The 113,614-nt window shown below is 65.8% G+C and carries 104 protein-coding genes and 1 pseudogene (2 of these 105 running past the window's edge); 28 read left to right on the forward strand and 77 right to left on the reverse strand.

Annotated elements, in window-relative coordinates; all coding sequences use genetic code 11:
* Both HZF03_RS14305 and HZF03_RS14310 read right to left on the reverse strand, forming a co-directional pair.
* A protein-coding gene (locus HZF03_RS14305; protein WP_119017193.1) for a peptidoglycan DD-metalloendopeptidase family protein crosses the window boundary here: on the reverse strand, positions 1–905 show its 5' portion. 511 nt of this gene lie to the left of the window's left edge; only the first 905 of its 1,416 coding nucleotides appear in the window; it begins with the start codon at positions 903–905; its stop codon lies beyond the left edge, outside the window.
* A gap of 120 nt (positions 906–1,025) precedes the next feature.
* A complete protein-coding gene (locus tag HZF03_RS14310) occupies positions 1,026–1,679 on the reverse strand; it encodes a protein-L-isoaspartate(D-aspartate) O-methyltransferase (RefSeq protein ID WP_011158389.1) in 654 nt (217 codons plus the stop codon).
* 221 nt (positions 1,680–1,900) lie between these two features.
* Here HZF03_RS14310 and HZF03_RS14315 point away from each other — a divergent pair, with 221 nt between their 5' ends.
* Entirely contained in the window at positions 1,901–2,275 is a 375-nt protein-coding gene (locus HZF03_RS14315) for a response regulator (RefSeq protein WP_011158390.1), read from the forward strand.
* An 8-nt stretch (positions 2,276–2,283) separates the two neighbouring features.
* On the opposite strand, the gene HZF03_RS14320 is transcribed toward HZF03_RS14315, so the two are convergent.
* The 15 genes from HZF03_RS14320 to HZF03_RS14390 all read right to left on the reverse strand — a co-directional run bounded on the left by HZF03_RS14320 (position 2,284) and on the right by HZF03_RS14390 (position 21,922).
* A complete protein-coding gene (locus HZF03_RS14320) occupies positions 2,284–2,886 on the reverse strand; it encodes a GrpB family protein (RefSeq protein ID WP_234832160.1) in 603 nt (200 codons plus the stop codon).
* Between the two features lie 140 nt (positions 2,887–3,026).
* Entirely contained in the window at positions 3,027–3,794 is a 768-nt protein-coding gene (surE, locus tag HZF03_RS14325) for a 5'/3'-nucleotidase SurE (RefSeq protein ID WP_011158392.1), read from the reverse strand.
* A 144-nt stretch (positions 3,795–3,938) separates the two neighbouring features.
* The gene (locus tag HZF03_RS14330) at positions 3,939–6,134 is read right to left on the reverse strand and encodes a TonB-dependent siderophore receptor (RefSeq protein ID WP_165858088.1); all 2,196 of its coding nucleotides are present in this window, start codon (positions 6,132–6,134) and stop codon (positions 3,939–3,941) included.
* Between the two features lie 295 nt (positions 6,135–6,429).
* Positions 6,430–7,137: a CAP domain-containing protein gene (locus HZF03_RS14335; protein WP_416367050.1), complete on the reverse strand. Its 708-nt coding sequence runs from the start codon at positions 7,135–7,137 to the stop codon at positions 6,430–6,432.
* Between the two features lie 5 nt (positions 7,138–7,142).
* On the reverse strand, positions 7,143–8,621 hold the full coding sequence (gene serS / locus HZF03_RS14340; RefSeq protein WP_119017189.1) for a serine--tRNA ligase: 1,479 nt from the start codon (positions 8,619–8,621) through the stop codon (positions 7,143–7,145).
* Between the two features lie 110 nt (positions 8,622–8,731).
* A complete protein-coding gene (locus HZF03_RS14345) occupies positions 8,732–11,794 on the reverse strand; it encodes an autotransporter domain-containing protein (RefSeq protein ID WP_119017188.1) in 3,063 nt (1,020 codons plus the stop codon).
* A gap of 208 nt (positions 11,795–12,002) precedes the next feature.
* On the reverse strand, positions 12,003–12,812 hold the full coding sequence (gene tatC / locus HZF03_RS14350; protein WP_119017187.1) for a twin-arginine translocase subunit TatC: 810 nt from the start codon (positions 12,810–12,812) through the stop codon (positions 12,003–12,005).
* Complete coding sequence (gene tatB / locus HZF03_RS14355) at positions 12,809–13,345, reverse strand: Sec-independent protein translocase protein TatB (protein WP_119017186.1); 537 nt, start codon at positions 13,343–13,345, stop codon at positions 12,809–12,811. Before tatB ends, tatC begins: the two co-directional genes overlap by 4 nt.
* Before the next feature lie 189 nt (positions 13,346–13,534).
* Entirely contained in the window at positions 13,535–13,771 is a 237-nt protein-coding gene (locus HZF03_RS14360) for a twin-arginine translocase TatA/TatE family subunit (RefSeq protein ID WP_011158398.1), read from the reverse strand.
* 146 nt (positions 13,772–13,917) lie between these two features.
* The gene (scpB, locus tag HZF03_RS14365) at positions 13,918–15,216 is read right to left on the reverse strand and encodes an SMC-Scp complex subunit ScpB (RefSeq protein ID WP_119017185.1); all 1,299 of its coding nucleotides are present in this window, start codon (positions 15,214–15,216) and stop codon (positions 13,918–13,920) included.
* Positions 15,217–15,236: 20 nt separating this feature from the next.
* The gene (locus HZF03_RS14370) at positions 15,237–16,070 is read right to left on the reverse strand and encodes a segregation and condensation protein A (RefSeq protein ID WP_011158400.1); all 834 of its coding nucleotides are present in this window, start codon (positions 16,068–16,070) and stop codon (positions 15,237–15,239) included.
* The gene (nagZ, locus tag HZF03_RS14375) at positions 16,067–17,092 is read right to left on the reverse strand and encodes a beta-N-acetylhexosaminidase (protein WP_119017184.1); all 1,026 of its coding nucleotides are present in this window, start codon (positions 17,090–17,092) and stop codon (positions 16,067–16,069) included. The genes HZF03_RS14370 and nagZ overlap by 4 nt, the downstream gene beginning before the upstream one ends.
* A gap of 48 nt (positions 17,093–17,140) precedes the next feature.
* Positions 17,141–18,760, reverse strand: coding sequence for an SPOR domain-containing protein (locus tag HZF03_RS14380; RefSeq protein WP_119017210.1), 1,620 nt, complete (start codon positions 18,758–18,760; stop codon positions 17,141–17,143).
* Positions 18,761–18,862: 102 nt separating this feature from the next.
* Positions 18,863–20,656 (reverse strand): arginine--tRNA ligase, encoded by a 1,794-nt coding sequence (gene argS, locus HZF03_RS14385; RefSeq protein WP_119017183.1) that lies wholly within the window; start codon positions 20,654–20,656, stop codon positions 18,863–18,865.
* 51 nt (positions 20,657–20,707) lie between these two features.
* Positions 20,708–21,922, reverse strand: coding sequence for a deoxyguanosinetriphosphate triphosphohydrolase (locus HZF03_RS14390; protein ID WP_119017182.1), 1,215 nt, complete (start codon positions 21,920–21,922; stop codon positions 20,708–20,710).
* A 106-nt stretch (positions 21,923–22,028) separates the two neighbouring features.
* On the opposite strand from HZF03_RS14390, the gene erpA reads away from it, so the two are divergent.
* From erpA to HZF03_RS14405, 3 genes are all read left to right on the forward strand, one after another.
* Complete coding sequence (gene erpA, locus HZF03_RS14395; RefSeq protein WP_011158405.1) at positions 22,029–22,361, forward strand: iron-sulfur cluster insertion protein ErpA; 333 nt, start codon at positions 22,029–22,031, stop codon at positions 22,359–22,361.
* Positions 22,362–22,583: 222 nt separating this feature from the next.
* The gene (locus tag HZF03_RS14400; protein ID WP_119017181.1) at positions 22,584–23,597 is read left to right on the forward strand and encodes a cache domain-containing protein; all 1,014 of its coding nucleotides are present in this window, start codon (positions 22,584–22,586) and stop codon (positions 23,595–23,597) included.
* Positions 23,594–24,658 (forward strand): ligand-gated ion channel, encoded by a 1,065-nt coding sequence (locus HZF03_RS14405; RefSeq protein WP_119017180.1) that lies wholly within the window; start codon positions 23,594–23,596, stop codon positions 24,656–24,658. Before HZF03_RS14400 ends, HZF03_RS14405 begins: the two co-directional genes overlap by 4 nt.
* A gap of 26 nt (positions 24,659–24,684) precedes the next feature.
* Here the strand turns inward: HZF03_RS14405 and HZF03_RS14410 are convergent, their stop codons facing one another.
* From HZF03_RS14410 to HZF03_RS14420, 3 genes are all read right to left on the reverse strand, one after another.
* Positions 24,685–25,422 (reverse strand): hypothetical protein, encoded by a 738-nt coding sequence (locus HZF03_RS14410; RefSeq protein ID WP_119017179.1) that lies wholly within the window; start codon positions 25,420–25,422, stop codon positions 24,685–24,687.
* Positions 25,423–25,546: 124 nt separating this feature from the next.
* Positions 25,547–26,506 (reverse strand): hypothetical protein, encoded by a 960-nt coding sequence (locus tag HZF03_RS14415; protein WP_119017178.1) that lies wholly within the window; start codon positions 26,504–26,506, stop codon positions 25,547–25,549.
* 162 nt (positions 26,507–26,668) lie between these two features.
* Positions 26,669–27,028: a helix-turn-helix domain-containing protein gene (locus HZF03_RS14420; RefSeq protein WP_165858087.1), complete on the reverse strand. Its 360-nt coding sequence runs from the start codon at positions 27,026–27,028 to the stop codon at positions 26,669–26,671.
* Between the two features lie 161 nt (positions 27,029–27,189).
* Between HZF03_RS14420 and xth the strand changes: the two genes are divergently transcribed.
* Complete coding sequence (gene xth / locus HZF03_RS14425; RefSeq protein WP_119017209.1) at positions 27,190–27,981, forward strand: exodeoxyribonuclease III; 792 nt, start codon at positions 27,190–27,192, stop codon at positions 27,979–27,981.
* A gap of 201 nt (positions 27,982–28,182) precedes the next feature.
* Here the strand turns inward: xth and HZF03_RS14430 are convergent, their stop codons facing one another.
* The 10 genes from HZF03_RS14430 to HZF03_RS14475 all read right to left on the reverse strand — a co-directional run bounded on the left by HZF03_RS14430 (position 28,183) and on the right by HZF03_RS14475 (position 38,173).
* Entirely contained in the window at positions 28,183–29,004 is an 822-nt protein-coding gene (locus HZF03_RS14430) for a tetratricopeptide repeat protein (RefSeq protein WP_011158411.1), read from the reverse strand.
* Complete coding sequence (locus HZF03_RS14435) at positions 28,991–29,434, reverse strand: hypothetical protein (protein WP_165858086.1); 444 nt, start codon at positions 29,432–29,434, stop codon at positions 28,991–28,993. Before HZF03_RS14435 ends, HZF03_RS14430 begins: the two co-directional genes overlap by 14 nt.
* A 232-nt stretch (positions 29,435–29,666) precedes the next feature.
* Positions 29,667–31,088 carry a dihydrolipoyl dehydrogenase gene (gene lpdA / locus HZF03_RS14440; RefSeq protein WP_119017176.1) on the reverse strand — a complete coding sequence of 474 codons (1,422 nt, stop codon included), beginning with the start codon at positions 31,086–31,088 and terminating at the stop codon, positions 29,667–29,669.
* Positions 31,089–31,163: 75 nt separating this feature from the next.
* The gene (locus HZF03_RS14445) at positions 31,164–32,555 is read right to left on the reverse strand and encodes a pyruvate dehydrogenase complex dihydrolipoamide acetyltransferase (RefSeq protein ID WP_119017175.1); all 1,392 of its coding nucleotides are present in this window, start codon (positions 32,553–32,555) and stop codon (positions 31,164–31,166) included.
* Between the two features lie 12 nt (positions 32,556–32,567).
* Entirely contained in the window at positions 32,568–32,864 is a 297-nt protein-coding gene (locus HZF03_RS14450; protein ID WP_011158414.1) for a DUF5076 domain-containing protein, read from the reverse strand.
* 406 nt (positions 32,865–33,270) lie between these two features.
* Positions 33,271–34,680 (reverse strand): pyruvate dehydrogenase complex E1 component subunit beta, encoded by a 1,410-nt coding sequence (locus HZF03_RS14455; RefSeq protein WP_119017174.1) that lies wholly within the window; start codon positions 34,678–34,680, stop codon positions 33,271–33,273.
* 58 nt (positions 34,681–34,738) lie between these two features.
* Entirely contained in the window at positions 34,739–35,773 is a 1,035-nt protein-coding gene (gene pdhA, locus HZF03_RS14460; protein WP_119017173.1) for a pyruvate dehydrogenase (acetyl-transferring) E1 component subunit alpha, read from the reverse strand.
* 152 nt (positions 35,774–35,925) lie between these two features.
* Entirely contained in the window at positions 35,926–36,243 is a 318-nt protein-coding gene (locus tag HZF03_RS14465; protein ID WP_011158417.1) for an FtsB family cell division protein, read from the reverse strand.
* 88 nt (positions 36,244–36,331) lie between these two features.
* Entirely contained in the window at positions 36,332–36,892 is a 561-nt protein-coding gene (locus HZF03_RS14470) for an NADPH-dependent FMN reductase (RefSeq protein ID WP_119017172.1), read from the reverse strand.
* Positions 36,893–37,030: 138 nt separating this feature from the next.
* Positions 37,031–38,173 carry a CaiB/BaiF CoA transferase family protein gene (locus HZF03_RS14475; protein WP_119017171.1) on the reverse strand — a complete coding sequence of 381 codons (1,143 nt, stop codon included), beginning with the start codon at positions 38,171–38,173 and terminating at the stop codon, positions 37,031–37,033.
* 92 nt (positions 38,174–38,265) lie between these two features.
* Between HZF03_RS14475 and HZF03_RS14480 the strand changes: the two genes are divergently transcribed.
* Positions 38,266–38,880: a LysE family translocator gene (locus HZF03_RS14480; protein WP_011158420.1), complete on the forward strand. Its 615-nt coding sequence runs from the start codon at positions 38,266–38,268 to the stop codon at positions 38,878–38,880.
* A gap of 104 nt (positions 38,881–38,984) precedes the next feature.
* Here the strand turns inward: HZF03_RS14480 and HZF03_RS14485 are convergent, their stop codons facing one another.
* The 3 genes from HZF03_RS14485 to eno form a co-directional block, all read right to left on the reverse strand.
* Entirely contained in the window at positions 38,985–39,788 is an 804-nt protein-coding gene (locus tag HZF03_RS14485; protein ID WP_119017170.1) for a hypothetical protein, read from the reverse strand.
* An 84-nt stretch (positions 39,789–39,872) separates the two neighbouring features.
* On the reverse strand, positions 39,873–41,006 hold the full coding sequence (locus tag HZF03_RS14490) for a zinc-binding dehydrogenase (protein ID WP_119017169.1): 1,134 nt from the start codon (positions 41,004–41,006) through the stop codon (positions 39,873–39,875).
* Between the two features lie 175 nt (positions 41,007–41,181).
* Positions 41,182–42,465 carry a phosphopyruvate hydratase gene (gene eno / locus HZF03_RS14495; protein WP_107344776.1) on the reverse strand — a complete coding sequence of 428 codons (1,284 nt, stop codon included), beginning with the start codon at positions 42,463–42,465 and terminating at the stop codon, positions 41,182–41,184.
* Positions 42,466–42,651: 186 nt separating this feature from the next.
* Between eno and queF the strand changes: the two genes are divergently transcribed.
* Positions 42,652–43,128, forward strand: a complete 477-nt coding sequence (gene queF, locus HZF03_RS14500) for a preQ(1) synthase (RefSeq protein ID WP_119017168.1) — start codon at positions 42,652–42,654, stop codon at positions 43,126–43,128.
* Here the strand turns inward: queF and nadE are convergent.
* A pseudogene (gene nadE / locus HZF03_RS14505) lies at positions 43,125–43,470 on the reverse strand (NAD(+) synthase); the annotation flags it as partial. The gene queF and the pseudogene nadE overlap by 4 nt on opposite strands.
* 100 nt (positions 43,471–43,570) lie before the next feature.
* Between nadE and HZF03_RS14510 the strand changes: the two are divergent.
* On the forward strand, positions 43,571–45,076 hold the full coding sequence (locus tag HZF03_RS14510) for a glucan biosynthesis protein G (protein ID WP_119017167.1): 1,506 nt from the start codon (positions 43,571–43,573) through the stop codon (positions 45,074–45,076).
* Positions 45,064–47,229, forward strand: a complete 2,166-nt coding sequence (mdoH, locus tag HZF03_RS14515) for a glucans biosynthesis glucosyltransferase MdoH (protein WP_119017166.1) — start codon at positions 45,064–45,066, stop codon at positions 47,227–47,229. Before HZF03_RS14510 ends, mdoH begins: the two co-directional genes overlap by 13 nt.
* Here the strand turns inward: mdoH and HZF03_RS14520 are convergent.
* From HZF03_RS14520 to HZF03_RS14535, 4 genes are all read right to left on the reverse strand, one after another.
* A complete protein-coding gene (locus HZF03_RS14520; protein WP_119017165.1) occupies positions 47,226–48,452 on the reverse strand; it encodes an MFS transporter in 1,227 nt (408 codons plus the stop codon). The genes mdoH and HZF03_RS14520 overlap by 4 nt on opposite strands.
* Positions 48,452–49,315, reverse strand: coding sequence for a 3-deoxy-8-phosphooctulonate synthase (gene kdsA / locus HZF03_RS14525; RefSeq protein WP_011158428.1), 864 nt, complete (start codon positions 49,313–49,315; stop codon positions 48,452–48,454). Before kdsA ends, HZF03_RS14520 begins: the two co-directional genes overlap by 1 nt.
* Complete coding sequence (locus HZF03_RS14530) at positions 49,312–50,181, reverse strand: VOC family protein (RefSeq protein ID WP_119017164.1); 870 nt, start codon at positions 50,179–50,181, stop codon at positions 49,312–49,314. The genes kdsA and HZF03_RS14530 overlap by 4 nt, the downstream gene beginning before the upstream one ends.
* Before the next feature lie 147 nt (positions 50,182–50,328).
* Positions 50,329–50,655 carry an NIPSNAP family protein gene (locus HZF03_RS14535; protein ID WP_119017208.1) on the reverse strand — a complete coding sequence of 109 codons (327 nt, stop codon included), beginning with the start codon at positions 50,653–50,655 and terminating at the stop codon, positions 50,329–50,331.
* Positions 50,656–50,707: 52 nt separating this feature from the next.
* Between HZF03_RS14535 and HZF03_RS14540 the strand changes: the two genes are divergently transcribed.
* Both HZF03_RS14540 and HZF03_RS14545 read left to right on the forward strand, forming a co-directional pair.
* Entirely contained in the window at positions 50,708–50,935 is a 228-nt protein-coding gene (locus HZF03_RS14540) for a BrnT family toxin (protein WP_234832159.1), read from the forward strand.
* Between the two features lie 69 nt (positions 50,936–51,004).
* A complete protein-coding gene (locus tag HZF03_RS14545; protein WP_119017163.1) occupies positions 51,005–51,289 on the forward strand; it encodes a BrnA antitoxin family protein in 285 nt (94 codons plus the stop codon).
* Positions 51,290–51,326: 37 nt separating this feature from the next.
* Here HZF03_RS14545 and HZF03_RS14550 read toward each other — a convergent pair whose 3' ends face one another.
* On the reverse strand, positions 51,327–52,184 hold the full coding sequence (locus HZF03_RS14550; protein WP_119017207.1) for a hypothetical protein: 858 nt from the start codon (positions 52,182–52,184) through the stop codon (positions 51,327–51,329).
* A 130-nt stretch (positions 52,185–52,314) separates the two neighbouring features.
* Here HZF03_RS14550 and HZF03_RS14555 point away from each other — a divergent pair, with 130 nt between their 5' ends.
* Entirely contained in the window at positions 52,315–52,692 is a 378-nt protein-coding gene (locus tag HZF03_RS14555) for a PAAR domain-containing protein (RefSeq protein ID WP_119017162.1), read from the forward strand.
* Positions 52,693–52,950: 258 nt separating this feature from the next.
* On the opposite strand, the gene HZF03_RS14560 is transcribed toward HZF03_RS14555, so the two are convergent.
* From HZF03_RS14560 to tpiA, 3 genes are all read right to left on the reverse strand, one after another.
* Positions 52,951–54,582: a CTP synthase gene (locus HZF03_RS14560; protein ID WP_011158435.1), complete on the reverse strand. Its 1,632-nt coding sequence runs from the start codon at positions 54,580–54,582 to the stop codon at positions 52,951–52,953.
* Positions 54,583–54,748: 166 nt separating this feature from the next.
* The gene (secG, locus tag HZF03_RS14565) at positions 54,749–55,153 is read right to left on the reverse strand and encodes a preprotein translocase subunit SecG (protein ID WP_012496332.1); all 405 of its coding nucleotides are present in this window, start codon (positions 55,151–55,153) and stop codon (positions 54,749–54,751) included.
* 176 nt (positions 55,154–55,329) lie between these two features.
* A complete protein-coding gene (gene tpiA / locus HZF03_RS14570; RefSeq protein ID WP_119017161.1) occupies positions 55,330–56,106 on the reverse strand; it encodes a triose-phosphate isomerase in 777 nt (258 codons plus the stop codon).
* 257 nt (positions 56,107–56,363) lie between these two features.
* Between tpiA and HZF03_RS14575 the strand changes: the two genes are divergently transcribed.
* The 5 genes from HZF03_RS14575 to HZF03_RS14595 all read left to right on the forward strand — a co-directional run bounded on the left by HZF03_RS14575 (position 56,364) and on the right by HZF03_RS14595 (position 63,634).
* Positions 56,364–58,265, forward strand: coding sequence for a peptidylprolyl isomerase (locus HZF03_RS14575; protein ID WP_119017160.1), 1,902 nt, complete (start codon positions 56,364–56,366; stop codon positions 58,263–58,265).
* 36 nt (positions 58,266–58,301) lie between these two features.
* A complete protein-coding gene (gene trpD, locus HZF03_RS14580) occupies positions 58,302–59,318 on the forward strand; it encodes an anthranilate phosphoribosyltransferase (RefSeq protein WP_011158439.1) in 1,017 nt (338 codons plus the stop codon).
* Between the two features lie 130 nt (positions 59,319–59,448).
* Positions 59,449–60,270, forward strand: a complete 822-nt coding sequence (trpC, locus tag HZF03_RS14585) for an indole-3-glycerol phosphate synthase TrpC (protein ID WP_119017159.1) — start codon at positions 59,449–59,451, stop codon at positions 60,268–60,270.
* 246 nt (positions 60,271–60,516) lie between these two features.
* Positions 60,517–61,038 (forward strand): cyclic pyranopterin monophosphate synthase MoaC, encoded by a 522-nt coding sequence (gene moaC / locus HZF03_RS14590; protein ID WP_119020078.1) that lies wholly within the window; start codon positions 60,517–60,519, stop codon positions 61,036–61,038.
* A gap of 37 nt (positions 61,039–61,075) precedes the next feature.
* Positions 61,076–63,634 (forward strand): cation-translocating P-type ATPase, encoded by a 2,559-nt coding sequence (locus HZF03_RS14595; RefSeq protein ID WP_119020077.1) that lies wholly within the window; start codon positions 61,076–61,078, stop codon positions 63,632–63,634.
* Positions 63,635–63,761: 127 nt separating this feature from the next.
* On the opposite strand, the gene HZF03_RS14600 is transcribed toward HZF03_RS14595, so the two are convergent.
* Complete coding sequence (locus HZF03_RS14600; protein WP_119020076.1) at positions 63,762–64,238, reverse strand: hypothetical protein; 477 nt, start codon at positions 64,236–64,238, stop codon at positions 63,762–63,764.
* Between the two features lie 237 nt (positions 64,239–64,475).
* Here HZF03_RS14600 and HZF03_RS14605 point away from each other — a divergent pair, with 237 nt between their 5' ends.
* Positions 64,476–64,976, forward strand: a complete 501-nt coding sequence (locus HZF03_RS14605; protein WP_119020075.1) for an Hsp20/alpha crystallin family protein — start codon at positions 64,476–64,478, stop codon at positions 64,974–64,976.
* Positions 64,977–65,144: 168 nt separating this feature from the next.
* Positions 65,145–65,393, forward strand: a complete 249-nt coding sequence (locus HZF03_RS14610) for a PilZ domain-containing protein (protein ID WP_011158445.1) — start codon at positions 65,145–65,147, stop codon at positions 65,391–65,393.
* Positions 65,394–65,432: 39 nt separating this feature from the next.
* Here the strand turns inward: HZF03_RS14610 and HZF03_RS14615 are convergent, their stop codons facing one another.
* Positions 65,433–66,290: an OmpA/MotB family protein gene (locus tag HZF03_RS14615; RefSeq protein ID WP_012496342.1), complete on the reverse strand. Its 858-nt coding sequence runs from the start codon at positions 66,288–66,290 to the stop codon at positions 65,433–65,435.
* A gap of 259 nt (positions 66,291–66,549) precedes the next feature.
* Between HZF03_RS14615 and HZF03_RS14620 the strand changes: the two genes are divergently transcribed.
* From HZF03_RS14620 to arr, 3 genes are all read left to right on the forward strand, one after another.
* Positions 66,550–67,176 carry an HAD family hydrolase gene (locus HZF03_RS14620; RefSeq protein ID WP_104511696.1) on the forward strand — a complete coding sequence of 209 codons (627 nt, stop codon included), beginning with the start codon at positions 66,550–66,552 and terminating at the stop codon, positions 67,174–67,176.
* 33 nt (positions 67,177–67,209) lie between these two features.
* Complete coding sequence (locus HZF03_RS14625; protein ID WP_179906174.1) at positions 67,210–67,695, forward strand: acyl-CoA thioesterase; 486 nt, start codon at positions 67,210–67,212, stop codon at positions 67,693–67,695.
* Between the two features lie 147 nt (positions 67,696–67,842).
* Positions 67,843–68,256 carry an NAD(+)--rifampin ADP-ribosyltransferase gene (gene arr, locus HZF03_RS14630; protein WP_104511694.1) on the forward strand — a complete coding sequence of 138 codons (414 nt, stop codon included), beginning with the start codon at positions 67,843–67,845 and terminating at the stop codon, positions 68,254–68,256.
* Positions 68,257–68,299: 43 nt separating this feature from the next.
* On the opposite strand, the gene HZF03_RS14635 is transcribed toward arr, so the two are convergent.
* Positions 68,300–68,641 (reverse strand): hypothetical protein, encoded by a 342-nt coding sequence (locus tag HZF03_RS14635; protein WP_119020079.1) that lies wholly within the window; start codon positions 68,639–68,641, stop codon positions 68,300–68,302.
* 199 nt (positions 68,642–68,840) lie between these two features.
* Between HZF03_RS14635 and HZF03_RS14640 the strand changes: the two genes are divergently transcribed.
* Positions 68,841–70,052 (forward strand): molybdopterin molybdotransferase MoeA, encoded by a 1,212-nt coding sequence (locus tag HZF03_RS14640; RefSeq protein WP_119020074.1) that lies wholly within the window; start codon positions 68,841–68,843, stop codon positions 70,050–70,052.
* A 176-nt stretch (positions 70,053–70,228) separates the two neighbouring features.
* The gene (lexA, locus tag HZF03_RS14645) at positions 70,229–70,939 is read left to right on the forward strand and encodes a transcriptional repressor LexA (protein ID WP_012496347.1); all 711 of its coding nucleotides are present in this window, start codon (positions 70,229–70,231) and stop codon (positions 70,937–70,939) included.
* 68 nt (positions 70,940–71,007) lie between these two features.
* Here the strand turns inward: lexA and HZF03_RS14650 are convergent, their stop codons facing one another.
* A complete protein-coding gene (locus HZF03_RS14650) occupies positions 71,008–73,275 on the reverse strand; it encodes a ComEC/Rec2 family competence protein (RefSeq protein WP_119020073.1) in 2,268 nt (755 codons plus the stop codon).
* A gap of 92 nt (positions 73,276–73,367) precedes the next feature.
* On the reverse strand, positions 73,368–75,050 hold the full coding sequence (locus tag HZF03_RS14655; protein WP_119020072.1) for a glutamine--tRNA ligase/YqeY domain fusion protein: 1,683 nt from the start codon (positions 75,048–75,050) through the stop codon (positions 73,368–73,370).
* Positions 75,051–75,211: 161 nt separating this feature from the next.
* Between HZF03_RS14655 and gltX the strand changes: the two genes are divergently transcribed.
* Entirely contained in the window at positions 75,212–76,633 is a 1,422-nt protein-coding gene (gltX, locus tag HZF03_RS14660; RefSeq protein ID WP_119020071.1) for a glutamate--tRNA ligase, read from the forward strand.
* Between the two features lie 150 nt (positions 76,634–76,783).
* Positions 76,784–78,088, forward strand: a complete 1,305-nt coding sequence (gene gltA, locus HZF03_RS14665; protein WP_011158456.1) for a citrate synthase — start codon at positions 76,784–76,786, stop codon at positions 78,086–78,088.
* A 94-nt stretch (positions 78,089–78,182) separates the two neighbouring features.
* On the opposite strand, the gene HZF03_RS14670 is transcribed toward gltA, so the two are convergent.
* The 17 genes from HZF03_RS14670 to dnaE form a co-directional block, all read right to left on the reverse strand.
* Positions 78,183–78,827, reverse strand: coding sequence for a nucleoside deaminase (locus HZF03_RS14670; RefSeq protein WP_011158457.1), 645 nt, complete (start codon positions 78,825–78,827; stop codon positions 78,183–78,185).
* A gap of 146 nt (positions 78,828–78,973) precedes the next feature.
* Positions 78,974–80,155, reverse strand: coding sequence for a lipid-A-disaccharide synthase (lpxB, locus tag HZF03_RS14675; RefSeq protein WP_119018654.1), 1,182 nt, complete (start codon positions 80,153–80,155; stop codon positions 78,974–78,976).
* Positions 80,152–81,009: an LpxI family protein gene (locus HZF03_RS14680; RefSeq protein ID WP_119018655.1), complete on the reverse strand. Its 858-nt coding sequence runs from the start codon at positions 81,007–81,009 to the stop codon at positions 80,152–80,154. Before HZF03_RS14680 ends, lpxB begins: the two co-directional genes overlap by 4 nt.
* 15 nt (positions 81,010–81,024) lie before the next feature.
* Complete coding sequence (gene lpxA / locus HZF03_RS14685; protein WP_119018656.1) at positions 81,025–81,867, reverse strand: acyl-ACP--UDP-N-acetylglucosamine O-acyltransferase; 843 nt, start codon at positions 81,865–81,867, stop codon at positions 81,025–81,027.
* A gap of 8 nt (positions 81,868–81,875) precedes the next feature.
* Positions 81,876–82,331 (reverse strand): 3-hydroxyacyl-ACP dehydratase FabZ, encoded by a 456-nt coding sequence (fabZ, locus tag HZF03_RS14690; RefSeq protein WP_011158461.1) that lies wholly within the window; start codon positions 82,329–82,331, stop codon positions 81,876–81,878.
* Positions 82,331–83,413 carry a UDP-3-O-(3-hydroxymyristoyl)glucosamine N-acyltransferase gene (gene lpxD, locus HZF03_RS14695; protein WP_011158462.1) on the reverse strand — a complete coding sequence of 361 codons (1,083 nt, stop codon included), beginning with the start codon at positions 83,411–83,413 and terminating at the stop codon, positions 82,331–82,333. The genes fabZ and lpxD overlap by 1 nt, the downstream gene beginning before the upstream one ends.
* Positions 83,414–83,442: 29 nt before the next feature.
* A complete protein-coding gene (bamA, locus tag HZF03_RS14700; protein ID WP_119018657.1) occupies positions 83,443–85,968 on the reverse strand; it encodes an outer membrane protein assembly factor BamA in 2,526 nt (841 codons plus the stop codon).
* Between the two features lie 172 nt (positions 85,969–86,140).
* Positions 86,141–87,292 (reverse strand): RIP metalloprotease RseP, encoded by a 1,152-nt coding sequence (rseP, locus tag HZF03_RS14705; RefSeq protein ID WP_011158464.1) that lies wholly within the window; start codon positions 87,290–87,292, stop codon positions 86,141–86,143.
* Positions 87,293–87,337: 45 nt separating this feature from the next.
* Positions 87,338–88,561, reverse strand: a complete 1,224-nt coding sequence (gene dxr / locus HZF03_RS14710) for a 1-deoxy-D-xylulose-5-phosphate reductoisomerase (RefSeq protein WP_012496356.1) — start codon at positions 88,559–88,561, stop codon at positions 87,338–87,340.
* 4 nt (positions 88,562–88,565) lie between these two features.
* Positions 88,566–89,414, reverse strand: a complete 849-nt coding sequence (locus HZF03_RS14715; RefSeq protein ID WP_119018658.1) for a phosphatidate cytidylyltransferase — start codon at positions 89,412–89,414, stop codon at positions 88,566–88,568.
* Between the two features lie 5 nt (positions 89,415–89,419).
* Positions 89,420–90,178: an isoprenyl transferase gene (locus tag HZF03_RS14720; protein ID WP_011158467.1), complete on the reverse strand. Its 759-nt coding sequence runs from the start codon at positions 90,176–90,178 to the stop codon at positions 89,420–89,422.
* A gap of 211 nt (positions 90,179–90,389) precedes the next feature.
* Positions 90,390–90,950: a ribosome recycling factor gene (frr, locus tag HZF03_RS14725; protein ID WP_011158468.1), complete on the reverse strand. Its 561-nt coding sequence runs from the start codon at positions 90,948–90,950 to the stop codon at positions 90,390–90,392.
* 65 nt (positions 90,951–91,015) lie between these two features.
* Positions 91,016–91,732, reverse strand: coding sequence for a UMP kinase (gene pyrH / locus HZF03_RS14730; protein WP_011158469.1), 717 nt, complete (start codon positions 91,730–91,732; stop codon positions 91,016–91,018).
* A 67-nt stretch (positions 91,733–91,799) separates the two neighbouring features.
* Positions 91,800–92,726, reverse strand: a complete 927-nt coding sequence (tsf, locus tag HZF03_RS14735; protein WP_011158470.1) for a translation elongation factor Ts — start codon at positions 92,724–92,726, stop codon at positions 91,800–91,802.
* A 124-nt stretch (positions 92,727–92,850) separates the two neighbouring features.
* A complete protein-coding gene (locus HZF03_RS14740; RefSeq protein ID WP_119018659.1) occupies positions 92,851–93,846 on the reverse strand; it encodes a 30S ribosomal protein S2 in 996 nt (331 codons plus the stop codon).
* A gap of 234 nt (positions 93,847–94,080) precedes the next feature.
* Positions 94,081–96,570: a caspase family protein gene (locus tag HZF03_RS14745; protein ID WP_119018660.1), complete on the reverse strand. Its 2,490-nt coding sequence runs from the start codon at positions 96,568–96,570 to the stop codon at positions 94,081–94,083.
* A 161-nt stretch (positions 96,571–96,731) separates the two neighbouring features.
* On the reverse strand, positions 96,732–100,187 hold the full coding sequence (gene dnaE / locus HZF03_RS14750; RefSeq protein ID WP_119018661.1) for a DNA polymerase III subunit alpha: 3,456 nt from the start codon (positions 100,185–100,187) through the stop codon (positions 96,732–96,734).
* A 489-nt stretch (positions 100,188–100,676) separates the two neighbouring features.
* On the opposite strand from dnaE, the gene HZF03_RS14755 reads away from it, so the two are divergent.
* Together HZF03_RS14755 and HZF03_RS14760 are read left to right on the forward strand one after the other, a co-directional pair.
* Positions 100,677–100,919 carry a DUF3551 domain-containing protein gene (locus HZF03_RS14755; protein ID WP_119018662.1) on the forward strand — a complete coding sequence of 81 codons (243 nt, stop codon included), beginning with the start codon at positions 100,677–100,679 and terminating at the stop codon, positions 100,917–100,919.
* 108 nt (positions 100,920–101,027) lie between these two features.
* The gene (locus HZF03_RS14760; protein WP_012496362.1) at positions 101,028–101,282 is read left to right on the forward strand and encodes a DUF3551 domain-containing protein; all 255 of its coding nucleotides are present in this window, start codon (positions 101,028–101,030) and stop codon (positions 101,280–101,282) included.
* A gap of 196 nt (positions 101,283–101,478) precedes the next feature.
* On the opposite strand, the gene HZF03_RS14765 is transcribed toward HZF03_RS14760, so the two are convergent.
* The 13 genes from HZF03_RS14765 to HZF03_RS14825 all read right to left on the reverse strand — a co-directional run.
* Positions 101,479–102,177: an ABC transporter ATP-binding protein gene (locus tag HZF03_RS14765; protein WP_011158475.1), complete on the reverse strand. Its 699-nt coding sequence runs from the start codon at positions 102,175–102,177 to the stop codon at positions 101,479–101,481.
* An 11-nt stretch (positions 102,178–102,188) separates the two neighbouring features.
* Entirely contained in the window at positions 102,189–103,469 is a 1,281-nt protein-coding gene (locus tag HZF03_RS14770) for a lipoprotein-releasing ABC transporter permease subunit (RefSeq protein ID WP_011158476.1), read from the reverse strand.
* A 79-nt stretch (positions 103,470–103,548) separates the two neighbouring features.
* Complete coding sequence (proS, locus tag HZF03_RS14775; RefSeq protein ID WP_012496365.1) at positions 103,549–104,865, reverse strand: proline--tRNA ligase; 1,317 nt, start codon at positions 104,863–104,865, stop codon at positions 103,549–103,551.
* A 175-nt stretch (positions 104,866–105,040) separates the two neighbouring features.
* Positions 105,041–106,651, reverse strand: coding sequence for a copper resistance CopC/CopD family protein (locus HZF03_RS14780; RefSeq protein WP_234832241.1), 1,611 nt, complete (start codon positions 106,649–106,651; stop codon positions 105,041–105,043).
* Complete coding sequence (locus HZF03_RS14785; RefSeq protein WP_119018664.1) at positions 106,648–107,175, reverse strand: YcnI family protein; 528 nt, start codon at positions 107,173–107,175, stop codon at positions 106,648–106,650. The genes HZF03_RS14780 and HZF03_RS14785 overlap by 4 nt, the downstream gene beginning before the upstream one ends.
* Positions 107,175–107,714: a copper chaperone PCu(A)C gene (locus tag HZF03_RS14790; RefSeq protein WP_119018665.1), complete on the reverse strand. Its 540-nt coding sequence runs from the start codon at positions 107,712–107,714 to the stop codon at positions 107,175–107,177. Before HZF03_RS14790 ends, HZF03_RS14785 begins: the two co-directional genes overlap by 1 nt.
* 128 nt (positions 107,715–107,842) lie before the next feature.
* Positions 107,843–108,205 (reverse strand): hypothetical protein, encoded by a 363-nt coding sequence (locus HZF03_RS14795; RefSeq protein WP_234832242.1) that lies wholly within the window; start codon positions 108,203–108,205, stop codon positions 107,843–107,845.
* A 671-nt stretch (positions 108,206–108,876) separates the two neighbouring features.
* On the reverse strand, positions 108,877–109,158 hold the full coding sequence (locus HZF03_RS14800) for a DUF1467 family protein (RefSeq protein ID WP_011158482.1): 282 nt from the start codon (positions 109,156–109,158) through the stop codon (positions 108,877–108,879).
* Between the two features lie 3 nt (positions 109,159–109,161).
* Complete coding sequence (gene mce / locus HZF03_RS14805) at positions 109,162–109,566, reverse strand: methylmalonyl-CoA epimerase (protein WP_119018667.1); 405 nt, start codon at positions 109,564–109,566, stop codon at positions 109,162–109,164.
* Positions 109,567–109,607: 41 nt separating this feature from the next.
* The gene (locus HZF03_RS14810; protein ID WP_119018668.1) at positions 109,608–111,278 is read right to left on the reverse strand and encodes a ribonuclease J; all 1,671 of its coding nucleotides are present in this window, start codon (positions 111,276–111,278) and stop codon (positions 109,608–109,610) included.
* On the reverse strand, positions 111,278–112,084 hold the full coding sequence (locus HZF03_RS14815) for a biotin--[acetyl-CoA-carboxylase] ligase (protein WP_119018669.1): 807 nt from the start codon (positions 112,082–112,084) through the stop codon (positions 111,278–111,280). The genes HZF03_RS14810 and HZF03_RS14815 overlap by 1 nt, the downstream gene beginning before the upstream one ends.
* Complete coding sequence (gene nuoN / locus HZF03_RS14820; protein WP_011158486.1) at positions 112,085–113,524, reverse strand: NADH-quinone oxidoreductase subunit NuoN; 1,440 nt, start codon at positions 113,522–113,524, stop codon at positions 112,085–112,087.
* 19 nt (positions 113,525–113,543) lie between these two features.
* Positions 113,544–113,614: the 3' end of an NADH-quinone oxidoreductase subunit M gene (locus tag HZF03_RS14825; protein WP_165858129.1), read on the reverse strand. Its footprint extends 1,447 nt past the window's final position; the window shows 71 of its 1,518 coding nt (coding positions 1,448–1,518); its start codon lies off the right edge, out of view; it ends in the stop codon at positions 113,544–113,546.

The following is a 113,614-nucleotide window of genomic DNA, read 5'->3' on the forward strand; positions in this document are numbered from 1 at the left end:
ATCCGCACCTGCGGAGCCGCCATCGGGGCGGCGGCCGGCGCCTGGATCGGCGGCTGTGCCGGCGCGAGACCCGCGACCTGGGCGCCCGGCACGTTGATCTTCATGCCCGGCTTCAGCTTCGTGGTCGTGGTGAGGTTGTTGTAGCGCGCCAGCTCGCCGAGCGAGATGTTGTTGCGGCGCGCAATGTTCATCAGCGTGTCGCCGTTGTTGACGTAGTGCACGCGCGCCGGGGCCGGCGCAGCGGTCGCAACCGGACGCGGAGCCGGCGGAGCGCCCATCGGCGCGGCGACCGGAGCTGCCACCTGGGCGGTCGCAGTGGCACGGCTCGGGATCACAAGCTGCTGGCCGGGCTGCAGCCGGCGCGGGCCCTTGTAGCCGTTAGCGCGCAGGATCTCGGCGGTCGAAACGTTGTAGCGCTGCGCCAGGATTTCCAGCGTATCGCTCGTGCCGACGATGATCGTCGTGCCGGGCGCATGGACCGGTGCAGCGGCTGCGGGAGCAGCCGGCATCGGCCGGGCCGCAGCGAAAGAGCGCGGCGCCTGAACGGTGCCGGTCTGATCGATCGGCGCACGCGGCGGCGGTTCATAGGACCCGACACCGCGCCCTCCGCCGGAGAAGCCCCCGCCCCCATTTGCCACCGGGTAGGATGACGGCGACGCGATCGGCGGCAGTGCCTGCGACTGGTATTGCGGCTGGGGCTGATACTGGGGCCGCGCGTATTGCGGCAGCTCCTGGCGCTGATGCTGGGGCGCCACCGAGCCTGTGGTCTCAACCGGCCCGAACGGGGCCTGTTGGAAGCGTGTCTGCATGTCGGAGCTGCACGCACTGAAACCGACAGACATCAACGCCAGCACCGCCATTTGCGGGGCGCGGCGCGAGCAAAGCAACGCGGCAACGCGGGACATGGTTACTCACTCATACGCAATACGATTGGTAAATTGAGTAAACACCGCGCCAGTAAACAAGCGTTTAACCTTGCAAAGAAACCGCTTGTTGACGCTGAGAAATCGAAAAATCCAGCTTGCTCAAAGCTCGCGTGCGATGCCGCGGAGAGCGGGCACGAAACGAACCTCACCCAGGGCCTTGTGCTCGTCGCCGTTCGGCGTGCGGCGCACACGGAGCAGCGTCTGTCGACCGTTCGGCGGCCCGACCGGTGCGATCAGAACACCGCCAGGATCGAGTCGCTCGAGCAGCCGCGCGGGCAGCTCCGGGACGGCCGCAGTGATCAGGATGCGGTCAAATGTGCCGGCGGTCTCCGGCAGATCGAATCCGTCTCCGAACACCACCTCGACATTGCGGCACCCCAGCTCGGCGAGTCGTTTGCGGGCGCGGTCGGCCAGCGTCTTGAAGCGCTCGAAGCTGAGCACGTCCGCCGCCAGCCGCGACAGCACCGCCGCGTGGTAGCCGGAGCCGGTGCCGATCTCGAGCACGCGGTCGCGCGGACGCAGCTCGAGCTGCTCGGTCATGAAGGCGACCACGAACGGCTGGCTGATGGTCTGGCCGCAGGCGATCGGCAGCGCGGTGTCGCGCCAGGCGCCGTCGCGATAGCCGGGGTCGACGAACTGGTCGCGCGGCACCGCCTCCATGGTCCGCAGTACCGCCTGATCGCTGATGCCGCGCCGCCGCAGGCTGAGCTGGAACATCATCTTTTCGGGCGGCGGCGCCGCGGGGCTCGGCATTTCGGGTCTCGCGATCGGTCGTGCGCCTTTCCCGGTCGGGCTCCAATTGGCGCGATTCTCAGCAGAGTGTTGGCGTGCCGAAGGAAACCTTGCAAGTGCGGACCGCCACGCACACGCGCCGAGCTTGCAATTGCCATTACATCGCTTATTTGCGACGGTGTTCTGTGAAAGCCGGAGCTATCGACCGGCGGCCGACAGCACCTTCTCGAGGACATCACCCGATGACGACACCGAGTCCGACCGGCGGCTCCGTTTTCCTGGTCGAGGACGAAGCGATGATCCGCATGATGGTCGTCGACATGCTGGAGGAGCTGGGGTTCTCCGTGGCGGCCGAGACCGGCGAAATCAACGAGGCGCTGCAGCTCGCCGAAGCCACCGAATTCGACATCGCGATCCTCGACGTCAACGTCAACGGCAAGGTGATCTCGCCGGTCGCCGATCTGTTGAAGGCGCGCAACCGCCCCTTCATCTTCGCCACCGGCTACGGCACCCAGGGCGTACCGGAAGACTATCGCGATCGCCCCGCGCTGCAGAAGCCGTTCCAGATCGAATCCCTGAAGCAGGCCCTCGACGCGACGCTGCGCGGCGCGGCGTAGCTGCCGCGTCACTCCGCGCGCTCATTCCCGCGTTCAGCCGAGCCACCACGTAGCGCGTTCGTCACGAAGGCGTCCTTTGCGGCCCTGTAACGGTCCATCGGTTGCCCGTCATGCGACCGCTTAAGCTCATTGTAGCTTCTCAACAAAGCCGGATCGGCGCGTAGCGCGGCGGCGAAATGGTGAAAAACGTCGAACTCTCCGCCTTTGACGGTGAGCTGGATGCCGAGATGGGGCATGCAGGCGTTGTCTTCAAAGGCGGCGAACTCGTTGGTCCGCACCGAGCCTGAATTGCGCGCGTACCGGGCGGCAAGCGCGGCCTCTGTGGCCTGGAAGTCTTCGCGCTCCACCCGCACAACGATGTCGAGGTCGCCCTTGGTGAGACACCCCGGGACCGAGGTCGCGCCAATATGCAGGAACTCACTGGTCTTGGGCAGAACGGCGATAAGCTGCTGCTTAACTGTAGCAAACAGACGCTCGGCGGCATCACGGGCGTGCTTATGATCCGCGGCAATGTGGAACCGATCAGGAACGGGCATTTGTACTGACCGCAGGGTGGAAAAACGCACGTAGCGCCATGCCCACGTGTCCGACGCATCGACATGCGACGGCATCCGTGCGCGGCCATGCTTCGTCCTCGCCGCTTCGCCGTACTATCGTCTCAGCCCTGCGACATTAAACGCCGCGCCCCATCAACCTCGGGCGCCCCCTTTGATGGGTTTCGCCGCGCTCACCCCATCCTACGCAGTCAGCTTCACGCCAGCGTATTGGCCAGCGCCGCCGAAAACGTCTCGTCGGTACGGTCGAGCTTGAGCGGCGTCACCGAGACGAAGTTGGCGGCGAGCGCGGCCAGATCGGTGCCTTCGGCTGGCATGTCTTCGACTTTGATCCTTTCGAAGCCGATCCAGTAATACGGATTGCCGCGGCCGTCGTGGCGTTCGTCGATGCGCAGGAAACCGGGATTGCGCTTGCCCTGCCGCGTCACCACCACGCCCTTGACCTTGTCGGGCGTGCAGGCCGGGAAATTGATGTTGACCACGGTGTTCTTCGGCACGCCTGCGGCCATCACCTTGCGGATGATGTCGGGCGCGTGCGTCCGCGCGGTCTCCCACAGCGGCGCGTTGCGAGTCTCGATGGTGAATTCCTGCGACAGCGCGAACGACGGCAGGCCGAGGATGGTACCTTCCAGCGCGCCTGCGATGGTGCCGGAATAGACCACGTCCTCGGCGACGTTACGGCCGCGGTTGACGCCCGACAGCACCAGATCCGGCGCCTTGTCCTTGAGGATGAAGCGCGAGCCCATGATCACGCAGTCGGTCGGCGTGCCGCGCACCGCGAAGTGCCGCGGACCGACTTCGCGCAGGCGCAAGGGATCGTTCAGCGACAGCGAATGCGACACCCCGGACTGGTCGAGCTCGGGCGCCACCACCCAGACGTCGTCGGAGATTGCGCGGGCGATCTGTTCGACCGTCTTCAGTCCGGGCGCATGAATGCCGTCGTCGTTGGTGCACAGAATCCGCATGTCGCTGGGCTGCCTCTCTGAAGGTCTTTCTTGAGGCCGTCGTCATATCCGGCCCGGCCGCGAGAGGCAAATTCGGCCCAAGCCGGCCCCGGCCGGATCGGCCGGCGCCCCCGAGACGCGAGTGCACCCAGGGGCGCGCGAACGTCACCAGCGCGCGGTGACGCTGCCGAGCACGGTGCGGCCCTGCGTGAAGGTGCAATTGCCACCGTTGCAGATGCCGACGCGTTGATCGCCAAGATTCCGCGCGTTGACGGCGAACCGCATGCCGCGAACATCGTAGTGCACGCCGGCATCGAACGCCGTGCTCGCCGGATTGCGCACGGTATTGGCCGAGTCCGCCCAAGTCCGATCGATCCAGCGCACGCCCGCACCGAGACCAAACCCGGCGAGCGCGCCGGTCTGCCACGTGTAATCCATGAACACCGCCGCCTGCTGGGGCGGAACGCCGATCGGCACCTTGCCGAGATCGGCATCGTTGCTGCGCGTCACCTCGGCCTCAGTGTAGCTGTACGAGGCGATGCCTTTCAGACCTTCCGCGAGCGACAGCACGGCCTCCAGTTCTGTCCCGCGCGACCGAACCTGTCCAGTCTGCACCGAATACATCGCGCCGAACACCGGATCGACCGTCAGCACGTTGTCCTTGGTCAGGTTGAACCAGGTCGCGGTGAAATAGCTGTTCCAGCCGCGCGGCTGATACTTGATGCCGGCCTCGATCGACTCGCCGGTGGTCGGCGCGAACGGCGATGCCCCCCGCCCCGGCGCCGTGGTGCCGGCCTGCGGCAGGAAAGACGTCGCGTAGTTGACGTAAGGCGCGACGCCGCTGTCGAACAAATACAGCAACCCGGCGCGCCCGGTGAAGCGATCCGGCGTGCTGTTGGTGGTGGTGTTCGACAGTTCGTTGAACTGCGAAAGCTCGGAGAAGTCCTGCCGACCTCCGACCGTCAGGCGCCAGCCCCCGAGCGCCAACTGATCCTGCACATAGAGGCCGAGTTGCCCGAGCGTCTGCCGATTGGCGGCGGCCAGCGACAATGCCGAGGTCGGAAACGCGACGCCGATCACCGGATTGGTCAAATCGAGCGGCGGCGCCGACCCGACGGAGTAGCCGATATTCGTCGCCTGCCGGAAGTAATCGAGGCCAGCCAGCACGGTGTGCCTGATCGGCCCGGTCGCCAGCTTCGCCTCGATCTGGCTGTCGATCGCGAACGTATTCAGGGTTTCCTTGAAGTTGGACGCATAGCGGTTGAGTGTGCGCCCATCGTCCGACAGGCCGAGCCCGTCGATCATGTCGCCGTCGAGCCGCGCATGACCGATGCGCACATTCTGCCGGAACGTCAGCGCCGGATCGAAGCGATGTTCCAGCCGGTAGCCGATCGAGGCCTGCGATATCTTCAGCGTGTCGAAAGCCGGATCGCCGAGCCGGATATTGGTGGCCAGCCCGGTGATCGGGTTCTGCATGTAGTACGGCCACATCGAGGCCTTGCTGTGCGTGTACTCTGATAGAATGGTGAGGGTCGTGTCCTCGCCCAGCTTCGCCGTGACGCTCGGCGCGAGGAAGACGCGGTCGTCCCAGGTGCCGGGAATCTGCGTGCCGCTGTCGCGCACCAGGCCGGTGAAGCGATAGAGCAGATCGTCGTGGCCGGGCACCGGTCCGCTGAAATCGAACCGGCCCTGGTAGCGGTTGAAATTGCCGACATCGAAGCCGGCTTCGTTGAGCCGATACGGCAGCGGCATCTTGCTGACGTAGTTCACCAGCCCGCCGGCGTCGTTGGCGCCGTACAGCACCGAGGACGGTCCGCGCAGCACCTCGATGCGCTCGGCACCGTAAGGTTCGTTACGGAAATAGACGTAGAGGCCGTTCCCCTGCCGCAGACCGTCGCGATAATTGCCGAATTGCGTGCTTGAGAAGCCGCGGATCATGAACTGATCGTAGCGCGCATCGTAGCCGAACGGCTGCGTCTGCACGCCGGCCGTATAGGCCAGCGCCTCGCCGACCGTCCGGGCGCCGGTGTCGCGGATCTGGTCCTGGGTCACCACCGAGACCGACTGCGAGCTTTCGATCAGCGGCGTGTTGGTCTTAGTGCCGGTCGCACTGCCGGAAGCGACGAAACCGCTGACAGGCCCGGTCGCGCTCGACAGCGTCGTCGCGGATGCCGGCGCGGGTGCAGCCGGAGGCTGAGCCGGTGGGACTCGCTGCGCCGTTCGGCGCTGCTGTGTTGCAGTCGAGCGGCGCTCGGCGCGCGCCGGCCGCGCCTGCACCGGCTTCGGCGCATCGACCGTGACCGAAGGCAGCGAGGTTTGGGCGTGCCCCTCGACACTCCAGCAGGCATCCCCGATCAACAAACTGCAGCTCGCGAGCGCAACGCGTCGCGAGACTTTCCATCTCGGCATTCCCAATCCCCCAGTACCAACAACTGAGGGCTTATGCGTGGGGCGTACAGCGAGAACAATTTGAATGGGTCCAGAAAAGAACTGCGACATTCGCCCGCATTGCGCTGAGAACGATGCGCCAATTGGGGCTTGCGAGCATCGCGGCAATTCGGGGCCGTCGTCAGACTGGAACAATTCCAGTTAAACGTCGCGCGGATAGCGCGACGGCCACACGATCAAGTAGTAGCTTACGGAGCACGCAACTCTGTCAGAAGCACAGGCCCAGCATCTTTATGCTGCAGTCACGCTGCACCGACTTGGGCTGAACCGACTTGGGCTGAACCGATTTGGGCTTCGCCGGCTTTTCCTTGTCGGTCAACTTCGCGGAAGTCGCAGCAGGCTTGGCTGACCTTGCTGGCGGCTTGGCTTTCGGCTTCTCGTCGCCGCCGGCGATCACCATCGCCCAGTAGGTCCGGCCGCTCGCGCTCGATCGGACGCTGGCAACACCGACCTTGGAGGCGCCTTTCAGCAGCAGGTTGGCGCGATGGCCGGGCGAGTTGATCCACTGCTTCAGCGTGTTCGGAAAATCCGGATAGCCGTAGGCGATGTTCTCGGCAGCACGCGACACGTTGGCCGGCGCCACGCGCGAGGTGAACGAGCCGCCGGCCTCGTGACTGAGGACGTCCTTCGATGCCATTGCGACGGCCTGCCGCTGCGCGATCGCATTCAGCGTCGCGTCCATCACCACCTTGCCCTCACCGTTCTTGGCGCGGAAGTCGGAGATCATCTCGGCGGGCCCAGCGGCGAAAGCGGGAGCGCTCGAAGTTGTTATCATCGCCAGTATCACCGTCATTGCGAGGAGCGCAGCGACGAAGCAATCCAGCACCGTGCACGGCGCCGTGGATTGCTTCGCGGAGCCTGTCATCGGGCGGCGCTTTGCGCCGACCCGTTGGCTCACAATGACGGGGAAAGACATCAGCTTTACGCCTTCGCGATCACCTTCAGCCCGCCCATGTAGGGCTGCAGCACGTCGGGGACGGCGATCGAGCCGTCTTCCTGCTGATAGTTCTCAATCACCGCGATCAGCGCTCGGCCGACGGCGGTGCCTGAGCCGTTCAGCGTGTGGACGAAGCGCGGCTTGCCGTCCGGACCGCGCGAGCGCGCATCCATGCGGCGGGCCTGGAAGTCGCCGCACACCGAGCACGAGGAGATTTCGCGGTACGCACCGCCCTCGCCCTGCCCCGGCATCCAGACTTCGATGTCGTAAGTCTTCTGCGACGCAAAGCCCATGTCGCCGGTGCACAGCGTCATCACGCGATAATGCAGCCCGAGGCGGCGAAGCACTTCCTCGGCGCAGGACAGCATCCGCTCGTGCTCGTCCTTGCTCTGCTCGGGCGTCGTGATCGACACCAGCTCGACCTTGGTGAACTGATGCTGCCGGATCATGCCGCGGGTATCGCGCCCCGCCGCGCCCGCCTCAGCACGGAAGCACGGCGTCAGCGCAGTGAGCCGCATCGGCAATTCTATCTCGTCGAGGATGGACTCGCGTATCAGATTGGTCAGCGAGACTTCGGCGGTGGGGATGAGCCAATGACCTAGTTCGGCCGAAAATTTGGCCTCGCGCTCCTGACGGAATTTTCGAAGGTTTGGTATCACCAGATCCGCTAAACGCTCAGTAGCTTCGGCCAGAGAGATGTTGAGGTTCGCCGCCATGGATGGAACTTGTCTTGACACATACGCTAACAAGTCGCGGACTTCCTCATCCGCAGCATCAGAAACTGCTTTGCGATTCAACGCAGAGAACTGATCATCCTCAAATTTCGGCAGTTGCGCGGTGCCGAACATCGCAGCATCTTTCACCAGCAGCGGCGGGTTCACTTCGGTGTAGCCGTGGTCGCCGGTGTGGACATCGAGGAAGAACTGGCCGATCGCGCGCTCGAGCCGGGCGAGGCCCTTCTTCAGCACGACGAAGCGTGCGCCGCTGATCTTCGCGGCGGCTTCAAAGTCCATCATGCCGAGTGCTTCGCCGAGGTCGTAATGCGGCTTCGGCGTGAACGCGTAGCTCGGCTTTTCGCCAAAGCGATGGTGCTCGACGTTGCCGTGCTCGTCGGCGCCTTCCGGAACCTCAGGCAGCGGCAGGTTCGGGATTTCCGACAGCGCCTTTTTCAGCGCCGCGTCGGCCTCCTTCACGGCGGCGTCGAGCGCCGGCATCGTGGTCTTCAGCTCGGTGACTTCGGCCATCAGCGCCTCGGCGCGGGCGTTGTCCTTGGCCTTCTTGGCCTCGCCGATCTCTTTCGACGCCGCATTGCGCCGCGCCTGCGCCTGCTCGGCGGCCTGCACCGCCGCGCGGCGGGCTTCGTCGAGCTTGATCAGGCTACCTGCGATCGGCGCCAGACCGCGCCTCGTGAACGCCGCGTCGAAGGCCTGCGGATTGTCGCGGATCGCTTTGATGTCGTGCATGGAATCGCCTCGTCAGGCCGGGCCCGTCCCGGCCGTCCGCGTGTCGCGGAGCAACGTCTGTAGAAGACGGCAATGCCCGGCACAAGGCCGGGCAAGACAACGCGGACCGTTCAGAACTGCCAGCTCAACTGGCCGCGCACCTGGTCGCGCCGGACGCGCTCGCCGCGCTGGGCGCCATACGATAGGCCTGCCCGCGCCTGCGGCCCGAGCTGCAGATCGAGCCCACACTCGACCAGCGCGGTGTCGCGATCGAGCGGAACGCCGGCGACCGCAAACGGCTCGCCCGTGCTGCGGAACGCGAGCTCCGCGATCGGAGCCGTGGCGCCGAACGCATGCTGCCAGGACGCCGCCAGCCGGGGCATCGCCACCAGACCGGGCGACAGCGTGAAACTGGTTGTCAGCCGGCCGCCCAGGGTCGAATAGCCGATATCGTCGTTGCGGCTCGTCCCCGTCAGCGCGGTGATGCCGCCGCCTTCGGTGAACCCATCGCGATGCAGATGCACCAGCGCCAGCCCGCCGAACGGCTCGGCGACGGCCTGCCCGACCGCCACGCGGTAGCCGATCTCGCCGAACGCCTGCGCGGTGGTGGCATCGTAGCGCGCGCCGGCGATGTCTGTGACGCCGGGAAAGCTCACCGAGCGGCTGGTCGAAAGCGTGCTGAAGCTGGCAGAGGCCGCCGCGCGCAGCCGCCACGGGCCGGCCTCGCCGGATGCGTAGCCGGCGAGATGCGCGGTATCGATGTCGGCGGAACTGACGCGGTCGCGCACCGTCACGGTGGAGCCGGTGGAGCCCCCCGCGAGGCCGACCTGCCAGCCGGAACCGAAGCGATAGTCGACGCCGCTGAAGAAACCGGCGACCGATCTGCTGGCCTCCGCGGCATTACCGTCGCTGCCGTTGCGGCCCCACATGCCGACGCCCTGCGCCCAGATGTTCGCGCCTGTGGCCTGAACGGCGTCGGCAGTGGTGCTCTGCCGCATCCGCCCGAGCACCGCTTCGCGCAGGATCAGGCTGTCGTCGAGCAGCGCCGATTGAGCGCTGGCATGGACCTCGCCTGAGAGTGCGTCGAACGCGCGCGGTGCCCCGGCGGTCGATTGCGTGGCGATCAGCAGGCCGAGCCCATTCGCCGCTGAACCTGCATCGAGCGCATTGGCGACCGCGGCCTGATTGGCGCTGGTCGCCAGACTGGCGAACGGAACGGCGTTGCGGTTGAGCGTCAGCGTCACGGTATTGGCCGTGGTGTTTAGCGACGCTGCGAGGAACGGCAGATCGGCGGTCACCGCGCTCGCGAAGCTGCCGGTGATGCCGCCGGCGGCGGTGAGGATCGGATAGGCCTGACCGAGGATCGGGCTGTGTCCGATCAGGCTGGCGATGACGGTGCCGCCCGACAGGTTCGCGGTGCCGCCGACCTGGATCAGATCGGCGGTCGCACCCTCGACCTGCGCGACGTAAGCGGCGCCGGCCGATACGCTGAGATTGCCGGTGACCTGGATCGTGCCTACCGAATGACCGGGCGACACGATCGAGCCGCCGCGCAGATCAAGCGATCCGAACGTGCCGGTGCCGCCGAGCCAGCCGGCGTTGGTGAACGCGCCGCTGCCGGTGAAACTGCCGTCGACGACGCCGGCGTTGTACACGGTGCCGTCGTTATTCAGCGCGCCGGTGAACGTACCGCTGCGGCCGACCACGAAGCTCGCACCGGACGCGACCCACAGCGGCCCGAGCAGGCTGCCGCTGAGGCCGAGCGTGCTGCCGCTCTGAACCCGAGTGCCGCCGGTGTAGGTGTTGGTGCCTGCGAGCACGAGCGTGCCGGTGCCCGCCAGCGTCAATCCGCCCGGGCCGGAGATATCGTTGCTCCAGACGTCGAACGCGTTGAGGCCGCCTCGCGACGCGTCCATCGTTACGGTGATGTTGCTGCGGAATGCGCCGTAGCCGCCGGCGGCGGCATAGAGGTTGATCCGCGCCCAGCCGCTGCCGTTGTCGAGCGGCACGCCCGATGCGGTCTCGGTGGTGTACAGGATCTCGTTGAGCTGATCGGTCGTCAGATACGGATAACGCGTCGCGATCAGATAATGCGCTTCGGCGGGCACCACCGGCGGCAGATCGGTGCGACCGACCGACGGCAGGCCATAGGTCATGAATTGCAGATAAGCGCTGGCCTGCTGGGCATAGGTCGAGGCGGTCGGGATCACGCCGCTACTGAGACAGGCGATCAGATCGACGCAGGCCGCGGCGTAAGGCGAACTGCCGCCACCGCCGAGATAGCTCTGCATCGCCGTGCTGAGCCCCGCAAGCGTGCCGGTATTGAACAGCGCCGACGGATACAGCGGATTGCCGGCCAGCATGTTGGCGATCACATAGGTGGCCGAGATCCGGCCGCCGATCACGTCCAGCGGATAATGCACCGCGAACACGTTGAGGTCGTAGGAGAAGTCCACCAGAGACAACGCGAACTGCTGGTAATAGCCGGGCGCGAGGATCGCGAACGGGATCGCGTTGGCGGTGGCCAGAATGGTGTGGGCGCTGGGAAAATCGCCGACCTTGGAGTCGCCGAGCACCCAATTGACGTTATAGGCGCCCGGCGTCTGCTGGTTCTGCCAGGCCAGATAGGACGAATTCTGCGGCGTGAACGGATGGCTGAGAATCTCGGCCGAGACCTGATACGGCGGCGGATTGCCGACGCTGTCCGACTGCCCCGGCAGATAGCCGTAGGCCCGACCGTAGATGTCGGTGGCGCCGAAGAATGACTTCATCGGCACGATCTGATTGTTGGCGATAATCTCCAGCTCCATCGCCTCGATCTGGTGCGGCAGCGGCGTGATCGTCGGCAGGCCCTGGGGGTTGTAGTAATACGCCGGATTGCCCGGAAAGGCGCGGATCAGCACGTTGGCGGGGACGGCCGGAATGATCAGGATGGTGGCGGAGGCGACTTTGTCGGCCTGCGAGGAATTCAGGTAGATCTCGTTTTGCTTGCGCAGATTGGCGTCGAGCAGCGCCCGCCCCTCCGCACTCGACAGCAGCGTGTTGAATTGCGCCAGCAGCGCTTCCTGGTCGGCTGCCTGCTGCAGGCAGAGGCTGTTGCAGTTCTGCGCGACGGCCATGCGGGGCGCGGCAACCACCACGCCTAAAGCGATCACCAACGCAGCCCGGAGAATGAGATTCTTAAAATTGCCCATCGACCGCTCGTTCACCCGGCGACGCCGGTCAGCGAGACCAAAGGCCGACAGCCTGGGGTCGATTCGGAAGGCGGCGCAATCCAGCCTTCGTTACCACCGAGACTTGCGCCGACTTCGCCTCCAGGCGAAGTCCGATCGAGCAAAGCGGATCTGCGGCGTCGGCACAGCCAACGCCGGTCCGGCCTTCAGGGGAGAAAAATAGCCTGCCCTACGCCGACGGTGTCGAGGAGTCGGTGCTGGCGTTGGCGCTAGCGTCTGCCGCAGCGCGCTTCTTCTCCACCATCGACACCGCGATGATCGAGCCCTCGTACAGCAGCAGCAGCGGGATCGCGAGCGAGGCCTGGCTGATCACGTCGGGAGGGGTCAGAACCGCGGCGATGATGAATGCGCCGACGATGAAGTAGCGGCGCTTCTCCTTGAGCTGCTTGGCGGTCAGCACGCCGATCCGGCCGAGCAGCGTCAGGATCACCGGCAGCTGAAATGCCAGGCCGAACGCGAAGATCAGCGACATCATCAGCGACAGATACTCGCCGACCTTGGGCAGGAGCTGGATCTGCGCGGTCTCGGCACCGCCCATCTGCTGCATGCCGAGCGAGAACCGCACCAGCATCGGCAGCACCAGGAAGTACACCACCAGCGAGCCGAGCAGGAAGAAGCCCGGGGTGGCGATCAGGTACGGCACGAAGGCGTTGCGCTCGTGCTTGTACAAGCCCGGCGCGACGAATTTGTAGATCTGGGTGGCGATGATCGGGAACGAGATGAAGCCGGCGCCGAACATCGCCAGCTTGAGCTGGGTGAGGAAGTATTCGAGCAGCGCGGTGTAGATGAACTTGGAGTTCTCCGGCCCTGCGACCCAGACGAACGGCCACACCAGCACGTTGTAGATCTGTTTGGCGAAGAAGAAGCAGAAGATGAACGCGATGCCGAAGCCGAGCAGCGCCTTGATCAGCCGCGACCGCAGCTCGATCAGGTGGTCCATCAGCGGCGCCTTGGAGGCCTCGATATCCTCGGCACTCATGACGCTTTGGCGTCCTTGGTCGGTTCGGGATGCGCCAGATCCGGAGGCGCGGCATCAGGCGTGGCGAGCGCGTGCGTTTCAGCCACGACCGGCAAATGCGGCGGTTCGGTATCCTGGGCTTCGCGCACGATCGCCAGCGGCTCAGACGCCGCCGCATCGTGCTGGGTCGCCTCGACGAAGGTCTCGGCGGTCGGCTGCGCTGGCGTTGTCGGCTCGGTCGGCGGGGTATCGATGTTGGTGGCCTTGTCGAGCGCGATGGCGTCGGTGACTTCGCTCGACAGCTTGGTGAGCATGTTGTTGGTGGACAGCCCGCTGGTGGCTTCCTTGACCTCGTCGAACGACTTCTTGAGGTCGGCCATCTCGGCCTCGCGCATCGCTTCCTGGAACTGCCCCTGGAATTCGGTGGCGAGCCGCCGCGCCTTGCCCATCCACTGCCCGACCGTGCGCAGCACGCCCGGCAGTTCCTTGGGGCCGATCGCGATCAGCGCGACCACCCCGATCACCATCAGTTCACTCCACCCGATGTCGAACATGAAACGTGCCGACTATGCCTCAATGCGCCCGCGCATTTGCCGGGACGCTTCCGGGCGCGCCCCGCCGTCCCCGCGGTGCGCTCACCCTCTGGTCATCCGGCGGCGCGTGCCGTCGCCGGATCAAGCGGCCCGGCAGGCGATGCTGCACGGGCTCGAAGACGGATCAGGTGCGTGCGGGGCGACTGCGCCTCAGACCGCCTTGCTGCCGACGTCGGTGCGGTTGGTCGCGCCGGGCGTCGAGGTGTGGTCGATCGACTTCACCGGCTCGGACTTTTCGGCCGTCTTTTCATCGTCCTGCAAGCCCTTCTTGAAGGACTTGATGCCCTGGGCGACGTCGCCCATCAGGTCCGAAATCTTGCCACGACCGAACAGCAGCAGGACGACCGCGATAACGACGATCCAGTGCCAGATACTGAGTGAACCCATCCTGCCTTCTCCCGAAACTCGACCGGCGCGCCAGCCCTATTCACTTGCGAAGCTAGGTGAAAGAGCGGCCCGAAACAAGGATTTAAGCTGTCGCAACGGCGAGTTGATCGCGCCCGATCCAGTTCCTTGCCAAGCGTCGCGCTGACTTACTGTTGCTGATCATCCTCGCCGTGGGCGTCGTGCTCGGCGTCCTCTTCGGAGCCCTCCGGCTCAGCGGTATCGAGTTCCGGAGCGTCGGTGTGGCCGGTCTCGTCATCGCCGGCTTCGACATCGTCAGACGCGACCTCGTCCGCCTCGGCGACGACGTCCTCGTCCTGATCATCCGACGCAACCAGTTCCACTTCGACGGTCTCGATCTCGATGCTGACGTCGTCCTCGGTATCGAAATCGTCGTCGTCAGCCTCTTCGGCTTCCAGCTCGCGATCGCCAACCTCACCAACCTCGGCAGCGTCTTCGATCTCGCCAGCCTCATCGGCATCCTCGGTCTCGGCGAAACCGGTTTCGTCCTCGGCCTCGTCGTCGGACGTCTCGGCAAAGCCGGTCTCGGCCTCCTCCGCGTCGTCCTCCGAAGTCTCGGCGAAACCAACCTCGGGCGCGGCCCCGTCCTGCGCGGCGGCTTCGGCCACGCCAAGCTCGGCCTCGCCGGTCTCCGCGGCTCCCGTGGCCTCGGCGGTTTCGGACACGCCAGCTTCGTCGACGGCCGCGGCGTCGCCCTCCAGATCCAGCTCGGGCTGCGGCGCCAGCGACAGATCGAGATCGCCGGGCTCGAGCGGGTCCTCGTCTTCGCGCAGCGCCGGATCGTCCGACGGCGTCGGCACGCTGAAGCCGGTCGGCAGGCGGGTGTCGAGCAGGCCGGTGCCCTTGAGTTCTTCGAGACCCGGCAGGTCGGTGAGCGACTCCAGGCTGAACTGCGACAGGAACGCTTCGGTGGTGCCGAAGGTCAGCGGCCGGCCCGGCGTCTTGCGACGGCCACGCGGCTTGATCCAGCCGGTCTCCAGCAGCACGTCGAGCGTACCCTTCGAGGTCGCCACGCCGCGGATCTCTTCGATCTCAACACGGGTGATCGGCTGGTGATAGGCGATGATCGCCAGCATCTCGATCGCGGCGCGCGACAGCTTCCGAGTCTCGGTGGACTCGCGCGTCATCAGCCAGGCGAGATCGCCGGCGGTGCGGAACGTCCACTTGTTGGCAATGCGGACGAGATTCACGCCACGGCTGGCGTAGTCCTCTTGCAATTGCTTCAGCGCGACCTTGACGTCCACGCCTTCCGGCATGCGCTTGGCGAGCGCAGCCTGATCGAGCGGCTCGGGGGACGCGAACAGCAGGGCTTCGAGCAGGCGCAGCTCCTCGGGCCGGGACTGCGGCTGCTGTTCGGCGCTGTCATCAGCGAGATGTTCGACCGGCTGTTCGAACTCCACGATGCGCTTCTCCGCCAGACTTGCCATGGCTCGGTCTCCTTCTTCCACTACCCGACCGGAGTATCCGGTAAGGCTGCCGCTTCCATCGCTGGAGACGGCGGACGCTTACGAAAATACAAAGGCGCCAAGGGGCCCGACTGATGCAGCTCGACTTCACCTTCGCGCACCAGCTCGAGCGCGGCGGCGAAGCTCGACGCCAGCACGGTGGCGCGCTGCGTCGGATCGGGCATGTAGCGCAGCAGATATTCGTCGAGCCGGCTCCAATCCTCGGCGAGCCCGACCAGGCGCTCCAGCGACGCGCGCGCTTCGCTCAGCGACCACACCGTGCGCTTGGCGAGATGCACGGTCGTGAGCACGCGCGACTGACGCTGCGACGCGTAGGCACTGAGCAGGTCGTACAGCGTCGCCGTGAATTTCGGATGCTTGATCTCGGCGATCTCTTCGACCTGACCGCGCGGGAAGATGTCGCGATTGAGCTGGGCGCGGGTCATCAGCCGGTTGGCGGCTTCGCGGATCGCTTCGAGGCGGCGCAGCCGGTTGGCCAGCGCGTTCGCCATGTCCTCGGCACTCGGGCCTTCCTGGGCCGGCGGCTCCGGCAACAGCAGGCGCGACTTCAGGAAGGCGAGCCACGCCGCCATCACCAGATAGTCGGCGGCGAGTTCAAGCCGGATCTTCCGCGCTTCTTCGATGAACAGCAGATACTGATCGGCCAGCGCCAGGATCGAGATCTTGTGCAGGTCGACCTTCTGCTGCCGCGCCAGCGTGAGCAGCAGGTCGAGCGGGCCTTCATAACCCTCGACGTCGATCACGAGCGCTTCGTCCTGGTCGGCCTGCTGCTCGACAGGCCGGCCAGTTTCGAATTGCAGAATCTCAGCGGTCATGCGCCCACCCTTGCGCGGCCGATCAATGCGTCGAGTTCGGCCCGCGCCGCAGCGCGGTCGAACGGCTGTGGGGCATGGCGGGCGGCCAGCGCCGCCTCGGCGCGTGTCAACGCCCTGCCCTGAAGCTCCGGAGTCTCGGCCACCACCTCGCGCATCTCGTCGAGCTTGCCGTTGCAATGCAGGACGACGTCGCACCCCGCCGCGACGATCGCGCGGGTGCGCTCGGCAATGCTGCCGGCCAGCGCGTTCATCGAGACGTCGTCGCTCATCAGCAATCCTTGGAACCCGATCGAGTCGCGAATCACCTGGTCGATGATTGTCGCAGAAGTGGTCGCGGGTTGGGCGGCATCGAGCGCGCTAAACACAACATGTGCAGTCATCGCCATCGGCAGATCCGCGAGCGGCCGGAACGCGGCGAAGTCGGTGCGGTCGAGTTCCTCGCGCGAGGTCTCGACGGTCGGCAGGAGATGATGGCTGTCGGCGGTGGCGCGGCCATGACCGGGAATGTGCTTGAGCACTGGCAGCACGCCGCCCTGCGCCAGGCCTTCGGTAACAGCCCGGGCGATCGCCGCGACCTTGTCCGGGCTGGTGCCGTAGGCGCGGTCGCCGATCACCGCATCGGCCCCGGCGATCGGCACGTCGGCCAGCGGCAGGCAGTCGACGGTGATGCCGAACGCTGCAAGATCGTCCGCAATCAGACGGGCGCTCAGCCGCGCGGCGGTCAACCCGGCCTCGGGATCGATGTCGTAGAGCGTGGAGAACACCGCGCCCGGCGGATACACCGGCCAATGCGGCGGTCCGAGCCGCTGCACCCGGCCGCCCTCCTGATCGATCAGGACCGGCGCGTCCGGGGAACCGACAGTTCCACGCAATTCGTCAACCAGCGCCTTGACTTGCGCCGGGTTGTCGACATTGCGCTTGAACAGAATGAAGCCCCAGGGACGAGATTCGCGGAGAAATCCGCGCTCATCGTCGCTGAGGCTAAGACCGGCAATACCGGTGATGAAAGCGCGCGGTGCCATACATGGCCGCTTAGCCCGCGCGTGCCTCCAGGGTCAAGGAAACCGCCGTTAATTCCTCTGGACGACGCACTGTCCGCCGGCACTTTTTAGGTTGCCGCAGACCTGCTGGGCCTGCTCGGCGGACGAGAACGGTCCGACCATCGCGCGGTAGTAGGTGCCCTTGCTGCCGAGATCGACCCGCTTGATCAGCGGCGGCTGCGATCCAAGCACAGACGGGAACTTGCTCTGCAGGCTGCGGTACGACGCCTTGGCATCGGCCTCGTTGCGCTGCGACGACACCTGGACGACGTAGCCGCCGGAGGTGGCGGCGGGCTCGGACGGCGGCGCCGAGGCGACGCGCTGCGGCCGCGGAGCCGGGGTCTCGGCCGAATTCGGCGACAGCGACAGCGGCGCGTTGCCGGCAGACGCGTTGGCATCGGCGACGCCGCGTCCGGGCGTCCGGGCGGCGGGCGCCGCGGCACGGGCCGCACCGGCTGGCTGAGCCGCCGCATCCGCCTGATCCGGGCGGATGCTGTAGGTCTTGATCTTGCGCGGCTCATCGCCCGCCAGCGTACCGTTGTTCGGCGGCGGCGGCAGGTTCGGCTTGGCGCCCGGCGCGACGCTCGCGACCGGCGGCGGATTGGGGTTCTGGTTGAGCTGCGGCAGCACAACCCGCGGGCCCGAACCGGGCATCCGCGACGGATCGGCGGCGGGCTGCTCCTCCCGCGACACCAGCGCTTCGACGCCATTGCTGGAAGCGAGCCGATCCTGGATCGGCTTGCCGGCGTTGTCGTTCGACGGGCCCGGAACCTTGGTCGGGCTGGTATCGGCCTTGATCACCGGAGGCTCGCCGGTGCGCGTGGTGCCGGCGAAGGTGCGATACGCCAGCGCGCCACCAGTGCCGACCACCGCAAGCGCGAGGATCCCCACCACCGTCAGCATCGTATTGCGGCGCGGCTTCAGTGCGCGTTGATCGGCCTGATCGTCATAGCCGTCTTCGTATCCGTACGGCGACTCCTGATAGCCACCGACCGGCGCGGGATCAGCCGGAAGCTGACCGTACAGCGCCTCGTCGTAGCGATCGGGCTCCAGCGACGTCGCGGGAAGCGGCTCGAATGGCGGTTCGTAGTGCACGTGATCGGGCTGCGGCAGATCGAGCTGACGCTGCTCCGGCGGTGCCGGGTCGAAGCGCGGATCGAGCGAGCGCAGATCCATCGCAGGCTGTTCGAGCGGCCGCATCTGCAGCGGGCTCGGATCGATCGGCGGCTGGATCGCCGGCGCGCGCTCGAAGCTCGGAGCCTCGGCGCGACGCGGCGGAGCAGCATTGATAAATGACGGCGGCCTGCTGAAATCCGGCTCCGGTGCGAAGGTCGGCTCCTGGGTGCGCTGCGGCTCAGGCGCGCGCGCGGTCTGGCGATGCTGCATCCATGACGGCATCGGCGGCGACGACTCGTCTTCCGCCTGCGGCGGCACCGGACGGCTGGCGCGGAAATCGGTGGAACGCGTCTGCGGCGCAACCGGCGGCGCCGGCTCGGCACGCGGAGCAGCCTGGCCGAAAGGATCGGTCTGACCGATCAGGCGCGCGAGTTCGGCGAGCGGATCGTTTTCCGGCTTCTGCGGATAGCGGGACGATGCCCGGCTGTCGTCATCGTCCAGCGGAAAAGGTCGGCTCTGATATCGATCCGTCATCGTGATGTCGCGTCCCATTCGGGAAAGCTGCCCAAGGCGCCTTCGCAGACGACACGGCCGCTCTCACAAGCCGCTCCAGATCCCCATCTGACGGCCGATCCCCTATCGCATCTCGTCCGGCGCAGTGACGCCGAGAATGGCGAGCCCCGAGGCCAAAACCGAGACGACGCCTTGGACCATCGCCAAGCGCGCCCTGGTTATCTCTGCATCATTATTGATAATGAAGCGTAAATGAGGCAAATCGCGACCATGCGTCCAAAGCGCATGAAATTCGCTCGCGAGCTCATTGAGATAAAACGCGATTCTGTGCGGCTCGTGGGCCTGAGCGGCGGCTTCGACGATACGCGGATAGAGCGCAAGTCGCTTCAATAGTTCGAGCTCGGCCGGATCGTTCAGACGCTCCAGCGGCGCCTGCCGCAGCATCGCAGCCCGCGCCTTCGAATCCTCAGGCAGATCCGGAACGACCTCGCGCGCGTTGCGGAAGATCGAGTGGCCGCGCGCGTGGCCGTATTGGACGTAGAACACCGGATTGTCTTTCGACTGCTCGATCACCTTGGCGAGATCGAAATCGAGCACCGCGTCGTTCTTGCGGAACAGCATCATGAAGCGGACGGCGTCGGAACCGACCTCATCCACCACTTCACGCAACGTGACGAAGTCACCTGCCCGCTTCGACATCTTCACCGGCTCGCCGTTGCGCAGCAGCCGGACGAGCTGGACGATCTTGACGTCGAGCGCGCCCTTGCCGGCCGTCACAGCCTGGATCGCCGCCTGCATCCGCTTGATGTAGCCGCCGTGATCGGCGCCCCAGACGTCGACCATGTTGGCGAAGCCGGCGTCGAACTTGACCTTGTGATAGGCGATGTCGGACGCGAAGTAGGTGTAGGAGCCGTCCGACTTCAGCAGCGGCCGATCGACGTCGTCGCCATAGGCGGTGGCGCGGAACAGCGTCTGTTCGCGATCCTCATAGTCCTCCACCGGCGCACCCTTCGGCGGCGGCAGACGGCCCTGATACACATCACCCTTGGCGCGCAGGAATTCGATGGTTTCGGCGACCCGGTTGCGGCCGCCCTCGATCAGCGAGCGCTCCGAGAAGAACACCTCGTGGGTGATGTTCAGCGCGGCCAAGTCGCCCTTGATCGCTTCCATCATCATCGCAATCGCGGTCGCGCGGACGGTCGGCAGCCACTGCGCTTCCGGCATGTCCTTGAGCGCCGCGCCGTGCTCGGCCTTCAACGCCTCGCCGACCGGCTTGAGGTAGTCGCCCGGATATAGCCCTTCCGGAATCTCACCGATCGTCTCGCCCAGCGCCTCGCGGTAGCGCAGGAACGCCGAGCGCGCCAGCACATCGACCTGGGCGCCAGCGTCGTTGATGTAGTACTCGCGGGTCACGTCGTAGCCGGCGGTGTCGAGCAGATTGGCCAGCGCATCGCCGAACACCGCGCCGCGGCAGTGACCGACATGCATCGGCCCGGTCGGATTGGCCGAGACGTATTCGACGTTGACCTTCTCACCACCGCCAACGGTGCTGCGGCCGTAGCCGGCGCCAGCGTCGAGCACGGCGCGTAGCGCCTCCGCCCACACCGCCGGCTTCAGCGTCAGGTTGATGAAGCCGGGCCCGGCGATCGCGACTTGGTCGATCAGCTCCTCGGCGCGCAGCTTGTCGGCGATCTTGTCGGCGAGATCGCGCGGCTTGGCCTTGGCGTCCTTGGCCAGCACCATCGCGGCATTGGTCGCCATGTCGCCGTGGGAGGCGTCCTTCGGCGGCTCGACCACGATGCGCGAGAGGTCGATCCCGGCGGGCAGCGCGCCCTCTTCGATCAACGCCGCGCACACCGCGTGTACGCGCGACAGGAGACGGGCGAAAAGATGCGTGGACATCGGGAGCTCGGCCATATCTGAAAAGGGAAAATGGGAGCGGCCGTTTCAGGCCGGTCCGGGCGCCGCCTAACGCAAATCCGGGGTCGAGTCAAAAAGCCGCTGATGTTCGGCGAGCGCATAGCGGTCGGTCATGCCGGCGATGAAATTGCGAATCCGCAGCAGCCGATCGGCTTCGCACTCGGCCACCGGGCCGTTGGCCGGCAGCCAGTCCGGCGGCAGGTCCGACGGATGATCGCAGTAGCGGCGAAACAGGTCGGCAACGATCGCTTCGGCGTCGCGCATCACCTTCATGACCCGCTCGGCGCGGTACATCCGGGTCCACAGGAAGGCCTTGATCTCGGCTTCGGCCTTGGCTGTCTCGGCCGGAAAAGCCACCAGCGCCTGCTCGGCGCGGCGGACGTCATTGGCGGAGGCCGGCTTCGTCTCGGCGATCCGGCGCTCCGCTTCGGCCGCGACCGCGCCGATGAAGTGCGATATCAGCTCGCGCACCAGCTCAGCGCCGCGCCGGCCGTCGTCGAGCCCCGGATAGCGCCGGTCGATCGCGGCGATGATCCGCGCCACCAGCGGCACCTCGATCAGATCGTTGATCCGAAACAGACCGGCACGCAGGCCGTCGTCAATGTCGTGGGCGTCGTAGGCGATGTCGTCCGCAATCGCCGCCACCTGGGCCTCGAGCGAGGCGAAGCTCCAAAGCTGCAGATCGAAGCGCTGATTGAACTCGGTGATGCCGCGCGGCACGCCGTGCTCGGCATAGCGCGGCAGCGGCGCACCGGTGCGGTCGGTCAGCGGGCCGTTGTGCTTGACCACGCCTTCCAGCGTCTCCCAGGTCAGGTTGAGGCCGTCGAATTCGGGATAACGGTGTTCGAGTGCCGTCAGCACCCGCAGCGTCTGCGCATTGTGGTCGAAGCCGCCGGCATCTTTCAGGCAGGCATCGAGCGCCCGCTCGCCGGCGTGGCCGAACGGCGGATGGCCGAGATCGTGGGCCAGCGCCAGCGTCTCGGTGAGGTCTTCGTCGAGCCCGAGCTGGCGGGCCAGCGCACGGGCGATCTGCGCCACTTCCAGACTGTGGGTCAGCCGGGTGCGGTAGTGATCGCCCTCGTGAAACACGAAGACCTGGGTCTTGTGCTTCAGGCGGCGAAACGCGTTGGAATGGATGACGCGGTCGCAATCCCGGCGAAACGCGCTGCGGGTCCGGCTCGGCGGCTCATGGAATTGCCGGCCGCGGCTGTGGTCCGGATCGCAGCCAAAGGCTGCACGGGGAGCTGCCATTCCGACCGACACGCGCGCGACTCGTCCTTCAGCGTTTGATTCTGCGGTGCGGCGCACTTAACTATTGTTGGCAAAGAAATCCAATGACGGGCCCTGCCCGAGGACACGGAGCGGCGAGATGACGGAATCGAGCGTCACCATCAGCGAACGCGCGGCGCGCCGGATCGGCGAAATCCTCAAGGGCGAAGGCCAAGGCGCGATGCTGCGGATCAGCGTCGAAGGCGGCGGTTGCTCCGGCTTCCAGTACAAATTCGACGTCGACCGCACCAAGACCGACGACGATCTGGTGATCGCCAAGGAAGGCGCGGTGGTGCTGGTCGATTCCGCCTCGGTGCCGTTCCTCGCCGGCTCGGAAGTCGACTTCGTCGACGACCTGATCGGCGCCTCGTTCCGGGTCAACAACCCGAACGCGACCGCCTCCTGCGGCTGCGGCACCAGCTTCTCGATCTGAACAAAGGCTCGGTTGCGGCGCCTCTTCGGCACGCGCAGCCGTTGGATTTGAGACGCCAGATCAAGACAAACGTCGCCTGCCGTACCTTCTGCTCTTGGTTCCGGTTCCCTGTTCCGCTAAGGCGCAGCCGAAGAACCCTCCGAACCGACCTTCGGCAGCGCGCGATGCCCCGCGCGCTGCGCGGCCATGTCGAGGATGGGTCACCAGCCCCCGGAAACCTCGATGTCGGTGCCTCACAGCGTTCCCCGTCCGCCTCTGCGCGTCTCCAGCGTCCATGCCGGCCTGATCACCGCGCTGGTGCTGGCGCTGAGCTTCGGCGCGATGCTCGCCCTCACCTTCTCGATGCAAAACGACGTGATCGCGCGCGACCGCGATCACCAGATGGCGGCGGTCAGTCAGGCGATCACCGCCGCGCTGGACGAAGCCGGGCGGTTCGCGCTGACCCAGGCGGAGACCACGGCGCGGCAGCGCGCCGTGGCGCGCGCTCTCGCCGCCGGGGACCGTGCCGCGCTGACGGAGCTTACTGCGGCGCCCTATGCGTATCTGAAGAGCCAGGGCGTGCCGGTGTTCGGCTTTCACGCCGCCGACATGACCTATCTGTTGCGGCTGCATCTGCCGGATAAGTTCGGCGACGACCTGACGAAGTTTCGCCAGATGGTGCTCGCTGCCAACAAGACGCGGCGCTCGCAAGTCGGCCTCGAGATCGGCGTCGCCGGCACCTTCGTGCGCGGCATCGCGGTGATCAACGACGGCGACCGCTTCGTCGGCACCGTCGAGGCCGGCCTCAATCTCGAGCCGATCCTCGAACAGGTGAAGACCCTGACCAATGCCGACATCGCGGTGGTGCTGAGCCAATCGCTCGCCGAATTGCCGCCGCGCGGGCCCGGCGACAAGGGCGAGCAGTTCGGCGACCTGATCGCGCTCGCCTCGACCGACACCCCGCTGTTCACCGGCCTGTTGCGCGACGGCGCCATCCGCCTCGCCCGCACCCGCGAGATCAGCCCGTATCGGATCGGCGGCGAGACCGGTGCGATCCTGGTGCAGCCGCTGATCGATTTCTCCGGCCGGATGATCGGTAACATCGCGGCCGTGAAGAGCTTCGCGTCGCACGGCGCAGCATTGCAGCAGACCCGGATCGAGCTGATCGCGGCGGCGCTGATCGGCATCGTGCTCGCCTTCGTCGCCTTCTCGGTGTTGGCCCGAATGCTGAAGCCGCGCGACGAGGCGCAGGCATGAGGTCACTACTGGCGGCTTTGATGATCGTTTTCATTGCGCTGTGCGGCGCGCCCGCGTCCGCCGCAAGCTCCCCGCCGGAAGGGCTGCCCGAAGGCGTCGAGCTGCCGGTCAAAGTCCGCATCGGCCTGCGCGTGCTCGACATCACCGAAATCCGCGAAGTAATCGGCCGCGCGCGGCTGTACATTGAAGTCACCCAGCGCTGGACCGATCCGCGCCGGCGGTTCGATCCGCTCGACGCCGGCACCTCGCGGATCGACCGCGTCGGCGCCGAAGCACGGCAGTACATCGCGGGCATCTGGACGCCGGGTCTGGCGATCGACAATCAGCTCGGCGAGCCGCGCGCCAAGGCCGATGCCGTCTCGGTCTATTCGGACGGCAGTGTCGTGTTGGTCGAACGCTACGAGGCCGATTTCCGGGTTGGCGTCGACATGGCGGCGTTCCCGTTCGACCGCCAGCGGCTGTCGCTGTCGTTCTCGCTGCCGCGCTACGCCAAGCAGGACGCGATGCTGGTGACCACCGAGACCGACCGGCTGTTCTCGCGGATCGAACCGAAACTATCGGTGATCGACTGGCGGCCGCTCGACCTCACCTTCTTCTACGACGAAGCCGCAGGCTGGAACGCGCGCGCCTATTCGCGGCTGAACGCGACGATCGGCATCGAGCGGCTGTCGGAGCGCTATCTGCTGCGGCTGTTCATCCCGATCGTCTCGACCCTGGCGGTGTCGCTATTCGTGCTGTGGATCCCCGGCACCGCACCAAAGGATCACGGCAGCCTGGTGTTCTCCGCCCTGCTGGCGCTGGCGGCGATCAGCTTCACCTACGAGGCGAGTTTTCCCGGCTCGATCTCGCTGAACACGCCGATCGCGAAGATCATCTCGCTCGGCTATTTCTATCTCGTCGTGGTGGTGCTGATCGACGCGCTGCTATGGAAGCCGCGCAGCGATCCGGCCTCGCGCTATCACGTCCTCGCCATCGGCCTTCGCTCGCACTGCCGCTGGGCGCTGCCGTCGATCATGGTGATCGTCTGCCTCGCGCTGGTGCTACGGGGACTGCCGGGATAGCGGAGCGTTTTCGTGCGGCGAGTTCGTCAGGACGTGGTGAATTCCGACTTCACGATCAGCCCCGGCTTGCCGTCCTTCAGGAGTCCAGCCACCATGTTCTTGACCGTCCAGGTGCCATCGGTGTTGTAGCTAACACCGAACGCCGTGTAGCCAGCCGCCGCATCGCACAGTGCAGCGGTCGGCGACAGGGACGCGAAGCTCAATACCGTGCCTGCGACGTACTTACCGGTCTGGACGTAGAACTTCAGCGACGGGGTGCAGTCCAGCCGGGCGTTCGGCGAAGCCGTCACGAAATTGGACAGCAGGATCCCTCCGGCGAGCGACTCCATCGCAACGCCGGCGTTATAGTTGGTCAATGTCGGGTCGAACACCGCCGTGACGATCCGGAATGCGCCGACCGGCACGTCATCCGTCGACGTCGGCATCGACAAGCCGAGCGACGGCGACACCGACATCGTCGTGGTGTTGTTGATCGGCGCGCCTTGCGCCGGCGTCAGCTCGATCGCGCGGAGAGCACCTGCCTGCCCGACCGGTTGACCCGGCTTTGGCGGAGCAATCTGCTGCTGAACGCCGGCGTAGGATTTCGGCGTGAACATGAAACTGATCACCGCGCCGGACGTGGCGTACGGCAACAGAGGCTGACCGCACAGGCTGCTGACGTAGACTGGACCGCTGCTGGAATATTGCGCCGGCTGCTGGAAGAAGCAGAAATCCTGCGAGGTGCTGCTGTCGTTCTTAAGATTGATGGTGATCGTCGTCGCCATGGCTGTCGCGTCGCTTCCCTGGTCTTCTGTCAACGCGAATGGCCGGAGGCAGCATGGCCTCCGGCCGTTACTTAGCAGGACCGCCGGTTCGGGTGCTTTACCCGACCAAGAGGTTAGCTCGCTCTTAGTCGAAAACCGCGGTATTTCCCGCGACGTCAGTACAGGTCAAACCCTGATACCGGCCACCGACCGGCCCGACCTGGTAGTCGCGATTCCGAATGATGACACCCGGCGCAGTGAGGTTAGTCACGGTGACGGGGCGCAAGAAGTTCGCCGCCAGGCCCGTGGACACAACTGCCGTACCTGCCTCGTTGAGAATCTCGGCAATCTGGGCCGCCGCATTCAGCTCGGTCGTGAAGGATGACTTCTCGAGCAGACCGCGGCTGCCGTTGGCGAGCTGAGACAACGCCATGTTCTTCACCGTCCAGGTGCCGTTGGGGTTGTAGCTGACGTTGAACGTGGTGAAGCCGGGGGTGGCGTCGCAAAGCGCCGCCCCCACCGACGACGAGGTGAAATTCATCACCGTTCCGGCGGTGTAGGTGCCGGTCTGAACGTAGAACTTAATGATCGGTTGGCAGTCCAGATTGGTGTTGGGTTGAGCGGTGACGAAGTTCGACAGCGTGATGGCCCCCGTCAGCGACTGCACCGCCGAGCCCGCGCTGTAATTCATCAGCACCGGATCGTACACCGGCGTCACGATCCGGAACGAGCCGGCCTGCGGGCCATCCGTCGAGACCGGTACGGACAAGCCCAGCGACGGATCAACCGTCATGTTGGTGGTGTTCTTGGTGGGCGTACCGCCCGACGCAGGCGTGAGCTCGATCGGCTGAATCGCGCCGAGCTGGCCGGACGGCTGCCCGATCTGCGGCGGGTCCACCTGCTGCTGAACGCCAGCATAGTACTGCAGGATCATCGTGAAGCTCAGCACCGACCCCGAGGTCGCATACGGCAGCAGCGTCTGACTGTAGAGGCTGTTGGTGTAGACCTTGGGGCCGCCGGAATAGACGGCCGGCTGCTGGAAGAAGAAGAAATTCTGGGTCGAAGTGCTGTTGTTCGTGACGTTGATGGTGATCTTGGTGGCCATGGTGGTCTCCTGGCGGGCTACGGGGTGTGGTTGAACCCTCGGAATATTTACAACCAAGGGTTGCATAACCGTAACGCAGGCAACCACTCCGGAATGCAACTTCTGATTGCATTGCGAGCAAGATGCAGCCGCTCAACTTGCGCGGGTGGCAACTTCGGCCGTTCAGAGCTCTGAGACCTCGGGAAACAACGAGCTGATGAAGGCGATCAGGAGCGTCTTGGAGCGCTCCGACATCCGCATCTCGGCCCCGCGGATGCAGCTGACGAGTCGCGAATCAGCCGGCTCCGCACGCGCCGGGAGGGTGGTGTGGCCGTCGATCCGGCCACGGCCGGTCAGAAACCAGTCCAGCGAGATGTCGAGAACGCTGCACAGCAGCACCGCGTGATCGACCGAGATCGGGCCGTTGTTCTTCCAGCGCGTCACCGTGCTTTCATTGACGCCCATCGCGAACGCCAGGGCATGCTGCTTGGTCATGCCCCTGAGCTGCATGGCTTCGACCATCCGTGCTCCGCGACTCGACATGCCCGCCGCTCCGCTCTCGGTTCATCGCGCTGCCGTGGACGTTGGCGCGGCGACTTACACGATTGCCGCGCCAGATTTGCGTCCGACGCGGATTGCTCTATCACAGCGCTGCACGGCACGATCTGCCGCGGCGCAAATCATCCCGGGCAACGGACGGCGCGATGCGGATTGCGACTTGGAACGTCAACTCGGTCCGGCAGCGGCTGGACCATCTGGTCAGCTGGCTGCAGGACTGCCGGCCCGACGTGGTCTGCCTGCAGGAAATCAAATGCGTCGACGAGGCGTTTCCGCGCGAGCCGATCGAGGCGCTCGGCTACAACGTCGTCACCCACGGCCAGAAGACTTTCAACGGCGTGGCGCTGCTGTCGAAATACCCGCTCGAAGAAGCCAATCCGGGTCTCGCCGGTGACGAGAGCGACATGCACGCCCGGTTTCTCGAAGGCGTCGTGTCGCTGAAGCACGGTGTCGTCCGCGTCGCCTGCCTGTACCTGCCGAACGGCAATCCGGTCGGCAGCGAGAAGTATCCCTACAAGCTGAGCTGGATGGCGCGGCTGCGCGACTACGCCCAGCAGCGGCTGAAGACCGAGGAGCCGTTGATCCTGGCAGGCGACTTCAACGTCATCCCGCAGGCTGAGGACGTCCACAATCCGGCCGCCTGGACCGAGGACGCACTATTCCGGCCGGAGACCCGCGAGAGTTTCCAGACCCTGCTCGGCCTCGGCCTGACCGACGCCCTGCGCGCCACCACCGACGCGCCCGGCCAATACACCTTCTGGGATTACCAGGCCGGCGCCTGGCAGAAGAACTGGGGGATACGGATCGACCACCTGCTGCTGTCGCCCCAGGCCGCCGACCGGCTCCAGAACGTCGGCATCGACAGCTATGTGCGCAATTGGGAGAAGCCGTCCGACCACGTCCCGGTGTGGGCGGATCTCGACCTCGAAGCGGCGTAAGCGCTCTTTGAGGCACTGAGTGCGTCACCCTGAGTTGGCGCGCGCAGCCCCCTCGAAGGGCACCGGCGGCCGCGCAGGCGGCGGCGACCATCCGTGCAGCCATCCTTTGAGGCCCGCCGCTATGCGGCGGGTACCTCAGGATGAGGTTGTGCTCGCTGATAGATGGGATCGCCGGTGCTGGAACGCCGCCCGGTGACGACCTCAGTCCCGCCGGCCCTGGACCCAGTGCTCGAGCATCTGCAGCGCCATCACCCGGTCGTCGTCGGACGCTTTGGAGAAGGCTTTGTTGTAGCTGTCCTTGATCCAGGCCTCTTCCGGCGTCGCGGCATCGCGGGCCAGCGTCAGCCACATCAGGCCGCGAGCGGCCTGGCGCGGCAGTTTCTCGCCGTTGAACAGCAGTTGGCCGAGCATGGCCTGGGCCTGATGCTGGCCCTTCTGGGCGGCGAGGCCAAGCCAGCGCGCGCCATAGCGGAAATCGCGCGGCACGCCGACGCCGTCGATGTACAGCCGCGCCAGATCGTACTGCGCGTCAGCATTGCCGAAATACGAGGCGGCGTAGGAGAACATCTCGCGCGCCCGCTCCGGATCGCGCTTGACCTTCGAATTCGGGATGCCGTCGAGGTAGTAGCGGCCGAGCGCCACAAAGGCGTTGGCGACGATCGCAGCCTGCGGCGCCGACGGGCTGTCCTCGGCGTGGGCATTGGCGATCTTGCTGAAATAGTCGAAGGCGCGCAGGTCATCCTGGTCGACGCCGTTGCCGTCGGCATACATTTTCCCGAGCCGCCACTGCGCGATCGGGTGGCCGCCCTCGGCGGCATACTGCAAGGCTGTGAGCGAGGTGGTCGACGGCGCCGCCGGCAGCGCCTTCTTCAGCGCCGGCGCCGTGGCCGGCTGGCTGGTGGCGACCGGGATCGCGGTGTCCTCCGGGCGAACCGGGGTGCCTTCGAACGCAGCCGCCGGGACGGCGCTCGCTCCTGCGCCGATCAGCAACGCGGCAAAAACGCTACGCTTAAAATTCCGCATCGCACATCTCGCGGGTCACCCCCGGTGCGGTCGCAACGACCGGCCGGCTTTCCATCCAACACGCTCCCGCCCTCTCCTCTGTCGCGGCAACACCCGTTTCGGACGGGTCGGTTGCCAACGCTGCGGCGGTCAAATTTCTGTCACGGCCGCGACCGGCCGTCGGCTGTTCGACGGTCAGGTGATCGCACCTTGTGTGGCCATGATTGCGCAAGATCGTCGCCGGGAGCTGGGCAACCTCACCATCGCCCTGCTGTTTGGCGAGATGACGGCCGACCCGCTGCAAATCCGCGGCAGACAGTGACTTTTTGAAGACGTGAGGTTGAGAGCCGAGGCCGAACAGACCCGCACTAACCGCTCCCGACAGGTTCGCGGCGCCGCCAGTGATCTGGCGGCTCGTCGGCATCGACCTCATCGGCGTCGTGGCGAACATTCGCGAACTCGTCTTTCCGGCCGCCTCGCTGTCGGGCTTTCCGGACCCTCCCGGTAAGACCATCGACCTGCGCTCGGCTCAGGTCAGATGATCTCATTGACCGGTGTGGCCAAAAAGCGGCGTGTGCAAGAGCGACCGTCAAAGACGGTTAAATGATGCAGAACTGTTGCGACACAGCAACAAGAGTGTCCTGGCGGACACCCTTTTCAGGTGCACTTAGTCGCCGGTCGGGTCAGGCGTTGAGCACCTTGCCGTAGGCGTCGAGCACGGCTTCCTTCATCATCTCCGACAGCGTCGGGTGCGGGAAGACGGTGTGCAGCAGTTCTTCCTCGGTGGTCTCGAGGTTCATCGCCACCACGTAGCCCTGGATCAGCTCGGTCACTTCGGCGCCGATCATATGCGCACCCAAGAGCTGCCCTGTCTTCTTGTCGAAGATCACCTTGACCAGGCCCTGGTCCTCGCCGAGCGCAATCGCCTTGCCGTTGGCGGTGAACGGGAAGCGGCCGACCCGGATCTCCCGGCCCTGCTCCTTCGCCTTGGCCTCTGTCAGGCCCACGGAGGCGACCTGCGGCTGGCAGTAGGTGCAGCCCGGGATCAGGCTCTTATCGAGCGGATGCGGATGCAGGCCCTTGATGGCCTCGACACAGATCACCCCCTCGTGCTCGGCCTTGTGCGCCAGCATCGGCGGGCCCGCGACGTCGCCGATCGCATAGAGGCCGGGGACGTTGGTGCGGCCGAGGCCGTCGGTGACGATGGTGCCGCGATCGAGCTTCACCCCGAGCTTGTCCAGGCCGAGATTTTCAACATTGCCGACCACGCCGACCGCCGAGATCACACGGTCGAATTCCGCAGTCTCCGGCTTGCCGTTGCCGGGATCGATGGTGGCAACCACGCTGTCGGCCTTCTTGTCGAGCTTGGTGACTTTGGCGCCGGTCAGGATCTTGATGCCTTGCTTCTCGAACCGCTTGCGGGCGAGCGCGGCGATCTCGGCGTCCTCGACGGGCAAGATCTGCGGCAGCACCTCGACTACGGTGACCTTGGCGCCCATGGTGTGGAAGAACGAGGCGAACTCGATGCCGATCGCGCCCGAGCCGACCACCAGCAGCGACTTCGGCATCACTTCCGGCACCATCGCTTCGAAATAGGTCCAGACCAGCTTCTTGTCCGGTTCGAGCCCCGGCAGCACCCGCGGCCGTGCCCCGGTGGCGACGATGATGTGCTTGGCCTGATAGCTGCCCGGCGGCAGCGCGCCCTTCGGCGCCTCGGTCTTGGAAGCAGCGACCGTCAGCTTGCCCGGCGCATCGATGGTTGCCTGGCCCCAGATGATCGAGATCTTGTTCTTCTTCATCAGGAAGCCGACGCCGTCGTTCAGCCGCTTCGACACCCCGCGCGAGCGCTGCACGATCGCCTTCGGATCGAACGAGATGTTGTCCGCCGACAGCCCGTAATCCTTGGCGTGCTGCATGTAGTGATAGATTTCCGCCGAGCGCAGCAGCGCCTTGGTCGGGATGCAGCCCCAGTTCAGGCAGATGCCGCCGAGATACGACTTCTCGACAATCGCGGTCTTGAACCCGAGCTGCGCCGCCCGGATCGCCGCGACATAGCCGCCGGGGCCGGAACCGATGATGATGACGTCGAAGGAGGTGTCGGACATAACTACTCGCTCTTCTTCCCTTCACCCGGCCACAGGTGGCGACCACCTCTCCCACAAGGGGAGAGGGTTAGACGTTCACACCATCATCATCACGGGATTTTCGATCAGCGTTTTGAAGGCGCCGATCAGTTCGGCGCCGAGCGCGCCATCGACGGCGCGGTGATCGCAGCTCAGCGTCACGCTCATCATGGTGGCGATTTCGATCTTGCCGTCCCGGGCGATCGGGCGCTGCTCGCCGGTGCCGACCGCCAGGATGGTGGCGTGCGGCGGGTTGATCACGGCGGTGAAGTCCTTGATGCCGAACATCCCGAGATTGGACACCGCGGTGGTGCCGCCCTGGTACTCTTCGGGCTTCAGCTTGCGGGCCCGTGCGCGGGCAGCGAAGTCCTTCATCTGCGCTGAGATCGACGACAGCGACTGCGTCTCCGCGCTGCGGATGATCGGGGTAATCAGTCCGCCCGGCATCGCCACCGCAACACCGATGTCGGAATGCTTGTGCTTGAGCATCCCGCCTTCGGTCCATGATACGTTGGCGTCGGGGATGCGCTGCAGGGCGATCGCCATCGCCTTGATGATGAAGTCGTTCACCGACAGCTTGTAGGCCGGCTTGCCGTCCTTGTCCTTCGGCGCGGCGGCGTTGATGTCCTCGCGCGCGGCCAGCAGCCGGTCGAGGTTGCAGTCGATCGTCAGATAGAAATGCGGGATGGTCTGGGTCGACTGCGTCAACCTTTGCGCAATGGTCCGGCGCATGCCGTCGTGCGGCACGACTTCGTAGGAGCCTTCCGGATACAGTGCGCGGATCTGCTGATCCGACATCGCCGCTGCGATCGCAGGACCGGCGGGCGCCGAAGCCGGCGCCTTGAGGCCACCGCCAGACTTGGCCTGCTCGACGTCGCGGGCGATGACGCGGCCGTGCGGGCCGGTGCCGGTGACCCCGGCGATATCGATGCCGGCATCCTTCGCCAGCCGCCGCGCCAAGGGCGAAGCGAACACGCGGCCATTCGCCGGCGCTGGAGCCCCCTCACCCGCCGCCTGCGGCGGCGACCTGTCCCCGTTAGGGAGAGGTGAAGGCGGCTGTGGCGTCGGCCTTTGGTCAGCCTTGTCCTGTACGTGCGAATTGGCCTCGGCCTTGCCGCCCGCGGGGCCGGCTCCCTCTTCCCTCTGGGGAGAGGAGGCACCGCCGGCACTGGCCTTCCAGCCTGCCCCCGCTGCCTTGACGTCCTCGCCGTCCGCAGCCAGCACCGCGATCACGTCGTTGACGGGAACGTCCTGGGTGCCTTCGGGCACAACGATCTTGGCGAGCGTCCCCTCGTCGGCCGCTTCGACTTCCATCGTCGCCTTGTCGGTCTCGATCTCGGCGATGACGTCGCCGCTCTTGACCTTGTCACCCTCCTTCTTCAGCCACTTCGCAAGGTTGCCCTTCTCCATGGTCGGCGACAGCGCGGGCATCAGAATGTTGATCGGCATGAGGACAGAACCTTACTGCGTCCGTTCGGTGGTGGCGCCGGTGTCGGTCGGGCGCGACAGCTCGGCCTCGAACATTTCGACGATGCGTTCGAGCGCTTCGTCTTCCGTGTATTCGCTCTCGCGCGCATAGGAGCGCGCGGCGTGGCGGGCGATGTCGACGAGCAACAGCCCCCACATCTCCGGATCTTCAAACGCACGCATGAAGGCGATCGACAGACCGCCGTCGAGCACGAAGGCGCGTAACACTTCGATCGCGTCTTCGCGGCCTTCGACGTCGGGCGGCAGTGGCTGTTGCTTGGGTCCGGTCATAGGCTCACCGATAACAGACGGCTTTGGCGGTATCGCATGTCGGGCACGTCTCGATTAGCATATCAGCTGCTCCTTGCTTGAATCACATCCGACCATCTCTTTGCCAGAGAAAATCCTAGGCCTATGGCAAGAAGCAACGGGAAGAGAAAAGTTCGATACGATGGCTCCCCTATCACTGGATAGTCGAGCAGCCACGCTCCGTTTTGAATCCGAAGAAGATCAACTACGCTCCAAACTGCTGTGATGAACGATGCGGCCCCAAACACAGCAGAAAGGAAATCGACCCAATACTTCGCGACAACTCCTTTGGTCTTGATAAGACGCCGACCAAGGGAAAACGACAAAAGAAGAGCAAGGAAACAACTCGCGACAACCGAGATTTTCGCGAAGAGCTCCATCGCACGGCTCACCGATAGCAGACGGCTTTGGCGGCCTCGACCACCTCGGCGACGCTGGGCAATGCCAACTTTTCGAGATTGGCCGCGTACGGCATCGGCACGTCCTTGCCCGACACGCGAGTCACCGGTGCATCCAAGTAATCGAATGCATGCTCCATGATCCGGGCGGAGAGTTCGGCGCCGACGCCGTTCTGCTGCCAGCCCTCTTCGATCGTCACCGCGCGTCCGGTCTTCTTCACCGAGGCGATGATGGTATCGGTATCGAGCGGACGCAGCGTACGCAGGTCGATCACTTCGGCGGAGATTCCATCCTTCGCCAGCTCGTCGGCGGCCTTCAGCGTGTAGGTCATGCCGTGCGACCACGAGATCAGCGTGACGTCCTTGCCCTCGCGGACGATGCGCGCCTTGCCGATCGGGATCACGTAGTCGTCGAGCTTCGGCACTTCGCCGTGCTGCCCGTACAGCATCTCGTGCTCGAGGAAGATCACCGGATTGGGATCACGGATCGCGGCCTTGAGCAGGCCCTTGGCGTCGGCGGCCGAATACGGCGCCACCACCTTGAGGCCCGGGATCTGCGCGTACCAGGCCGAGTAGTCCTGGCTGTGCTGCGCGGCGACGCGCGAGGCGGCGCCGTTCGGACCGCGGAACACGATCGAGCAGCCGAGCTGACCGCCCGACATGTACAGCGTCTTCGCCGCCGAGTTGATGATCTGGTCGATCGCCTGCATGGCGAAGTTGAAGGTCATGAACTCGACGATCGGCTTCAGCCCGGCAAAGCCGGCGCCGACGCCGACGCCGGCGAAGCCGTGTTCGGTGATCGGGGTGTCGATCACGCGGCGGTCGCCGAATTCCTGCAGCAGCCCCTGGGTGACCTTGTAGGCGCCCTGATACTCGGCAACCTCTTCGCCCATCACGAACACGTCGGGATCGCGGCGCATCTCCTCGGCCATCGCGTCGCGCAGCGCTTCGCGGATCGTCACCGTCACCATCTCGGTGCCGGCGGGAATATCCGGATCAGCAGCCGCCGACACCGTCGGCGCTTCGGGCGCGTGCTGCGCGGGAGCCGGTGCAGACTTCGCCTGCGCGGCCTCAGGCTCCGCCGACGGCGGCGCCGATTGCGAGGCCTTGCTCTGTGCGGTCGGGTCGGACGCCTTGTCGGCATCGGCCGCGCTTTCGCCGTCGCCCAGGATGGTGGCGATCGGGGTGTTCACCGCGACGTCGTTAGTACCTTCGGGAATCAGGATCTTACCGAGCGTACCTTCGTCGGCGGCTTCGACTTCCATCGTCGCCTTGTCGGTCTCGATCTCGGCGATGACATCACCGCTTTTGACTTTGTCGCCTTCCTTCTTCAGCCATTTCGACAGGTTGCCCTTCTCCATGGTCGGCGACAGCGCGGGCATCAGAACTTGGATTGGCATTGGGGCTCCGCAGTCATTCAGTCAGGCGGGAAGCAGCCGCGAAACGGCAAGGCGGGGATCAGCGATACACATCGGTGTACAACTCCGACGGATCGGGCTCGGGATCGTGCTGAGCGAAGTCCGCGGACTCGTTGACGACCTTGCGGACCTCGGCGTCGATCGCCTTCAGGTCGTCTTCGGTCATGTCGAGTCCAAGCAGACGCTTGCGGACCTGCTCGATCGGATCCTGATCGTTGCGGATCTTGTCGACCTCTTCGCGCGACCGATATTTCGCCGGGTCCGACATCGAGTGACCGCGATACCGATAGGTCTGCATTTCGAGGATGAACGGGCCGTTGCCGGCGCGGCAATGTGCAACCGCCTTGTCGCCGGCGGCCTTCACCGCACGCACGTCCATGCCGTCGACCTGCTCGCCCGGAATATTGAACGACACACCGCGCTTAGAGAAATCGGTCTGCGCCGAGGACCGCGTCACCGACGTGCCCATCGCGTAGCGGTTGTTCTCGATCACGTAAACTACGGGGAGCTTCCACAGCTCCGCCATGTTGAAGCTCTCGTACACCTGGCCCTGATTGGCGGCGCCGTCGCCGAAATAAGCGAGGCAGACGCGGCCGTCGCCGCGATAGCGGTTGGCGAAGGCGATGCCGGTGCCGAGCGAGACCTGCGCGCCGACGATGCCGTGTCCGCCGAAGAAACTCTTCTCCCGGCTGAACATGTGCATCGAGCCCCCCTTGCCCTTGGAGTAGCCGCCGCGGCGCCCGGTAAGTTCGGCCATCACGCCGTTGGCGTCCATGCCGCAGGCGAGCATGTGGCCGTGATCGCGATAGCCGGTGATCACCTGATCACCTTCGCGCAGCGCCATCTGCATGCCGACGACGACGGCTTCCTGGCCGATGTAGAGGTGGCAGAATCCGCCGATCGCACCCATGCCGTAGAGCTGACCGGCCTTCTCTTCGAAGCGGCGGATCAGCAGCATTTCACGAAAAGCGCCGAGCTCCTGCTCCTTGGTGAAAGGCGGCACGTTCGATGGTGACGCTCCTCCGGCCTTGTCCTGTGTTGTTTCCTTCGCGGCGCTCTTCTTGGGTGCGGCCATGGCGATTCCGATAAGAGATGAGATGAGCCTCTCTATCGTAACTTATAGCGGCATGAAAGGATCGCTATGTCGCTGCGCGCAAATCAATATGCCGCAGTGCAGCGATACGAAACTTTCGAAATCGTTCGTCCAGATTTTTGGAATTTGCGCACTCAGCGCTGGGGTAGCATCCGCACCAAGTCCGCCGGATTGGCGAAGTCGAGCTGATAGCGCACGCGTTCGTCGAGCATATCCGGGTCGATCCGGTCGGAGCGCAGCAGCGAGACTCGCTGCTCGGCCTCGGCACGCTGCTGACGGAGTTGCACCAGTTCCGCGGTAAGCGCGGTGATTTCCTGGTCGAGCTCCTGCTGCGCCGTCAGGCCGTAGCGGCCGGTGTAGGCGTTGACGCCGAAATAGCCGATCACGGCGGCAGCGATCGCGTACAGCGCGATTCCGGCGAGGATCGATTTGAGGCGACTGCGGGTGACCATGGCCGGACCATGGGACAGCCCGGTTAACGCGCGGCTAACGCGGCAACTGTCCCGCCAGCTTTACAACCGGCGGGACAGGTGTCGGGCGTTATTTGTACTGCTGGGCGACGAAGCCGGCGAAGGCGTCGATGTACTTCTGCAGAAACTCGCGGAGCGAGTCCTTGACCAGCGCACCGTCCTCGCCAAACGCATCGCCGATGCCGCCGACATAGGCCTCCGGTTGCTGCAGCGTCGGCATGTTGAGAAATACCAGGCACTGCCGCAAATGGTGGTTGGCACCGAAGCCGCCGATCGCGCCGGGCGAGTTCGACAGCACGCCGGCAGGCTTCTTGTCGAAGCAGCTCTTGCCGTACGGACGCGAACCGACGTCGACGGCGTTCTTCAGCACGCCGGGAATTGAGCGGTTGTATTCCGGCGTCACGAACAGCACGGCATCGGACGCCTTGATGCTGTCGCGGAATGCGGTCCAATCGGCAGGTGGCGCGTCGGTCTCAAGATCCTGGTTGTACATCGACAGGCCGTGCAGCGTGACGATGTCGAGCTTCAGCGTGTCGGGCGCGAGCTTGCTCAGGGCCTGCGCGGTGCGCAGTGAATACGCCTGCTTGCGCAAACTGCCGACGACGGCGGCGACGCGATATGGTGGGGCCATTCAAATTCCTCCGTTAATCAATGAACAGTCGCGACGAGCCTAGACCGCTGCGATGACGGAGAAAGCGCAACATGCGAAAGTCGTCCGGCGATGACGTGGTTTTGATGGCCCCTCGCCGGCCCGGGCCCGCACGTCGCCCTATTCGGCCGCGGCACGGTTTCCCAGCACCTCATGGTTGTGTGCGCCGAGCTTGGGCGTGGCGAGCTCTGGATCCGGCCGCTGGCCGTCGAACAGGATCGGCAGGCCGGCGACCTTGAGGCCGGTGTCCGGCATCGTGCGCAACAGATCGGCCGCGGCGAGCTGTTCGGTGGCGGCAAGCTCGGCGATGTCATTGACCGGACTCACCGGCACGCCCGCGCTCTTGAAGGCAGCGAGCCAATCGGTTGCGCCGCGGGTCCTCAGCACCTCCTGCATCAGCGGGATCAGGACGGGGCGATACGCCTGCCGGTCGCGCACCCGCGCGAAGCGCTGGTCGGTGCTCCACTCCGGATGGCCGAGCACATCGGCACAGCGCGCGAACAGCCTGTCGTTGCCGGCCGCGATCACGATCGGACGGTCAGCGGTCTCGAACACCTGATACGGTGCCAGCGTGCCGCTGGCGGTGCCATGGCGGACCGGCGGCTCGCCGTCGAGCAGATAGCCGCTGAGCGACATGTCGACCCAGCCGACTGCCGTGTCGAACAGCGAGGTGTCGATCACGCAGCCCTTGCCGGTGACGTGGCGCTGCTGCAGCGCTGCCAGCGCGCCGATCACGCACCACTGCGCGGTGGCGCGATCGTTGATCGGCGGCGCGCAGAAGGTCGGCGGATGCTCGGGACCGCCGGTGAGCGACATCACCCCGCCATAGGCCTGCAGCAGCGGATCGAAGCCCGGCTCCTTGCTCAGCGGACCGGCTTTGCCGAACGCCCACACCGAGCAATAGATCAGCCGCGGATTGATCGCACACATCACGTCCGGTCCGATGCCGCACGAAGCGACCACGCCGGAGCGCAGGTTCTGAATTAGGATGTCCGCATCCCGGACAAGCTGTTTGAGCCGCGCGACATCGTCCGGGTTCTTGATGTCCAGCGTCACCGAGCGCTTGTTGCGGTTGTAGGTGTGAAACAGCAGGGAGTCGCCGTCGACGAAGGGCGGGCCCCAATGCCGGGCATCGTCGCCGCCGTCGTGCTTCTCGACCTTGATCACCTCGGCGCCCATGTCGCCGAGGATCATACCGGCCATCGGCCCGGCGATCGCCTGCGCGATCTCGATCACTTTGATGCCGGCGAGCGGTCCACCCATTGCGGTCTCCGATTTCGTGTTATGTCTGTTGGCGCGCACTGTTTCAGGGGTGCGAGGCAAATTGCAAGTGTCTGTCAGGAGCGGAGCGTGCAATGGTGACCGCCGAATTTCTCATCACCTCGCTGATCGTGGTCGCTTCGCCCGGAACCGGCGTGCTCTACACGGTCGCCACCGGGCTGTCGCGCGGGCCGCGGGCCAGCGCCATCGCAGCGTTCGGCTCGACCATCGGCATCGTGCCGCACATGGCGGCCGCGATCCTCGGTCTCGCCGCCCTGCTCCACACCAGCGCGGTAGCGTTCCAGCTCTTCAAATATCTCGGCGTCGCTTATCTGCTGTACATGGCGTGGAAGACGCTTGGCGAGCGCGGACCGCTCAGCGTCGACAGCGACGTCGGAGCCCCCTCGGCGCTGCAGATGACGGTGACCGGCGTGCTGATCAACATCCTCAATCCGAAGCTGTCGATCTTCTTCCTCGCCTTCCTGCCGCAATTCGTCTCGGCCGATGATGCCCATCCGCTCGGACGAATGATCGAGCTCAGCGGCATCTTCATGCTGATGACGTTCGTAGTGTTCGTGATCTACGGCCTGTTCGCCGCGTGGCTGCGCGACCACGTCATCACCCGGCCGCAAGTGATGACCTGGCTCCGCCGCAGCTTCGCCGCCGCCTTCGTCGCACTCGGCGCCAAGCTGGCGACCGCGGAGCGGTGAGCTCATCCAGCGTCATTGCGAGCGAAGCGAAGCAAGCCAGAAATCCGGCGCACCGCCCGCTGGATTGCTTCGTCGGCTACGCCGCCTCGCAATGACGAAGTGTATCACGTCCGCGCGCGGATCTCGTTGAGCAGGAAGTTGCCGAGCCGCTTGCCGCGATTGCGCAGCACCTTGAGAACGCCCTGGTCGACGAAATAGGTCAGCAGAATGCTGTCCCGCGTCTCAACGCCTGCAGGAACGGTGTCGGCTGAATGCCAGCTGTGCTTGTCGACCGCGAAGGCATAGCCCGAATTCGGCGCGAACTTCATTTGCCGCGCCTTCGGCATCGACCCGTCCGATAGAACATCATGGAAGATCGTGCCGATGTCGGTGTGGGCTTCGTCCCGCGGCAGATACAGCTGCACGGTGATGCCCTTCCAATGCGTGTCGGTATGCGGCGTAATCTTATAGCCGGGCACATCGCGGGTCAGGATCGGGATCGGAAACATTCCGACGTCCTGCGCGTCCGGGCCAAATCGCTTCTCCAGCGCCGGCGCCAGCTTGCGGCGGAATGCGTTCTTCACCGGCTCCGAACACAGCGCATCTCCGACCATGCGCCAGACCGAGCGCTGCTGCGGCGGCAGGTGCCGGATGTATTCGGGAAACAAATCGATCTTCACGCGGGTATGGGTGCCGTCGGCGAGATCGTTGCCTTTGCTGCGGCCGTGCATCGGCCGGTAGTCGGTGTTGCGCGGCAGCGCCTGAAGCATCGCCGCGTACACCAGCGCGGGAAAGATCCCGACAAATTCGAGGTGATAGAACGGCTCCATCACCACAGCGGCGGCCTCGATCGCACCGACGATGTGGTTGATCAACGCAGCGGTCGCCTCCGCCAGTTCCGACGGACGCTGCTCAGCCATCTGATCCATGCTGCTTTCCCTGCTTGCCGCTCTGGCTGAGACTAACTCTTGTTCTCAACCAGAGCCAGCATGTTTCGCAGGCGATCGCGGCGATTATTTGGTCGGATCGATCAGGTACTTTTCGCCCGTGGCGCGCTTGTTGTAGGCGGCGATGGCATCGAGGGTCAGAGCTTCCTTCAGCGACACGATCTTGGTGTAGTGGCTGGCGAAGGTAGTCTTGAGTTCGGCGGCAACGCGGGCGCGGAGCTTGGCCGCGTCGGCCGCACCGATCTTCTGCAGGAACGGGAACAGCAGCCAGCCGCCGGCCGCCCAGGCGAAGCCGAAATTGCGCACAATCTCGGTCGGCTTGGTATCGAGGCTGCCGTAGATGTACACCTGCTTCAGCACGTTCGAGCCATAGCGGCTGTACGGTCCGGTTGCGGTCTTGCCGATCGCGGCTTCCATGCAGCTCAGGATCTGGCCTGCGAGCCGGCCGCCGCCGATCGCGTCGAACGCGATGGTGGCTCCGGTCTTGACCAGCGCGTCTGTGAGATCATCGAGGAAGGTCGGCGCGGTGGAGTCGACCACGTACTTGGCGCCGATATCACGGAGCAGCTTGGCCTGCGCTTCGCTGCGGACGATGTTGACCAGATCGATGCCGTCCTTGAGGCAGATCCGGTTCAGCATCTGGCCGAGGTTCGACGCCGCGGCGGTGTGCACCAGCGCCTTGTGACCTTCGCGCTTCATCGTCTCGGTCATGCCGAGCGCGGTCAGCGGATTGACGAAGCATGACGCGCCTTCGGCCGCGGTGGTGCCGTCGGCCAGCTTCAGACAGTCGGCCGCTTTGATCAGGCGATACTGCGCGTACATCGCGCCGCCGATCATCGCCACGGTCTTGCCGAGCAGCGCCTGCGCTGCATCCGAGCTGCCGGCCTTGATCACCGTGCCGGCGCCCTCATTGCCCACCGGCATCGACTCGTCGAGCCGCGCGGCCATTGCCTTCATGGCGGCTTCGGGCACCTTGGCGGTGATTACCGGCGCGTCCGCCGTGCCGGACGCTTTCGCGGTCGACATGTCGGCGGCGCCGAACAGCAGGCCGAGATCGGAGGGATTGATCGGGGTGGCTTCGACCCGGACCACGACCTCGTCGGGGCCGGGCTCGGGAACGCTCACCGGCAGCAGCGAAACTTCGAGGTCACCGCTCGCCTTGATCAGCGAGCGCAGTTGCAGTCCGGTGGTCTCACTCACGCGTCGTCTCCCTGCTTGTTGTCAGCGCGGCCGCACCTTGGGGCAGCCGCGCGCAGGGTTCAAGGCCGCGCTGATAACCTATCCGTCATTGCGAGGAGCGAAGCGACGAAGCAATTCAGTTCCGACATCCGGCCTCTGGATTGCTTCGCTTCGCTCGCAATGACGCGGTTCTAGTTCAGCGGAACGCCTTCAGCGCCGCCTTGCCGGCGTAGTGCGCGCTGGAGCCGAGCTCCTGCTCGATGCGCAGCAGCTGGTTGTACTTCGAGGTGCGGTCGGCACGCGCCAGCGAGCCGGTCTTGATCTGTCCGCAATTGGTGGCGACCGCGAGATCGGCGATGGTGGAATCCTCGGTCTCGCCCGAGCGATGCGACATCACCGCGGTGTAGCCGGCCTTGTGCGCCATCTCGACGGCGGCCAGCGTTTCGGTCAGCGTGCCGATCTGGTTGACCTTGATCAGGATCGAGTTGGCGCGGCCGTTCTTGATGCCGTCCGCGAGCCGGGTGACGTTGGTGACGAAAAGGTCGTCGCCGACGAGCTGGCACTTGCCGCCGATCAGATCGGTCAGCTCCTTCCAGCCGTCCATATCGTCTTCGCTCATGCCGTCTTCGATCGACACGATCGGATAGCGCGCGACCAGATCGGCGAGGTACTTGGCCTGCTCCGAGCGCGAGCGGGTCTTGTTCTCGCCGCCATAGACGTAGGAACCGTCCTTGAAGAACTCGGTGGCGGCGCAGTCGAGCGCCAGCATCACGTCGTCGCCGGCCTTGTAGCCGGCCTTGCCGATCGCGGCCATGACGAAGTCGAGCGCCGCATCGGCCGACGGCAGGTTCGGCGCGAAGCCGCCTTCATCGCCGACATTGGTGTTGTGGCCGGCCTTCTTCAGTTCACCCTTGAGGGTGTGGAAGATCTCCGAGCCGCAGCGCAGCGCGTCGGCGAAGGTCGGCGCGCCGACCGGCATGATCATGAATTCCTGGAAGTCGATCGGGTTGTCGGCATGCACGCCGCCGTTGACGATGTTCATCATCGGCACCGGCAGAGTGCGGGCCGAGGTGCCGCCGACATAGCGATACAGCGGCATGTCGTAGGACGCCGCCGCCGCCTTCGCCGCGGCCAGCGAGACGCCGAGGATGGCGTTGGCGCCGATCCGGCCCTTGTTCGGGGTGCCGTCGAGCTCGATCATGGTCTGATCGAGCTGCACCTGCTGTTCGGCGTCCATGCCGCCGAGCGCGTCGAACAGCTCGCCGTTGACGGCCTCGACCGCCTTCTGCACGCCCTTGCCAAGATAGCGGGCCTTGTCGCCGTCGCGCAGCTCGACCGCCTCGTGCGCGCCGGTGGAGGCGCCCGACGGCACGGCGGCGCGGCCGACCGAGCCGTCCTCGAGCACCACGTCGACTTCGACGGTCGGATTGCCGCGGCTGTCGAGAATTTCGCGGCCGATGATGTCGACGATGGCGGTCATGAATGCCTCTTGATCGGATGGAGGGAATGGAGTTGCGCCGCTTCTACAGCATGGCTCCGGGCACGAAAAGGCCGCTCGCCCGCTCCATGAGGCCCGACAAACGGCGAACGCACCGGTTTTGCAACGGATTCCCCTGCCCCGGAAAATGCTCTAGGACGGCGGTAACGGAGACCACAAGTTCAAGCCATGTCGAAAACACCCCGCAAATCCGCCGCCTCCCCGTCCCTGCAGCTCGGCCAGGCCGTCGAATGGCCCGACCGGCCGGAAGCCGCCAAGCTCGACCGGGTGCCGAACCCGCAGAACGACACCAATTTCCTGGCGCGCTTCACCGCGCCGGAATTCACCTCGCTGTGCCCGGTGACCGGCCAGCCGGATTTCGCGCATCTGGTGATCGATTACGTCCCCGGCCCGTGGCTCTTGGAGTCGAAGTCGCTGAAGCTGTACCTCGCCTCCTTCCGCAACCACGGCGCTTTCCACGAAGACTGCACCGTGGCGATCGGCAAGCGGATCGCGACCGAGATCAAACCGAAATGGCTGCGCATCGGCGGCTACTGGTATCCGCGCGGCGGCATCCCGATCGACGTGTTCTGGCAGACCGGCAAACTGCCGAAAGACGTCTGGGTGCCCGATCAGGGCGTGCAGCCGTATCGCGGGCGCGGTTAGACCCGCACGGTTTCGTCCACCAGCAGCGGCGGCTCGTACAGATAGCGGGTGGCGCGGCGTTTGGCTTCGATGTCTTTCCAGACGCGATGGATCTGGTCGAGCGTCAGCCCGGCCGCCGGCGCCGCGACATCCGCCGTAATGCCGGCATTGAGCGCATATAGGCACAGATCCATGCGCTGATACGGCAGCGAGAAGTAGAACTCTTCCTGGGTCTGCGGCAACGACCAGGTGTCGGGGGGCGGCGGCCGCTGCCGGATCTCCTGCGGCACGCCGAGATGATCGGCGAGCTGATAGAGCTGCGACTTGTAGAGGTGCGATCGGCTTGAAGTCGGCAGCGCCGTCGATCGACGTGCGTCAACGTCGCACGTCTCGCAACAGCGTGGAACTTTTCGCACTCGCGAACGTTTGAACGGAACTGCAATGTTTAGGCGGAGAAGCGAGATTGAACCGGCGGCAAGTTCTGACCGGGCTGGCGGCGTTGCCGCTGTTGCAGGCAAAGCCCGATCCCGCCGCGGCGGACCGCTCTTCCTCGATCGACTTCGATCCCTGGATGGTGCGCAAGCTGGCGCGCGAGCTGGCGAGCAAACCTTATGAGGCACCCGACGGCTCGTTGCCGGCCTCGCTGAACGATCTGAGCTACGACGCCTACCGGTCGCTGCGCTTTCGACCCGAGCGCGCCATCTGGCGTGCCGAGAACCTGCCGTTTCAGGTCCAGTTCTTCCACCGCGGCTTTCTCTACAAGAACCGGGTGACGATCTTTGAAGTCGCCGATGGCAAGGCGCGTCACGTGCCGTATCGCGCGGACGATTTCTCGTTCGGCGACGTCGCACCGCCGCCGGATGCCGATCTCGGTTTTGCGGGGTTTCGGATTCACGCGCCGCTGCAGCGTGCGGACTATTACGACGAGGTCAGCGCCTTCCTCGGAGCGGCCTACTTTCGCGCCGTCACCAAGGGCGAGCGTTACGGCCTCTCTGCGCGCGGCCTGTCGATCGACACCGGCCAGTCGAGCGGCGAGGAATTCCCGCTGTTCAAGACATTCTGGCTCGAGCGCCCTGCTCCGGGCGCATCATCGATGGTGGTGCATGCGCTGCTCGACAGCAAGAGCGTCGCCGGCGCCTACCGCTTCACCATCCGCCCCGGCGACACCACGGTGTTCGACGTCGAGATGGCGCTTTATCCGCGCGTCGATCTGCAGCATGCCGGACTGGCGCCGATGACCAGCATGTTTCTGTTCGGCCCCAACGATCCGGCCGATACTCCGGACTTTCGCGCCGCGGTGCATGATTCCGACGGGCTCGCGATCTTCAACGGCAGCGGCGAAGAGCTGTGGCGGCCACTGTGCAATCCGAAGGATCTGCAGATCAGCTCGTTCGGTGATCGCAACCCGCGCGGCTTCGGCCTGATGCAGCGCGAACGCAGCTTCGCCAACTATCAGGATCTCGAATCCCGGTACGAGTTGCGGCCGAGCCTGTGGGCCGAGCCGATCGGCGACTGGACCGATGGCGCCGTGAAGCTGATCGAGATTCCCACCCGCGAAGAGGTGCACGACAATATCGCGTCGTTCTGGGAGCCGAAGCAGCCGCTACGCGCCAAGGGCGAACACATCTACACCTATCGGCTGCACTGGGGACCGGATGCGCCGAAGCCCAAGGGGCTCGCGCGGTTCGTGCGGACCGGCATCAGCGCGCGCGGCGACAATGAACGGTTGTTCGTGCTCGATCTCGCCGGCGACCGGCTGAAGACCGTCGATGCCGCCGCGGTCCGCGGCGTAGTCACCGCCGACAAGGGCGAGATCCGCAATATCGTGACCCAGCCGAACCCGGCGATGGGCGGATGGCGGCTCAGCTTCGACCTCGCGCAGGCGCGAGCCCCGGTCGAATTGCGGGCGGTCGTGTGCGAGGGCGACGCGGCGGTCTCGGAAGTTTGGCTATACCGATGGACGCCGTGATCGCGCCGCGGCACGAGGACTGTCGCGACGCCGAGCGCCGAGCCGAACCGCTGCCTGCGAACGCACCGTTGCCGATGCCGGTGCAGTCGTTGCTGCAGAGTCCCCGGGCTGGCGCCGTCCGATCGCCGGCGGCCTGGCGCCGCGTGCTGATCATGGTCGCGACCGCGGTGCTGTCCGCTGCGGGCATTTACGAGATGTATCAGGTGCTGCAGGTCGGCGGCATCACGGTTCTCGAAGGCGTGGTGTTGGTGCTGTTCGCCGCGCTGTTCGCCTGGGTCGCGCTGTCGTTCGTCTCGGCGCTCGCCGGCTTCGCCGTGCTGTGCTGCGGTTGGCGCGACGATCTCGGCATCATGCCGGATGGCTCTGTCCCGGCGGTCTCCTCGAGGATCGCGATGCTGCTGCCGACCTACAACGAAGACGCCCCGGTGGTGTTCGCGAGGCTGCAGGCGACGCGGCAATCGGTCGACGAAACCGGCCGCGGCGCGCAATTCGACTGGTTCGTGCTCAGCGACTCCACCGATCCGTCAGTGTGGATCGACGAAGAGCGCTGCTATGCCGAACTCGCCGCCACACACGACCGTCTGTACTATCGGCACCGGCCCCACAATACGGCACGCAAGTCCGGCAACATCGCCGACTGGGTGGAGCGCTTCGGCGGCGCTTACGACTTCATGGTCATCCTCGACGCCGACAGCGTGATGACCGGTGACGTGCTGGTGCGTATCGCCGCCGCGATGGAGACGAACAGCGACGTCGGATTGATCCAGACTCTGCCGGTCGTGGTTCAGGCGCGCACGCTGTTCGCGCGGGTCCAGCAATTCGCCGGCAGCATCTACGGGCCGATGATCGCCGCCGGCACCGCATGGTGGCACGGCTCCGAGAGCAACTATTGGGGCCACAATGCGATCATCCGGGTATCGGCGTTCGCGGGCAGCGCCGGGCTGCCGACGTTGGCGGGCCGCAAACCATTCGGCGGCGAAATCCTCAGCCACGATTTCGTCGAGGCGGCGCTTATGCGCCGCGCAGGCTGGCGCATTCACCTCGCCCCGACGCTGCGCGGCAGCTACGAGGAGTGCCCGCCGTCACTGCTCGATTTCGCCGCGCGCGATCGGCGCTGGTGCCAGGGCAATCTGCAGCACGGCAAGCTGCTAACCGCCCGCGGACTGCATTGGGTATCGCGGCTGCATTTCCTCACCGGCATCGGCGCTTATCTCACCGCGCCGATGTGGCTGGCGTTTCTGGTTGCCGGCATCCTGATTTCGCTGCAGGCGCAGTTCGTCCGCCCCGAATATTTCCCGAAGGACTTCTCGCTGTTTCCGATCTGGCCGGCGCAGGACCCGGTGCGCGCCGCCTGGGTGTTCGCTGGCACGATGGGACTGTTGATCCTGCCGAAGCTGCTGGCGCTATGTCTGGTACTGATCCGCAGGCAGACCCGGAGGCGGTTCGGCGGCGGCCTGCGCACCTTCGGCGGCGTACTGCTGGAGACGGTGATCTCGGCTCTGACCGCACCGGTGATGATGGTGTTTCAATCAACGGCTGTGATCGAGATCCTGCTCGGCCGCGACGCCGGCTGGCAGGTGCAGCATCGCGGCGATGGCGCGATCCCGCTGCGTGAAGTCGTCCGCCGCTACGCGCTGCCGACAGCGCTTGGCGCAACCATGGCAGTCGGAGCGTGGCTGGTGTCGTGGCCGCTGCTGCTGTGGATGACGCCGGTCATCGTCGGCCTGCTGCTCGCGATCCCGGTGGCGCTGCTGACGACGCGTGCCTCCCGCTCGCGTCCGTTGCTGATGACGACGCCGGAGCAGATCGATCCGCCGGCGATCCTGGCGCAGGTGCATGCACTCGCCGATCGTCTTTGCCCGGCGAACCAGACAACCGATCCGCTGAGCGCGCTTCGTGGCGACCGCCGGCTCCGAGAGCTCCATCTCGCCGCCCTCGCCTTCCATCCTCCGCGGCGGCGCGGCCGTATCGATCCGCATCTGGCGACCGCGCGCGTGCTGATCGACGACGCTGAAAATTATAGCGAGGCTGCCGGCTGGCTCGGCCCGCGCGAAATCCGCGCTGTGCTTGGTGATCGTGAGACCCTGCAACGGCTGCTGCAATTGTCCGGCGAACACGCGCAGCTCGCAGTCGGCAGCGAGCCCAGCGGTTAGAGTGGCAACTCGCCAGCCACCGCATCCGCCGGCGGCCGCGGTTTGAGGATGCGCGCCAGCACGATCCCCAGCGTTGCCATGGTCAGCGCCGTCAGCGTCAACGTCGCGATCTTGCCGAGATGCGACAGGCCGAAGCCGTAGGCGATCGGACCGGTGGTCTGGCCCATGAAGAAGAAGAACGAGTGCAGCGACATCGCGGTGCCGCGTGCGGTCTCGGTGAGTTCGGAGGCGAACACCTGGATGCAGCCGTGCAGCATGTAGAACCCCATCCCCATCAGGACGAAGGCGAACATCTGCGCCTGCCAGTGCGGGCCGAGCATGATCGCGGCGAGCTGCAGCGCCACCAGCAGGCCGCCGCCGATCATCATGCCGGTGGTGCCGAGCCGTGGCAGCAATTGCGATACCGTCAGCGTGTAGATCAGCCCGCCGATCGCGAAGCCGGCGATCACCAGGCCCGCGATCGCGAGGCTCTGCTCGCCCTGCTCGTGCAGAAACGCCGCGACGTAAGGAAACACGCCCATCACGCAGGTGCCTTCGATCAGCACCGCGGTGAAGCAGATCGCCGCGTTGGGATTGCTGAAGATAGTTCGATAGCCGCGGCGTAGCGCCGGCAGGTCCATCTCGGCGCTGCGCGGCGGCATCTTGGCGCCGCGCGCGCCGAACGCCACAGCGATTGCGGCGATCATCACCAGCACGCCGAGGATCGCCAGCACGCCGCGCCAGCCGAGAAAGTCGCCGATCACTCCCGACGCCGAAGCACCGAGCAGATTGCCGGCCATCGAACCGCCGAGCACCCGGCCGATCGCGACCTGCCGCCGATCGACCGTAACGAGATCGCTGGCAAGGCCCAGCGCCACCGGAAACACCCCGCCCGAGCCGATCCCGGCGAGGATGCGGCAGACGAACAGCACGGTGAACGACGACGACAACGCACCGAGCAGGCTGGCGAAGCCGAGTAGCGCCAGGCACACGATCATCAGCCGCGCTTTGCCGAACAGATCGCCGAGCGCACCGATCGCCGGCTGCACCACCGCAAAGGTGAAGGCCGTGACCGCGGCGAGACCCGCCGCGGTGGTGATCGTCACCGAGAACTCGTCGGCGATCCGCGGCAGCACCGGATCGAGCGCGCGGGTCGACAGCGAGGCGGCGAAGCTCGATAGAGCGATGATGTTGAGCGCCGGCGGCAGCCGCGATGAGGAGGCTGCACTACCGGCTGACTGCATTAAACGGCCCCGACCGTGGACCGCTTCTTGGCGAGCGCGTCGAACTCCATCAGCGTCTTGATCAGCGCTTCGAACTCGCGCAGCGGCACCATATTCGGCCCGTCCGACGGCGCGTGATCCGGATCGGGATGGGTCTCGATGAACACGCCGGCAACGCCGACCGCGACCGCCGCGCGCGCCAGCACCGGCACGTATTCACGCTCACCGCCGGACGAAGTACCCTTGCCGCCGGGCTGCTGCACCGAATGGGTGGCGTCGAAGATCACCGGGGCGCCGGTGGTCTTCGCCATGATCGGCAGCGCGCGCATATCCGACACCAGCGTGTTGTAGCCGAACGATACGCCGCGCTCGGTCACCAGCACCTTCGAGTTGCCGGCGTGGGTGATCTTGGACACGACATTGCCCATGTCCCACGGCGCCAGGAACTGGCCCTTCTTGACGTTGACGATCCTGCCGGTCGCCGCGGCGGCCAGCAGCAGATCGGTCTGCCGGCACAGGAACGCCGGGATCTGCAGGATGTCGACCGCTTCGGCAGCGCGCGCACATTGCTCGTTCTCGTGCACGTCGGTGAGCACCGGCAGGCCGAGATGATCGCGGATCTCTGCGAAGATCGGCAGCGCCGCGTCGAGGCCGAGACCACGCGCGCTGGCGGCGCTGGTGCGGTTGGCCTTGTCGAACGAGGTCTTGTAGACGAGGCCGATGCCGAGCCGGGTCGCGATCTCCTTCAGCGCCGAGGCGACTTCCAGCGCGTGCGCGCGGCTTTCGAGTTGGCACGGGCCGGCGATCACCGACAGCGGCAACGCGTTGCCGAATTTGACGTTGCCCGCCACGACGCTGGTCGCGGGCGCAATGCTCTTGTTCACCGCACTGTTCCTTGTTCGAAGATCAGGGTCGCGCCGTACACATCCGGCACCACCAGGCGGCCGACATGGCGCACCGCCGATACCTTGTGGTCTTGCAGCAGCCGTTCAACCACGCCGAGATCATCGGCGGCAATCCGTAATCCGACGAAGCTTGCGCCCTCGCCTTCGGACGGAACCGTGATGCCGTATTGGTCGCGCAGGGACACCGGCTCGACGATCTCGATATCGCCGCGCTTGGTCGGAGCGGTCACGCCGATCGACGACGAGCGCAGATCGCGGCTGCCGGTGAAGGCTTCGAAGAAGATATGATGATCAGTCGGATTGTCGGCGACCATCACCACCGCTGCCGCAGCGCGCGCGCCATTGGCGTGCGCCTGAAACGCCGGATTCCAGAAATTCTCCGGATAGTGGTGCTGGCAGGTAGCGAAGCCGGTGTTCGGCGACAACGCATCACGCGCGAACGCCAGCGAGAACTGCAGCTTCACCACGCTGCCGTCAGGACGCCGTCCTTCACGGCCGAACGTAAACACATCGCCGGCCGCGATGCCGGCGGCGGTGAACCGGCGAAGGTCGGCTACCGCATCATCGCTCGCCAACAGCAGCATCGACAAGCCTTCGCGCGTTACCAAGTAATCGCGCTGGAATGTCCCGAACGAAAACACACCGTCGCGGGGCGGCGGGATCTTGTCGGGTTCGCCTATCGTCAGCAGCTCGATGAAGAAGCGATCGAATTGGACGATGCGGTTGTGCGTCCCCCAGGGATGAACATTGCGCGCGCCAACGACAAAGCCGAGGCGCTGATACAGATCCGCGGCGGCATCGAGATCGCGCACCGCATGAACGATATGGTCGAAACCGTTGGACATCGGGGGTGAACTAACCATGGTCATTGCGAGCGAAAGCGAAGCCATCCAGCACGGTTTCCCAGCCATCGATCGCTTCGGCGCCTCGCGCCTCGCCATGAGGAGACTGTCACAATCACGTCGGTCGACCTTCAGGATCGGCTGCTTCGATTACTTCAGCGCCGAGAACGCGGTCGGCACCAGTAGCTGATTGGTGATGGTGTCGACGATCTGGCCGTCTTTCTCGGTCTCGGCTTTCGCGGCGAGCCATTCCGGATCGGTAGCGAAGGCGGTCCATTTCTGCTCGCGCTCGGCAAGGCTCTCCCAGGCCAGCAGATAGGTCAATTCCTGGTTGGAGGCACCGACCAGCGTGGTGAAGAATCCGACCTGCCGAATGCCGTGCTTCTCGAACAGCTTCAGCGTGATGGTCTCGAACCGCTTGAGGATCGCCGGCAGCTTGCCCGGCACGCAGCGATAGACTCGCGACTCGTAGATCATGACGCCCTCCACTTCATTGCAGCGCTTATAGCGGTAAGCGACGGCGGTTGTCTTGCCCACCGCGCAAGGAGCAGCGTTGCGCATAGCCTTAGCAAATTGTATATACAAAAATGTCGGACTTTGTCCCGGCAAGGATGCGATCAACCTCTTCAAGCACAGCATTTCGCTGGCGCGTTGGGTCGATCTGCGCGTGCGGCCCATCGTCCGTGATGGGCGCTTCGACGAAGGCGAGGATCGATTTCGCGCGTATGGTCAATCGATGGCCTCGCCTATTGCTTGATGGTCACCTTTCGCGACCGGCATCGTCCAATCAGCCTGCGCCGCGCGCGCGACAAGGAAATGAGGCGCCATGCCCCGTAAGCGCAGCGAGCCGGTTTTCGATGAAGACAACCCGGAGTGGACCGCAGAGGATTTCGCCAACGCGACGGCCGTGAACATCATGGCGAAAGACCTGACGTCGGAATTCCTCGCGAAGATTCCAGGCCGTCGCGGTCCGCAAAAGGCTCCGACCAAAGTGCCGGTGTCGATCCGCCTCAGCGCTGACGTGGTGGCGCACTACAAGGCGACCGGCCCCGGCTGGCAGTCGCGGATCGACGAGACGCTGCGCAAGGCAGCGAAGCTGAAGACCGGCTAGTTGCCGTCGCGACACGCTCTACGCGAACCGCGCGGCGTCAGCGCGGCTTCGGCGGCGGAAGCTCGCCGGCGGTGGCCGCGGTCCGCGGATCGACCAGCGTGACCTTGGCGCCGGGTTCGGTGCCGAACAGTTTTCTGAAATGCTCCGGTCCGAGCAGCTTGGCCGCTTCGTCGATCAGGTGCTGATTGCGTGCATTCAGCGCCTCGGCGCTGGGCTGGCCGGTGCCGGGCCAGGGCTGCGCCGCAAAGCGCTGCACCTCGCCGCGCAGCCGCAGCAGGCTGGCCAGTTTGGCCGGCTCGGTCGCCAGCACTTCGGTTGCGCGTCTTTCGAATTCGTCCACTGCGATGCCCTCGCCGCCCGCCACCACCGTCAGCCCACCCGGCCGCGCGAGCCGCGCCACCAGTTGTGCGCCGCTGCACGACGCGACCTTGGCGGCCCAGGCAGTCTGCTGCAGCCCGTAGGTGCCGTAGATGAAACTCGACAGCGGATAGCCCCGCGCCTTGCTCACCGTCAGCGGCGGAACGCTGCCGTTCGCCGTCGCGTACAACACCTGATTGGCCAATTGGTGGCACACGCCGTCGACGCCATAGGTGTAAATCGTGCCGCGCGCCGCCGGCGTGGTGTTGGAGTCGGCGTTCGGCTGCACCAGGCACTGCGCCAACTTGAGATTGCCGGACTGCTGGCCGAGCGCGCCGGTCGGGTTGATCGGCGTTCCGCCTTGCGGATGAAACGATCCCCAGCAGTACCAGAACGACTGCCCCGCCACGACGACGTCGGCGATGGTGCTGTAGGGATGCACCTGGTTGTCGTAGCTGGTGACCCAGGTGTGATCGACCGGGGATTCCGACGACCAAGCCGGGACAGCCCAGGCGTAGAGGTTGACCGAAGGTGTCATTTCCATTCCCCTGAAGAGAAGTCGCCGGACACGTTACGGTTGCGGTGAAAACATCATTCACCGCAGGGAGAATGTCCATCGCAAGTCGTGGTCATTCACAGAGATCGCCGCGCCGCCAAAGGAGTCAGGTATGGCCGCACCATCCAGGCGCACCGCAAATGCTCAGCTGTGCCCGGCTTGTGGCGTAGTCCCGTCAGTCATTGTTCTGCTGATACTGAGCGTGGCGCCGACGCGTGCCGAATCGCCTAGGAGGGCGACGCCCGGCGTGGTCACCGGCGGCAGTCAGGACGTGATCGTCGGCGGCAAGCCGGCGGCCCGCGCCGGCGACGCCACCAGCGACGGCGCGATCGTGGAAGGCTCCAAGAACGTCTTCATCAACGGCAAGCCGGCAGCGATCGGCGGCAGCCGCACCGGCTGCGGCGGCGTGGTGATCGGCAGCGGCTCAGGGGTGTTCATCAACGGCAAGCCGGTGGCGCGCGCGGGCGACAGCACTGCGAACTGCAAGTAACGAGCCTGCCCGGTCCGGCATGTCACGCCCGGCAACGCCGCGGCAGGTCGTCGGCGCCCGCCTTTGGCGACTGAAGCCGAGGGAAGTCAGCGACAAAGGCACCAATCTCATGGCGCGAATGTATTAAATGCTCGCCGACGATAACCTCGACTACGCCTAGGCACTGCGCAAAGTCCGCATCGAGGCGATCCACCGCAAGATCAAATTCGTTGGTCTGGGCGGCGCTCGTACAGTTCGAGAACTAATTGCGGGGCCGGCTCACACCAGCCGGCTCTGCACCAGCGCCGCTTGGACGAAAGAAGCGAACAGCGGGTGCGGGTCGAACGGGCGCGACTTCAGTTCGGGGTGGAACTGGACGCCGATGAACCAGGGGTGATCCTCGTACTCGACGATCTCCGGCAACACGCCGTCCGGCGACATGCCGGAGAACTTCAGGCCGTGCTGTTCGAGCCGGTCCTTATAGGCGGTGTTGACCTCGTAGCGGTGGCGATGGCGCTCCGAGATCTCGGTAACACCGCCATAGACCTGCGACACCCGGCTGCCACGCTTGAGCGTCGCCGGATAGGCGCCGAGCCGCATCGTACCGCCGAGATCGCCGGCCTGGCTGCGCTTCTCAAGCTCGTTGCCGCGGACCCATTCGGTCATCAGGCCGACCAGCGGCTCGGGCGTCGGGCCGAATTCGGTGGAGTTGGCCTGCTCGATGCCGGCGAGATTCCGCGCCGCTTCGATCACCGCCATCTGCATGCCGAAGCAGATGCCGAAATACGGCACATTACGCTCGCGGGCGAAACGCGCCGCCTCGATCTTGCCCTCGGCGCCGCGCTGGCCGAAGCCGCCGGGCACCAGGATGCCGTTGACGTGTTCAAGGAACGGCGCCGGGTCTTCGTTCTCGAACACCTCGCTCTCGATCCAGTCGAGCTTGACCTGGACCTTGTTGGCGATGCCGCCGTGGCTGAGCGCCTCGATCAGCGACTTATAGGCGTCCTTCATCCCGGTGTACTTGCCGACGATCGCGATCGTCACCGCACCTTCGGGATTGCGGATACGTTCGTTGATCTCGTGCCACCGCCCGAGCTGCGGCGGCTCCTTGGCGGCGATCGCAAACGCCGCCAGCACTTCGTCGTCGAGCCCGGCGGCGTGATACGCTTCCGGCACCGCGTAGATGCTGTCGGCGTCGCGCGCCTCGATCACCGCGCTTTCGCGGACGTTGCAGAACAGCCCGAGCTTGCGCCGCTCCTCCTTCGGGATCGGCCGGTCGGTGCGGCACAGCAGGATGTCGGGCTGGATGCCGATCGAGCGCAGCTCCTTGACCGAGTGCTGGGTCGGCTTGGTCTTCAGTTCGCCCGCGCTCGGGATGTACGGCAGCAGCGTCAGGTGGATGTAGATCACGTCGCCGCGCGGCAGATCGTTCTTGATCTGGCGGATCGCCTCGAAGAACGGCAGGCCCTCGATATCGCCGACGGTGCCGCCGATTTCGACCAGCACGAAGTCGTAGCCGTCGTTGTCGCTGACGATGAATTCCTTGATCGCGTTGGTGACGTGCGGGACCACCTGGATGGTGGCGCCGAGATAGTCGCCGCGGCGTTCCTTGGTCAGGATGTCCTGATAGATCCGGCCGGTGGTGATGTTGTCCTGCTTGGTCGCAGGCCGCCCGGTGAAACGTTCGTAGTGGCCGAGATCGAGGTCGGTCTCGGCGCCGTCGTCGGTCACGAACACTTCGCCGTGCTGATACGGCGACATCGTTCCGGGATCGAGGTTGAGATAGGGATCGAGCTTGCGAAGGCGGACTTTGTAGCCACGCGCCTGCAGCAGCGCACCAAGTGCCGCCGATGCCAGACCCTTGCCGAGCGAGGAGACCACGCCGCCGGTGATGAAGATGTACCGCGCCATGGGACTTTACCTTTAATGCCGCCGGTCCGATTCGCCAAAGCGATTCGCAACCCTCGGGCAGTTTGACGAATGCCTGTGGGTGACGCTGAAAACTCAGCTATTTCAGACGATTGCTAAAGGGACCTCAGGCCAGGCGTGAGGTCCCGTCAGCGCATATCGGCAATGCTTATTGCGACTGCGGCGGGGTCGGCGCCGCAGGCGCGGCCGGTGCCGCCGGCTGCTGGTTCTGCTGCTGATCGGTCTGCTTCAGTGTGTCGAGCAAACCACCGCCCTGAGACAGCGGCGGCGCCGGCTGACCCGGTGCCTGCTGCTGAACCGGCGCTGCGGTGGGCAGGATCGTCGCCGGCTTACGGTCGTAGCTCGCCAGCCAGGTGAGCAGCAGGCTGGTGGCGAAGAACCCGGCCGCGAGAATCGCGGTGGTGCGGGTCAGCAGGTTGGCGGTACCGCGGCTCGACATGAAACCGCCACCACCGCCGACGCCAAGGCCACCGCCTTCGGACTTCTGCAGAAGCACCACGCCGATCAGGCCCAGCACGAACATCAGGTGAATGACGATAATGACAGTCTGCATCGTACCCTTCCATCGCAAGCCAACGCCGCCGAATGGCCGATAGGCGCCGGCGGGCGGCTGCTCGACAGGCTTGCGGGATAAATGAAGTCGCGCGGTGTCTACACGATCGCGCGGGGATTTGTCACCCCCCGCGCCGCGCCGGAAACGCCGCAGGAATACCGCTTGATGCGGTTTAGTTAGGGGCAGCCCGCCGCAATCGCAAGGAAATCGGACGCCTTGAGGCTGGCGCCGCCGATCAGCGCGCCATTGACGTGCGGCACCGCCAGCAATTCGCGTGCGTTCGAGGGCTTCACCGAGCCGCCGTAAAGGATTCGCATCGTCTCGCCCGCCGCACCGAACCGATCGCTCAAAGTCTTGCGGATAAAGCCATGAACTTCCTCGACATCGGCCGCGGTCGGGGTGCGTCCGGTGCCGATCGCCCAGACCGGCTCGTAGGCCACCACCAGATTCGCCGCGGTCGCGCCGTCCGGCAGCGAGCCGGCCAGCATGCCAGCGACCACATCGAGGGTGTGGCCGGCGTCGCGCTCGCCCTGTGTCTCGCCGACGCAGACGATCGCCACCAGCCCGGCGCGCCACACCGCCTGCGCCTTGGCGCGGACGATCGCGTCGTTTTCGGCATGGTCGGCGCGGCGTTCGGAATGGCCGACGATGATCGCCGCAGCACCGGCATCGGCCAGCATCTCGGCGGCGATATCGCCGGTGTGGGCGCCAGAGGCATTGGCGTGGCAATCCTGGCCGCCGATCGAGAACGGCAGTGCCTTGCCGGCCTGGGCTTCCGCGACTCGCGCCGCGAAGCTCGCCACCAGCGTCGCCGGCGGGCAGACCAACAGATCGATGCCCTGCGGCAGGTCCGCGGCGCCTTTCAGCATCGCATCGAGCTCGGCCACCGAATCCTTCAGGCCGTTCATCTTCCAGTTTCCAGCAATCAGAGGACGAACGGCGGGGACCGGCATGAGCACTCTCGCAATAAAGGGTTGAAGCGTTCCGCTAGCAGAGCCGATTGCGAGACTCAAGGAGACGTGAACGCTGGCGCTGCGGCGATCGGCAGCATCGGCCGCTGCAACGGGATGGCATCTGCAGCAAGCGTGACATCGGCTGCGGTTGCGACGCCACAGGCGGCACTTTATGATGGATTTTCAAGCCGGCGACGCTAGTTTGCCCCCCGCGCTGACCCAGCGCGGCCGGTTCCCTCCTGACAAAAAGTGACTCCATGCTCCGAGGAATGCGCAAAGCCTCATCCAACTGGATTGGCAAGACCATCATGACGATCGTGATGGGCGTCCTGATCGTCAGCTTCGGAGTCTGGGGTATTGCCGACGTATTCCGCGGCTTCGGCCGGTCTACGCTCGCCAAGATCGGCAGCACCGAAATCTCCACCGAGCAATTCCGCCAGACCTATAACGACCGTCTGCAGCAGATCGGCCGCCAGTTCGGCCGGCCGCTGACGCCGGATCAGGCGCGCGCGATCGGGATCGATCGCCAGGTGCTGCAGCAGACGATCGCCGAAGCAGCGCTCGACGAGGACGCGCGCCGGCTCGGGCTCGGCCAGTCCGACGCCGACACCATGAAGTCGATCCTGGAGGATCCGAACTTCAAGGGCGCCAACGGCCAGTTCGACGCCAATCGCTTCCAGCAGTTGATCCGCCAGTTCGGCTTCACCGAGCAGCGCTACCTGGCCGAGCAGCGCCGTGTCGCACTCCGCCGCCAGATCGCCGGCAGCCTCACCGCCGGCCTCGAGCCGCCGAAGACGCTGATGCAGGCGCTGAGCCAGTTTCAGAACGAAGAGCGCGCGATCGACTACCTGAAGCTCACCGACGCGCAGGCCGGCACCATCGCGGCGCCCTCGCCCGCCGACCTCACCACGTTCTACGACTCGCACAAGGCGCAGTTCCGCGCGCCGGAGTACCGCAAGATCTCGTTCCTGGTGGTGACGCCGGAATCGATCGCGAAGTGGGCCGAGGTGTCCGACGCCGACGCGCAGAAGCTGTTCGAGCAGCGCAAGGACAAGCTGTCGACGCCTGAGAAGCGCCAGATCCTGCAGATCGTCTTCCCCAGCGTCGAAGAGGCTCAAGCGGCCCGCGCCAAGATCGCCAGCGGCACCAGCTTCGCCGACCTCGCCAAGGAGCGCGGCGTCAAGCCGGGCGATCTCGACCTCGGCCTGGTCAGCCAGTCCGAGATGCTCGATCAGAAGGTCGCCGCAGCCGCGTTCGCGCTGCCGCTGAACGAAGTCAGCCAGCCGGTGCAGGGACAGTTCGGCACCGTGCTGCTCGAAGTCACCAAGATCGAGCCCGGCAAGCAGCCGGACTACGCCAGCGTGGCGGCCAGCCTGAAGCGCGACCTCGCCCAGGAGCGCGCCCGCAAGCAGGTGCAGGAGCTGCACGACAAGATGGAAGACGCCCGCGGCGGCGGCGCCAGCGTGGTCGATGCGGCCAAGCAGCTCGGCCTCACCGCCGTGACGGTCGACGCGATCGACCGTGCCGGCCGCGGGCCGGACGGCGCGCCGGTGGCGGCGATCCCGCAGGGGCTCGAACTCGCGAACGCCGCCTTCAACAGCGAGCCAGGCGTCGACAACGACGCGATCAGCTTCCAGAACGGCTACGTCTGGTACGACATCCTCGGCATCACGCCGTCGCATGAGCGGCCGCTCGACGAGGTCAAGGACAAGGTCGAGGCCGGCTGGCGCGCCGAGCAGGTCACCGAGAAGCTGCGCAAGCTCGCCGCCGAGCTGGTGCAGAAGCTGCAGGGCGGCGCCAAGCTCGCGGACGTCGCACCGACCGGCGTCACCGTGCAGACGGCCTCCGGCATCAAGCGCGAAGGCGCCGACGCCGGCTTGCCGAACACGGTGGTCGACGCGGTGTTCCGCACCGCCAAGGACGGCGCCGGCCAGGTTCAGGGCAGCAGCGCCACCGAGTGGTACGTGTTCCGCGTCACCGGCGACACTGTGCCGACTGCCGATCTCAACGCGCCGCAGATGCAGCAGTTGAAGGACAATCTGGTGCAGCGACTGCGCGACGAACAGGTCGGCGAGTACATCGCCTGGCTGGAGAAGGACATCGGCACCAAGGTCAATCAGGAAGCGGTGGCGCAGGCAACGGGGGCGGCGGCGAACTGATGGCGCGATGCCGCGGTTCAGTTGCCGAAGGGGACAATGGTTGATTTCAAATCGATTATCGCAAAGGTCGCGACCGGCGCGACGCTGACGCGCGACGAAGCCACCGACGCTTTCGACGCAATGATGTCCGGCGACGCGACGCCGTCGCAGATGGGCGCACTGCTGATGGGCCTCCGGGTCCGCGGCGAAACCGTCGACGAGATCACCGGCGCGGTGACGACGATGCGCGCCAAGATGCTGCCCGTCACCGCGCCAGCGGACGCGGTCGACATCGTCGGCACCGGCGGTGACGGCTCCGGCTCGGTCAACGTGTCGACCTGCGCGTCGTTCGTGGTCGCCGGCTGCGGCGTCACCGTCGCCAAGCACGGCAACCGCGCGCTGTCGTCGAAATCCGGCGCCGCCGACGTGCTCGCCGCGCTCGGCGTCAAGATCGACATCACGCCCGAGCAGGTCGGCCGCTGCGTCAACGAAGCCGGCATCGGCTTCATGTTCGCGCCGACGCATCATCCGGCGATGAAGAACGTCGGCCCGACCCGGGTCGAACTTGCGACCCGCACAATCTTCAATCTGCTCGGACCGCTGTCCAACCCGGCCGGCGTCAAGCGCCAGATGATCGGCGTGTTCTCGCGGCAATGGGTGCAGCCGCTCGCGCAGGTGCTGAAGAACCTCGGCTCCGAAGCGGTCTGGGTGGTGCACGGTTCCGACGGCCTCGACGAAATCACGCTGTCCGGCACCACCGCGGTCGCCGAGCTGAAGAACGGCGAGATCACCAGCTTCGAGATCAGCCCCGAGGACGCCGGCCTGCCCCGCGCGCCTGCCGACGCGCTGAAGGGCGGCGACGCCCAGGCCAATGCGGTGGCACTGCGCGCGGTGCTGGAAGGCATGCCGGGGCCGTATCGTGACGTCGCCCTGCTCAACGCTGCCGCGACGCTGGTCGTCGCCGGTAAGGCCCGCGACCTGAAGGAAGGCGTCGCGCTCGGCACCCAGTCGATCGACAGCGGCGCCGCCGAAGCGCGACTGAAGAAGCTGATCGCGGTGTCTGCGGCGGCCTAGTCGTCATGCCCGGCCTCGTCCCGGCCATCCACGTCTTGGGCCAGGCGACGCGCTGGAGACGTGGATGGCCGGGACAAGCTCGGCCATGACGGAGTACAAACGCAGCTTCACTCGAACTGGACGAGCCATCGTGTCCGACATCCTGACCAAGATCGAAGCCTACAAGCGCGAGGAGATCGCGGCCGCCAAGCGCGCGCGCCCGCTTGCGGCGATCGAGGCGATCGCCCGTGAAGCATCGCCGCCGCGCGGCTTCGTTAAGGCGCTGCGCGCCAAGCACGCGGCCGGCGACTACGGGCTGATTGCCGAGATCAAGAAGGCCTCGCCGTCGAAGGGCCTGATCCGCGCCGACTTCGATCCGCCAGCGCTGGCTCGCGCCTATGAGGCCGGCGGCGCGGCGTGCCTGTCGGTGTTGACCGATACGCCGTCGTTCCAGGGCAGCCTCGATTATCTCGTCGCCGCGCGCGCGGCGGTGTCGCTGCCGGCGCTGCGCAAGGATTTCATGTACGATACCTATCAGGTGGTCGAAGCGCGCGCTCACGGCGCCGACTGCATCCTGATCATCATGGCGGCGCTCGATGACGCCGAAGCCAAGGACATCGAGGACGCCGCGTTCGACCTCGGCATGGACGTGCTGCTCGAAGTGCACGATGCCCCCGAACTCGAGCGTGCGCTGAAGCTGAGGTCGCCGATGGTCGGCGTCAACAATCGTAATCTGCGTACCTTCGAGGTGACGCTGGCAACCAGCGAGGCGCTGGCGCCGCTGATCCCGAACGACCGCCTGATGGTCGGCGAGAGCGGCATCTTCACGCCCGCCGATCTCGCCCGCCTCGCCCGCGTCGGCATGTCGACCTTCCTGGTCGGCGAAAGCCTGATGCGGCAGCAAGACGTCACCGCCGCCACCCGCGCGCTACTGACGCGTCAAACGACGCCGCAGCAGACCGGGACTAATTAGTGACAATCCCTGCGCCACGCCTCGGCCTTCACCCTCCCCTTGAGGGGGAGGGTCGGCACGGGGCGCGCATCGCGCGGCCCGTGACGGGGTGGGGTGACAGCCTCTCGATCACGACGAGCCGCGCCGCAAAGGCGTCACGCGCGGCCTCACCCCACCCCGGACGGCTGCGCCGTCCGACCCTCCCCCTCCAGGGGAGGGTGAACGCGTGCTGCGATCGCTCTCTCCTCCTCATTGCGAGGCCTTCCCGTGGCTAAAAAGTCCACCACGCGCGCCGCAACCACCCCCGCCCTCACCCATATCGGCGCCAGCGGCGAAGCGCGGATGGTGGACGTGTCGGAAAAACCGGCCACCGAACGCGTCGCGGTCGCCGAAGGCCGCGTGGTGATGAAGAAGGCGACGCTGGAGCTGATCCTCAGCGGCGACGCCAAGAAAGGCGACGTGCTCGGCACTGCGCGCGTCGCCGGGATCATGGCGGCGAAGCGCACCGCCGATCTGATCCCGCTGTGCCATCCGCTGGCGTTGTCGAAGGTCACGCTCGACATCACGCCGGACGCCAAGCTGCCCGGCTGCATCGTCCGCGCCACCGTCAAGGTCACCGGCCCGACCGGCGTGGAGATGGAAGCGCTAACCGCAGTTTCAGTCGCCTGCCTGACGATCTACGACATGATCAAGGCTGCTGAGCGCGGCGTCCGGATCGAAGGCATCCACCTGATCGCCAAGACCGGCGGCAAATCGGGCGACTACGTCGCGAGCGCGAGCCGAAAATGAGCTAGCATCGGGGAGCCCTCGAACGTCAGGCCCCCCAATGTCCGCCGAGCTCGCCTCTGCCTCCGACACCATCTCCGGCCTCAGCGAGCGCGAGGCCGCCGCCCGGCTCGCCAGCGAGGGCTACAACGAGCTGCCAAGCCCTGATCGCCGCACGCTGCTCGGCATCGTGCTGGAGGTGGTGCGCGAGCCGATGCTGGCGCTGCTGCTCGGCGGCGGCGTGGTCTACATGGCGCTCGGCGATCTGAAGGAAGCGATCATCCTGCTGATCTTCGCCACGCTGTCGGTGGTGATCACGGTGGTGCAGGAAGCACGCACCGAACGTGTGCTGGAGACGCTGCGCGATCTCACCAGCCCGCGTGCCCTGGTGATCCGCGACGGCATCCGCAAACGCATTGCGGGGCGCGAAGTGGCGCGCGGCGATGTCATGGTGTTGTCGGAGGGTGACCGCGTCGCCGCTGACGCGGTGTTGCTGCAGGCCGACGATCTCTTGGTCGACGAGTCGCTGCTCACCGGCGAGTCGGTGCCGGTGCGCAAGCTCTCTCGCGGCGAAGCCGACGCCACCACACTGCGCCGGCCCGGCGGCGACGATCAGCCGGCGGTGTACTCCGGCTCGCTGGTGGTACGCGGCGGCGGCCTCGCCGAGGTCGTCGCCACCGGCCCCCGCAGCGAGATCGGCAAGATCGGCCAGGCGCTCGGCTCGTTGCAAACCGAAGCGCCGCGTCTGCAAATCCAAACCCGCGCGGTGGTGCGGACCTTCGGCTTGATCGCCGCCGGCTTCACGGCGCTGGTCGTCGTGCTCTACGGCACGCTGCGCGACGGCTGGCTCGACGCCGTACTGGCCGGCATCACCGTCGGCATGTCGATGCTGCCGGAGGAATTTCCGGTGGTGCTGACGGTGTTCATGGCGATGGGCGCCTGGCGGATCTCGCAGGCCCGGGTACTGACGCGGCGCGCCGCCGCGATCGAGGCACTCGGCTCCGCGACCGTGCTGTGCACCGACAAGACCGGCACGCTGACCGAGAACCGGATGTCGGTCGCCGAACTGCGTCTGACCTCCGGCGAGATGTTCCGGCCGCGCGAGGGCGGCGCGCTGCCGGTTGGATTTGCGACCCTGCTCGAGACCGGCCTGCTCGCAGCTGCGCCGGATCCGTTCGATCCGATGGATCAGGCGCTGCACCGTTTGGCCGGCGATCATCTGCCCGGAGGTAGCGGCGACCGCACCCTGGTGCACAGCTATGGGCTGCGCCGTGATCTTCTCGCCATGACCCAGGTATGGCGCGACACCGATGATCGTTCAGACTACGTCGTCGCGGCCAAAGGCGCGCCAGAAGCGATCGCACGGATGTGCGAGCTCGACGATGCCGCGTTGGGCGCGCTGTCGGGCACTGTCGATGCGATGGCGACCGAGGGACTGCGCGTACTCGGAGTCGCCCGCGCCTCGCATCCCGATCAGGATTGGCCGGCAACCCAGCTCGGCTTCCACTTCGAGTTTCTTGGGCTGGTCGGCCTTGCCGATCCGTTGCGCGCCGCGGTTCCCGCCGCGGTCGCCGATTGCCGCGCCGCTGGCATCCGTGTGGTGATGATCACCGGGGACTATCCTGCGACCGCGCAGGCGATCGCCCGTCAAGCGGGGATCGACGGGGAAACATGCGTCACCGGCGAGGAGATCGCCGCACTTGATGACGCCGCGCTCGCCGAGCGGTTGCGCCGCGCCACAGTGTTTGCGCGGATCATGCCAGAGCAGAAGCTACGGATCGTACAGGCGCTCAAGGCCGACGGCGAAGTCGTGGCGATGACCGGCGACGGCGTCAACGACGCACCGTCGCTGAAGGCGGCGCATATCGGCATCGCGATGGGGGGACGCGGCACCGACGTGGCGCGCGAGGCTTCCGCGATCGTGCTGCTCGACGACGACTTCGCCTCGATCGTCAAAGCGGTCCGGCTCGGCCGGCGGATCTACGACAATCTGGTCAAGGCGATGGGCTTCATCTTCGCGGTCCACGTGCCGATCGCCGGGCTGGCGCTGCTGCCGCTGCTGTTCGGCCTCCCGATCCTGCTCGGGCCGATCCACATCGCGTTCCTGGAGATGATCATCGATCCGGTGTGCTCGATCGTATTCGAAGCCGAGACCGCCGAGGACGACGCGATGCGCCGCCCGCCCCGCGATCCCGAACAGCCACTGTTCAGCCGGGCGCTGATCGTGTGGGGCATGTTGCAAGGGCTCTTGGTGTTCCTGCTGGTCGCCGGCGTGTTCGTGATTGGCCAGATGCGCGCGATGCCGGATACCGAGCTGCGCGCGCTGACGTTCTTTGCGCTGGTGCTGAGTTTCGTCGGACTGATCTTCGTCAACCGCTCGTTCAGCGCCTCGCTGCTGACGGCGCTGCGGCGGCCCAACGCCATGCTGGCGGGGATGCTCGGTATCGTCGCGGTGGTGCTGATCGCCAGCTTGGCGTGGCCCTGGCTGCGCGATCTGTTCCGCTTCGGCCCGCTGCATCCGGACGATCTCGGCCTCACCGCGGCCGCGGCGCTGGTGGTGCTGATCGTACTGGAGCTGGTCAAGCCGCTGTGGCGGAAGATGATGCGGCAACCGGGATAGCACCGGCCGCCGCATCGCGGGACGCGCCCGGCGTCGTTACGTGAACGCGTAGTCCGCGGCCTGCCGGTCGATCACGAACCGGCTGGTGTTGGCGCAGTCTTCGCAGCGATAGATGTGGCGCTCGAACTCAACCCTGCGTCCGACCGGCCGTGGCTCGACGCGCACGAGCCGCATGGTCGCGCCGCACTCCGGGCAGCGGGACGGGTCGAAACTGGTTGATACGTGGCGCCAGACCATAATGCCTCCTCCGTGATGGCCGGTCATCTTCGGACAGATCATGCTGAGCGGCGCGGTCGCCGCTCAGCCGGATCGAGGCCCCGCCTTTCGGCGGCGGATCGTCGTCATCGAGCCGTTGCAGCGCGTCGAGGATCGCGCGCAGCGGCACCGGATTGCGGTGGCCTGGCGCGAGACGCAACCACGGCTGCTGCTCGACGGCATTGGCGTCGGACGCCCATGAGGACAGGATGGCCCGCTTGTCCGCAGTGGACAGCGCGTCATCGCGCAGTACCTGGTCGGGATGATCATAGACCGTCGCGGACGGTCTCAAGGCCGTGACGCTCGGAGCGCCAGGCGAATAGGTACGTTCGAAGTTGGTAGATCGCATCGTGGTCCTCCCGAATTCCTCCTTCCAAACCGGGACGGCCGATGACTTGGACACGGCGTTCTCGTTTTCAAGACGCCGCGCGAAAAAACTTCGCCCCCCTCCACAGGACTACCACCCTGCCCCTTGACGGCGGCGCAACCGCGCCCAAATCGAAAGCGCACCCGCACCACGCGGGCGACTTCCAGATCACAACTAACAGTATCGAGGACATTCAAGACTGAGTACGAGGAGGCATCCATGAACATGCGCGACATCATCCCCTGGGGCCGGACCAATCACCCCGCAACCCGCTCGTTCGAAGGCGACCCGTTCCTGTCGCTGCACCGCGAGATGAATCGGCTGTTCGACGACGTATTTCGCGGCTTCGATCTGCCGGCCCGTGCCGGCACTCTGGCGCCGTTCAGCACCGGCTGGCCGAAGCTCGAAATCACCGATGGCGACAAGGAACTGAAAATCGCCGCCGAAGTGCCGGGCCTCGAAGAGAAGGACATCGAGGTCCTGCTCGACGACGGTACACTGACGATCCGTGGCGAGAAGACGTCGTCGACCGAAGCCAAGGACAAGCAGTTCAGCGAGCACTTCTACGGCAAGTTCGAACGCCGGATTCCGCTGGATGTCGCGGTCGCGGCCGATCAGGTCAGTGCCAGCTTCAAGAACGGCGTCCTGACGGTCACGCTGCCGAAGGCGGAACCGTCACCCTCGACGGCGAAACGCATCGAGATCCAGAAGACGAACTAATAACGCGCCGTTAATCATCCCTCGCCGTGCCCCGGCCGCGAAACCGTCCGGGGCTCGGCTTAGTTGCAAGCAAGTAGCGACTGTTATCAGTCGACAACAACTCGAATTTAACAAGTCTCGGTTGCAATCGGGCCGATCCCTTATCCAACCAGCCCGGGAGCCACCTCTATGACTCAGCCGCGACGGTTTGCGCGCGTCCGCCCGAGCGGGCTCGTCTCTGGGAATGCCAATCTGATCGTCGGCCCGAAGCTGCCGGTGATCCCCTGCCGCGTCGTCGACTACTCGGCCGGCGGCGCCTGCATCGAGCTCAACGCCGATGCGAGTCTGCCGCAGCGGTTCGAGCTGCTGCATGGCGCGACCAAGAAGAAATGCCGGATGGTGTGGAAGCAGGGCCGCCGCGTCGGGCTGTGCTTCTAGGCCCGAACGATCAATCGAGGTTTATGGCCGAAGCCATTGTCAGCGTTGCAGATCCGGCGGCAGCGGCGGGTTCTCGCGCATCAAGGTAATGGTGACACGGCGGTTGGCCGCGAGCGCCGGCGCGTCCGGAAACAGCGGTTCGCCATCGCCCTTGCCGACCAGCGACAGTACCTGGCTGGAGGGCAGGCCTTCCTGCTTCAGGACCTCGCGCACTGCGTTGGCGCGGTTGACCGAGAGGCTGAGCGGATCGTCGTCGCCGGCTTGCACCACGGTCGCCGCAGTGTGGCCGACGATGATCACGCGCAGCGAGGTGGCGCGCAGCGGGGCGGCGAGCCGGGCGACCAGCTTGCGGGTGCGTTCGTAAGGCACCGCCGAGCCGTCCGGAAACATCGGGCGACCGTCCTGATCGGTGAGTTCGAGATTGAGCCCGACCGGCGTTTCCTCGAACACCACGTTCTTGGACATCTCGGCCAGCTCCGGCACGTCCTGCAGCGCCTGGCGCAGCGAGGCCGACGCCAGCGCGAATTCGCGCTCGGCCTTGGCGTGGGAAGCCGCACTGCCGGAACCGCCGGATTCTTCCAGATGCGGCGTGTTGCTGGCCTGCTCCGGCGCCACGTTCATCTTGCTCTTGACCTTGCCCTGCACCGGCACGCCGTCGGTCTCGATCACGCCGGCGAACCGCGAGTTCTGCTGCACGCCGAACGCGTCGCGCATCGAGCCGGCGACGATCTGCATCTTGCGCAAGTCCTGCGTCGAGAACGACACCAGCATGACGAAGAAGCTGACCAGAAGCCCCATCAGGTCGGCGAACGTGACGAACCAGCCATGCGTCGCGTGAGCTTCCTCGGCCTTCTTCTTGTTGTTGCCCGAGGACAGGCGCCCACCACCACCCTTCATCGGACTGGATCCGATGCGGTCGACGACGGCAACAAGATGGGAAATTCGAAGCGCATGAGCGGATCGCCGCTGGTCAAAACCCGGCGCCGCGACCCCGCATGCGGTGCAAGGTGATTGCAGCAAGATGCGCTTCGCAGCGGCATTTCTTGTAGCGGCTGCGGATTACCAAACGGTTTCGTAAGCCTATAACATTCTTTAACCAAAATGCGCCTGTCTCACCAATCTGCACATCAACGCTCCTCACCGACAAGGCTTCAACATGACCACCGCCCTCGCCCCCGGCGCCGCCGATGCGCTGCTGTTCGATCTCGGCCGCGTGGTGATCGACTACGATCTGCGCCGCACGTTGAAGGCCTGGGCCGTCGAGCTCGGCAGCGATCCGCACACGCTGATGGCGAAGCTCGCGCAGAACGACACATTCCACCGCTACGAGACCGGCCACGTCACCGACGCCGAGTTCTTCGCCGCGGTAAGGACCGCGCTCGGACTGACGCTGACCGACGCGCAGCTGCGCGAAGGCTGGAATGCGATCTTCATCGGCGAGATGCCCGGCATCGCGCCGCTGCTCAACCGCGCCGCCAAGCAGCTACCGCTATACGCGCTGTCTAACACCAACGACTCGCACATCGCGCATTTCTCGGAGCACTACGCCGAACTGTTGGTGCACTTCCGCGAATTGTTTCTGTCGTCGCGGATCGGAATGCGCAAGCCGAACGGCGAGACCTATGATTTCGTCGTCAAGGCGATCGGCATCGCGCCGCAGCGCATTGTGTTCTTCGACGATCTGGCGGAAAACGTCGAGGCGGCGCGTGAGCGTGGGCTGCACGCAGTCCAGGTGCATTCCAGCGACGACGTCGCCCGCACGCTCGATCAGCTTGGGCTGTAAGCGCGCGAAACCAACGACCGACGAGACGTGATGATGACCAACGCTGCCGCCGATCTTGCCTGGGATCATCCCGCGCCGTTCACGCTGCCGATGACGCCCGCGCCCGCCGACATCGACGGTCTCAATCACACCAACAATTCAGTGTACGTCCGTTGGTGCGACAGCGTCGGCTGGGCGCATTCCGAAGCGCTCGGCCTGTCGCTCACCGACTGGCAGCGGATCGATCGGGCGATGGCGATCCGCCGCGGCGAATACGACTACCTGCTGCCGAGTCACTTGGGCGACGAGCTGCTGCTCGGAACCTGGATCTATGGCAGCGACGGCAAGTTGGTGATGGAACGGCGCTTCCAGCTGATCCGCCTGCGCGACGGCGCCACCATCATGCGCGGACGCTGGCAGTTGGTGTGCATCGAACTGAGCAGCGGCCGCCCCCGGCGCCTGCCACCGGAATTCGCCAGCGTCTACCTGCCGGTGATGATCAAGTCCGACGACGGCGGCGAAGCACCGGCAACGGCTTAGTACCGGCCTCTCCTGCTCGGTTTCACTGCGTCTCAAGCTGGGGCGAAGGAAACCGCGACGCACGCGGTATCAGCCCCAAGCCTGATGAACCCGACAGGGGCCAACGTCGTTGCCCCATCGGCTCAGTGCCACCGGAGCGCATTCCTCATGTCCGCAGCGGCCAGCATGTTCGTGCGTCAGTTCTTCCACGGGACGCGAGCAGATCTCAGTCCCGGCGAGCTGATCGTGGTCGGCTACCAGTCCAATTTCACCACCGCCGCACCGCTATCCTGGGTGTATTTCTCCGGCACGCTGGATGCCGCGATCTGGGGCGCCGAGCTGGCGGCCGGCGATGCGCCGCAGCGGATTTATGTGGTCGAGCCGACCGGCCCGTTCGAGGACGATCCCAACCTCACCGACAAGAAGTTTCCCGGCAACCCGACGCTGTCCTATCGCTCGAAGCATCCGCTGCGCATCGTCGCCGAACTGACCAAGTGGCAGGGCCACTCGCCCGAGCGCGTGCAGCAGATGAAGGACGGTCTCGCGCGCCTCAGCGCAGAGGGCGCTGAGATCATCGATTAGCGCTTCAGACCGCTACAGCGCGCAAGAACGCTGCAAGCATCCGTTACTGCGCCGGCAGCGCCCGGCAATCCATCGAATACACCAGCTCGCCCTTGGCGGTACGGCCGATCGGCTGGCACGGCGTCGAAGCACGGCCCGCCTGTGCGCTCGGCGCCGCCGTGGGCCGCGCGGCTTCGCTCGGAGCCGCAGCCGGCGCAACGGCCGGGGCCGTTGCAGCAGGCGCTGCAGGTTCAGGTGCGGATGCAGGCGGCGGACCGTAGTCGCCGGCGTTGAACGACGGCGCCCAGCCTTTGCTCCAGTCGTGGCGCATCCAATACACCGAGCCGAACGCGATGATGCCGACCACGACCATGATCCGCAGGAACCATTTCGGGAAATCTTCCATCTGCGCGCTCCACATCCGCTCGATGCCTGGAACCGGTCGTACAGGCGAAGGCGACGGTTCGACAATAATGATTTAGGCCGACGCGGCGGGACGCCGCGCTCGCCACCGACGCCCGAGCGGATCTTGCGCGGACGCCGCGCGCCACCTAAAGCCGGACCGTGACGGTTCGATTTCAATTCGCCTGCGAGGGAGCAGCCCGATGGCCTTGATGCCGGTCGACGACGCGCTGGCCGCGGTGCTGGCTGGTGCGCACGGGCTCGACACCGAGCTGGTCGCGCTCGAAGACGCCTACCGCCGCGTACTGGCGCGCGACCTCGCCGCGCTGCGGACCCAGCCGCCGCAGGCGATGTCGGCGATGGACGGCTACGCCGTGCGTGCCGCCGACGTCGCCGCGACGCCGGCGACGCTCCAGGTGATCGGCGAGATCGCCGCCGGCCGGCCCGCCACGATCGGCATCGGTCCTGGCGAAGCGCTGCGGATCTTCACCGGCGGCGTGGTGCCGGATGGTTCGGACGCGGTGGTGATCCAGGAAGACACCGCGCGTGACGGTGACCGGGTCACCGTCAACGAAGCCGTCAGACCCGGCCGCCACATCCGCCCCACAGGCATCGATTTCAAGGAAGGCCAGGTGCTGCTGCGCCAAGGTCACCGGCTGAGCGACCGCGACCTCGCGCTCGCTGCCGGCATGAACCACGCAGCCCTGCCGGTGCACCGCCGACCGCGGCTGGCGATGCTCGCCACCGGCGACGAGCTGGTGATGCCGGGCACGACGCCCGCCCCCGGCCAGATCGTCTATTCCAACGGCTACGCGCTGCGCGCCCTGGCGCGCGCCGAGGGCGCCGACGTGATCGACCTCGGCATCGCCGCCGACACGCTGGAGGCGACACAGGCAGCGATCCGGCAGGCGCGCGATCTCGGCGTCGATCTGCTCGTCACCACGGGCGGCGCCTCGGCCGGCGACCACGATCTGGTCAAGGGTGCGCTGGAAGCCGAGGGTACCGCGATCGCGTTCTGGAAGATCGCGATGCGCCCGGGCAAGCCGATGATGCACGGCCATCTCGGCCCGATGCGGGTGATCGGCCTGCCCGGCAATCCGGTGTCGTCCTATGTCTGCGCGGTACTGTTCATGGTGCCGCTGATCCGGGCGCTGTGCGGCATGAGCCAGCCGCGGCACGTCCGCGAGCCGGCGCTGCTCGGCGCGGACCTTTCCGCCAACGATCAGCGCGAGGACTATCTGCGCGCCACGCTGTCGCACGACGAAACCGGCCGGCAGGTCGCCACTCCGGTCGACAGTCAGGATTCGTCGCTGCTGGCGCGGCTGGCGACGGCGGAAGCGCTGATCGTGCGCCCGTCTTTCGCGCCGGCCGCCTCGGCCGGTTCCCCCTGCGTCATCCTTAAGCTCCCGCTATAGCAACCCGTGAAATTCCTGGTTCTCGATTAAGAGGTTGCGGAACACACCCCGAACAGATAGTGTCCGTTCATGATTTGTTTTCGAGATTCGGCGACGATCATGCTCTCGCAAGGGCTTGTCGCCCGAACCGAAACACACCGCGAACCGGCTCATTATCGCCGACTGGGGATTCGCCGATGCTGACGCGCAAGCAGTTTGAGCTGTTGAAATTCATCAACGAGCGGCTGAAGGAAGCCGGCGTCCCGCCGTCCTTCGACGAGATGAAGGATGCGCTCGACCTGCGCTCGAAGTCGGGCATCCACCGCCTGATCACTGCGCTGGAAGAGCGCGGCTTCATTCGCCGGCTGCCGAACCGCGCCCGAGCGATCGAAGTGATCAAACTGCCTGACACCGGCGGCATGCCCGGCAACAGCCGCCGTGGCTTCACCCCGAGCGTGATCGAAGGCAATCTCGGCAAGGTGCGCCCACCGAGCCCGACTCCGGCTGAGGATGACCACGATCGCGGCAGCGTCGCAGTGCCGGTGATGGGCCGGATCGCAGCCGGTACTCCGATCGAAGCGCTGCAAAGTCGCAGTCACACCATCAGCGTGCCGGCCGACATGCTTGGCTCCGGCGAGCATTATGCGCTGGAAGTTCGCGGCGACTCGATGGTCGAAGCCGGCATCCTCGACGGTGATATGGCCCTGATCCAGAAGAACGACGTCGCCGACACCGGCGACATCGTGGTGGCGCTGATCGACGAAGAGGAAGCCACGCTGAAGCGTTTCCGCCGCCGCGGCGCCTCGATCGCGCTGGAGCCGGCCAACGCCGCCTATGAGGTGCGGATTCTTCCGCCGAACCGCGTCCGCATCCAGGGCAAGCTGATCGGGCTTTACCGCAAGTATTGAGACGAGCGGCAACGAACGCCGCGCATCGCTATCGCAACAATCCGTCTGCAGGCGCCGCCCTTTGGGCCTCACTCCTCGCCCGTTTGATCCTGCGGGGCTGGCGTGGCGTCGACCGGGGGCCGACGGACGGAAGGTCCGGTCGAGACAGTGGCGTCCATCGCCTCCGCGGTCGCTGGAGCCCATGGCCGGCTCGGGCCGCGAGGTCGGGTCGCCTCAGCCACAAACAGCCCTGGGTCGCTTCCGCTCCGCCGCAGCGCCAGCGCGCCATTCGCCTGCAATTCGTCCCGACCGATCACCCGTGCGGCGCAATCCGGCGGCGGCTGGCCGGCGGTGATGATAAGCACGGCGCGGGCGCAGTCGTCCGCGAGCCCATCGGGCCGCAGCGACAGCGCCACCAGCCGTCCGTCCGCCAATGGCGTCACGCATCCGTCCGGATCGCAGGAGACGCCAGCGCGCAACGAGGCCGCATCCGGCGCACGGGAGTCGGCATCGGCCGCGAGCCACTCCTTCAGCCGGAACGCATCGGCGCCGCTCTGCATCAGGTGCAGCCGGCCGTCGGCGCCGCGCACCGCGACCTGCCTGCCGTCGCCGGCAACCAGTACGTCCGGCTGCGGCGTCAGCGCTGCCCAGGCGACGGCGACGCCAACGCCGAGCGCCCCGCCCCAGCGCAGCGGCGAGCGCAACAGGCCGAGCATCACGATACCGAGCGAGGCGACGAGCAAAGGTCCGGTGCCGAACGCGGTAACCCGGCCGACCGCGCCCGGGAGCGCTGCCACCCATTGCGCGACCAGGATCATCCAGTCGATTCCGAGCTCCATGATCCGCCAGAACGGCGCATCGAGCCCGAACGGCATCGCCGCGAGCCCGAGCAGCCCCGCCGGCATCACGATCGCCGACACCACCGGCATCGCCGCCAGGTTGCTGAGCACGCCATAAGGCGTGATGCGGTGGAAATGATAGGCGGCATACGGCATCGTCGCGAAACCGGCGACCAGCGAGGCGAGCGCCAGCAGCGCAATTTCCCGCCCGCCCCACGTCGCTACCCGCGCCGCCACTGAGCTGTCGTCCGCACCGAACAGCGCCGGCATGCCGATCTGCACCAGCGCCACCAAACCGAGTGTGGCCGCAAACGACATCTGGAAGCTCGGATGCACCAACGCTTCCGGCGCGATCAGCAGCACCACCAGCGCCGCAAGCGCCAATGTGCGAAACGTGATGGCACGGCGGTCGACCATCACGGCGATCAGCACCACCGCGGTCATCAGAAAGCTGCGCTGGGTCGCGACTTCCGCACCCGACAGCGCCAGATAGAACGCCGCAGCGAGCAGCGCGACCGCGGCCGCGGCCTTCTTGATCGGAAACGTCACGGTCAACCGCGGGATCAGCGCCAGCAGTGCGCGCAACGCGAAGAACACCACGCCAGCCACCACCGCCATGTGATAGCCGGAGATCGACAGCACGTGACCGAGACCGGAAATGAACATTGCGTCGTTCACCGGCGTCGAGATCGCGTCACGCTTGCCGGTGAGCAGAGCGGTGGCGATCGCGCGCGGATCGCCGCCGAGCGACGCGCGGATCCGGGCGTCGATCGCATCGCGCAGGCCCTGCATCACCGCGGCGTAGCGCAAGCGCCAGCCGCCGTCCTGCGGCGGCTCGGCGGTGGTCATTGCACCGAGAACGAAGCCGGACGCGGCGATGCCCTGGAAATACAGATCGCGCGCGAAGTCGTAGCTGCCCGGCCGCAACGGCTGGAGCGGCGGCTGCAGCCGCACCTTCAGCGTCACGAAGCTACCGACCGCCGGCGCCGTACCCTTCTTCACCGACAGACGCACCCGCTCCAGCGTGGGCGCCCGCGCCGCCTGCATCTGCGTCACTCGTAGGACGAAGCGGTCGGTGCGCTCGCGCTCTTCCCGGATTTCGACGAAGCCCCGCAGCTCCGCTGCGAAGACGGGCGCAGCCAGCACCGGATGCGCGATCCGCGCAGCTTTCAGCGACGCTGTCGCAAAGCCAGCCAGCAGAGCCGTCAGCAACAAGACCGGCGCGAATGCTCGGCTGCGCCGAAGCAGGACAGCCGCGATGACGAAGCCAGCCGCGGTCGCAGCTGCCACCCAGGCAACCGGCTCGTGATCGGCGGCGAAGTACAAGGCAATACCGGCGCCGAACGCCACCGGCGTCCACGGCAGCAACCGGCCCGGCCCCGCTTCGGCCCGCACCCAGTCGCGTAACAGATCAAGAAACGCCGGTCCCCACGACAGGCCGAAGGGCAGCAACGCACCCGCGCCCGCCGGCGCCCTGGTCGGCCATGTCCGTGCTCTGGTCCGATCGCGCCGCTCCACGGCACCCGCCCCCGTCCGCCGCGGACAGAACAGTGGAGCAGAATGCGTCCGCCAGCAATCACCGGCGGAGCGCAATCAGGATCAGTGGTCGCTCACCCCTTCGCGACTTCCTTGGCAAAGGTATCGCGCAACCCGATGGTGCGATTGAACACCGGCTTATCTGCGGTCGAGTCGCGATCGCGGACGAAGTAACCCTGGCGCTCGAACTGCAGCGGCTCGGCCGACGTGCTCGCCGCCGTCTCCGGTTCGATCCGCGCCTCGGTCAGGACTTCGAGCGACTGCGGATTGAGATCGTCGGCAAAGGTCGACGCGCTCGGCGCCGGGTTAGCGAACAGCTGATTGTAGATCCGGATCTCCGCCTTCACCGACTGCGCCGCCGGCAGCCAGTGCATCGTCGCCTTGACCTTGCGGCCGTCGGGCGCGTTGCCGCCGCGGGTTTCCGGATCGTAGGTGCAGCGCAGCTCGACGATCTCGCCGGCGTCGTTCTTGACCACGTCGCGGCACTTGATGAAGTAGGCGTAGCGCAGCCGCACCTCATTGCCTGGAGACAGCCGGAAGAATTTCTTCGGCGGGTTCTCCATGAAATCGTCCTGCTCGATGTAGATCTCGCGGCCGAAGGCGATCTTGCGCGTGCCGAGGCTCGGATCGTCTGGATGGTTGATCGCCTCGAGTTGTTCGGTCTGGCCTTCCGGGTAGTTCTCGATCACCACCTTCAGCGGCTTCAGCACCGCCATCCGCCGCTGCGCCGTGCGATTCAATTCCTCACGGATGCAGAACTCCAGCATACCGAGATCGACCACGCTGTTGGCTTTCGCGACGCCGATCCGCTTGACGAAGTCGCGCAGCGCCGCCGGCGGCACGCCGCGACGCCGCATGCCCGCGATCGTCGGCATCCGCGGGTCGTCCCAGCCCGCGACATGGCCGCCGCGCACCAGCTCGGTCAGCACGCGCTTCGAAAGCAGCGTGTAGGTGATGTTGAGTCGCGCGAATTCGTACTGGCGCGGCTGCGACGGCACCGGCAGCTTCGACAGCAGCCATTCGTACAGCGGCCGGTGATCCTCGAACTCCAGCGTACAGATCGAATGGGTGATGCCTTCGATCGCATCCGACTGGCCGTGCGCGTAGTCGTAGCTCGGGTAGATCGACCATTTGTCGCCCGTGCGCGGATGGTGGGCGTGCAGGATGCGGTACAGCACCGGATCGCGCAGGTTGATGTTGCCCGACGCCATGTCGATCTTGGCGCGCAGCACCCGCGCGCCGTTCGGGAATTCGCCGGCCTTCATCCGCCGGAACAGGTCGAGATTCTCCTCGACCGAGCGATCGCGGAATGGGCTGTTCTTGCCGGGCTCGGTCAGCGTGCCGCGGCTGGCGCGGATCTCGTCCTGCGACTGATCGTCAACATACGCGTCGCCGTTTTTGATCATCAGCTCCGCCCAGGCGTAGAGCTGCTCGAAATAGTCCGAGGCGTAGAACATGTGCTCGCCCCAGTCGAAGCCGAGCCAGCGGACGTCGGCCTGAATCGAGTCGATGTATTCCTGCTCTTCTTTGGTCGGATTGGTGTCGTCGAACCGCAGATGGCAGCGACCGCCGAATTCCTGCGCGATGCCGAAATTCAGCGCGATCGACTTGGCATGGCCGATATGCAGATAGCCGTTGGGCTCCGGCGGGAACCGGGTCACGATGGTCCGGTGCTTCCCGCTGTCGAGATCGGCCTGGACGATGTCGCGAATGAAGTCGCGCCCTGCCTCGCCCGCCGCTGTATCTGCCGTCGTCATGCGTCAATCGTCCTACTGGTCGGAACCGAAAGGGGTATCTGCCAAATCCGTCGCCCCGCGCCAACCCCCAGGGGCTGTGCGGACCACTTTAGTTATGCGCCGATCCTGCTATACACCCTGCGCGCCGCTCCGGCGCGTTCCCTTCCCTGCAATTGGTTCGAATGACCCGTCCCGTTGTCACCCGCTTCGCGCCCTCGCCCACTGGTTTTCTGCACATCGGCGGAGGCCGCACCGCGCTGTTCAATTGGCTGTACGCGCGCAAGCACGGCGGCACGATGCTGCTGCGAATCGAGGACACCGACCGCCAGCGCTCGACCCAGGAGGCGATCGACGCCATCCTCGACGGGCTGAAATGGCTCGGGATCGATTGGGACGGCGACACCGTCTACCAGTTCGCACGTGCGGCGCGGCACCGTGAGGTCGCGGAGCAGTTGCTGGCGGCCGGCAAGGCCTACCGCTGTTACGCCACCGCCGAGGAGCTGACGGCGATGCGCGAAAAGGCCCGCGCCGAGGGCCGCGCCAAGCTGTACGATGGAAGCTGGCGCGACCGCGATCCGTCCGAGGCCCCGGAAGGCGTCAAGCCGACCATCCGGCTGAAGGCGCCGCTGGCCGGCGAGACAGTGATCGAGGATCAGGTGCAGGGCCGTGTCGCCTGGCAGAACGAGAACCTCGATGACCTGGTGCTGCTGCGCGGCGACGGCACCCCGACCTACATGCTGGCGGTGGTGGTGGACGACCACGATATGGGCGTCACCCACGTCATCCGCGGCGACGACCATCTGATCAACGCAGCCCGTCAGAAGCAGATCTACGACGCCATGGAGTGGGAGCTGCCGGTGATGGCGCACATCCCGCTGATCCACGGCCCCGACGGCTCGAAACTGTCGAAGCGCCACGGCGCGCTCGGCGTCGACGCCTACCGCGCGATGGGATACCTGCCGGCCGCGCTGCGCAACTATCTGGTCCGACTCGGCTGGAGCCACGGCGATCAGGAAATTTTTACCACGCAGGAAATGATCGATGCGTTCGACCTGCCTGCGATCGGACGTTCCGCGGCGCGGTTCGATTTCGCCAAGCTCGAGAGCCTCAACGGTCACTACATCCGCCAGAGCGATGATCACTCTCTCGTGACCCTGCTCGAGGACCTGCTGAAATACATCCCCCAGGGCCCGGCGATCGCCGCCAAGTTCGACGACAGCATCCGCGCCAAGCTCACCCAGGCGATGCCGGGGCTGAAGGAGCGTGCCAAGACGCTGATCGAGCTGCTCGACAACGCCGGCTTCATTTTCGCCGATCGGCCGCTGGCCCTCGATCCCAAGGCGCAGGCGGTATTGACGCCCGAAACCCGGCAGCTGATCGGCCGGCTGCGCGCCGCGCTGGAGGATGTATCGCCGTGGACGGCGGCGACCACCGAGGCAGCGATGCGGGCGTTCGCCGAGCAGGCTGGGCTGAAGCTCGGCGCGGTGGCGCAACCGCTCCGCGTGGCGCTGACGGGACGGACCACATCGCCGGGAATCTTCGACGTTTTGGCGGTGCTGGGGCGCGACGAGTGCCTGTCCCGGCTCGCCGATCAGGCCGCGTAAAAAACCCGGGAAACGGCTCGCGTCAGGCCGCCTTGCAGTGCACACTGCAATGAGCTACGCCTTTCCGCCAGCGCTTCAAGACAACCAGTCTCGCTCGCAAGAGCGCTGCGCATACGGCTGGTTTCGCCAACGAACATCGGGGACCACACGATGGACGCAACGACCAACAACAAAACGGCAACGCTGACGGTTGGAAACAAGAACTTCGATCTTCCGGTGCTCACCGGGACAGTCGGTCCCGACGTCATCGACATCGGCAAGCTCTACGCGCAGACCGGAATGTTCACCTACGATCCGGGCTTCACGTCGACGGCGAGCTGCCAGTCCAAAATCACTTACATCGACGGCGACGCAGGCGTTCTCGAGTATCGCGGTTACCCGATTGAACAGCTCGCCGAAAAAGGCGACTTCCTAGAAACTTGCTATCTCTTGCTGTACGGCGAACTGCCGACCAAGGCGCAGAAGGAAGATTTCGACTACCGCGTCACCCGCCACAACATGGTTCACGAGCAGATGGCCCGGTTCTTCCAGGGCTTCCGTCGTGACGCGCATCCGATGGCGGTGATGGTGGCTTCGGTCGGCGCGCTCGCCGCATTCTACCACGACTCCACCGACATTAACGATCCGACCCAGCGGATGGTCGCTTCGATCCGGATGATCGCGAAGGTCCCGACGCTGGCCGCGATGGCCTACAAGTACTCGGTCGGCCAGCCCTTCATCTATCCGAAGAACACGCTCAGCTACGCAGCGAACTTCCTGCGGATGTGCTTCGCGACTCCGTGCGAGGAATACGTCGTCAATCCGGTGCTGGCGAACGCGCTCGACAAGATCTTCACGCTGCACGCGGACCACGAGCAGAACGCCTCGACCTCGACCGTGCGCATCGCCGGCTCGTCGGGTGCCAATCCGTTCGCCTGTATCGCGGCGGGTATCGCCTGCCTGTGGGGCCCGGCTCATGGCGGTGCCAACGAAGCGGCGCTGGCGATGCTGAAGGAGATCGGTACCGTCGAGAACATCCCGGACTTCATCGCCAAGGTGAAGGACAAGAGCTCGTCGGTGCGGCTGATGGGCTTCGGCCACCGCGTCTATAAGAACTACGATCCGCGCGCCAAGATCATGCAGCAGGTCTGCCACGAAGTGCTGGCCGAAACCGGCCATCACGGCGACCCGCTGCTCAAGGTGGCGATGGAGCTCGAGAAAATCGCGCTCAGCGATCAGTACTTCATTGACCGCAAGTTGTACCCGAACGTCGACTTCTATTCGGGCATCACGCTGAAGGCGATGGGCTTCCCGACCGACATGTTCACCGTGCTGTTCGCGGTCGCCCGCACTGTCGGCTGGATCAGCCAGTGGAGCGAGATGATCGAGGACCCGCAGCAGAAGATCGGCCGTCCGCGCCAGCTCTTCACCGGTGCGACCACCCGCAACTACGTCGAGATCGGCAAGCGCGGCTGATCGTCGACCCGGCTCGATAATCGAACGGCGAACCGCTCCAGCGGTTCGCCGTTCTGCTTTGGGGCCGCAGCGGGCCGGAGCCGTTCCGCTAAACTCAGTAGCGAGCCCGATCCGGCAGCGCGCGGAACTCATTCCAGACCTTCTGCGCATCGCCGCGCATCATCTGCGCGATCTTAACCTGGCGTTTTGCGTAGGGCTTCTTCATGTCAGCGCCGATATTGGAATCGTCGAACAAGTCCGCATAGTCGGTCCACGACGCCGCGTAGAAGATCCGATCGAGCCGCGCCCAGTAAGCGGTGGCGTAGCACATCGGACAGCATTCGCAGCTTGTGTACATCGTTGCGCCGCGCAGGTTCGGCGCGCCAACCTTCTTGCACGCGGCGCGGATCGCATTGACTTCGGCGTGGGCGGACGGATCGTTGTCGCGCAGCACACTGTTGCCGGTCGCCGAGAGTACTTCGCCATCACGCACGATCACGGCCCCGAACGCGCCACCTGTCTTTTCGACCACACCTGCCTTGCGCATCAATTCGATGGCCTGCGTCATGTAGCGACGATCTTGCTCCGTCGGCGCCGTGGCCAGTGCAGGCTTAGCATCCGCAACCGTCGCCCCGGCAGGCAATACAGCCGCACCGAAGGCAGCAGCGCCGGTTGCGAGAAAATTCCTGCGGTGAACGACGGTCACCGACGCGAACAGCGTATCAAGCGCCGAGGCAGACTCGATTTTGGTTTTCTTCATAGAGGGAGAGCTCCGGTTGAGACGGTCCGCGTCCTCTCCGGTCCATGGACGCTCAAACTGGAGCTTCGACGCGTCGGTAGGCTAGCTCCAAACTATTGAGAATAGATTGCAACAACACCCTCTTTAATCGCAGCGGCCGGCCGCAATCAGGCGTGGCGCATCACGTCCAGCACAATATCGGCCGCACGTCCGCTCGGCGTCTGCTCGCCGGTCGACAGGATGTCGTCGATCTTCGCAAAGCCCGCGAGCTGGCGCCGCCGCGCCGGCGTGTTGCCGAGCAGGTCGCGCACCGCCGGGACGAGCTTGTCGGGCACGCAATCTTCCTGGATGAACTCCGGGATCACATCGTCACCCATCACCAGATTGGCGAGGATCACGGTGCCGGGACGGACCACGCGCCGCGCGATCCAGATCTCGACGCTGCCGGCCCGATACGCCGTCACCATCGGCACGCCAGCGATCGCGAGCTCCAGCGTCACCGTGCCCGATTTTGCTAGCGCCGCATGCGCGATCCTGAACGCGCCGCGTTTGTCCTGTTCGCCGACGACGATCCGTGGCTGCACCTCCCAGGACGCAACCGCGGCCCGGACCAGCCCTTCCAGATGCGGCGTGGTCGGCAATACAGCTTCGAATGCGACGCCCTCGTGCTTCAGCCGCGCCAGCGTGTCGCCGAACGCAGCAGCGTGATGGCGCACTTCGCTGCGCCGGCTGCCCGGGAGAACCAAGAGCACCGGCGGGGACGCCTCGCGGCGCGCCTGCTCGGCTGCGTCAGGTCGTAACGAGCCGAACTGCTCGGTGAGCGGATGGCCGACATAGCTGCATGGCGGGCCCTGCAGCCGGCGATACTCCGCCGGCTCGAACGGCAGCAGGGCCAGCACGTGATCGACATAGCCGAGCATCGCCCGCGCCCGTCCCGGCCGCCACGCCCACACCGTCGGCGAGACGTAGTCGACGATCGGAATCGACGGATCGCGCTGCCGGACCCGGCGCGCCACGCGGTGGGTGAAGTCGGGGCTGTCGATGATCACCAGGATGTCGGGCTTGGCCGTCAGCGCCGCGTCGACCGCACGGCGGATCAGCTTCAGGATCATCGGCAGCCGCTGCACCACGGCAGCGAAGCCGATGATCGACAGCTCCTCGATCGGAAATAGCGATGCCAGCCCCTCGCCGGCCATGCAGTGGCCGCCGACACCGGCGAACCGGACCTTCGATCCGAGCCGCGCCCTCAGTTCGCGCATCAGCGCGGCGCCGAGCCGATCCCCCGACTCTTCAGTCGCAATCAGATAGACCGTCCGTACGCGATCCCCGGTCTTTGCAGCGCCGCTCATGCCGGCATCCCGACCGCGAACACGCCGGCCTTGTCGGCAGCCGCGATCATCTCCTGCGGCTCGGCCACGACGGTATGCCCGGCCACCACGGCAACACCGCCGAGCTGCGCGGTGATCAGTCCTTCGATGGTTTTCGGTCCGAGCGCAGGCAGATCGAAGCGCAGGTCCTGACCGGTCTTGGGCGCCTTCACCAGCACGCCATGTCCCGGCTTGGCCCGGATTCGCCGGCTGTCGCGGAGCTGCGCTACTCGTCGCAGCAGCTCGTCAGTGCCGCCGGTGTCTTCGACAGCCACGACGTGACCATCGATCACGACGCAGCCCTGGCCGATGTCGAATGGGCTGAGTGCCGCCAGCACCGCGCGCCCTTTGGCGATATCGGCTTCAACGCCAGCATCCGGCGCAGCACGAGTGAGACAGCCCTCGGGCATCAGCAGGTCGGTGGCCACATCCTTCAGGCCGAGCAAGCGGAAGCCGTGGCGCTCGAACAGCCGGCCGACGCCGGTCAGAAGGTGATCGTCACCGCCCCGATAGGCCGCGAGCACCGCCGGCAGCACCTTGATCGCGCCCCAGTCGAGCCGCATGTCCGACAGCGCCGGCCGCACCAACGAGCCGATGAACACCAGGTCGCGGCACCCCTCGTCGCGTAGCAGCCGCAGCAGTCTGCCGAAAGCTCCCATCCGGAGCCAGTGATGCCGGTACGCGGTGACACGCTCGGGGTCGCAGCTTCCCTTTAGCGCGAACAGCACCGGCGTCAGGCCGCGCGCCGCGAGCGAGTCGGCAACCGCGAATGGCAGCGTGCCGCCGCCGGCGATGATGCCGACGGGCGCGCCAATCTGCAGTGATGGATCGGTCATGGCCAAGCCGGCCGGTCAGGCGTCGTCACCGTCATTGACGGCCGCACCGCCCTCACGCGCCATGCACAGCGCGACACGCTGGCCGCGGCCGCCGCGGCCCTTGATGTCGTCGATGAACGCGACGATCTCGGCAATCGCCGGATCTTCCGCCGTGCGCGGACGCACCCGTTCGAGCCGTTCGGCCAGGGGGCCGCTGCTATAGAACAGGTCGTTGAAGAACGAGCGCACAATCGCGAGCCGCTCCTTGGTGAACTTCCGCCGGCGCATGCCGACGATATTCAACCCGGCGAGCTTCGCATAGATGCCGTTGGCGAGCGCGTACGGAATGACGTGGGTGCGCAGCCCGCTCATACCGCCAATCATCACCTGGGGGCCGACCCGGGTGAACTGCTGCAGCACAGTCATGCCGCCGATAAAGGTGAAATCCCCGATCTCGCAATGACCGCCGAGGGTGGCGGCATTGGCGAAGATCACGTCATTGCCGACGATACAGTCGTGGCCGACATGGCTCGCCGCCATGAAGAACCCGCGGTCGCCGACGCGCGTGACGCCGCCACCGCCGACCGTGCCGGTGTTCATCGTCACGTTTTCGCGGATGGTGCAGGCGTTGCCGATGATCAGCGTGGTCGGCTCGCCCTTGTAGCCGGTCGACTGCGGCGCGCCGCCCAGCGAGGCGAACGGATGGATCGTGCAGCCTTCACCGATGGTGGTATGGCCGGTGACGTTGACATGGCCGATCAGCGTCGTACCGGCGCCGATGCTGACGTGCGGGCCAATGGTGCAGAACGGCCCGATGGTAACGTCGTCGCAGATGACGGCGCCGTCTTCGATACGCGCAGTCGGATCAATTGTGCTCATTCAGCCCGTCAATCTGCCAGCATTGCGCCGACATCGGCTTCCGCCACGATCTGACCGTCGACCTTGGCCTCGCCGTGAAACCACCACATCGTCTTGCGCCGCCCGGTGCGGGTCAGGTGATACTCCACGGTATCGCCCGGCATCACCGGCTTGCGGAACTTGCACTTGTCGATGGTCAGGAAATACACCGCGCGCGGCTTCTCGGTACCGGTGACCGACAGGATGCCGATCACGCCCGCGGTCTGGGCCATGCCCTCAATCATTAGAACGCCGGGATACACCGGTCGCTCCGGGAAGTGGCCCTGGAACGCCGGCTCGTTGACGGTGACGTTCTTGATGCCGATGCCGCTGTAGTCCTCGCGGATGTTGATCACCCGATCGATCAGCAGAAACGGAAAACGGTGCGGCAGGGTCTTGAGGATGGTGTTGATGTCAACGTTCTCAAAGCGAATCGGCGATTCCATCACCCCCGTCCTTCATCCCTGTCGTCGTCGGGTCTTGCCGCCGTCTCGGCTCCGCTGCCTTCAGCGAGCCGCCGTACCGCGAGCATTTCCCGGAACCATGTTCTGGTCGGCCGCGCGAAGATGCCGCCCCAGCGCTCACCCGCGGGAATACTGTCCTTCACCCCGGACATCGCCGCCACCTGGGCGCCGTCGCCGATCACCACATGATTGTTGATGCCGACCATGGCGCCGAGCGCGACGTTGTCGCCCAGCGTCAGGCTGCCGGCAAGACCGCATTTGGCGGCGATCACGCAATGTCGACCAATTGTTACGTTGTGGCCGATCTGAACCTGATTGTCGATCTTGGTACCCTCGCCGATCACGGTGTCACGCAGCGACCCGCGATCGATCGTGGTCCCGGCGCCGAGCTCGACATCGTGTTGGATGATCACCCGTCCGGTCTGCGGCACCTTGGTGTGCTGACCGGCGAAAATGAAGCCGAAGCCGTCCTGGCCGATATGGCAGCCCGGATGCATCAGAACGTTGTTGCCGATCAGCGCGTGCTGCAGATGGCTGCCGGCACCGATATCGCAATCGCGACCGATCTTGACGCCGGCAGCGATCACCGCGCCCGCCCCGATCACCGTGCCCGAACCGATCTCGACGTCGGGGCCGATCACCGCCAGCGGCTCGACCGTGACCTCGTCTTCGAGCTTGGCGGTCTCGTGGATCACGGCCGTCGGCGCGATGCCAGGCGCTCCAACGCCGGTGTGCGGACGCAACGCATCGGAATAGAGATGCCGGGCGTAGGCCACAAAGGCGTGGAACGGACGACGCGCGCGCAGCACAGCAACGTGTGAGGGCACCCTGCCCTCGAACCGCTCGCTAACAAGGCAAGCGCCCGCTCGCGTGTTCGCGAGTTCATCCGAGTAACGGAGATTCTCGAAAAAGCTCAAGTGCATGGGGCCGGCCTCGTCGAGCGAGGCCAGTCCGGTGATGCGATGCTCCGCGTACGAAGCATCAACCAGCGTTGCTTTCGTCAGGCTGGCGATCTCGGCCAGGGTCGACGAAGGACGCGGCGGGAAAAACGACGTGGATGCCATTCCTTCGGTCGTGGTCCGGAGTGCGGGACTTAGAACGAGGTCCCGCCGCCGAACTTGAACTCCTGAACGCGGTCGTACTTACCCTTGGTGATCGGGATCGCGTAGTCGAAGCGCAGCGGACCGAACGGCGACGCCCAGATCAGGCCGACACCAACCGAGGTGCGGACGAGGTTGGTGTCGTCGTAGTTCAGACCCGAGCAGGTGCCGATCGTGGTCTGGCTCGCAGGGATACAGCCGGGCGTGTTGACTTCGCCGGTGACCGACCACGACGTCGGGCCCTTGTAGTCGAACAGCGAACCGGCGTCGGCATAGACGGCGCCCTTGAGCCCGACTTCCTTCGGCAGGAACCAGAACGGCATCTGCAACTCGACCGACGCGCCCCAGTAGTTGGTGCCGCCGAGGGCGTCGCCGCCGTAGCCGTACAGCGCATACTGGCCGATGTCGCGCGGACCGATACCGTTCGGAGCAAAGCCGCGAACCAGGTTCGAACCCATCTGGAAGTGGTCGAGCATCCGCAGCTGGTTGCCGCCATAAGTGCTCAGGTTACCAGCCTGCAGGTGGATCAAGCCGACCAAGTCCGACACCAGCGAGGTGTAGTACTTGGCGTCGAACGCGGTCTTGATGAACTTCACGTCGCCGCCGACACCAGCGAAGTCCTGACGCAGGTCGACGAGCAGACCGTCGGTCGGGTTCTTGATGTTGTCGAGGGTGTTATAGGTCAACGTATAGCCGAGCGACGAGGTCCAGTAGGCACCGCCAGCCAGACCGATGCGGACCGGCAGCGAGGCTTCGCCGTCGCCGTAGCAACCGAGCACGCCGTAGGTGGCCTGCAGGTTATTGGCGGCGATGTACTGCGGCGTCGGGAAGAAGCCCGGGCCCGGAATGTTGTTACAATTGTTCAGGTACGACGGCAGCGTAATTTCCTGCCGGTACAGCGAGTAACGGATCTGCAGCGACAGATCTTCCCGCAGCGCGAAGCCGAGGCGCGGGCTGAAGCCGAGCGTCTTGGTCGAGTACGAGATGTAGCGGTTGGCGAGCTGTTCGCGCTGATACAGGTCGAGGCCGAGCGCCACGCGGTAGTCGAGCAGATACGGCTCGACGAACGACAGCGAGTAGCCCCGGGCGTACTGACCGTACTGCACCGACGCCTTGGCGAAGATGCCGCGGCCGAGGAAGTTGCGTTCCGAGACCGAGACTTCGCCCAGCGCACCGTCGCTGGTCGAGTAACCACCCGAAACCGAGAAGTCGCCGGTCGACTTTTCTTCGAGGTTGACCACCAGGATGACCCGGTCGCTCGAAGAGCCCGGCTCGGTGGTGATCTTCACGGTCTTGAAGAAGTCGAGGTTCTTCAGGCGGCGCTCGGCGCGATCAACCAGCGCACGGTTGTAGGCATCGCCTTCGGAGATATCGAACTCACGACGGATCACGTAATCGCGGGTCCGGGTGTTGCCGACGACGTTGATGCGCTCGATGTAGACGCGCGGCCCCTCTTCGATCGAGAACACGATCGAAACGGTATGCTCGTCGAAATTGCGGTCACCGCGCGGACGCACGGTCGCGAACGCGTAGCCGCGACGCGACAGCTCGATCTGCATCTCTTCGACCGACTTCTCCAACGCCTCGGCGTTGTAGAGCGAGCCGACATTGACGCGCGAGAAGCTGCGCATCGAGTTTCCGTCGAGGGTCGGAATGGCGGATTCGAAGGTCACCGAACCGACGCGGTACTGCTGGCCTTCCTCGATCTTGAAGGTGACCAGGAAGCCCTTTCGCTCCGGATCGTATTCGGTCAGCGCGGCCACCACCTGCACATCGGCGAAGCCGTGCTTCAGGTAGAAGCGGCGTATCAGGTCGCGATCTGCCTCGACCCGGTCCGGATCGTACACGTCACCGTTGCCGAGGAAGCTGAGCAGGTTGCTCTCGCGGGTCTTGATCACGTCCTTCAGACGATAGGACGAATAGGCCTTGTTGCCGACGAACTCGATCGACTTCACACCGGTCTTCGGACCTTCGGTGATCACGAACACCAGGTCGACGCGGTTGTTCGGCTGTTCAATGATCTGCGGGTCGACGCGGACGTCGTAGCGGCCAGAGCGGCGATAGATCTCGGCGATCCGCAGCGCGTCGCCCTGCACCATCGGGCGGGACAGCGTGCCGCGAGGCTTCGACTGAATTTCAGCCGAGAGCTGCTCGTCCTTGATCTTCTTATTGCCCTCGAATGCGAGGCGACCGATCACCGGGTTTTCGACGACGCTGACGACCAGCCGCCCGCCCGCCTGATTGATGCGAACGTCCTGGAACAAACCAGTCTCGATCAGCGCCTTGAGGCCATCATCGATCGAGCCTTGGTCGAGCCGCCCGCCCGGACCCGGCTTGAAATAGGAGCGAATGGTCTCAGCCTCGACCCGCCGGTTGCCCTCGACCGCGATCGACGAAGCGGATTGGGCGGCGGCAGGAGACGCCATCACCACCCCGACCGCCGTCGTGGCGACCGGTACGGCGAAAAACACCAGGGCGGCACCGACTACCCCCCGCAACACTCGCATTCCAACTTTCATGCGCAACGCGCCCTTGTCATTCCGATGCCGGCACAGAATCCCCGCACCGACAGAATCCCCAGGTTGCCTCGCTTGTAGACAATTTTGCCGCCCCGGCAAACGTCCTTTAGCGCTGCGATTTCAATTTCATTCCAACACGTTGCCCATCCGCCACGTTTGACAAATGGGAGACTCACGACGACGCCAGATGCAGGATGTCGTTGTAGGTCGCAAACATCATCAACATCAGCACCAAGGCCAGCCCGATCCGGAACCCCAGCTCCTGCGCCCGCTCCGACAGCGGCCGGCCGCGCGCGGCTTCGATTCCATAGAACAAGAGGTGCCCGCCATCCAGCAACGGAACCGGGAACAGGTTCAACAGGCCGATCGAGATCGACAGCACCGCTGCCAGATGCAGCAGCGGGGTAAAGCCGATTGTGGCCACCTGCCCTGAGACTTGGGCAATGCGCAGCGGGCCGCCGAGCTGGTCAGCCGCTTCCCGGCCAGTGAAAATACCGCCGATATAGGAGAACGTCCGGTCGACGACGAACCACGTCTCCTTAATCCCCATCCAGAACGCCACCGCCGGATTAACTTGCTCGGTGGTCACCTCGCCTGCCGCGGTCGAGCGGCTGATGCCCAGAATGCCGAGCCGCTGGACGTTGCCGAAGCGGTCCTTGATCTCCTTGAGCTGGGGCGTCGCCACCAGATCGACGGTCGAATCGCCGCGCTTAACGGTAAATTTGAGCTGGTTACCGGCTTCGGCGCCGACGAAACGCTGCATCTCAAGGAAGTTGCTGATCGCACTGCCGTTGATCGACGTCACCACGTCGCCCGGCTTAAAGCCCGCCGCCTCGGCGGCGCTGCCGGGCTGAACCCCGTCGACACGCGCGGAGGTATTCGGCACTCCGAACACGCTGAACAGGAAGGTGAACAGCACCACCGCCAGGATGAAATTGGCCAATGGGCCGGCGACCACGATCGCCGCGCGCGGACCCACCGGCTTGTGGTGGAAACTGACCGCCCGCTCGGACGCCGACATCTGCGACAACGCGTCGCCGGATGGCGTGCTGGCCTCGCTGTCGTCACCGAAGAACTTGACGTAGCCGCCGAGCGGCACGGCCGACAGCTTCCAGCGGGTGCCGTAGCGGTCGTTAAAGCCGACGATCTCCGGACCGAAGCCTATCGAGAAGGTCAGGACCTTGACGCCGTTCCAGCGCGCCACCAGGAAATGGCCGAGTTCGTGGAAGAACACCACGATGGTCAGCACAAACAGGAAGGGCACCACATACCCCACCAGTCCGTGGCTCAACGTGTGGAAACTATTCAGAAAAAGATCGGCCATCCCATTCCCTTCGAGCAGAACCGACGGCCCTGTTCCCTATCCCCTCTAGGATGCCTTTGCGGCAATTTGAGGCAATAGGGTGGCAGCGAGGTTTCGCGCCTGTTGGTCGAGAGCGATGGCGTCGTCGGCGGAGCCGAGCGGCGCCTGGTTGCCGGCACGGACCCAGCTGTTGAGCGTATCTTCGACCAACCGCGCGATCGCCCCGAACCGGATCTTCTGCGCGATGAACGCCGCGACCGCCACCTCATTGGCGGCATTATACACGGTCGTGGCACCATTGCCGGTACGGAGCGCATCGTAGGCCAGCCGCAAACCGGGAAAACGCGTGAAATCAGGCGCTTCGAAGGTCAATTGACCAATCTTGGCGAGGTCGAGCTTGGCCGCACGTCCGGTAATACGATCCGGGAAGCCGAGACAATGCGCGATCGGAATCCGCATATCGGGGGCGCCGAGCTGGGCGACCACCGAGCGATCGGCGAACTCGACCAGGCCGTGGACGATCGACTGGGGATGCACCAGCACGTCAATCTCGTCGGGCGACAGCGCGAACAGGTACGAGGCTTCGATCACCTCGAGGCCCTTGTTCATCATCGACGCCGAGTCGATGGTGATCTTCTGCCCCATGCTCCAGTTCGGATGCTTCAGGGCCTGCGCCAGGGTGGCCTGCTCGATGTCGGCGGCAGCCCAGGTGCGGAACGGACCGCCCGAGGCCGTGATGATGACCCGGGTCAGTTCATGGCGGTTGCCGGAAGCCAGCGCCTGAAACAGCGCGTTGTGCTCCGAATCCGCCGGAAGAATCTGCGCCCCGGCAGCAGTCGCCCGGCTCATGAAGAAGTCGCCGGCACACACCAGGCACTCTTTGTTGGCGAGCGCCACGGTGGTGCCGCGGTCGACCGCAGCCAGCGCCGGCTTCAGACCGGCCGCCCCCGAAATGGCGGCCATCACCCAATCGGCCGGCCGGGCCGCCGCTTCGATCACCGCGCTCTCGCCCGCGCCACAGGCGACGTCGGTCCCGGCGAGCGCCGCGCGCAATTCGCCGAGTCGGGCCGGATCGGCGACGGCGACGAAGCGGGCGTTGAACTCCTTGGCGAGTTTGGCAAGGCCGGCCACGTTGGCGTTGCCGGTCAGCGCCTCGACCCGGTAGCGCTCGGGCTCGGCACGGATCAAATCCATCGTGCTGTCGCCGATCGAACCGGTGGCGCCGAGCACACTGACAGTGCGGACGCCGCTATGGGCACGCTCGGCGTTTTTCAAAGGAACAGGGCTCATTGCATCACCACACCATCAATCCGCGGCCAATACCATCCAGCGGTCCGCGCGTCAGCCCGATCAATACCGCCACCACGACCGCCGCCACATAGCCATCAAGCCGATCCATCAACCCGCCGTGGCCGGGAATGATGTGGCTGGAGTCCTTTACGCCGAACCGGCGCTTGACCGCGGATTCGAACAGATCACCGAGCTGAGAAACAGTTGAAAGGATCGCTGCAAGCACCAGCAGCGGCAGCATTTTTCCAACGCCCAACAGGGCAAAACCAGCCGCGATCACCAGGCTCAGCACGAAGCCGCCGATTGCGCCCGCCCAGGTCTTTTTGGGGCTGACCCGCGGCCACAGCTTCGGCCCGCCGATCCCGCGACCGGCGAAATAGCCGCCGATATCGGTGACCCAGACGATCAAGAGAATCAGCATCAAGGCGGCGAAGCCGTAGTCCGGATCGGCGCGGATCAGGATCGAGGCGACCAGGGCAGCCGCGGCGTAGCCCAATCCGGACGTCGCCCAACGGCGCTGCCCGCCGCCGAGCAGCGCCAGAACGGCAAGCGCGATGACGATCGCGGCAGCAGCCAGCCACGGCACACCAGCACCCAGCGCTGCACCGCAGACGACCAGACCGAGTCCGCCGACCCCGATGATCGGCCAGTCACGGCCGAGGCCGACGATGCTCAGCCATTCCAGCAGCAGGCCGACCGCCACGGCGGTCGCGAGCACCGCCCAGGGCCAGCCGCCGAGATAAGCGATCGCGATCGCGCCTGGCGCCAGCACCAGCGCAGCCGCAATTCGCAAAATCAGATTCCGGGACCCCTGCTCGGCCGCCGGTGCCGGCGCCGCCTTGTCCTGGCTCACGCGTGTCACGATCCTGTCTTGGCGGCCAACCCGCCGAACCGGCGCTCGCGCCGCGAATATTCGGCGATCGCGCCTTCCAGCGCGGCCTTGTCGAAATCCGGCCAGTGAATGGGCACGAATACCAATTCACTGTACGCCGCCTGCCACATCAGGAAATTCGACAATCGTTGTTCTCCGCTGGTGCGGATGATCAGGTCGGGATCGGGAATGTCGGGGGCATCGAGATAGCGACCGAGCGTCTCGATATCGATCGTCGCCGGGTCGCGCTTGCCCTCGGCGACTTCGCGCGCCAGGCGCTGCGCCGCATTGGCGATCTCCTGGCGGGAGCCGTAGTTGAACGCCACCACCAGATTGAGCTTGGTGTTGTTGCGGGTCAACTCCTGCGCCTCGTCGAGCATCGCGCACAGGTCGCGGTCGAGCCGGTCGCGCTCGCCGATCACCCGGATGCGGACGCCGTCGCGGTGAAGGGATGCGAGATCGTTGCGGATGAAGCGGCGCAGCAGCCCGAACAGGTCGACGATTTCAGTCGCCGGGCGCGCCCAGTTTTCCGAGCTGAACGAGAAGATGGTCAGATACTGGATGCCGAGTTCGCTGGACGCGCGGACCACGCGGCGGAGCGCTTCGACGCCGCGGCGATGGCCTTCGGCACGGGGTAGCCCGCGAGCGGCGGCCCAGCGGCCGTTGCCGTCCATGATAATCGCCACGTGCGCGGGCGCGCTCGGTGGGTCGGACGGATCAGGCAGAGGCGCGGCAGCTTTCGACATAGCTCATTCCCGAAGCGTCATCCCGCGAGAAGGTCACCGGCTCGCTGCCAGAAATTATTCGAGATCAGTAAGTTATAGTCGCCACAACGACAAGGCCCGAGATGTGCCCCCGGCCGCTGACCGGCCGGGTCCGAAAACGACGGCGATCCGTTCGGCCGGATCACCGCCGGGACGCGACCGGCGACCGCGTCCCGCACATACGGCCTAAAGGTTAGACCGTAAGGATTTCCTTTTCCTTGTTCGCGAGCAACTGATCGATCTCCGCGATCGCCGCGTCGGTGGCCTTTTGGACCTCCTGGTCGAGCCGCTTCTGATCGTCCTCGGAGATCTCGTGGGCCTTCTCCAGCTTCTTGATGGTGTCGAGGCCGTCGCGGCGGACATGGCGAACCGCGACACGGGCTGCTTCGGCGTATTTGTGCGCGACCTTGACCAGCTCCTTGCGGCGCTCCTCGTTGAGCTCGGGGATCCGCAACCGGATCACCTGCCCTTCAGTCGCCGGCGACAGGCCGAGGTTCGAATCGACGATCCCCTTCTCGACCGCCTTGACCATCGACTTGTCCCAGACCTGCACCGAGATCAGTCGCGGCTCCGGCACCGACACGGTGGCGACCTGGTTCAGCGGCATGTGGCTGCCATAGGCATCGACCTGAACCGGCTCGAGCATCGAGGCCGAGGCACGGCCCGTACGCAGACCGCCGAGCTCGTGCTTCAGGGACTGCGCGGCGCCCTGCATCCGCCGCTTCAATTCGTTGACATCGAACTTGTCGGACATACCCGCCTCTCTGGTTTCTCGAATCTCAAATCAACATCGCCGCGCGATGCGCGCGCGACCGCCTGTCAGCCCGCCACCACAGTGGCCCGTCCCGCGCCGCTCAGCACTGCGCCGATCGAACCGGGCTCGGCGATCGAGAACACGATGATAGGCAGCGAGGTTTCACGGGCAAGCGCGAAAGCCGTCGCATCCATCACCTTGTAGCCGCCGGCGAGCGCTTCGGAATGCGTGAGTTTCTCGAACCGCTTCGCATTCGGATCGAGTTTCGGATCGGCACTGTAAACGCCGTCCACATTCGTCGCCTTGAGCACCGCGCCGGCGCCGATTTCGGCAGCACGAAGCACAGCGGCAGTATCAGTGGTGAAATACGGATTGCCGGTGCCGGCGGCGAGCAGCGCAATGCCGCCTTCGCGCAGCGTCTGCTCGGCAGCGGCGCGCGTATAGAGCTCGCAGACTTCCGGCATCATCAGCGCAGCCAGCGTACGCGCCTTCTGGCCATGGCGCTGCAGCGCTTCGGCGAGCGCCAGGCAGTTCATCACGGTGGCCAGCATGCCCATGGTGTCGCCGGTGGTCCGGGACACGCCGCGGGCGGAAACTTCGACGCCGCGGAAGATATTGCCGCCGCCGATCACGACGGCGATTTCGATACCGAGGCTGCGTGCGGCAATCAGTTCGCCGGCGACCCGATCGATGGTGGCCTGATCGATACCGTAGTCCTGGGGACCGGCGAAGTACTCGCCCGACAGCTTGACCAGCACACGACGATAGATTGGCTCAGCCATGTTGCGGTCGCTCCCTTGAAGACTGGCTCCCGGCCCGAAGGCCGGGAGGATTTCGCGTAAACCGCGATTACTTCTGGCCGGAAGCGGCGGCGACTTCGGCGGCGAAGTCGCTGGTCTGCTTCTCGATGCCTTCGCCGAGCGCGTAGCGCACGAAACCGACGATCTTGATCGGAGCGCCGACCTTGCCTTCGGCTTCCTTGACAGCCTGGGCGACCGACTTGCCCTTCTCGTCGTGGATGTAGGCCTGCTCGAGCAGGCAGACTTCCTTGTAGTAGGTCTTCAGGCCGTTCTCGACGATCTTCTCGATCATGTTCTCCGGCTTGCCCTGCTGACGATACTTGTCGGCCATCACCTCGCGCTCGCGCTGCACGACAGCCGGATCGAGGCTGGTCGGATCGAGCGCCTGCGGGTTGGCGGCGGCGACGTGCATCGCGAGTTGGCGACCGAGCACGGCGAGTTCGTCGGCCTTACCGGCAGATTCGAGCGCGACGATCACGCCCATCTTGCCGGCGCCGTCGATCACCGCATTGTGGATGTAGCTGGCGACCACGCCCTGCGACACGCTCAGCGCGGCGGCGCGGCGCAGCGTCATGTTTTCGCCGATGGTGGCGATCGCATCCGCAATCGCGCCTGCAACGGTGGTCGAACCAACCGGAGCCGCGTTGATCGCGTCGAGGTCCGCGCCAACCTTGAGCGCGACCTGGGCGATCATCTTCACCAGGCCCTGGAACTGCTCGTTGCGCGCGACGAAGTCGGTCTCGGAGTTGACCTCGATGACAACGCCCTTGGTGCCGTCGGTGAGCGCACCGATCAGACCTTCCGCGGCGACGCGACCGGCCTTCTTGGCGGCCTTCGACAGGCCCTTCTTGCGCAGCCAGTCGATCGCGGCGTCGATGTTGCCATCGGTCTCGGCGAGCGCCTGCTTGCAATCCATCATGCCGACGCCGGTGGTCTCGCGCAGCTCCTTGACCATTGCTGCAGTAATCGTTGCCATCGCTAATAAGCCCTCTGCCTGTGAGTGCGACCGCGCAGCCGAAGCCCGCGGTTCGCAATCAGGAACACATCTCAGATTTTGACGACGGAACGATGCGGCCGGATTCCGGCCGCATCTCCCCGTATTACTCCGCCTCGGCGGTCAGCGACTTGGCCTGCGCCACCCAGGCATCGGCCCGGCTCGGCAGACCGAGCTCTTCGCCGATCTGATGCGCGGTGGCCTGGTCGAGCTCGGCGAGCTGCCAGAAGTGGAAGATGCCGAGGTCGTTGAACTTCTTCTCGATCGCGCCGGACACGCCCGGCAGCTTCTTGAGGTCGTCCGGAGTGCCGCGCGGGCCCGGCAGACCCTGGAAGGTGGTCGCCTGCGCCGCCGGCAGATCCTCACGCAGCGGCTGCGTCGCAGCACCGATGTCGATGCCGACGTCGCCCTGCGCACGCGAGATGCCGTCGATCACCGCACGGGCGACCAGATCGCAGTACAGCGCGATCGCGCGGCCGGCGTCGTCGTTGCCCGGCACCAGATAGGTGATGCCCTTCGGATCGCAATTGGTATCGACGATCGCGGCGACCGGGATGCCGAGACGCTGGGCTTCCTGGATTGCGATGTCTTCCTTGTTGGTATCGATCACGAAGATCAGATCCGGCAGGCCGCCCATGTCCTTGATGCCGCCGAGCGAGCGATTGAGCTTGTCGCGCTCGCGCTGCAGCTCCAGACGCTCCTTCTTGGTGTAGGCATTGGCGTCGGCCGAGCTCAGCACGTCTTCGAGGTGACGCAGACGGCGGATCGAACCCGAGATCGTCTTCCAGTTGGTCAGCGTGCCGCCGAGCCAGCGCGAGTTGACGAAGTACTGCGCCGAGCGCTTGGCTGCATCGGCAACGGCATCCTGAGCCTGGCGCTTGGTGCCGACGAACAGCACGCGGCCACCCTTGGCGACGGTGTCGCTGATCGCCTGCAGCGCACGATGCAGCAACGGCACGGTCTGGGTCAGGTCGACGATGTGGATGTTGTTGCGGACGCCGAAAATGTAGTCCGCCATCTTCGGATTCCAGCGATGCGACTGGTGACCGAAATGCACGCCAGCTTCGAGCAGCTGACGCATAGAGAATTCAGGAAGCGACATTGTATCTTCTCCGGTTGGTTCCTCCGGAAACGTGTGGGCAACCGTGCCAGACGAGGGACGAATCCGTTCGCGGCCCGGTGCCACCGGACGGCCTTGTGAGCCATGTTTCCGTGTGAGATGGCGCGCCTTATAGCGGGATTCCCCGATAACGCAAGGCGGAGCGGCCGAGATCGCTCCTGAAGGCGGCGGACCGCGTATGCCGCGATCCGCCAATTTTACCTGCCCTCACCGTTCTCAGCACTCCTTTGCGCCGGGCGGACAGCGTTTGGCGGGTCCCTGCGGCCGCGGCGGCGGGGCGGCCCTTGGCGGCGCCGGCGGCCGCGGCGGAGCTACATGGGGCGGCGGAGGTGCCGCGCGAACCGGAGCCGGCGGCGGCGCCATCCGCGGCGCCGCATGTTGAGGCGGTGGCGGCGGAGCAACCCGGGGAGCCACATGCATCGGCGGTGGGACCGGACGAGACACCGTCGGCGGCGCCGGGCGCTGGATCCGTGGAGCCGCAGGCGGCGGACGGCGGTCAACGGCTGCCGCAGGCGGCGGCCCCGCCGGTCTGGCGGGCGCCGTCACCGGCGGGGTCGGCCGCAACCTGGCGGTGGGAGCCTGCTGCTGAGGGCGAACAGCTTCGGGCCGAACGGCCGGGCCTCCGCCGGCCGGCGGCGTGCCTGCGAGCGGCTTCGGCGCCGATCCGGCCGATGGCGCGACGGTCCCGTTTCGGGCCGCAGCCGGGCCGCCCGGGCCGAGCGCTGGCCGACCAGGAGGTTGCGGCTGAGCAACAGACGGAATCCCAGGGCGAGCAGCGACACCCGGTGCAGGCGGCAATCCCTTGGTTCCAGGGACCGGCAGCCCCTGGACGGCGGGTGCAGCGCCGGCGGGCGCGGTTGGCGCCGGCCTGCCCTGCCCCGCTGGGGCCGCGACGGCTGGTCCGGTCGGTTGGCTCGGCGACGATCCAGGAGCCGGCGTCGGCGCGGAGACCGGAGCGGTCGTAGTCGGAGCCTGTGTCGGCGCGGCTGCGGGCTGCGCCAGCCGCGGGCCCTGCAGCTGAACGCCCGGACGTTGCGCAAACCCGCCGGGCGGCGTCGTGGCAATCGACGCGCTTTGCGGCACCGGTGCCTTACCCTGCTGGATCAGCGTGGCGCGATGCAGCGCGGCGGCCGGCAGCGCCGCGCCGAGTACTGCGCCTGACGCGACCGCCGCCGCGGTGACTGCCGGCGCAGGCGCGCCAGGGGTCGCAACCGCAGGCCCAGTCACCGGCGGGCTCACCACCGGCGCGGCCGGGTTGGCGGGAGCGGCCGACGGCTGGTTGATCACCTGATTGATCACGGTGGTGTTGTGGATGTTGGCGAAGATGATGTTGTTCGGCGGCGGCTGCACATAGACCGGCGGCCGGACATAGGCCGGAATCGGCACGAACAACGGCCGCGGCAGATAGAACAGGCCGATCGGCGGCGGCGGTGGCGGCAGCACCACAAAGTCCGGCGGCGGTGGCGGCAGGAAGAACACCGGCGGCGGTGGCGGCGGCGCGAAGTCGAACACCGGATCGCTGAACATCAGCACCGGACGGTCGACATAGACGATCTCGTCGGGCGGCGGCGGCGGCACGTCATAGTCGATCACCGTGAAGCTCGGTGGCGGCTCCAGTGCAGCGGCGAGGATCTCCAGCCGGCGCCGGGCGTCCGCCGCGTGCGGACCGCGCGGATAGCGGCGCAGATATGACCAGTAGGCATCCGGCGTATCGACGCGATACGTCCGCCGCCAAGTAATCGCCTCGCGCCGTGCGGCGACGATCGCCCTCACCCGCTTGGCCAGAGGATCGTTCGGATAGACCGCAAGAAAGTCTTCGTAAGCCTGCAGCGTGTCGCGATCGAGCGCCGCCGCATACGCTTCGGCGGCACCCATGTCGCGGATCGGCTTGCTACGCAGCGCCTGATCCGGCGCCGGCAGCGGCGGTGCATCGGGCGCGCGATCGAAGAACATGAAGTTCGACTCCACGCTCTGCGTATCCCACGGCACCTGCGCGCCCTTGGTGGTTTCATTGACGCGCAGCCGCACCCGATCGAACAGCTGCGGCAGCGTGAGCCCGCCGGTGCGGACCATCTCGGCCAACGCCTGCGCATAGACGCCGTAGGCGCCGCGCTCCTCCGGCGCCACGGTGCCGGGCGCGGCGTTGAAGGCGATCAGCATCTTCGGGTTCGGCTCGACCATGGCAAGACCCGAGGCGACCGATCCGCCGGGCACGAACGGCTGCTCGCGCGCCAGATCGAGCACCACGACACTGGTCTTCAGCGGCAGCGCCGCGAGCTGGCGTAGATAGTCGCTGATACGCAGGCCTTCGGTCGGAATCTCCGTGTCGCGCGACAGCCGCGAGTCGACAGGGATGAAGTAGTTCTCGCCGGCGTACTGCACGCCGTAGCCGGCCAGATACACCGCCGCGACGGTGTCGGGACCAGAGTCCTCGGCCTTCTTCACAAAGTCGCGAAAGGCGCCGCGCAGCGTGTCGCCGTCGAGGTCGCGGGCACCGCTGACGTCGAAGCCTGCCGCCTGCAAGGTTTGCGCGATCAGGCCGCCATCATTGGCGGCGGTCGAGAGAGGCGCCTTGGCATAGGCACCATTGCCGATCACCAGCGCGATGCGCTTTTCCTGCTGCTGTGCAGCCGCAGGACCAACCGGCCCGGCGATCAGAACAACGAGGACGGTGGAGACGACCGAGAAAAGATGATTGAGACGCATGGCCGGGACCCGTTGCAAGGGCGCAGCCGGAACCGGCGCAGCGCCGCGGATCGCATTTCAGCGCGTCCCAATCTGAATGGCGATTGAACAAGCCGCGAGCGGTTCGCGGACAAATACCGCCCTCGCCGTCCGTATTCCGTGGCGCGAGAACAAGGCCGTGGTCACAGCGTTTCGACGTGCTCGACGCCCGTCACCGCCTTGATCGCACCGGCAATTTGCGGCGACACGTGGTAGCGCCCGGGAATATCGAACTCGACCTCGGTCTGCGGATCAAGCCGCAGCACCAGCGCAATGTTGCCGCCCGCCACCTTGGTCTCGGGCGGCTGCAGCCGCTTGACGACCGAGTCGAGGAACTTGGTGTCGCGGAGGAAGATGCGCAGGCCCTTCTGAGTCTTCGCCGCCGCGGCGTCGAGCGGCTCGGCATGCAGCACGCGGGCGCGAACGTCCTCGCCCTGGAGTTCGGCGCCGAGCTGCATCAGCACCGCGGCGCCAGGCTCCAGCACCTCGCGATATTGCGCCAGACCTTCGGAGAACAGCACCGCCTCGAAATGCCCGGTCGGATCCGACAGGCCGATGATGCCCATCTTGTTGCCGGTCTTGGTGCGCCGCTCCATCCGCGACACCACTGTGGCGGCGACCTTGCCGGCGGTGGCGCCGGATTTCACCGCCTTGCAGAATTCCGCCCAGGACTGCACCCGCAGCCGCTTCAAGGCGGTGGCGTAGTCGTCGAGCGGATGGCCTGACAGGAAGAAGCCGATCGCATCGTATTCGCGGCGCAGGCGTTCCGCCGGCAGCCACGGCTCGAGCTGCGGCAGGATGATCGATGGCGCGTCCGCCAGACCGCCGAACATGTCGTTCTGGCCGCTGGTCGCGGCTTCATGATTGCGCTGGCAGGCCGCGACGATCGCATCGGCGCCGCCGAACACACGGGCGCGGTTGGAATCGAGGCAATCGAACGCACCGGCGGCAGCAAGACATTCGATGACGCGCTTGTTGATGGCGCGCGGATTGACCCGCGCGGAGAAGTCCGCGAGCGAGGTGAACGGCCGATCGCCCCGCGCCTCGACGATCTGCTGCACCGCCTGCATGCCGACGCCCTTCAGGCCGGCGAGCGCGTAGAAAATCGTATTCGGGCCGACCTCGAAGGTCGCACCGGAGCGATTGACCGACGGCGCCTCGACCTTGATGCCGAGCCGCTGCGCCTCGGCGCGGAATTCTGACAGCTTGTCGGTGTTGTGGATTTCCAGCGTCATCGACGCGGCGAGGAATTCCACCGGATAGTGCGCCTTCATATAGGCGGTGTGGTACGATACCAGCGCATAGGCGGCCGCGTGGCTCTTGTTGAAGCCGTAGTCGGCGAACTTCGCCAAAAGGTCGAAGATGGTATCGGCCGCGTCCTTGGCGACGCCGTTCTTCACCGCGCCTTCGACAAAAATCGCGCGCTGCTTGTCCATCTCGGCGCGGATCTTCTTACCCATCGCGCGGCGCAGCAGGTCGGCGTCGCCGAGCGAGTAGCCAGCCATCACCTGCGCGATCTGCATCACCTGTTCCTGGTAGATGATGACGCCGAACGTCTCCTTCAGGATCGGCTCCAGCATCGGATGCAGATATTCGGGCTCCTCGTCGCCGTGTTTGCGGGCGCAGTAGGTCGGGATGTTCGCCATCGGGCCCGGCCGATACAGCGCCACCAGCGCGATGATGTCTTCGAACCGGTCGGGGCGCATGTCGATCAGCGCCCGCCGCATGCCCGCGCTTTCCACCTGGAACACGCCGACGACATCGCCGCGGGCCAGCATCTGATAACTCGGCGCGTCGTCGATCGGCAGCGTGTGCAGGTCGACATGGATATCGCGCTGCTTGAGCAGCTTCACCGCGACGTCGAGCGTCGTCAGCGTCTTCAGGCCGAGGAAGTCGAACTTCACCAGACCCGCCGGTTCGACCCATTTCATGTTGAACTGGGTCACCGGCATGTCGGATTTCGGATCGCGATACAGCGGCACCAGGTCGCTGAGCGGGCGATCGCCGATCACGATGCCGGCCGCGTGGGTCGAGGCGTGGCGGGTCAGGCCTTCGAGCTTCTGCGCGATATCGAACGCGCGCGCCACGATCGGGTCTTCGTCGCGCGCCGCCTGCAGCTTCGGCTCGCCTTCGATCGCCTGCTTCAGGGTGATCGGCGCCGCCGGATTCTGCGGCACCAGCTTGGTCAGCTTGTCGACCTGGCCGTATGGCATCTGCAGCACGCGGCCGACGTCGCGCAGCACGCCGCGCGCCTGCAGCGTACCGAAGGTGATGATCTGCGCCACCTGATCGCGGCCATAGCGATGCTGCACATACTCGATTACTTCGCCGCGGCGATCCTGGCAGAAGTCGATATCGAAGTCCGGCATCGACACGCGTTCCGGATTGAGGAAGCGCTCGAACAGCAGGCCGAACCGGATCGGATCGAGGTCGGTAATCGTCAGCGAATACGCCACCAGCGAGCCGGCGCCCGAACCACGGCCCGGACCGACCGGAATGCCATGGGCCTTGGCCCATTTGATGAAGTCCGACACGATCAGGAAGTAGCCCGCGTATTTCATGCGGGTGATGACGTCGAGCTCGAAGGCGAGCCGCTTGTTGTAGTCCTCCTCTGTCGTCCCCGGCGACAGGCCGTGAACGCTGAGCCGCTTGGCGAGGCCCTGCTCGGCCTGGCGGCGCAGCTCGGCCGCTTCGGCGGCGGCTGCTTCCGCCGCGTCGCTGACGCTGGCGCCGACGGTGAACAGCGGCAGGATCGGCTTGCGGGTCAGCGGCCGGTAGGCGCAGCGCTGTGCGATCTCCACCGTCGATGCCAGGGCCTCGGGGAGGTCGGCGAACAGCACCGCCATCTCGGCGCGGGTCTTGAACCGGTGATCGGGCGTGAACTGAATGCGATCGGTTTCGGCGATCAGCTTGCCGGATGCGATACACAACAGCGCGTCGTGTGCTTCGTAGTCCTCGGTGCTGGCGAAATGCGGCTCGTTGGTCGCGACCAGCGGCAGGCCCTTGTCATAGGCAAGATCGATCAGCCCGCCTTCGGCACGGCGCTCGGCCTCGGTGCCATGACGCTGCAGCTCGACATAGAGCCGATCGCCGAATGCCTGCTGCAGCCGCTCGCAGCGCTGCGCGGCGAGCGCCGGATCGGTCAACATTGCCAGCGAAATCGGCCCATCCGGCCCGCCGGTCAGCGCAATCACGCCGTCGGTTTCGCCTTCGAGCCACTCCAGCTTGACGTGCGGCACCTGGTTGACCGGCGTTTCCAGGAACGCCCGCGAGTTCAGCCGCATCAGGCTGCGATAGCCCTGCTCGCGCGCCGCCAGCAGCACGATCCGCGCCGGGGTCGCCAGCGCACCGTGGCGGGAGTTCGGATCCTGGTCGCCGAAGTCGATACCGAGTTCGAGCCCGACGATCGGCTGGATGCCGTAGCCCGACAGCTTGTCGGAGAATTCCAGCCCGCCGAACATGTTGTCGGTGTCGGTAAGGGCCAGCGCCGGCTGGCGGTCGGCCTTCGCCAACTCCGCAAGCTTGGCGATCTTCATCGAGCCTTTCAGCAGCGAATAGGCCGAGTGGACGTGCAGATGGACGAATCCGGCGTTGCTCATCGGCGCGGCGGCTCTTCAGACAAACGTGCGGGTTGGGACGAGTGGTTTGCGGAACCGGTCGCCGTGACGGCACCGACTCGGAAGCCCAATGGTGGGCTCCCTCCCCCTTCACCGCAAGCATCGGCGGGGATCTTATCCCCGCTATGCCGAAGCGGTCGCAACGCAGCCAACGATCAGGCCTGCGCCAGCACCTGAGCCCACACCGCCACCATGCCGATGAACAGTGCAATCGACGTCAGCGCCGCAGCTTCTTGGATGAAGATCTTCAACATCGTCCGCCTCCCTGACCTTGTGAACATAACAAGAACAATGTTCTCATTTCGTTCTAGAGTCAAGCAAGCGGCCGGCGCAGCAACCTGGACCGTTAACGAGACGTTACTATCCCCGAAATTCACCGGCGCGGCTCGCATTGACGGTCATTCGGGATTGGCGCACGGATCGAAGGCGCGCGGCTTGTGAAACCGCGCGCCGCAGCTAGCGGAGACGACGATGCGAATGGGAGCGATGGTGCTGCTGGCCGGGTTGGCGCTGCCAGGAGCGGCTGCGGCGCAGCCTTACGACAACTATCCGGTCTGCCTGCGGGTGTACGGCCCAGTGCGCTACGACGAGTGCCGCTACACCTCGATCGAGCAGTGCCGGCCCGCCGCCTCGGGCATCGCCGCCCAATGTCTCACCAATCCATGGTATCAGCCGCTGGCGGGGCCGGCCTCGCGCCGGGCCCGGCGGCATTGAGCCGGCGCATGTGCGCCGACCCTGCGCCGTCATAGATTTCTGTCACACTCTCGGATGCGCCGAGTCGCTGCCACCGCGACCGGCTGCTCAACAAGGATCCGAACGAAGATGCGCAAGCTGCTCCTGATCGCGATGCTCGCCGGCCTCGGCCTGACCACCACCGCCGAGGCGCGGGATTATCCGGTCTGCCTGCGGGTGTATCAGAGCTATCACGACTGGTACGACGAGTGCAGCTACGACACCATGGCGCAGTGCCGGATGTCGGCCTCGGGCCGCAGCGCCGATTGCATGACCAACCCGTGGTACACCGCGCCGCAGCAGCAGCCGACCAAGAAGAAGCGCAAGCATCGCCGCCAGCAGTGAGACGAGTGCGAAGGCCCCGAGGCGCCTTCATTCCGGGGCGCGCGCAAGCGCGAACCCGGAATCCCGAGATGTTCCGCGTTGACGCCCTTCACCCTGCACCGCGGGATTCCGGGTTCGCTTGCTGACGCGAGCGCCCCGGAATGACGGCTGAGGCAATCATGGCCGGGCCGCAATGACCTGCTGAAGCCGAGCCGTCCTATTCCAGCTCGACCACCACGCCGTCCTGCAGCGAGACGCGGCGGTCCATGCGGGCGGCGAGCTCCATGTTATGGGTGGCGATCAGCATCGCCACCTGGGTCGCTTTGACCAGCTGCATCAGCGCGTTGAACACATAATCGGCGGTGTGCGGATCGAGATTGCCGGTCGGCTCGTCGGCGAACAGCACGCGGGGCGCGTTGGCAACCGCGCGGGCGATCGCGACGCGCTGCTGCTCGCCGCCTGACAGCTCCGAGGGCCGATGGGTGATGCGGTCGGCGAGCCCCAGATAGGACAGGATTTCCTTGGAGCGGCTGATCGTCTCTTTGCGCTTCAGGCCGCGGATCATCTGCGGCAGCATCACGTTTTCCAGCGCGGTGAATTCCGGCAGCAGCCGGTGCGACTGGTAGACGAAGCCGATATCGGTGCGGCGGATCTGGGTGCGCTCGGCATCGGTCAGCGCCGACGTCGCCGCGCCGCTGACATAGACCTCGCCCTCATCGGGATGCTCAAGCAGCCCGGCGATGTGCAGCAGCGTCGACTTGCCCGAACCGGAGGGCGCCACCAGCGCCACCGACTGCCCCGCCCATAGCGCCAGCTTGGCACCGTCGAGGATCGTCAGCGTCGCCTCGCCTTGCGAATACTGCCGCTTGATGTCGTGAAGGTACACGACCGGGATGTCTTCGGCGCCCTGCTCCATCGTGTTTCGCCTTACTCGTAGCGCAGCGCGTCGACCGGATCGAGGCGCGCGGCGCGCCACGACGGGTACAACGTGGCGAGGAACGACAGCGTCAGCGCCATGATCACCACCGCGCTGGTCTCGGCGAAATCGATCTCAGCCGGCAGCTTCGACAGGAAATACAGCTCCGGCGAGAACAGCTCGGTGTTGGTGACCCACGACAGGAACTGCCGGATCGACTCGATGTTCATGCACACCAGCACGCCGACGAAGAACCCGGTCAGCGTGCCGACCACACCGATCGCGGCGCCGGTGATCAGGAACACCCGCATGATCGAGCCCTGGCTCGCCCCCATGGTGCGCAGGATGGCGATGTCGGCCCCCTTGTCCTTCACCAGCATGATCAGGCCGGAGATGATGTTGAGCGCCGCCACCAGCACGATCAGCGTCAGGATCAGGAACATGACGTTGCGCTCGACCTGAAGCGCATTGAAGAACGTCGAGTTGCGCTGCCGCCAGTCGACCAGAAACACCGGCCGCCCGGCCGCCTCAGTCACCGCTTTGCGGAAGACGTCGATGCGGTCGGGGTTATCCGTATAGACCTCGATCGCGGTGACGTCGTTGGCCCGGTTGAAATACGCCTGCGCTTCCTTCAGCGGCATGAACACAAAGGTCGAGTCGTATTCGGACATGCCGATCTCAAACACCGCGGCGACCTTGTAAGGTTTGATCCGCGGCGTGGTGCCCATCGGCGTCACAGCGCCGCGTGGCGCCACCAGCGTGATGCTGTCGCCAGCGTGCAGCGACAGCTGATCGGCGAGCCGGCGTCCGATCGCGACGCCCTGGCTGTCGTCGAAGCCTTCCAGCGTGCCCTGCTTCAGGTGATTGGCGATCGACGACAGCCGGTTGAGATCGTCGGCGCGGATGCCGCGCACGAATACGCCCGAGGCGTTGAACGGCGACGATGCCAGCGCCTGGCCGTCGACCACGGGAGCTGCCAGCTTGATGCCCTGCACGCCGCTGAGGCGATCGGCGACGTCCTTCCAGTCGGTCAGCGGGCTTTCCAGCGGCTGCACCAACAGATGGCCATTGAGGCCGAGAATCTTGTCGAGCAGCTCTTTGCGGAAGCCGTTCATCACCGCCATGACGATGATCAGCGTCGCCACCCCGAGCATGATGCCGAGGAAGGAGAAGCCGGCGATCACCGAGATGAACCCCTCGCGCCGGCGCGCACGCAGATAGCGCCCGGAAATAAGCCACTCGAATGGCGCGAAAGGAGGAGTTCGAACTGGGTCGTTCATGGCGTGATCCATAGTCCGAATTTCACACGATTCGGGCTTTATCTGGCCGACGCCGCCCTCGCCGTTCAGGCCCGCGGTGGATAAGTGCCTATTACGTCAGTCGTGCGACCACATCGGCGAGCGCGAGATTTTCACGCGACCCGTCGCTGCGGCGCTTGAGTTCGACCTTGCCTTCGGCGAGTCCGCGCGGACCGACGTGGATCTGCCACGGAATGCCGATCAGGTCTGCGGTCGCGAACTTGGCGCCGGCGCGCTGATCGGTGTCGTCATACAGAACGTCGACGCCCTTGGCCGACAGCTCGCGATAGAGCTGGTCGCAAGCCGCGTCGGTCGCAGCGTCGCCCTGCTTCAGATTGAGGATCGTCACCCGGAACGGCGCCACCGCCTCCGGCCAGATGATGCCGTTGTCGTCATGGCAAGCTTCGATGATCGCACCGAGCAGCCGCGACACGCCGACGCCGTAGGAGCCGCCGTGGATCGGTGCATCGGTCCCGTCCGGACCGGTGACGTTCGCCTTCATCGAGTCGGAATACTTGGTGCCGAAGTAGAAGATCTGGCCGACCTCGATGCCGCGGGTGTTGAGGCGGTTCGCCTCCGGCACTTCGCTCTCGTAGCGCGCCGGCTCGTGGACGTCCTCGGTCGCCGCATAGACCGAAGTCCACTGCTTGATGATCGGGGTCAGGTCGCCGTCGTAATCGACGTTCTCGTCCGGCACCGGCAGGTTCAGCACGTCGCGGTCGATGTAGACGCCGGACTCGCCGGTCTCGGCCAGCACGATGAACTCGTGGCTGAGATCGCCGCCGATCGGGCCGGTCTCGGCGCGCATCGGAATCGCCTTCAGGCCCATCCGCGCGAAGGTGCGCAGGTAAGCCACGAACATCTTGTTGTAGGACTTGCGCGCGCCGGCTTCGTCGACGTCGAACGAGTACGCGTCCTTCATCAGGAATTCGCGGCCGCGCATCACGCCGAAACGCGGACGCTGCTCGTCGCGGAATTTCCATTGAATATGATAGAGGTTCAGCGGCAGGCTCTTGTAGGACTTGATGTAGGCCCGGAAGATCTCGGTGATCATTTCCTCGTTGGTCGGGCCGTACAGCAGTTCCCGCTTATGCCGGTCGGCGATCCGCAGCATCTCCGGACCGTAGGCATCGTAACGGCCGCTCTCGCGCCACAGGTCAGCGAGCTGCAGCGTCGGCATCAGCAGCTCGATCGCGCCGGCGCGGTTCTGCTCCTCGCGGACGATCTGCTCGATCTTCTTCAGCACCCGATGGCCGAGCGGCAGCCAGGCGTAGATGCCGGCGGCCTCCTGCCGCAGCATCCCGGCGCGCAGCATCAGCCGGTGCGAGACGATCTCGGCCTCCTTCGGGTTTTCCTTCAGGATCGGCAGGAAGAATCGCGACAAACGCATGGGATTTGCTCGGAGAATCGGGTGGAATTTGATGTTGCGCCAGTGAAACCGGATCGGACGCGAAAACACAAGGGCGGGAGCCGCGCAACTCGGCAATTCGGGCCGGATTGGCCGCTGCTGAGGTCGGTGCGGGACCGTCGCGGTCTAGCACGGCGGCCGGGTGCTCGGCACCCGACTATCGAATCACGATCGGGGCTTCGAGGTTCACCTTCTCGAAATCCGAGATCAGGATGCCGAGCATCAGCGTCCATTTTCCGGGCACGGGCGCCGTCAGCCGTGCCCGCCAGGGTCCGTCCGCCGTCTTCCGCGCTTCGGCGCTGAGCGGCTCGATCCCGGCGTCAGGCTTGGCCAGCGTCACGGTCAGCGCCTGCGCGGCAAGCGGCGCCTCCTCGGCCGTCTGCAGCAGCAGCACCTCGATCTCGACAGGCCCGGCTCGGGCGGGCGCCAGCGTCACCGTGGCCGTCGCCCGCTCGGTGTGGAGATGCACGACCTCCGAGGGTGCCGTGGATTGAGATACGGCGCTACGCGGCGGCGGGGTGAACCGCCACAGCCCGACCACGCCCAGAATCGCGATCACCAGCACCAGTTCGGCCGCGATGCTGGCCCGCATTCTCCGCACCGTTGTTGCTTCGCCGGCTAGCAGGAGCGGCGTCAACCTGACTCGGTTCCACAACGCCAGAGCGAGCAACACCACGACCAGCGCCAGCTTCGCGATCAGCACCCGCCCGTAATCGCTCTGCCACAGCGCATCGATCCGGCCGAGTTCGATCGCCGCCAGCGCGATGCCGCTGATCAGCAAGGCCACGATCGCCAGCGGGATCGCCTTGGAAAATCGCCGCAGGGGCGCCGGCGCCGCATCGCGCCTGCCCACCGCGATCGCTAGCGGTAGCAGCGCGCCGATCCATAGCGCCAAGCTGACGCCATGGACCCAGACCGCAGCGCCGGAGAGTGAGCGCGGTCCGGCCGTGGCCGCATGGCCGCTGACCGCAAACGCCGTTCCCAGGCTCACCACCGCGCCGAGCGACAGCAACCGCGCGTTCCAGCCGCGCCAGCGCAACGCCGCAAGCGCCAATACCAATGCAAGGCCCGACAGCGTCGCGGCGTCGCCAAACGATCCCGACGCCCCGGCTCTCCAGACGGCGGCATCGCCGAGCCGGGCCAGCGGCAGATCCAGCGCATCCAGCCCCTGCAGGCCAGCCGACAACACGACGGCGGCCAGGCCGACTAGCGCAAGTCCCGCGGTCAGCATCCCAGCGCCCGCGAGCGGCACTGCAGCGATCCAGGCCAGGAACGCCGCGCCGCCGACGGCGGTGAGCAGCGTGAAGCCGACCAGGATGCGCGTCGCCCAAATCGCGGTGCGGCGCACCGGATCGTCCGGCACGACGATGGGCGGCAGCCTTTGGCCGGGCGTCCCGATCCAGAACGTCAGCGCTCCGCCGATCGGGTGGCCATCGGCGGAGATCACCCGCCAGCTCAGCACATGGGCGCCCTCGCTCAGCAGCGCAGGCGGCGCGAACCGGAGCGTCGCGCCATCCTGGTCGATCGCGGTGATCGCCTGGCTGCGGCCGCGCGCGTCGATCAGTTGCAGCAGCAGCGCCGTGACCGGTTCGTTGAAGGTCAGCGAGAAAGTAGTAGGCGACGTCGCCAACACGGCTTCAGAAGCAGGGTCGCTGGCGACGAGGCTTGCATGCGCCGCCGCGAGCGCCGGCCACAGGACCACGACAATCGCCGTGATCCAGGCCAGCCAGCGCCCGCGGCTCCGCATCCGATGGCGAATCGCCGTCACGGCGCCTTCGGCTTCAGCCGCAGCGCCGGGGCCGGCTCATGTAGGACGTCGGACTTCTGTCCCGCTGCGGGAATTTCGATCCAGCGCGAAACTCCCTTCTCGCATTCCTGCACCACCGGGAAGTACAGCGTCTTGCCGGCGGCATCAGGCAGTTTCATCACCAGGCCGAAGGTGTCGTAGAGGTTGTCCGGGAGCGGACCGCCGCGCCAAGTCACTTCGTCGATGGTTTCGGTGATGGTCTTGCCGTGCAGCTTCGGCTGTTCGCCTTCGATCTTGCGGGTCTTGATCTCGACCGCCCAGCCCGGCTTCATCTGCGGCTTCACCGACAGCACGCCACCCGGAATCTTGACCCGCACCGCGACTGTCGCGGTGCCGTCGCAGCCGTGCGGCACGCTGAGCGCCGCTTGGAAGTAATTGCCGGCCACCGCCTCGTTCGGCTGCAACGTGACGTGGGCCAGCGCCGGCGCGGCGCCGAACGCAGCGGCCGCAAGGGCCGCCGCTGCTGTTACCGATCGGGACCGCATTACTTCTTCATCCCGTGGCCGCTGTGATCCATCGTGCCATGGTCCATCTTCATCATGCTGCCGCCGGTATCGCCCGGCGCCTTGGCGCCGACGCCTTCGACGTCGAGCGTAACCTGCACCTTGCCGGCCTTTTCGAACTGCAGCGTCATCGGCACCTTGTCGCCCTGCTTCAGCGGGCCTTTCAGATCCATCAGCATGATGTGGTAGCTGCCCGGCATCAGCGTAACGGTCTTGCCGGGCTCGATCGGCAGGCCCTTGTCGAGCGGGCGCATCTTCATCACGCCGTTGTCCATCGACATCTCGTGGATCTCGACCTTGCCGGCGATGTCGGCAGTGCCGGACACCAGACGGTCGGCGCTGCTGCCCTTGTTCTCGATGGTGAGGAAGCCGCCGGCAACCTTGGCGCCGCCGGGGGTGGCGCGGCTCCACGATTGGCTGATCACCAGATCGCCGGCCTTGACCTCGGCGGCCTGCACGGCGGCGGTGGACAGCAAGGTGGCGACGGCGACGGACGCAACGCTGCGGATGAACATCTTCATGGGTGGGTCTTTCTGTCAGTTGAGGTTAGTCAGAACGGAAGCGGCGGCAGGCGCGTTCCCCGCGGTTGCAGGGCGACGACGCGCCGTCCGGCGATTGTCGAGGATGGGAAGAGCGGCGGACGCCGCGGTCAGGCGGAGACTGGGACCAGAGCCGGCGGCCCGCGCGCCTGAGCGTCGACGAACGAGCGATGGTCGATCGCCGACGGCTCAGCCAGATGCCAGACCACTTCCTCGGCAAACCGCGCCACGACGAAATCCTGCGGCGGCGGCGCCGGCACCGGCGCACCGTTGAGGCCGACGGCGCAGATCGCGCAGCAGCCGGAGTCGTGCCCCGACGGTAAAGCGGCGTGTGACGCTTGCCCTGGCCTCGCCATCTCGGCGCACAGCGGCGCGACGCCGACCGGATCGGCGATCGCGCTGGCGATGAAGCGCACGGCACCGATCGGCGCCAACAGCTGCACCAGCACCACCACGGCAACCAACGGAATCAACCGCCCGAGACGTCGGCGCAGCGCAGACAGTCCTTTGTGCGGGTGAATTATCATGCAGGTCGGTTGCGTTCGGTTGGGAAACGCAGCATCGCACAGCCCGGCAAGCGCGCCAAACGAAACTGCAAACCGCGTGCAGCTGGCGAGTTCTCGTTCATTTCACGTCTTGCCTTAAATTTGAACATTCGTTGCTGAGAATGATGACAAGGCGCTTGGAATAGGCTACCAATATGACCACAGGCTGAGCCTTGCGGCAAAAGTCTGAGTGGTCCAAGTCTCGGGAGGAACCCTGACGTTCACAAACGAACGTCGCCCGGCCAACTAATACAAACAACTATTCGGGAAAATTATAGGGTCGACAAGTTTTTCAGCAGGGCGCCGCGCCCTGCTTTTTCTTTTTAAGCACCATTTCGGCACTATTTTTCATTCGACGAATCGCTAGACGGCCATGTCGTCCGCAGGCGAATCCACCCCAACGCCATTTGCAGAGTGAGTCGCGTGCGCGGCTTAGCAGTCGCCTCGATCATGCCGCGCAGGCATCGATCTCATCAGGCCGTGCAACAGCAAAGACACCGGCCGAGAAGAAGCGAGGCAATATCGGCTGCGTAAGTTGGGATCATTGGCCGTTCGTTGAACAGCCCGGCCGCATGCGGCGATTCGTACGGCGCTGGCCGCTACAGCGGCAGATGCATCAGCTTGGCGAGACGATCGATGCCGAGCCAGCCGGAGCGATACGCATACAGCGCGATCGCGAAGATCACCGCCGAGATCAGCGTGGTCCACAGCGCCTTGCGCGCCAGCAGCGTCGCCACCGGGGCGCCGGGATCGGTGCCGGGAGTGGCCCCCTCACCTTCGCTCTCGGCGTGACTGCGCACGCCGAACGGCAACGTCACGAACAACACGATCCACCATAAGACGAAGTAGATCGCGAGCAGCCCGGCGACGGTGGAAACCATCGATCAGGCTTGTTCGATCTCGACCAACGCGCCGGAGAAATCCTTCGGATGGAAGAACAGCACCGGCTTGCCGTGCGCGCCGATCTTCGGATTGCCGTCGCCGAGCACCCGCGCGCCTTCCTTGGTCAGGCGGTCGCGCGCTTCGATGATGTCCGGCACTTCGTAGCAGACGTGGTGAATGCCGCCGTCGGCGTTGCGCTCGAGAAACTTGGCGATCGGCGAGGCTTCGCCGAGCGGCTGGATGAACTCGATCTTGGTGTTCGGCAGGGTGACGAACACGGTGATGACGCCGTGCTCCGGCAGCGGCACCGCTTCCGAGATCGCCGCGTCGAAGCCGGCGCCGTAGACATTGGCGGCCTGCACCGCATCCTTCACCGCGATCGCCACGTGGTTGAGCCGCCCGAGCATGGTCACCCTCTTTCGTTGTCGTGTTCTTGTTGGTGTTTATCTCAAACCGTCAGCACGTGCACCGTGCACAAAGGTTTCTTGCCCCATTCCGCCTGGACGATCGAGCGGACCGTGCGTCGCACCGATTCCGCGACGGCGTCCGGATCGCGCCGCCGCGCCCGCGGCAGCCCCTCGACGGTGGAGACGACGGCATCGAACACGATGTCTTCGAGCGGTTCGCCAGCGGTGTTGTTCTCCGGCATGCCGACCAGATCGACCTCCGGGTCGTCAGCAAGTTCGCCGGTCTCGGTCAGCGCCAGCGCCACGAAGGCGCAGCCGGCAAACGCCATCTTGCGGCGCTCGACGACGGCGCGCGAGGTGTCCTGCTCGAGGATGGTGCCGTCCTTGTACAGCCGGCCCGACGGCAGCTGATCGATCACCGCCGGATCGCCCGGCCCGAGACGGATCAGGTTGCCGTTGCGGCAAGTCATCACCTTGGGCACGCCCATCTGCCGCGCCAGCTTGGCGTGTTCGTTGAGATGCAGCGCCTCGCCGTGCACCGGGATCAGCAGCTGCGGCCGCACCCAGGAGATCATCTCGCGCAGTTCGTCGCGGCGCGGATGGCCGGAGACGTGGACGAGATGATCACGATCGGTGATCACCTCGATGCCCTGCGTCACCAGTCCGTTGATGATGCTGCCGACCGCCTTCTCGTTGCCCGGAATGGTGCGCGACGAGAAGATCACGCAGTCGCCCTTGTTGAGGGTGATCTCGGGATGATCGTCCTTGGCGATCCGCGCCAGCGCGGCGCGCGGCTCGCCCTGGCTGCCGGTGCACAGCGCCAGCACCTTGTCGGGCGGGAAATGCCCGTAATATTCGGGCCCGCGGAAGCTCTGCACCCCATCGAGATGCCCGGTCTCACGCGCGACCTGCGCGACGCGGTCCATCGCGCGCCCGACCAGAACCACTTCGCGCCCGGCCGCCTTCGCCGCATCGGCGACCGCGCGGATGCGGCCGACATTGGATGCGAAGGTCGTCACCGCGACGCGGCCCTTGGCGGATTTGATCAGGCCGGCGAGCGAGACCGCGACTTCGGCCTCCGACGGCGAGCGGCCGTCACGCACTGCGTTAGTGGAGTCGCCGATCAGCGCCAGCACGCCTTCGTCGCCGAGCTGACGCAGCCGCGCCTCGTCGGTCGGCGGGCCGACCACAGGCGTCGGATCGATCTTCCAATCGCCGGTGTGCAGCACGGTGCCGACCGAGGTGCGGATCGCCAGCGCATGGCTTTCCGGAATCGAATGCGCCACCGGGATGAACTCGACGCTGAACGGGCCGAGATCGATCGTGCCGCCCGACGGCACTTCGGTGATCGGGATCTTCAGCGTGGTGCGTTCGGCCGCCAGCTTGGCGGCGAACAGCGATGCGCTGAACTTGGTGGCGTAGATCGGGCAGCCGAGCTTCGGCCACAGATCGATGATCGCGCCGAAATGGTCCTCGTGGGCGTGCGTCAGCACCAGCCCGACCAGGTTCTTCTTCTCTTTTTCGAGAAAGCGGACGTCCGGCATGATCAGATCAATGCCGGGCAGATGCTCCTCGTCGCCGAACGACACGCCGAGGTCGACCGCCAGCCAGCTCCGCTGATGGCGATTGCCAAGGCCATAGATCGACAGGTTCATGCCGATCTCGCCGACGCCGCCGAGCGGCGCAAATGTAAACTCGTCCGGACGCGCCATCACGCCGCTCCCATTGATGCGACGCCCTTGAAATACACGTCACCGGCCGAAACCGGCACCCTTCTTCCGTCGGTGGTGCGCACAATCAGACAGCCGGTGTCGTCGATGCTGTCGAACACGCCCTCGAGCGCGCTGTCGCCGGACCGGATCGACACCGCTTCGCCAAGGCCGGCGGCGCGCTCCAGCCAGCGTCGGCGAATCTGCGGAAAGCCGCGGCCGTTGTCCCAGATTCCACGCAGCTCGGTCCAGGCGTCGGACAGCGCCGCGAACAGATCCTCAGCGGTCACCGAGATGCCGAGGTCGTGCAGCGAGACCGCCGGATACGGCGTATCGGTCGGCGCCGCAATGACGTTGGTTCCGATGCCGACCACCACAGCGAGGCGATCGCCGACGTTCTCGGCTTCGAGCAGAATGCCGGCGAGCTTCTTGCCCGACGCCAGCACGTCGTTCGGCCATTTCAGCCGGAAACCGAAATCGGTGCCCGAGCGCGCCCGCGCTTCCAGGCTGACCTGCTGCAGCGCGGCTTCGAGCGCAAGCCCGGCCGCGAAGCCGAGCGTCGCCGCAGTGCCGGGCGGCACCCGCATCACTTCGAGAACGCTGCTGGCCAGATTGCCGCGCGGCGCGATCCAGGCGCGCTGGCGGCGGCCGCGGCCGGCGGTCTGCTCGGTGGTGACGAACCACATCGGCCCCGCCTCGCCTGCCCGCGCGCTGGTCAGCGCTTCGGCATTGGTCGAGCCCGTGGAATCGAAAGCGGCGAGCTTATAGCCCGCCGCTGCCGCCTTTGATCCGAGATGCAGCGCCGTCATTCAGAACAGCGACTTGGCTGCCGCTGTTGCTGCGTTCACCAGCGGCGCCGGGTAAACGAAGAACAGCATGTTGAACAGACCGGCGACCATCAGGACGCCGCGCAGCTCCGGCCGCACCGGATCGACACCCGGGGCCGGCTCGTCGAAGTACATCACCTTGACGATGGCCAGATAGTAGTAGGCGCCCACCACGCTGGTGACGACGCCGATCACCGCCAGCACGAACATGCCGGCCTTGATCGCGGCCATGAACACGTAAAACTTGGCGAAGAAGCCGGCCAGCGGCGGAATGCCTGCGAACGAGAACAACAGCATGGCGAAGAAGAACGCCAGCGGCGGATTGGTGCGCGACAGGCCGGCGAAGTCGCTGATGTTCTCCACATGCATGCCGTTGCGACGCATCGCCAGGATCACCGCGAACGCGCCCAGCGTCATCGCAACATAGATCGAGATGTAGACGATCACGCCCTGCGCGCCTTCGACCGTGCCGGCCGACAGACCGACCAGCGCGAAGCCGATATTTGCGATCGCCGAATACGCCATCAGGCGCTTGATGTTCTTCTGGCCAATCGCCGCGAACGAGCCGAGCGCCATCGAGGCGATCGCCACGAAAATCACGATCTGCTGCCACTGCGGCGCAATGCTCGGGAAAGCGGTCAGCGTGACGCGGGTGAAGATCGCGATGCCCGCCACCTTCGGCGCCGAGGCGAAGAACGCGGTGACCGGGGTCGGCGCGCCTTCGTAGACGTCCGGCGTCCACATGTGGAACGGCACCGCCGAGACCTTGAAGCACAGGCCGGCGAGCAGGAACACGAGGCCGAACACCAGGCCGACATTGCCGTCCTTGGCCGCAGCGGCAATGCCCGAGAACTGCACCGTGCCGGTGAAGCCGTAGATCAGCGAGGCGCCGTACAGCAGCATGCCGGACGACAGCGCACCGAGCACGAAGTACTTCATGCCGGCTTCGTTCGACTTGGCATCCTGACGGTTGCTGGCCGCGACCACGTAGAGCGCAAGGCTCATCAGTTCGAGACCGAGATACAGCATGATCAGGTCGCCGGCCGAGATCAGCAACAGCATGCCGGCGGACGACAGCAGCACCAGGATGGCGTATTCGAACATCCGGCGCGACGGGTCGGTCAGCACTTCGAGCGATAGGATCAGCGTCACGGCCGAACCGATCAGCGCCAGCACCTTCAGGAAGCGGGCGAAGTCGTCGACGATGAAGCTGCCGCCGAAGGTGACCAGCTTGCCGGCCGGCAGCGCGAACAGCTCCAGCGCGCCGGTGGCGAGCAGCAGCAGGATCGCCAGCACCGTGACGGTGCCGGTGGCCTTCGGCCCGCGATACGCGCCGAGCATCAGGAGCAGCATCGCCCCTACCACCAGAACCAGTTCCGGCAGGATCGGAAGCAGCGGGTAACCGGCTGTTTCAAAGTTCATCTGGATCAGTCCTTGCCGGTCACGGCAGCGCCGCTGCCTTCACGGCAGTCACGGCGGCGGCGTAGTTGTTGACGAGTTGCTGAACGGAGG

Source organism: Rhodopseudomonas palustris (assembly GCF_013415845.1).
GTDB classification, from domain to species: Bacteria; Pseudomonadota; Alphaproteobacteria; order Rhizobiales; family Xanthobacteraceae; genus Rhodopseudomonas; species Rhodopseudomonas palustris_F.

What these genes read in the sequence shown, in the direction of transcription:
- argS (WP_119017183.1), bottom strand. Translation starts at nt 20,656, where the DNA reads ATGGCCGAGCTCCCGATGTCCACGCATCTTTTCGCCCGTCTCCTGTCG.
- dnaE (WP_119018661.1), bottom strand. Translation starts at nt 100,187, where the DNA reads ATGAGCAACGCCGGATTCGTCCATCTGCACGTCCACTCGGCCTATTCG.
- lpxB (WP_119018654.1), bottom strand. Translation starts at nt 80,155, where the DNA reads ATGAGCGGCGCTGCAAAGACCGGGGATCGCGTACGGACGGTCTATCTG.
- lpdA (WP_119017176.1), bottom strand. Translation starts at nt 31,088, where the DNA reads ATGTCCGACACCTCCTTCGACGTCATCATCATCGGTTCCGGCCCCGGC.
- mce (WP_119018667.1), bottom strand. Translation starts at nt 109,566, where the DNA reads ATGCTCGGGCGGCTCAACCACGTGGCGATCGCGGTGAAGGATGCGGTG.
- queF (WP_119017168.1), top strand. Translation starts at nt 42,652, where the DNA reads ATGTCGAAAACACCCCGCAAATCCGCCGCCTCCCCGTCCCTGCAGCTC.
- HZF03_RS14755 (WP_119018662.1), top strand. Translation starts at nt 100,677, where the DNA reads ATGCGAATGGGAGCGATGGTGCTGCTGGCCGGGTTGGCGCTGCCAGGA.
- lexA (WP_012496347.1), top strand. Translation starts at nt 70,229, where the DNA reads ATGCTGACGCGCAAGCAGTTTGAGCTGTTGAAATTCATCAACGAGCGG.
- HZF03_RS14620 (WP_104511696.1), top strand. Translation starts at nt 66,550, where the DNA reads ATGACCACCGCCCTCGCCCCCGGCGCCGCCGATGCGCTGCTGTTCGAT.
- HZF03_RS14760 (WP_012496362.1), top strand. Translation starts at nt 101,028, where the DNA reads ATGCGCAAGCTGCTCCTGATCGCGATGCTCGCCGGCCTCGGCCTGACC.
- HZF03_RS14810 (WP_119018668.1), bottom strand. Translation starts at nt 111,278, where the DNA reads ATGGCGCGTCCGGACGAGTTTACATTTGCGCCGCTCGGCGGCGTCGGC.
- bamA (WP_119018657.1), bottom strand. Translation starts at nt 85,968, where the DNA reads ATGAAAGTTGGAATGCGAGTGTTGCGGGGGGTAGTCGGTGCCGCCCTG.
- HZF03_RS14420 (WP_165858087.1), bottom strand. Translation starts at nt 27,028, where the DNA reads ATGTCGAGTCGCGGAGCACGGATGGTCGAAGCCATGCAGCTCAGGGGC.
- HZF03_RS14800 (WP_011158482.1), bottom strand. Translation starts at nt 109,158, where the DNA reads ATGGTTTCCACCGTCGCCGGGCTGCTCGCGATCTACTTCGTCTTATGG.
- HZF03_RS14310 (WP_011158389.1), bottom strand. Translation starts at nt 1,679, where the DNA reads ATGCCGAGCCCCGCGGCGCCGCCGCCCGAAAAGATGATGTTCCAGCTC.
- tatC (WP_119017187.1), bottom strand. Translation starts at nt 12,812, where the DNA reads ATGAGTGCCGAGGATATCGAGGCCTCCAAGGCGCCGCTGATGGACCAC.
- HZF03_RS14475 (WP_119017171.1), bottom strand. Translation starts at nt 38,173, where the DNA reads ATGGGTGGACCGCTCGCCGGCATCAAAGTGATCGAGATCGCGCAGGCG.
- HZF03_RS14610 (WP_011158445.1), top strand. Translation starts at nt 65,145, where the DNA reads ATGACTCAGCCGCGACGGTTTGCGCGCGTCCGCCCGAGCGGGCTCGTC.
- HZF03_RS14360 (WP_011158398.1), bottom strand. Translation starts at nt 13,771, where the DNA reads ATGGGTTCACTCAGTATCTGGCACTGGATCGTCGTTATCGCGGTCGTC.
- scpB (WP_119017185.1), bottom strand. Translation starts at nt 15,216, where the DNA reads ATGGCAAGTCTGGCGGAGAAGCGCATCGTGGAGTTCGAACAGCCGGTC.
- dxr (WP_012496356.1), bottom strand. Translation starts at nt 88,561, where the DNA reads ATGAGCCCTGTTCCTTTGAAAAACGCCGAGCGTGCCCATAGCGGCGTC.
- HZF03_RS14455 (WP_119017174.1), bottom strand. Translation starts at nt 34,680, where the DNA reads ATGCCAATCCAAGTTCTGATGCCCGCGCTGTCGCCGACCATGGAGAAG.
- HZF03_RS14545 (WP_119017163.1), top strand. Translation starts at nt 51,005, where the DNA reads ATGCCCCGTAAGCGCAGCGAGCCGGTTTTCGATGAAGACAACCCGGAG.
- HZF03_RS14405 (WP_119017180.1), top strand. Translation starts at nt 23,594, where the DNA reads ATGAGGTCACTACTGGCGGCTTTGATGATCGTTTTCATTGCGCTGTGC.
- HZF03_RS14380 (WP_119017210.1), bottom strand. Translation starts at nt 18,760, where the DNA reads ATGACGGATCGATATCAGAGCCGACCTTTTCCGCTGGACGATGACGAC.
- HZF03_RS14415 (WP_119017178.1), bottom strand. Translation starts at nt 26,506, where the DNA reads ATGGCCACCAAGATCACCATCAACGTCACGAACAACAGCACTTCGACC.
- HZF03_RS14595 (WP_119020077.1), top strand. Translation starts at nt 61,076, where the DNA reads ATGTCCGCCGAGCTCGCCTCTGCCTCCGACACCATCTCCGGCCTCAGC.
- HZF03_RS14335 (WP_416367050.1), bottom strand. Translation starts at nt 7,137, where the DNA reads ATGTCTTTCCCCGTCATTGTGAGCCAACGGGTCGGCGCAAAGCGCCGC.
- fabZ (WP_011158461.1), bottom strand. Translation starts at nt 82,331, where the DNA reads ATGGAATCGCCGATTCGCTTTGAGAACGTTGACATCAACACCATCCTC.
- HZF03_RS14790 (WP_119018665.1), bottom strand. Translation starts at nt 107,714, where the DNA reads ATGAAGATGTTCATCCGCAGCGTTGCGTCCGTCGCCGTCGCCACCTTG.
- lpxD (WP_011158462.1), bottom strand. Translation starts at nt 83,413, where the DNA reads ATGGCATCCACGTCGTTTTTCCCGCCGCGTCCTTCGTCGACCCTGGCC.
- HZF03_RS14560 (WP_011158435.1), bottom strand. Translation starts at nt 54,582, where the DNA reads ATGGCGCGGTACATCTTCATCACCGGCGGCGTGGTCTCCTCGCTCGGC.
- surE (WP_011158392.1), bottom strand. Translation starts at nt 3,794, where the DNA reads ATGCGGATTCTGTGCACCAACGACGACGGCATTCATGCGCCCGGACTG.
- HZF03_RS14815 (WP_119018669.1), bottom strand. Translation starts at nt 112,084, where the DNA reads ATGACGGCGCTGCATCTCGGATCAAAGGCGGCAGCGGCGGGCTATAAG.
- trpD (WP_011158439.1), top strand. Translation starts at nt 58,302, where the DNA reads ATGGTTGATTTCAAATCGATTATCGCAAAGGTCGCGACCGGCGCGACG.
- serS (WP_119017189.1), bottom strand. Translation starts at nt 8,621, where the DNA reads ATGCACGACATCAAAGCGATCCGCGACAATCCGCAGGCCTTCGACGCG.
- HZF03_RS14635 (WP_119020079.1), bottom strand. Translation starts at nt 68,641, where the DNA reads ATGGAAGATTTCCCGAAATGGTTCCTGCGGATCATGGTCGTGGTCGGC.
- pdhA (WP_119017173.1), bottom strand. Translation starts at nt 35,773, where the DNA reads ATGGCCGCACCCAAGAAGAGCGCCGCGAAGGAAACAACACAGGACAAG.
- HZF03_RS14450 (WP_011158414.1), bottom strand. Translation starts at nt 32,864, where the DNA reads ATGACCGGACCCAAGCAACAGCCACTGCCGCCCGACGTCGAAGGCCGC.
- arr (WP_104511694.1), top strand. Translation starts at nt 67,843, where the DNA reads ATGTCCGCAGCGGCCAGCATGTTCGTGCGTCAGTTCTTCCACGGGACG.
- HZF03_RS14720 (WP_011158467.1), bottom strand. Translation starts at nt 90,178, where the DNA reads ATGTCGAAAGCTGCCGCGCCTCTGCCTGATCCGTCCGACCCACCGAGC.
- HZF03_RS14600 (WP_119020076.1), bottom strand. Translation starts at nt 64,238, where the DNA reads ATGCGATCTACCAACTTCGAACGTACCTATTCGCCTGGCGCTCCGAGC.
- HZF03_RS14670 (WP_011158457.1), bottom strand. Translation starts at nt 78,827, where the DNA reads ATGAAGAAAACCAAAATCGAGTCTGCCTCGGCGCTTGATACGCTGTTC.
- HZF03_RS14320 (WP_234832160.1), bottom strand. Translation starts at nt 2,886, where the DNA reads ATGCCGTCGCATGTCGATGCGTCGGACACGTGGGCATGGCGCTACGTG.
- HZF03_RS14465 (WP_011158417.1), bottom strand. Translation starts at nt 36,243, where the DNA reads ATGGTCACCCGCAGTCGCCTCAAATCGATCCTCGCCGGAATCGCGCTG.
- HZF03_RS14605 (WP_119020075.1), top strand. Translation starts at nt 64,476, where the DNA reads ATGAACATGCGCGACATCATCCCCTGGGGCCGGACCAATCACCCCGCA.
- frr (WP_011158468.1), bottom strand. Translation starts at nt 90,950, where the DNA reads ATGTCCGACAAGTTCGATGTCAACGAATTGAAGCGGCGGATGCAGGGC.
- HZF03_RS14575 (WP_119017160.1), top strand. Translation starts at nt 56,364, where the DNA reads ATGCTCCGAGGAATGCGCAAAGCCTCATCCAACTGGATTGGCAAGACC.
- nuoN (WP_011158486.1), bottom strand. Translation starts at nt 113,524, where the DNA reads ATGAACTTTGAAACAGCCGGTTACCCGCTGCTTCCGATCCTGCCGGAA.
- HZF03_RS14555 (WP_119017162.1), top strand. Translation starts at nt 52,315, where the DNA reads ATGGCCGCACCATCCAGGCGCACCGCAAATGCTCAGCTGTGCCCGGCT.
- secG (WP_012496332.1), bottom strand. Translation starts at nt 55,153, where the DNA reads ATGCAGACTGTCATTATCGTCATTCACCTGATGTTCGTGCTGGGCCTG.
- HZF03_RS14435 (WP_165858086.1), bottom strand. Translation starts at nt 29,434, where the DNA reads ATGTTCGCCACGACGCCGATGAGGTCGATGCCGACGAGCCGCCAGATC.
- HZF03_RS14550 (WP_119017207.1), bottom strand. Translation starts at nt 52,184, where the DNA reads ATGACACCTTCGGTCAACCTCTACGCCTGGGCTGTCCCGGCTTGGTCG.
- HZF03_RS14615 (WP_012496342.1), bottom strand. Translation starts at nt 66,290, where the DNA reads ATGAAGGGTGGTGGTGGGCGCCTGTCCTCGGGCAACAACAAGAAGAAG.
- HZF03_RS14470 (WP_119017172.1), bottom strand. Translation starts at nt 36,892, where the DNA reads ATGGCCCCACCATATCGCGTCGCCGCCGTCGTCGGCAGTTTGCGCAAG.
- gltX (WP_119020071.1), top strand. Translation starts at nt 75,212, where the DNA reads ATGACCCGTCCCGTTGTCACCCGCTTCGCGCCCTCGCCCACTGGTTTT.
- gltA (WP_011158456.1), top strand. Translation starts at nt 76,784, where the DNA reads ATGGACGCAACGACCAACAACAAAACGGCAACGCTGACGGTTGGAAAC.
- HZF03_RS14530 (WP_119017164.1), bottom strand. Translation starts at nt 50,181, where the DNA reads ATGTCCAACGGTTTCGACCATATCGTTCATGCGGTGCGCGATCTCGAT.
- rseP (WP_011158464.1), bottom strand. Translation starts at nt 87,292, where the DNA reads ATGGCCGATCTTTTTCTGAATAGTTTCCACACGTTGAGCCACGGACTG.
- HZF03_RS14400 (WP_119017181.1), top strand. Translation starts at nt 22,584, where the DNA reads ATGTCGGTGCCTCACAGCGTTCCCCGTCCGCCTCTGCGCGTCTCCAGC.
- HZF03_RS14480 (WP_011158420.1), top strand. Translation starts at nt 38,266, where the DNA reads ATGGTGACCGCCGAATTTCTCATCACCTCGCTGATCGTGGTCGCTTCG.
- HZF03_RS14315 (WP_011158390.1), top strand. Translation starts at nt 1,901, where the DNA reads ATGACGACACCGAGTCCGACCGGCGGCTCCGTTTTCCTGGTCGAGGAC.
- mdoH (WP_119017166.1), top strand. Translation starts at nt 45,064, where the DNA reads ATGGACGCCGTGATCGCGCCGCGGCACGAGGACTGTCGCGACGCCGAG.
- lpxA (WP_119018656.1), bottom strand. Translation starts at nt 81,867, where the DNA reads ATGAGCACAATTGATCCGACTGCGCGTATCGAAGACGGCGCCGTCATC.
- HZF03_RS14680 (WP_119018655.1), bottom strand. Translation starts at nt 81,009, where the DNA reads ATGACCGATCCATCACTGCAGATTGGCGCGCCCGTCGGCATCATCGCC.
- HZF03_RS14535 (WP_119017208.1), bottom strand. Translation starts at nt 50,655, where the DNA reads ATGATCTACGAGTCGCGAGTCTATCGCTGCGTGCCGGGCAAGCTGCCG.
- HZF03_RS14655 (WP_119020072.1), bottom strand. Translation starts at nt 75,050, where the DNA reads ATGACGACGGCAGATACAGCGGCGGGCGAGGCAGGGCGCGACTTCATT.
- HZF03_RS14345 (WP_119017188.1), bottom strand. Translation starts at nt 11,794, where the DNA reads ATGGGCAATTTTAAGAATCTCATTCTCCGGGCTGCGTTGGTGATCGCT.
- tatB (WP_119017186.1), bottom strand. Translation starts at nt 13,345, where the DNA reads ATGTTCGACATCGGGTGGAGTGAACTGATGGTGATCGGGGTGGTCGCG.
- HZF03_RS14370 (WP_011158400.1), bottom strand. Translation starts at nt 16,070, where the DNA reads ATGACCGCTGAGATTCTGCAATTCGAAACTGGCCGGCCTGTCGAGCAG.
- HZF03_RS14745 (WP_119018660.1), bottom strand. Translation starts at nt 96,570, where the DNA reads ATGCGTCTCAATCATCTTTTCTCGGTCGTCTCCACCGTCCTCGTTGTT.
- HZF03_RS14430 (WP_011158411.1), bottom strand. Translation starts at nt 29,004, where the DNA reads ATGCGGAATTTTAAGCGTAGCGTTTTTGCCGCGTTGCTGATCGGCGCA.
- proS (WP_012496365.1), bottom strand. Translation starts at nt 104,865, where the DNA reads ATGCGTTTGTCGCGATTCTTCCTGCCGATCCTGAAGGAAAACCCGAAG.
- HZF03_RS14485 (WP_119017170.1), bottom strand. Translation starts at nt 39,788, where the DNA reads ATGGATCAGATGGCTGAGCAGCGTCCGTCGGAACTGGCGGAGGCGACC.
- eno (WP_107344776.1), bottom strand. Translation starts at nt 42,465, where the DNA reads ATGACCGCCATCGTCGACATCATCGGCCGCGAAATTCTCGACAGCCGC.
- erpA (WP_011158405.1), top strand. Translation starts at nt 22,029, where the DNA reads ATGACGGAATCGAGCGTCACCATCAGCGAACGCGCGGCGCGCCGGATC.
- HZF03_RS14785 (WP_119018664.1), bottom strand. Translation starts at nt 107,175, where the DNA reads ATGCGGTCCCGATCGGTAACAGCAGCGGCGGCCCTTGCGGCCGCTGCG.
- pyrH (WP_011158469.1), bottom strand. Translation starts at nt 91,732, where the DNA reads ATGGCTGAGCCAATCTATCGTCGTGTGCTGGTCAAGCTGTCGGGCGAG.
- HZF03_RS14410 (WP_119017179.1), bottom strand. Translation starts at nt 25,422, where the DNA reads ATGGCGACGACGATCACCATCAATCTTAAGAACGACAGCAGCACCTCG.
- tpiA (WP_119017161.1), bottom strand. Translation starts at nt 56,106, where the DNA reads ATGCCGGTCCCCGCCGTTCGTCCTCTGATTGCTGGAAACTGGAAGATG.
- xth (WP_119017209.1), top strand. Translation starts at nt 27,190, where the DNA reads ATGCGGATTGCGACTTGGAACGTCAACTCGGTCCGGCAGCGGCTGGAC.
- HZF03_RS14640 (WP_119020074.1), top strand. Translation starts at nt 68,841, where the DNA reads ATGGCCTTGATGCCGGTCGACGACGCGCTGGCCGCGGTGCTGGCTGGT.
- HZF03_RS14625 (WP_179906174.1), top strand. Translation starts at nt 67,210, where the DNA reads ATGACCAACGCTGCCGCCGATCTTGCCTGGGATCATCCCGCGCCGTTC.
- HZF03_RS14445 (WP_119017175.1), bottom strand. Translation starts at nt 32,555, where the DNA reads ATGCCGATCAACATTCTGATGCCCGCGCTGTCGCCGACCATGGAGAAG.
- HZF03_RS14770 (WP_011158476.1), bottom strand. Translation starts at nt 103,469, where the DNA reads ATGGATCACGCCATGAACGACCCAGTTCGAACTCCTCCTTTCGCGCCA.
- HZF03_RS14520 (WP_119017165.1), bottom strand. Translation starts at nt 48,452, where the DNA reads ATGCAGTCAGCCGGTAGTGCAGCCTCCTCATCGCGGCTGCCGCCGGCG.
- tsf (WP_011158470.1), bottom strand. Translation starts at nt 92,726, where the DNA reads ATGGCAACGATTACTGCAGCAATGGTCAAGGAGCTGCGCGAGACCACC.
- nagZ (WP_119017184.1), bottom strand. Translation starts at nt 17,092, where the DNA reads ATGGCACCGCGCGCTTTCATCACCGGTATTGCCGGTCTTAGCCTCAGC.
- HZF03_RS14740 (WP_119018659.1), bottom strand. Translation starts at nt 93,846, where the DNA reads ATGTCGCTTCCTGAATTCTCTATGCGTCAGCTGCTCGAAGCTGGCGTG.
- HZF03_RS14765 (WP_011158475.1), bottom strand. Translation starts at nt 102,177, where the DNA reads ATGGAGCAGGGCGCCGAAGACATCCCGGTCGTGTACCTTCACGACATC.